The organism is Turicibacter bilis, from assembly GCF_024499055.1.
Taxonomy (GTDB): Bacteria; Bacillota_I; Bacilli_A; order MOL361; family Turicibacteraceae; genus Turicibacter; species Turicibacter bilis.
Genome location: NZ_CP071249.1, coordinates 519043 through 634385, shown reverse-complemented (window position 1 = coordinate 634385; position 115343 = coordinate 519043). Strand labels below are relative to the sequence as shown.

The 115343-nt window shown below is 35.0% G+C and carries 103 protein-coding genes, 1 pseudogene and 1 other annotated feature (2 of these 105 only partly in view); of the genes and pseudogenes, 93 read left to right on the top strand and 11 right to left on the bottom strand.

Annotated elements, in window-relative coordinates:
• Nucleotides 1-211: the end of a UDP-N-acetylmuramoyl-L-alanyl-D-glutamate--2,6-diaminopimelate ligase gene (locus J0J69_RS02990; protein WP_055244826.1), read on the top strand. 1232 nt of this gene lie to the left of the window's left edge; the window shows 211 of its 1443 coding nt (coding positions 1233-1443); the start codon falls outside the window, past its left edge; its stop codon occupies nt 209-211.
• 32 nt (nt 212-243) lie between these two features.
• Here the strand turns inward: J0J69_RS02990 and J0J69_RS02985 are convergent, their stop codons facing one another.
• The gene (locus tag J0J69_RS02985) at nt 244-1557 is read right to left on the bottom strand and encodes a lipid II:glycine glycyltransferase FemX (protein WP_055244824.1); all 1314 of its coding nucleotides are present in this window, start codon (nt 1555-1557) and stop codon (nt 244-246) included.
• 160 nt (nt 1558-1717) lie between these two features.
• Between J0J69_RS02985 and rpsU the strand changes: the two genes are divergently transcribed.
• The gene (gene rpsU / locus J0J69_RS02980) at nt 1718-1906 is read left to right on the top strand and encodes a 30S ribosomal protein S21 (protein ID WP_055244821.1); all 189 of its coding nucleotides are present in this window, start codon (nt 1718-1720) and stop codon (nt 1904-1906) included.
• Between the two features lie 20 nt (nt 1907-1926).
• Complete coding sequence (locus tag J0J69_RS02975) at nt 1927-2379, top strand: GatB/YqeY domain-containing protein (RefSeq protein WP_055244819.1); 453 nt, start codon at nt 1927-1929, stop codon at nt 2377-2379.
• Between the two features lie 96 nt (nt 2380-2475).
• On the opposite strand, the gene J0J69_RS02970 is transcribed toward J0J69_RS02975, so the two are convergent.
• A complete protein-coding gene (locus J0J69_RS02970) occupies nt 2476-2868 on the bottom strand; it encodes a rhodanese-like domain-containing protein (RefSeq protein WP_055276578.1) in 393 nt (130 codons plus the stop codon).
• 268 nt (nt 2869-3136) lie between these two features.
• Here J0J69_RS02970 and efp point away from each other — a divergent pair, with 268 nt between their 5' ends.
• From efp to J0J69_RS02935, 7 genes are all read left to right on the top strand, one after another.
• Nucleotides 3137-3694, top strand: a complete 558-nt coding sequence (gene efp, locus J0J69_RS02965) for an elongation factor P (RefSeq protein WP_055244815.1) — start codon at nt 3137-3139, stop codon at nt 3692-3694.
• 293 nt (nt 3695-3987) lie between these two features.
• Nucleotides 3988-4194 (top strand): SpoIIIAC/SpoIIIAD family protein, encoded by a 207-nt coding sequence (locus J0J69_RS02960; protein WP_055244381.1) that lies wholly within the window; start codon nt 3988-3990, stop codon nt 4192-4194.
• Nucleotides 4195-4328: 134 nt separating this feature from the next.
• The gene (locus J0J69_RS02955; RefSeq protein WP_237252606.1) at nt 4329-4592 is read left to right on the top strand and encodes a stage III sporulation protein AD; all 264 of its coding nucleotides are present in this window, start codon (nt 4329-4331) and stop codon (nt 4590-4592) included.
• 27 nt (nt 4593-4619) lie between these two features.
• The gene (locus J0J69_RS02950; RefSeq protein WP_212725913.1) at nt 4620-5678 is read left to right on the top strand and encodes a stage III sporulation protein AE; all 1059 of its coding nucleotides are present in this window, start codon (nt 4620-4622) and stop codon (nt 5676-5678) included.
• A gap of 24 nt (nt 5679-5702) precedes the next feature.
• The gene (locus J0J69_RS02945; RefSeq protein WP_156343951.1) at nt 5703-6170 is read left to right on the top strand and encodes a stage III sporulation protein AF; all 468 of its coding nucleotides are present in this window, start codon (nt 5703-5705) and stop codon (nt 6168-6170) included.
• A gap of 53 nt (nt 6171-6223) precedes the next feature.
• Complete coding sequence (locus tag J0J69_RS02940; protein WP_212725911.1) at nt 6224-6676, top strand: hypothetical protein; 453 nt, start codon at nt 6224-6226, stop codon at nt 6674-6676.
• A gap of 1 nt (nt 6677) precedes the next feature.
• The gene (locus tag J0J69_RS02935) at nt 6678-7277 is read left to right on the top strand and encodes a SpoIIIAH-like family protein (protein WP_055244387.1); all 600 of its coding nucleotides are present in this window, start codon (nt 6678-6680) and stop codon (nt 7275-7277) included.
• A 279-nt stretch (nt 7278-7556) separates the two neighbouring features.
• Here the strand turns inward: J0J69_RS02935 and rpsT are convergent, their stop codons facing one another.
• The 3 genes from rpsT to J0J69_RS02920 form a co-directional block, all read right to left on the bottom strand.
• Nucleotides 7557-7820, bottom strand: a complete 264-nt coding sequence (gene rpsT / locus J0J69_RS02930; RefSeq protein ID WP_055244388.1) for a 30S ribosomal protein S20 — start codon at nt 7818-7820, stop codon at nt 7557-7559.
• A gap of 148 nt (nt 7821-7968) precedes the next feature.
• The gene (locus J0J69_RS02925; RefSeq protein WP_212725910.1) at nt 7969-9414 is read right to left on the bottom strand and encodes a nicotinate phosphoribosyltransferase; all 1446 of its coding nucleotides are present in this window, start codon (nt 9412-9414) and stop codon (nt 7969-7971) included.
• A gap of 15 nt (nt 9415-9429) precedes the next feature.
• Complete coding sequence (locus tag J0J69_RS02920; RefSeq protein WP_212725909.1) at nt 9430-10101, bottom strand: cysteine hydrolase family protein; 672 nt, start codon at nt 10099-10101, stop codon at nt 9430-9432.
• Between the two features lie 185 nt (nt 10102-10286).
• Between J0J69_RS02920 and J0J69_RS02915 the strand changes: the two genes are divergently transcribed.
• The 22 genes from J0J69_RS02915 (at nt 10287) to J0J69_RS02810 (ending at nt 38372) form a co-directional block, all read left to right on the top strand.
• Nucleotides 10287-10574: a PspC domain-containing protein gene (locus tag J0J69_RS02915; protein WP_212725908.1), complete on the top strand. Its 288-nt coding sequence runs from the start codon at nt 10287-10289 to the stop codon at nt 10572-10574.
• Between the two features lie 170 nt (nt 10575-10744).
• Nucleotides 10745-12199 carry an aminoacyl-histidine dipeptidase gene (locus tag J0J69_RS02910; protein WP_068758791.1) on the top strand — a complete coding sequence of 485 codons (1455 nt, stop codon included), beginning with the start codon at nt 10745-10747 and terminating at the stop codon, nt 12197-12199.
• A gap of 101 nt (nt 12200-12300) precedes the next feature.
• A complete protein-coding gene (locus J0J69_RS02905) occupies nt 12301-13179 on the top strand; it encodes a DMT family transporter (protein WP_055304681.1) in 879 nt (292 codons plus the stop codon).
• Nucleotides 13180-13280: 101 nt separating this feature from the next.
• Nucleotides 13281-14348 carry a GPR endopeptidase gene (gene gpr / locus J0J69_RS02900; protein WP_055304683.1) on the top strand — a complete coding sequence of 356 codons (1068 nt, stop codon included), beginning with the start codon at nt 13281-13283 and terminating at the stop codon, nt 14346-14348.
• Between the two features lie 131 nt (nt 14349-14479).
• A complete protein-coding gene (spoIIP, locus tag J0J69_RS02895) occupies nt 14480-15526 on the top strand; it encodes a stage II sporulation protein P (RefSeq protein ID WP_212724445.1) in 1047 nt (348 codons plus the stop codon).
• A gap of 13 nt (nt 15527-15539) precedes the next feature.
• Nucleotides 15540-15938 carry a hypothetical protein gene (locus J0J69_RS02890; protein ID WP_055276554.1) on the top strand — a complete coding sequence of 133 codons (399 nt, stop codon included), beginning with the start codon at nt 15540-15542 and terminating at the stop codon, nt 15936-15938.
• 227 nt (nt 15939-16165) lie between these two features.
• On the top strand, nt 16166-17998 hold the full coding sequence (gene lepA, locus J0J69_RS02885) for a translation elongation factor 4 (RefSeq protein WP_269465079.1): 1833 nt from the start codon (nt 16166-16168) through the stop codon (nt 17996-17998).
• Nucleotides 17999-18115: 117 nt separating this feature from the next.
• On the top strand, nt 18116-18892 hold the full coding sequence (locus J0J69_RS02880) for a histidinol-phosphatase (RefSeq protein WP_068758787.1): 777 nt from the start codon (nt 18116-18118) through the stop codon (nt 18890-18892).
• Nucleotides 18893-18901: 9 nt separating this feature from the next.
• Complete coding sequence (gene hemW, locus J0J69_RS02875) at nt 18902-20038, top strand: radical SAM family heme chaperone HemW (protein WP_212724443.1); 1137 nt, start codon at nt 18902-18904, stop codon at nt 20036-20038.
• A gap of 21 nt (nt 20039-20059) precedes the next feature.
• On the top strand, nt 20060-20959 hold the full coding sequence (gene truB / locus J0J69_RS02870; RefSeq protein WP_212725907.1) for a tRNA pseudouridine(55) synthase TruB: 900 nt from the start codon (nt 20060-20062) through the stop codon (nt 20957-20959).
• Between the two features lie 12 nt (nt 20960-20971).
• The gene (locus tag J0J69_RS02865; RefSeq protein ID WP_055244408.1) at nt 20972-21898 is read left to right on the top strand and encodes a bifunctional riboflavin kinase/FAD synthetase; all 927 of its coding nucleotides are present in this window, start codon (nt 20972-20974) and stop codon (nt 21896-21898) included.
• 107 nt (nt 21899-22005) lie between these two features.
• Nucleotides 22006-22275, top strand: coding sequence for a 30S ribosomal protein S15 (rpsO, locus tag J0J69_RS02860; RefSeq protein ID WP_055244410.1), 270 nt, complete (start codon nt 22006-22008; stop codon nt 22273-22275).
• Nucleotides 22276-22835: 560 nt separating this feature from the next.
• Complete coding sequence (gene ltrA, locus J0J69_RS02855) at nt 22836-24113, top strand: group II intron reverse transcriptase/maturase (RefSeq protein WP_055305912.1); 1278 nt, start codon at nt 22836-22838, stop codon at nt 24111-24113.
• 302 nt (nt 24114-24415) lie between these two features.
• Nucleotides 24416-26524 carry a polyribonucleotide nucleotidyltransferase gene (gene pnp / locus J0J69_RS02850; RefSeq protein WP_212724441.1) on the top strand — a complete coding sequence of 703 codons (2109 nt, stop codon included), beginning with the start codon at nt 24416-24418 and terminating at the stop codon, nt 26522-26524.
• A 394-nt stretch (nt 26525-26918) separates the two neighbouring features.
• Entirely contained in the window at nt 26919-27851 is a 933-nt protein-coding gene (locus tag J0J69_RS02845) for a polysaccharide deacetylase family protein (RefSeq protein ID WP_055244906.1), read from the top strand.
• 134 nt (nt 27852-27985) lie between these two features.
• Nucleotides 27986-28822, top strand: a complete 837-nt coding sequence (locus tag J0J69_RS02840; RefSeq protein ID WP_055276544.1) for a hypothetical protein — start codon at nt 27986-27988, stop codon at nt 28820-28822.
• Nucleotides 28822-29859, top strand: coding sequence for an aspartate-semialdehyde dehydrogenase (locus J0J69_RS02835; protein ID WP_055304689.1), 1038 nt, complete (start codon nt 28822-28824; stop codon nt 29857-29859). Before J0J69_RS02840 ends, J0J69_RS02835 begins: the two co-directional genes overlap by 1 nt.
• Nucleotide 29860: 1 nt before the next feature.
• Nucleotides 29861-30898 (top strand): amino acid kinase family protein, encoded by a 1038-nt coding sequence (locus J0J69_RS02830; protein ID WP_055276541.1) that lies wholly within the window; start codon nt 29861-29863, stop codon nt 30896-30898.
• A gap of 18 nt (nt 30899-30916) precedes the next feature.
• Nucleotides 30917-31798 (top strand): 4-hydroxy-tetrahydrodipicolinate synthase, encoded by an 882-nt coding sequence (gene dapA, locus J0J69_RS02825; RefSeq protein WP_212724051.1) that lies wholly within the window; start codon nt 30917-30919, stop codon nt 31796-31798.
• An 853-nt stretch (nt 31799-32651) separates the two neighbouring features.
• Entirely contained in the window at nt 32652-34340 is a 1689-nt protein-coding gene (locus J0J69_RS02820; RefSeq protein ID WP_238581206.1) for a ribonuclease J, read from the top strand.
• A gap of 127 nt (nt 34341-34467) precedes the next feature.
• Nucleotides 34468-36747 (top strand): FtsK/SpoIIIE family DNA translocase, encoded by a 2280-nt coding sequence (locus J0J69_RS02815; protein ID WP_212725586.1) that lies wholly within the window; start codon nt 34468-34470, stop codon nt 36745-36747.
• A 503-nt stretch (nt 36748-37250) separates the two neighbouring features.
• Complete coding sequence (locus J0J69_RS02810; protein WP_212725585.1) at nt 37251-38372, top strand: BMP family lipoprotein; 1122 nt, start codon at nt 37251-37253, stop codon at nt 38370-38372.
• A gap of 661 nt (nt 38373-39033) precedes the next feature.
• On the opposite strand, the gene J0J69_RS02805 is transcribed toward J0J69_RS02810, so the two are convergent.
• On the bottom strand, nt 39034-40137 hold the full coding sequence (locus tag J0J69_RS02805; protein WP_212724438.1) for a BMP family lipoprotein: 1104 nt from the start codon (nt 40135-40137) through the stop codon (nt 39034-39036).
• Nucleotides 40138-41337: 1200 nt separating this feature from the next.
• Between J0J69_RS02805 and J0J69_RS02800 the strand changes: the two genes are divergently transcribed.
• The 20 genes from J0J69_RS02800 to J0J69_RS02705 all read left to right on the top strand — a co-directional run bounded on the left by J0J69_RS02800 (nt 41338) and on the right by J0J69_RS02705 (nt 63675).
• On the top strand, nt 41338-42465 hold the full coding sequence (locus tag J0J69_RS02800) for a BMP family lipoprotein (protein ID WP_212724437.1): 1128 nt from the start codon (nt 41338-41340) through the stop codon (nt 42463-42465).
• Nucleotides 42466-42770: 305 nt separating this feature from the next.
• Nucleotides 42771-44300: an ABC transporter ATP-binding protein gene (locus J0J69_RS02795; RefSeq protein ID WP_055276529.1), complete on the top strand. Its 1530-nt coding sequence runs from the start codon at nt 42771-42773 to the stop codon at nt 44298-44300.
• A complete protein-coding gene (locus tag J0J69_RS02790; RefSeq protein ID WP_055304703.1) occupies nt 44300-45397 on the top strand; it encodes an ABC transporter permease in 1098 nt (365 codons plus the stop codon). The genes J0J69_RS02795 and J0J69_RS02790 overlap by 1 nt, the downstream gene beginning before the upstream one ends.
• Complete coding sequence (locus J0J69_RS02785) at nt 45397-46347, top strand: ABC transporter permease (protein ID WP_055243233.1); 951 nt, start codon at nt 45397-45399, stop codon at nt 46345-46347. The genes J0J69_RS02790 and J0J69_RS02785 overlap by 1 nt, the downstream gene beginning before the upstream one ends.
• Nucleotides 46348-46545: 198 nt before the next feature.
• Nucleotides 46546-47679: a tRNA 2-thiouridine(34) synthase MnmA gene (mnmA, locus tag J0J69_RS02780; protein WP_055276526.1), complete on the top strand. Its 1134-nt coding sequence runs from the start codon at nt 46546-46548 to the stop codon at nt 47677-47679.
• A 15-nt stretch (nt 47680-47694) separates the two neighbouring features.
• Nucleotides 47695-50121 carry an SF1B family DNA helicase RecD2 gene (gene recD2, locus J0J69_RS02775; RefSeq protein ID WP_055276524.1) on the top strand — a complete coding sequence of 809 codons (2427 nt, stop codon included), beginning with the start codon at nt 47695-47697 and terminating at the stop codon, nt 50119-50121.
• A gap of 86 nt (nt 50122-50207) precedes the next feature.
• Entirely contained in the window at nt 50208-50375 is a 168-nt protein-coding gene (locus J0J69_RS02770; protein ID WP_172676250.1) for a hypothetical protein, read from the top strand.
• A 122-nt stretch (nt 50376-50497) separates the two neighbouring features.
• Nucleotides 50498-50704: a binding site (T-box leader), on the top strand.
• A gap of 47 nt (nt 50705-50751) precedes the next feature.
• Nucleotides 50752-53373 carry an alanine--tRNA ligase gene (gene alaS, locus J0J69_RS02765; RefSeq protein ID WP_212725584.1) on the top strand — a complete coding sequence of 874 codons (2622 nt, stop codon included), beginning with the start codon at nt 50752-50754 and terminating at the stop codon, nt 53371-53373.
• Nucleotides 53374-53438: 65 nt separating this feature from the next.
• Nucleotides 53439-53705 (top strand): IreB family regulatory phosphoprotein, encoded by a 267-nt coding sequence (locus J0J69_RS02760; RefSeq protein ID WP_055243229.1) that lies wholly within the window; start codon nt 53439-53441, stop codon nt 53703-53705.
• Nucleotides 53702-54133, top strand: a complete 432-nt coding sequence (gene ruvX, locus J0J69_RS02755; protein WP_212724436.1) for a Holliday junction resolvase RuvX — start codon at nt 53702-53704, stop codon at nt 54131-54133. Before J0J69_RS02760 ends, ruvX begins: the two co-directional genes overlap by 4 nt.
• 22 nt (nt 54134-54155) lie before the next feature.
• The gene (locus tag J0J69_RS02750; protein WP_055276518.1) at nt 54156-54452 is read left to right on the top strand and encodes a DUF1292 domain-containing protein; all 297 of its coding nucleotides are present in this window, start codon (nt 54156-54158) and stop codon (nt 54450-54452) included.
• A gap of 71 nt (nt 54453-54523) precedes the next feature.
• Nucleotides 54524-55615, top strand: coding sequence for an endolytic transglycosylase MltG (gene mltG, locus J0J69_RS02745; RefSeq protein ID WP_212725583.1), 1092 nt, complete (start codon nt 54524-54526; stop codon nt 55613-55615).
• A gap of 18 nt (nt 55616-55633) precedes the next feature.
• On the top strand, nt 55634-56284 hold the full coding sequence (locus J0J69_RS02740) for an O-methyltransferase (RefSeq protein ID WP_055304713.1): 651 nt from the start codon (nt 55634-55636) through the stop codon (nt 56282-56284).
• 197 nt (nt 56285-56481) lie between these two features.
• On the top strand, nt 56482-57417 hold the full coding sequence (locus J0J69_RS02735; RefSeq protein WP_055276512.1) for a peptidase U32 family protein: 936 nt from the start codon (nt 56482-56484) through the stop codon (nt 57415-57417).
• 21 nt (nt 57418-57438) lie between these two features.
• Complete coding sequence (locus J0J69_RS02730) at nt 57439-58704, top strand: peptidase U32 family protein (protein ID WP_212725582.1); 1266 nt, start codon at nt 57439-57441, stop codon at nt 58702-58704.
• A 246-nt stretch (nt 58705-58950) separates the two neighbouring features.
• Complete coding sequence (gene udk / locus J0J69_RS02725) at nt 58951-59571, top strand: uridine kinase (protein ID WP_055243222.1); 621 nt, start codon at nt 58951-58953, stop codon at nt 59569-59571.
• 256 nt (nt 59572-59827) lie between these two features.
• The gene (greA, locus tag J0J69_RS02720) at nt 59828-60298 is read left to right on the top strand and encodes a transcription elongation factor GreA (RefSeq protein ID WP_055243221.1); all 471 of its coding nucleotides are present in this window, start codon (nt 59828-59830) and stop codon (nt 60296-60298) included.
• 63 nt (nt 60299-60361) lie between these two features.
• A complete protein-coding gene (mtnN, locus tag J0J69_RS02715) occupies nt 60362-61051 on the top strand; it encodes a 5'-methylthioadenosine/S-adenosylhomocysteine nucleosidase (protein ID WP_055276510.1) in 690 nt (229 codons plus the stop codon).
• Nucleotides 61052-61167: 116 nt separating this feature from the next.
• On the top strand, nt 61168-61749 hold the full coding sequence (gene nadD / locus J0J69_RS02710; RefSeq protein ID WP_055304717.1) for a nicotinate (nicotinamide) nucleotide adenylyltransferase: 582 nt from the start codon (nt 61168-61170) through the stop codon (nt 61747-61749).
• Between the two features lie 3 nt (nt 61750-61752).
• The gene (locus J0J69_RS02705; protein ID WP_055304719.1) at nt 61753-63675 is read left to right on the top strand and encodes an NAD(+) synthase; all 1923 of its coding nucleotides are present in this window, start codon (nt 61753-61755) and stop codon (nt 63673-63675) included.
• Between the two features lie 40 nt (nt 63676-63715).
• On the opposite strand, the gene sigK is transcribed toward J0J69_RS02705, so the two are convergent.
• The gene (gene sigK / locus J0J69_RS02700; RefSeq protein ID WP_055304722.1) at nt 63716-64405 is read right to left on the bottom strand and encodes an RNA polymerase sporulation sigma factor SigK; all 690 of its coding nucleotides are present in this window, start codon (nt 64403-64405) and stop codon (nt 63716-63718) included.
• A 159-nt stretch (nt 64406-64564) separates the two neighbouring features.
• Here sigK and J0J69_RS02695 point away from each other — a divergent pair, with 159 nt between their 5' ends.
• The 16 genes from J0J69_RS02695 to J0J69_RS02620 all read left to right on the top strand — a co-directional run bounded on the left by J0J69_RS02695 (nt 64565) and on the right by J0J69_RS02620 (nt 79569).
• Entirely contained in the window at nt 64565-65089 is a 525-nt protein-coding gene (locus tag J0J69_RS02695) for a YqeG family HAD IIIA-type phosphatase (protein ID WP_238581261.1), read from the top strand.
• A gap of 16 nt (nt 65090-65105) precedes the next feature.
• Nucleotides 65106-66215 carry a ribosome biogenesis GTPase YqeH gene (yqeH, locus tag J0J69_RS02690; RefSeq protein WP_212725581.1) on the top strand — a complete coding sequence of 370 codons (1110 nt, stop codon included), beginning with the start codon at nt 65106-65108 and terminating at the stop codon, nt 66213-66215.
• Between the two features lie 183 nt (nt 66216-66398).
• Entirely contained in the window at nt 66399-66692 is a 294-nt protein-coding gene (gene yhbY, locus J0J69_RS02685; protein WP_212724187.1) for a ribosome assembly RNA-binding protein YhbY, read from the top strand.
• 5 nt (nt 66693-66697) lie between these two features.
• The gene (gene yqeK, locus J0J69_RS02680; protein ID WP_212725580.1) at nt 66698-67258 is read left to right on the top strand and encodes a bis(5'-nucleosyl)-tetraphosphatase (symmetrical) YqeK; all 561 of its coding nucleotides are present in this window, start codon (nt 66698-66700) and stop codon (nt 67256-67258) included.
• Between the two features lie 14 nt (nt 67259-67272).
• A complete protein-coding gene (gene rsfS / locus J0J69_RS02675; protein ID WP_055243212.1) occupies nt 67273-67617 on the top strand; it encodes a ribosome silencing factor in 345 nt (114 codons plus the stop codon).
• A complete protein-coding gene (locus tag J0J69_RS02670; RefSeq protein WP_055276498.1) occupies nt 67617-68342 on the top strand; it encodes a class I SAM-dependent DNA methyltransferase in 726 nt (241 codons plus the stop codon). Before rsfS ends, J0J69_RS02670 begins: the two co-directional genes overlap by 1 nt.
• Nucleotides 68343-68654: 312 nt before the next feature.
• Nucleotides 68655-68834, top strand: a complete 180-nt coding sequence (locus J0J69_RS02665) for a hypothetical protein (RefSeq protein WP_212725579.1) — start codon at nt 68655-68657, stop codon at nt 68832-68834.
• 97 nt (nt 68835-68931) lie between these two features.
• Nucleotides 68932-69528, top strand: coding sequence for a helix-hairpin-helix domain-containing protein (locus J0J69_RS02660; protein ID WP_212725578.1), 597 nt, complete (start codon nt 68932-68934; stop codon nt 69526-69528).
• Entirely contained in the window at nt 69509-71707 is a 2199-nt protein-coding gene (locus J0J69_RS02655) for a DNA internalization-related competence protein ComEC/Rec2 (RefSeq protein ID WP_336511269.1), read from the top strand. The genes J0J69_RS02660 and J0J69_RS02655 overlap by 20 nt, the downstream gene beginning before the upstream one ends.
• Before the next feature lie 173 nt (nt 71708-71880).
• Nucleotides 71881-72846: a DNA polymerase III subunit delta gene (gene holA, locus J0J69_RS02650; RefSeq protein ID WP_212724191.1), complete on the top strand. Its 966-nt coding sequence runs from the start codon at nt 71881-71883 to the stop codon at nt 72844-72846.
• Between the two features lie 236 nt (nt 72847-73082).
• On the top strand, nt 73083-74912 hold the full coding sequence (typA, locus tag J0J69_RS02645; RefSeq protein ID WP_212724192.1) for a translational GTPase TypA: 1830 nt from the start codon (nt 73083-73085) through the stop codon (nt 74910-74912).
• A 370-nt stretch (nt 74913-75282) separates the two neighbouring features.
• The gene (locus tag J0J69_RS02640) at nt 75283-75825 is read left to right on the top strand and encodes a helix-turn-helix domain-containing protein (RefSeq protein WP_212724193.1); all 543 of its coding nucleotides are present in this window, start codon (nt 75283-75285) and stop codon (nt 75823-75825) included.
• Nucleotides 75826-75847: 22 nt separating this feature from the next.
• On the top strand, nt 75848-76891 hold the full coding sequence (gene potA, locus J0J69_RS02635) for a spermidine/putrescine ABC transporter ATP-binding protein (protein ID WP_055243206.1): 1044 nt from the start codon (nt 75848-75850) through the stop codon (nt 76889-76891).
• Between the two features lie 2 nt (nt 76892-76893).
• Nucleotides 76894-77739: an ABC transporter permease gene (locus J0J69_RS02630; protein ID WP_212724194.1), complete on the top strand. Its 846-nt coding sequence runs from the start codon at nt 76894-76896 to the stop codon at nt 77737-77739.
• The gene (locus J0J69_RS02625) at nt 77733-78512 is read left to right on the top strand and encodes an ABC transporter permease (RefSeq protein ID WP_212724195.1); all 780 of its coding nucleotides are present in this window, start codon (nt 77733-77735) and stop codon (nt 78510-78512) included. The genes J0J69_RS02630 and J0J69_RS02625 overlap by 7 nt, the downstream gene beginning before the upstream one ends.
• A 7-nt stretch (nt 78513-78519) precedes the next feature.
• A complete protein-coding gene (locus tag J0J69_RS02620; protein WP_212724196.1) occupies nt 78520-79569 on the top strand; it encodes an ABC transporter substrate-binding protein in 1050 nt (349 codons plus the stop codon).
• 491 nt (nt 79570-80060) lie between these two features.
• Here the strand turns inward: J0J69_RS02620 and J0J69_RS02615 are convergent, their stop codons facing one another.
• On the bottom strand, nt 80061-81167 hold the full coding sequence (locus J0J69_RS02615; RefSeq protein ID WP_212724197.1) for a tetratricopeptide repeat-containing glycosyltransferase: 1107 nt from the start codon (nt 81165-81167) through the stop codon (nt 80061-80063).
• A 1059-nt stretch (nt 81168-82226) separates the two neighbouring features.
• Here J0J69_RS02615 and J0J69_RS02610 point away from each other — a divergent pair.
• The 6 genes from J0J69_RS02610 to J0J69_RS02585 all read left to right on the top strand — a co-directional run bounded on the left by J0J69_RS02610 (nt 82227) and on the right by J0J69_RS02585 (nt 88768).
• The gene (locus tag J0J69_RS02610) at nt 82227-83276 is read left to right on the top strand and encodes a hypothetical protein (RefSeq protein ID WP_055304744.1); all 1050 of its coding nucleotides are present in this window, start codon (nt 82227-82229) and stop codon (nt 83274-83276) included.
• A 15-nt stretch (nt 83277-83291) separates the two neighbouring features.
• On the top strand, nt 83292-83915 hold the full coding sequence (locus tag J0J69_RS02605) for a zinc dependent phospholipase C family protein (protein ID WP_055304746.1): 624 nt from the start codon (nt 83292-83294) through the stop codon (nt 83913-83915).
• A gap of 141 nt (nt 83916-84056) precedes the next feature.
• On the top strand, nt 84057-85277 hold the full coding sequence (locus J0J69_RS02600) for a BaiN/RdsA family NAD(P)/FAD-dependent oxidoreductase (RefSeq protein WP_212724198.1): 1221 nt from the start codon (nt 84057-84059) through the stop codon (nt 85275-85277).
• A 217-nt stretch (nt 85278-85494) separates the two neighbouring features.
• On the top strand, nt 85495-86049 hold the full coding sequence (locus J0J69_RS02595) for an ECF-type riboflavin transporter substrate-binding protein (protein WP_055304750.1): 555 nt from the start codon (nt 85495-85497) through the stop codon (nt 86047-86049).
• 176 nt (nt 86050-86225) lie between these two features.
• Complete coding sequence (locus J0J69_RS02590) at nt 86226-87938, top strand: ABC transporter ATP-binding protein (RefSeq protein WP_237252382.1); 1713 nt, start codon at nt 86226-86228, stop codon at nt 87936-87938.
• A complete protein-coding gene (locus J0J69_RS02585) occupies nt 87938-88768 on the top strand; it encodes an energy-coupling factor transporter transmembrane component T family protein (protein WP_055276776.1) in 831 nt (276 codons plus the stop codon). The genes J0J69_RS02590 and J0J69_RS02585 overlap by 1 nt, the downstream gene beginning before the upstream one ends.
• Before the next feature lie 41 nt (nt 88769-88809).
• On the opposite strand, the gene J0J69_RS02580 is transcribed toward J0J69_RS02585, so the two are convergent.
• The gene (locus J0J69_RS02580; protein WP_055276774.1) at nt 88810-89439 is read right to left on the bottom strand and encodes an HD domain-containing protein; all 630 of its coding nucleotides are present in this window, start codon (nt 89437-89439) and stop codon (nt 88810-88812) included.
• A 237-nt stretch (nt 89440-89676) separates the two neighbouring features.
• On the opposite strand from J0J69_RS02580, the gene J0J69_RS02575 reads away from it, so the two are divergent.
• The 8 genes and pseudogenes from J0J69_RS02575 to J0J69_RS02540 all read left to right on the top strand — a co-directional run bounded on the left by J0J69_RS02575 (nt 89677) and on the right by J0J69_RS02540 (nt 99358).
• Complete coding sequence (locus J0J69_RS02575) at nt 89677-90969, top strand: Na+/H+ antiporter NhaC family protein (RefSeq protein WP_212724199.1); 1293 nt, start codon at nt 89677-89679, stop codon at nt 90967-90969.
• A 314-nt stretch (nt 90970-91283) separates the two neighbouring features.
• Nucleotides 91284-92834, top strand: a complete 1551-nt coding sequence (locus J0J69_RS02570) for a hypothetical protein (protein ID WP_212725576.1) — start codon at nt 91284-91286, stop codon at nt 92832-92834.
• A 304-nt stretch (nt 92835-93138) separates the two neighbouring features.
• Entirely contained in the window at nt 93139-95115 is a 1977-nt protein-coding gene (locus J0J69_RS02565) for an elongation factor G (RefSeq protein WP_212725575.1), read from the top strand.
• Nucleotides 95116-95216: 101 nt separating this feature from the next.
• The gene (locus J0J69_RS02560; RefSeq protein ID WP_212724201.1) at nt 95217-95858 is read left to right on the top strand and encodes a bifunctional 4-hydroxy-2-oxoglutarate aldolase/2-dehydro-3-deoxy-phosphogluconate aldolase; all 642 of its coding nucleotides are present in this window, start codon (nt 95217-95219) and stop codon (nt 95856-95858) included.
• 3 nt (nt 95859-95861) lie between these two features.
• Nucleotides 95862-96887: pseudogene (locus J0J69_RS02555) on the top strand (PfkB family carbohydrate kinase).
• A gap of 18 nt (nt 96888-96905) precedes the next feature.
• Nucleotides 96906-97667 carry a 2-dehydro-3-deoxy-D-gluconate 5-dehydrogenase KduD gene (kduD, locus tag J0J69_RS02550; protein ID WP_212724203.1) on the top strand — a complete coding sequence of 254 codons (762 nt, stop codon included), beginning with the start codon at nt 96906-96908 and terminating at the stop codon, nt 97665-97667.
• Nucleotides 97668-97831: 164 nt separating this feature from the next.
• Entirely contained in the window at nt 97832-99016 is a 1185-nt protein-coding gene (locus tag J0J69_RS02545) for an MATE family efflux transporter (protein ID WP_212725574.1), read from the top strand.
• Between the two features lie 114 nt (nt 99017-99130).
• A complete protein-coding gene (locus J0J69_RS02540) occupies nt 99131-99358 on the top strand; it encodes a hypothetical protein (protein ID WP_055304788.1) in 228 nt (75 codons plus the stop codon).
• An 851-nt stretch (nt 99359-100209) separates the two neighbouring features.
• Here J0J69_RS02540 and J0J69_RS02535 read toward each other — a convergent pair.
• Complete coding sequence (locus J0J69_RS02535) at nt 100210-101184, bottom strand: IS30 family transposase (RefSeq protein ID WP_212725573.1); 975 nt, start codon at nt 101182-101184, stop codon at nt 100210-100212.
• 518 nt (nt 101185-101702) lie between these two features.
• Between J0J69_RS02535 and J0J69_RS02530 the strand changes: the two genes are divergently transcribed.
• Nucleotides 101703-103328 carry a hypothetical protein gene (locus tag J0J69_RS02530; protein ID WP_212725572.1) on the top strand — a complete coding sequence of 542 codons (1626 nt, stop codon included), beginning with the start codon at nt 101703-101705 and terminating at the stop codon, nt 103326-103328.
• A gap of 237 nt (nt 103329-103565) precedes the next feature.
• Here the strand turns inward: J0J69_RS02530 and pulA are convergent, their stop codons facing one another.
• Nucleotides 103566-105701 (bottom strand): type I pullulanase, encoded by a 2136-nt coding sequence (gene pulA, locus J0J69_RS02525; protein WP_212725571.1) that lies wholly within the window; start codon nt 105699-105701, stop codon nt 103566-103568.
• Nucleotides 105702-106106: 405 nt separating this feature from the next.
• Between pulA and J0J69_RS02520 the strand changes: the two genes are divergently transcribed.
• The 10 genes from J0J69_RS02520 to speB all read left to right on the top strand — a co-directional run.
• Nucleotides 106107-106616, top strand: coding sequence for an HdeD family acid-resistance protein (locus J0J69_RS02520; RefSeq protein WP_055305148.1), 510 nt, complete (start codon nt 106107-106109; stop codon nt 106614-106616).
• 128 nt (nt 106617-106744) lie between these two features.
• Entirely contained in the window at nt 106745-107734 is a 990-nt protein-coding gene (locus J0J69_RS02515) for a tyrosine-type recombinase/integrase (protein WP_212724207.1), read from the top strand.
• A gap of 106 nt (nt 107735-107840) precedes the next feature.
• Nucleotides 107841-108551 carry a TspO-related membrane protein gene (locus tag J0J69_RS02510; protein WP_212724208.1) on the top strand — a complete coding sequence of 237 codons (711 nt, stop codon included), beginning with the start codon at nt 107841-107843 and terminating at the stop codon, nt 108549-108551.
• Nucleotides 108552-108624: 73 nt separating this feature from the next.
• Nucleotides 108625-109161, top strand: coding sequence for a hypothetical protein (locus J0J69_RS02505; protein WP_055305142.1), 537 nt, complete (start codon nt 108625-108627; stop codon nt 109159-109161).
• Nucleotides 109162-110140: 979 nt separating this feature from the next.
• Nucleotides 110141-111007, top strand: coding sequence for a hypothetical protein (locus tag J0J69_RS02500; protein ID WP_212723311.1), 867 nt, complete (start codon nt 110141-110143; stop codon nt 111005-111007).
• Nucleotides 111008-111027: 20 nt separating this feature from the next.
• The gene (locus tag J0J69_RS02495) at nt 111028-111930 is read left to right on the top strand and encodes a GGDEF domain-containing protein (protein WP_212724209.1); all 903 of its coding nucleotides are present in this window, start codon (nt 111028-111030) and stop codon (nt 111928-111930) included.
• Nucleotides 111931-112367: 437 nt separating this feature from the next.
• Complete coding sequence (locus J0J69_RS02490) at nt 112368-113888, top strand: aminotransferase class I/II-fold pyridoxal phosphate-dependent enzyme (RefSeq protein ID WP_238580587.1); 1521 nt, start codon at nt 112368-112370, stop codon at nt 113886-113888.
• An 18-nt stretch (nt 113889-113906) separates the two neighbouring features.
• A complete protein-coding gene (speD, locus tag J0J69_RS02485; protein ID WP_055305137.1) occupies nt 113907-114332 on the top strand; it encodes an adenosylmethionine decarboxylase in 426 nt (141 codons plus the stop codon).
• 21 nt (nt 114333-114353) lie between these two features.
• Nucleotides 114354-115220 (top strand): polyamine aminopropyltransferase, encoded by an 867-nt coding sequence (speE, locus tag J0J69_RS02480; protein WP_055276717.1) that lies wholly within the window; start codon nt 114354-114356, stop codon nt 115218-115220.
• Nucleotides 115201-115343, top strand: the start of a protein-coding gene (speB, locus tag J0J69_RS02475; RefSeq protein ID WP_055276715.1) for an agmatinase. 730 nt of this gene lie beyond the right edge of the window; 143 of the gene's 873 nt are visible here — the first part of the coding sequence; its start codon is at nt 115201-115203; its stop codon lies off the right edge, out of view. Before speE ends, speB begins: the two co-directional genes overlap by 20 nt.

The following is a 115343-nucleotide window of genomic DNA, read 5'->3' as shown; positions in this document are numbered from 1 at the left end:
GACACAAGGAATGGAAGAAAGTCATTATGAAGTCATTGTTGATCGTATTAAAGCAATTGAAGCAGCGATTAATAAAGCTCAGAAAAATGATATTGTCTTAATTGCAGGTCGTGGTCATGAAAAGGTTCAATATTGGAAAAGTGGAAATATTGAATTAGATGATCGTGAAGTAGCAAAAGAAATTTTACGTAAAAAACTTCAAATTGGATAAAAAAAGTGTTCCTCAATCGAGGAACACTTTTTTTAATGCTTTTTCTGACGTAATTTTTTCTTGAATTTTTTAAATTGTGGGAGTAGTTTGGTCCAAGCGAAATAACCGATTGGATCGATCACGTAATCAAATTCCCCAATGAATTCAGTAAAGTCTCCGCCAAATCCCTTTTTAAAACGATATAGACCGTATAGTGGGTCAGACTCGTCCGTTTTTCCACTGATTCCAAAGAAGTCATAGATTTCATAGCCAGCTTTTTTAGCTTCCGTGAAGGCTTGCCACTGAATATAATAGTTAGGCATGAATTCACGATACACATTATCACTTGCTCCGTATAAGTACCATGACTTGTTACCAAAGTAAGTCGCGATAATTCCTGACATTGTGATACCAGTAGGATGCTCTTCGTATAATTTTTGAAGCTCTTCTTTTTGTTGCGTTAAGTTTTTTAATTTATTTGCCTCAGGTTCTAATTTGTTTTGAAGTTTTTGGCGCTTTTTCTCATTTAACTCTTTATTTTGAAGTTGAGCTTGTAAATTAGAAATTGATTGTTCGGTTTGCGCTAATTCTTCTTCGATATTTGCTAAGGCCTGTTTTGTATTTAATTTAGCTAAGTAAAGTTTACACATTTCATTTGGTGCCAAAGTGTCATACATATCTTCAAAATAAGAGAGAGGGCGTGTTAAGAATCCATCGCGTTCACCAGTGACACGCATAATCGCTTCAAATGTTTTTAAATCTTCACGATTTCCTTCAACAATTTCAATTCCTTTTTTCTGAGCGACCTTAATGTTATAGCGTGTTTTAGAATGGCATCCTTGTAATAAGTCTTTTTCTGAAGGGGTTAAATCTAAACGGAATGTATAACGAGGTTGAATGCTAGAATCAAAGTCTTGAGTGAATCCAAGGTGACGATAGCCTAAGTTCGTTAAAGTTTGAAGAAGTTCATTATTTGGGGCAGCACCTTCAACTTTCTCCCCATCAACTGTACGATCAACATATTTAATATCTGGATCAATTTTGATAAAGATCGCTTTTTTAGATTTGGCATATTGACGCATCGCTTCTGTGAATGTTTGGAGTAGTTGAGCATCATTAAAGTCAATAATATATCCGCGTGGGATATATAAGAAAGGACGTTTGATAATCGGAAGGAAGCGAATCAGAACGAGCGCTCCTGCAACTAAGTTTCCATCTTTATCTTCTAATCCGACGGTATCGAATGACCAGTCAGGTGATTTTGATTTGAAGACTCCCCATTCGTAGCTTTGTAAAAAGTGATTTTTTTGATGGCTGGCAGCGAAAGTATTAAAACGTTCTGCTGATAAATTGGTCACAAATTTCATAAAACTCCACCTTTAAGTTCTTGTTTATCAATAATATTATTATCGTTTATTATTATAACATAAAATCATTTTAATGAATTTATTTTGTTTTGTTTACAGAACCCGATATATGTTGTATAATATTACTGTTAATCGTAGCGAAGCGGAAGGAGGGTTAGTGGTGGCTAAAACTGTAGTTCGAAAAAACGAATCATTAGATGATGCATTACGTCGTTTTAAGAGAGAAGTATCTAAAGTAGGTACCCTTACTGAAGCTCGTAAACGTGAATATTACGTTAAACCGAGTATCAAACGTAAACAAAAATCTGAAGCAGCTCGTAAAACAGCTAGCAAACGTAACAAATACTAATTTTTAAATAGGTGATTTCAGTGGCATTACTCGATCAATTAAATGCTGATATGAAAGAGGCAATGAAAGCGAAACAAAAGGATCGCTTATCTGTCATTCGTATGTTAAAAGCATCTTTACAAAATGAATCAATTCATTTAGGTGTAGCAGAGTTAAATGAAGAACAGGAATTAACTGTTCTGTCACGTGAAGTTAAACAACGTCGAGATTCTTTAAAAGAATTTAGAGATGCTGATCGTGAAGATTTAGCAGAAAAAATCGAGCAAGAGTTAGTGTACTTAAATGCTTATTTACCAGCACAACTTACTGAGGAAGAGATTAAACAACTTATATCTGAAACAGCTAAAATGATTAACGCAATCAATCCATCTGACATGGGTAAGTTGATGGGTGCAATCGTTCCTAAAACAAAGGGACGTGCAGACGGTGCCCTAGTAAGTACATTAGTGAAAGCTTACTTAAACCAAAACTAAAACACACATTTATGTGTGTTTTTTTTAATGAGTGAGATATTAATAGTGTGCATAAAAAAAGATTATTAAATTCTAGAATTTAATAATCTTTTTATTTTATTTTTTAACTGTTTTCTTTAACGGTCCAGTCCAATTTGTTAATCCACCTTCAAGTTGATAGATGTTTTCATATCCTTTTCCGTAAAGAACTAATGCCGCACGTTTACATACCTTACCTTTTTCACAATATAAGTAGATTGGTAAGTCACGACGTAATTTACCTGGGTTACGTGTTAACATTACAAATGGAATGTTACGAGCCCCGTTGATATGTCCTTGATCAAATTCCTCTTTTTTGCGGAGGTCTACTAATTGTCCTTTACGCATATTCTCAACGAATTCTTTTTCTGATAAATTCACGACAGCCTTTTTTGATTCACGGCGCATCATAATAAATAGTCCTAAAATGATCCCTAAAATAATGGCAATGATTAATAATCTCCAATCCATCATTAGAACCTCCTTTTTCTTAATTATAATAATATTTTACAGAATTTTAAGATAAAAATAAAGCACTTTTATAGGGATATCGTGGGAGTTTTTAAAACAATCAGGGATAAAATACTAAGAGATTAGGAAAAGGCTAAAAAAAGAGGTTTTATTAGGCAAAAAAGGGCGGGTTTGCATGGACAATTTAATCATTAATCGTTATAATTAAATACGGAAATGATTATCATACTACTAGGAGTAGTTTGTATAGTGTGCAAGGAGGATTTTTATGATTTCTACAAATGATTTTAAAACAGGAATGACAATCGATTACGAAGGAAACTTATTCCAAGTTATCGAATTCCAACACGTTAAACCAGGTAAAGGGCAAGCGTTCGTACGTTCTAAATTACGTAACTTACGTACTGGAGCTGTTATTGATAATACATTCAATGCAGGTGAAAAAGTTAAACGTGCTCACATTGAAAAATCAACAATGCAATTCTTATACTCAATGGGTGAAGAATATGTATTCATGAACAATGAAACATATGAGCAATTAGAAATCCCAGTTGCACAATTAGATTATGAGAAAAACTTCTTAGTTGAAGGTATGGAAGTTAAAATCAATACATTCAACAGCGAAATTTTAGGGGTTGAAGTACCTGAAAAAGTAACTTTAGAAGTTGTTGAATGTGAACCAGGTGTGAAAGGAAACACAGCTTCAAATGCAACTAAGAGTGCAACAGTTTCAACTGGATACTCTTTACAAGTTCCATTATTCGTTGAAGTTGGAGATAAATTAATCATCAACACTAACGATGGACGTTATGTTTCTCGTGGGTAATCGTTTATAATTGAATGATTCTGAAAGACTTAAAAGGCTGCTGCTTTTTAAGTCTTTTTTTATTTTCTAAAACAAGTCAAGAAATAGGTGTTTAAAGGTACGAGAGGGAGGTGTTTTTCCGACAGTGAAAACAATAGGTGATTTGTTTTAAGGCGTTTTAAGCAGGAATATGACGTGCATTTAGTAGATGATAGAGGAGGAGCGGTAAGAATGGTCTGAAAGTATCATTTTTTTCTTTAAGAGGACATAAGGTTAATTAGCAAATTTTAATGAAAGGATGAGGTGGAAGAAACATGCCGATAGTTGATATAACGGGATTACTAAGGTTTGCGGGAGTTGCGTTTATCCTTGGATTTATTGCATTGTTTTTTAAAAAGTTTGATGTTGGAAAGGAAATAAGTGAGTTAGTCATGCTAGCAGGGTATGTTTATATGTTAGTCTTTATTGTCCAACTGATTGAAGTTTTAATGACGAGTTTACGAACGATTTTTATGCTATAAAGGAGGGGGCCATCATTGATATTGTCAAAATACTTACACTCGTAATTGCATGTGCCATTATTTATTTATTATTAAATGAAGTCAATTCAAAATACGCCAAATGCTTTAGTTTAGTTTTGCTGACGTATTTTTTTATGATGGCCTTACAACTCTTATCAAGTATGATTGGAGAAATTACTAACGTCTTTTTGAATTTTAATGTAGAGCAGCAGTATGTGACCATTATTATTCGATTAATTGGGATTGTGTATTATGCAGAATTCGTTAGCTTTTTGTTAACGGAAGCAAGTTTAGGAAATGTCGGAAAGATGTTTGAGTACATCGTTAAGTTATATTTAATTGGATATAGTTTACCTATGATTATTACACTGTTTGAACTTATCTTATCAGTCGTCTAACTAATTTATGTACTAGGAGGGGGAGCAATGGATGGAGCAAGTGTGGATCTATCATCTTTTGAAAATATTTGGGCTGAGATTTACAGCCAATATGATTGGCTCATCAATGCCGACTACTTAGATAAATCTAATCTGTTAAATGTTGAGAAGTTTGATATTGTTGGATTTTTTCAATCACTCGGTGATTATGCGATGCATGAATTATCCACGGGTTTTTCTCAATTTAAAAGTATTTTAATTTTTTTGTTGATTATCGCATTGTTTCAAAATATTCAATCCTCGTTTTCAACGAAATATGAGAAAATCACAAATACCGTCTTAAAACTAGTTTTGATGGTTCAGCTCTTTCAGTTATTTATTTTTTATCATGATTATGTATTAGATATTTTAACGAGGTATATGAATATCGTCGTCGCGATTTTTCCAATTTTATTATCGTTGATTACGATTACAGGTGCTCTTTGGAATCAGGCATTATTTAAACCTGCGGTTGTCTTTTTGATTAATGCTTCTTATTTCTTTATTAACGCGATTAGTATGCCTTTAACAGTCATTGGGACGATTTTTGGATTTATTAATCAGATTAATATTGAAGACTTGTACGGTCGTTTAATTGAGTTTATTAATAAAATTGCAGTTTGGACGTTAGGTGGCTATTTTGCCTTTTTTTTAACATTAATGTCCATTCAAAACATGACACTTAGCTTTGCGGATGGATTGTTTTTTCGAACGACACAAAACTTAATGAATCATATCCCTGTCATCGGAACGCGTTTTACAGATACGGTTGTCTCAGTTGTTTCGACGTTATCCATTTTAAGAAATAGTGTTGGGCTACTTAGTGTGATTACTTTAGTCATCATTGTGGCATTCCCAGTGATAAAGGTGGGTGTTAGCCTAATTTTATTTCGTTTATTAGGAGCGGTGATTCAACCCATTATTAGTAAAGATTATATTAAAATTTTAGATGTCTTTAATACAGGGATGATGAATTTGCTCGTCATTATGATTATTATTGGCGTCATGTTTATCTTTACATTCTTCATTATTCTATATAGTTCAAATATGATGCTACTAACTAACTAATTCTAGGTGACAAGTTTTGAGGAGATGGGAAAAGATATGCTATATGAATACGCAAAGCAAATAATCGCTATGTTTTTTTTGATAGCTATTGTCAATTTATTGGTTATTCCGGCTTCCTATAAGAAAATAATTACATTTTATCTTCACTTTTTTATCATAGTTATCATTTTAAAGCCGGTGATTAGTATAATGAATAATGAAGTTAGTTCATTCATTGATTCGATTTCATTTATCAATGAAGAGGAATTTGATCAATCCATTCAGTATTACCAAGGGCTAGTTGAAATTGATTTATCGAAAGTAACGATGGCTGAGATTGAGACATTAGTTCGTCAAGCTGAAGGTGGATGCCAAGTTCAAATCGTGGGATTTGATTTCAGTGAAGTGCTAACGCTAGAAATGGTTGAGACTGAGGAGGAGGCAAAAACGTGCGTACTCAATAAATTAGGTCTTAATCGGGAGGATGTCGTTTTTAAGAGGGGAGGTCGATGAAAAGAGGCAACTAAATTAGAATCTAACATGAGGTGAGATAGGGGGTAGAAGATGTGGAAAAGAAACGGACAGAAAAGTCAGAGTCAATAAGCTTAACAATTCGTAAGGTAATGACTGATCTAGGGCCATTTAGAATCATCATGCTGATTGGAGCCATCGTAGTGGTGTCATTCTTGTTCAAAGATGATTTTAGCTCTCTGTCTGGGAATCATTTATCTTCGGCACCATCTGTCGAGGCAAGACACAAAGAACAGATCACAGCTTTATTTGATTCAATAGAAGGAGTAACAGTCGATAGTATAAATATCTCATATAAATCGGTTGCTGATTCTTCAACGACACTCTTTGTTTCAAGTCAAACAGATACTGTTTCAAATGGCGTTGTGATCGTCTATCGAGGGACGATTAAAGCACCTTATGATGTGACGCATGCCATCAGTTTGTTGCTTGATGTTCCAATTCATCAAATTTCATTATTAAATGCATCTGAACTAGGGGGAAATTAAAATGAACAAAAATTCATATGTAACAGCCGCATTATTTGTAGTTTTCGTATTATTAACTGTATTTTATATTAGTATTGGAGATAGCAACGATTCAACAACAAATAAAGTGGGATCAACCTCAACTTTACCACAAGCAAATTTAGAGATTAATCCAACAGACGCTCAAAGTGGAAGTGAGTTAGTTTCAAACCAAGAGTCTGGAGATGATGAGACAGAGACAGCGGGAACATCATCTGAGGTTAGTGCCATTCAAGTGCAAAGAACTGAGGCAGCTAAAGCTAAAAGCCAATTACAAGCTGATTTAACAGCCATTATTGCAAGCAAAGATGCTGATGCTGAAGAAAAAAGTGAGGCAAAAGATAATTTAGAAAAAATTAATAAAGATGCACAACATGAAAGTATTCTTGAATCAATGATTAAAGCAAAAGGATATTCAGATGTTTTAGTTCGAGTGAACGAGGAGACTGTTCAAGTTCATTTACAATTATCTGAATCTCAATCAGAACCGACATTAGAACAAACAAATGAAATTATTATGATGGTAAAAACAGAATTTACAACTGATCCAGATGTTTTAGTTCAATTAACGCCAATTAATTAAGAATAAAAAATGAGCCAGGTCGATGGGGGACTTGGCTCATTTTTTTAAATAGCTGTGTTAGACAATTTTTACGTAACCAATGGCTGGATTCCGATGGTTATTAGATCTCGTTTTTAAAGACTTTATCTAGTTCAAGTGGCTAAATAACCAATCCCACACGTTTGGTCTACGGGGTTTTAAAATAGAAGCAATAAAAAAGGACCTTACTTGTCAGACAAATAAGATCCTTTTTTATCATGTTTAAGGGATGAAAAACACCGACGAAGTGTCGGTATTTGATTATCCTAAACCGTTGATTTTTTTGCTTAAACGTGATTTTTGACGAGCTGCGAAGTTTTTGTGGCAAATTCCTTTTGCAACAGCTTTGTCTAATTTTTTGTTAGCTGTATTGTAAGCTTCTTTTGCAGCTTCAACGTTTTTGTTTTCGATAGCAACTTCAACGTTTTTGATAGCTGTACGCATAGATGCTTTGTAAGAAGCATTGAATTGACGACGTTTTTCGTTTGTTTTCACACGTTTAACTTGTGATTTAATATTTGGCATTCCGTTCACCTCCATTGAAAATACAACAAAATCATTCTATCAGACCAAGGTCTAAAATGCAAGAAGAAATTACAATATTTAATCAAATGGTAAAAATTCCATTAAACTCATATACATGAATGATTTGTTTTTATACGTAAAATTAGACTTATTTAGAATATTTTTCTAGAAGTTCCGTTTTTAATGTCCATAATTCTTCTGATAAGTCGACATAGTAGCGATGAGGTTTTTCAAAGCGTAAGACTTCTTCCCATAACATATCAATCTGTTCTTTAGAATAAGTCACAATCTCTTCTAAAGTAGGAGAAGTATAAACAAGCTCTCCATTTAAGAAGATTGGCGCTAATAATGGACGAGCAATGAAGTTTGTGATTTCTTTACGTTTCCATGTATGTTCTGGGTCAAAAATGGTATATGGTTTTGTATCATCAATTTTTTCATGGGCTAGGGTGATGACATCAGCAATGGCTTTCTGTGTATCACGATCATATAGACGATACACTTGTTTTGAACCTGGATTTGTAATTTTTTCGATATTGTTACTAATTTTGATTTTTGGAATCATTTGTCCTTCTTTTTCAACGGCTACAATTTTATAAACGCCACCGAATACAGGTTCTGTTTTTGAGGTAATCAGACGCTCTCCAACTCCAAATGAATCAATCGGTGCATTTTGAATGAGTAAATCTTTGATAATATACTCATCCAATGAGTTTGAAATCACAATCTTTGTTTCATGTAATCCCGCTTCATCTAATAACTTACGGGCTTTTTTTGATAAATAAGCCGCATCTCCACTATCGATACGAATGGCTCCTGGTTTATATCCTTTTGGAATTAAGATTTCTTTAAATACTTTAATCGCATTTGGAACCCCTGATTTTAATGTATTGTAGGTGTCGACTAATAAGGTACAGTTTTCTGGGTAAAGTTCCGCATATTTTTTGAACGCCTCATATTCTGAATCAAACGTTTGGACCCAACTGTGAGCCATCGTTCCAAGAGCAGGGACATTAAAGTCACGATCAGAGATTGTACAAGCTGTTCCTTTACATCCGCCAATATAAGCGGCACGAGCCCCTAAAATAGCACCGTCTGCCCCTTGTGCTCGACGCGCCCCAAGTTCTAATACAGGACGACCATTAGCTGCACGGACGATACGATTTGATTTGGTAGCAATTAAAGATTGGTGATTAATACTTAATAAAATCATCGTTTCGATGAATTGTGCTTGGATAATTGGACCACGAACCGTTAAAATAGGCTCATTCGGAAAAATAGGTGTTCCTTCAGGAATGGCATAAATATCGCAAGCGAACTTGAAATTTTTTAAGTAGGTTAAGAATCCTTCAGAGAATAATTGTTTGCTGCGAAGATATTCAATGTCCTCATCTGTAAATTCTAAGTGTTTTAAATATTCAATTAACTGCTCAAGACCGGCCATAATCGCAAATCCACCTTCATCTGGAACGCGACGGAAGAACATATCAAAATAAGCGATTTGATCTTCCATTCCATTTTCAAAATAGCCGTGGGCCATTGTTAATTCGTAAAAGTCTACGAGCATCGTTAAATTTACTGATTTTAAGTTCATAGTTAAAGCCTCTTTCTAGTTTGTAATTTCACGGACAATTTCAATTCCATTCATGTGCATTTTATATAATGCCATCACATTCATAAAATCACCCGCATGAACGCCCAAGTCGTACGTCTCAACACTATTGATTGGAACGATGATACGGCTCGGACGATTTAGTGTCGTAAAGTAGGTTTTTAAGGTTAAAACAAATTGTTCAACGCAAATATCCGTACAATCGCCAACGACAATAAATTGTTCAATCGTTGGATGTTCTTTTAACCAGTTATGAAAGGCTGGTTCTAAAAATCCATTCGTTGAACCTTTAAGCACTAATTCATAGCCCCCCACTTCTTTAAGTTCATCAACGATTTTACTTTCACTTGTTCCAACTAAGCAGTGAGGAGGATAAGTAGCAAATTCAATTGAGGATTCATTGTGACTATCTGCGAAGGCTAGCATCGGAAGCTTTTTTTCTTTTGCCTGCGTCATTAACTCACGAATTGCAGGGATAATCGTTTGAATGCGTGGAGAAGACATTGGGCCTTCTTTGACGAATCCGTTGACCATATCTACAATAATTATCGCTGTATTTGATGCTTCCAATGATTGAAGCATCAGGGATGGAGCTGTATTTAGAATGTCAACGATTTGAGTCAAAGAAGCTTCACTAGACTTTAGTAAAGCCTTTAAATCATACTTCATTTAAAAACCTCCCATTTTTATGTAATTTTCTATCTATCGGAAAGATATAGCACTATTATAGTATATTTGACGTTTATCACCAACTCTTTCATGATGACATTTCAAAATATATCTGAAAAAAGTTGTCATCTCTTTTCTAACTACGTTATAATAACGGTAATTGTGTTATGGAAGGATGGATTTTGATGTCAAATAAACGTTTATACCGAGCAAGTCAAGGAGCCATGATCTCAGGAGTCTGCCAAGGAATTGCTGATTATTTTAACATAGATGCTACGATTATTCGTTTAATTTGGGTAGTTGTAACTATTTTTTCATTTGGATTTGCTGGCGTTGTATTATATATAGCTTGTATTTTTATTATTCCAGATCAAGCGACTGTTACTCATCAGCAAAAACAACAACCGAAAAGTTCAGTGTTTGATTCAAGTGAGTATACGGTTAAAGATGCTGATAAAAATGATCGTGTGTAAGGCTATATTCAATTAAAAATGAGTTAAACTAAAACTGGACGCTACTGATTCGAGAACTAGCTTCCGGTTTTTAGTACTATATAATTGCTAAAACTTGTGTATAAATGTAGAGAATTGTTATCATTTTACGAAAGATATGGTAGAATAAAAACAAAAAAGGAGGCTTATTTATGTCAGAGATTTTAGGAAACTTAAAACCACAAGCGGTTTTTCATTATTTTGAACAAATGACAAAAATTCCACGCGAATCAGGAAATGAGGCTGCGATTAGTGAATATTTAGTAAACTTTGCAAAAGAACATAATTTAGACTATGTTCAAGAACCATGTAAAAATGTGATCATCACAAAACCAGCGACGCCAGGTTATGAAGACGCTCCACGTGTCATTTTACAAGGACATATGGACATGGTTTGTGTGAAAGATGACGAATTAGATTTTAACTTTGAAACAGATGCATTACCTATTTATGTAGATGGTGATTGGTTACGTACAAAGGGAACAACATTAGGAGCCGATAACGGAATCGCAGTAGCCATGTCTTTAGCTATTTTAGCGGATGAGACGTTAGAGCATCCTGCCTTAACGGTATTAGTCACAACTGAAGAAGAAACAGGGATGGATGGTGTAATGGCCTTAGATCCTGCTAATGTTCCAGGTGACATTTTAATTAACATTGACTCAGAAGAAGAGGGTGTGGCTTTAGCTTCATGTGCCGGTGGAGTGCGTAACTCATTAAAATTACCAATCGAGTGGACAGAAGTGGATGCAGCCGGATTAACTTCTTATGAAATTGTGATCAGTGGATTAAAAGGTGGGCACTCTGGAATTGAAATTAATAAATGCCGTGCCAATGCGAATAAATTAATGGGACGTTTATTACACTACATTCAAGATTTAAATGTGTCAGTTTCATCAATTGCTGGTGGAGAAAAAATGAATGCCATTTCTAAGCGTGCCATCTTAAATATCACGCTTGCACAAGAACAGTCAGAGGCATTGGAATCAAAAGTGAAAGACTTTGAAATCATGGTTCGTGCTGAGTTTGAAACAGCCGATCCAGGAATCTCAGTGGTTACAACGAAAAAAGACACGGTAACAAAAGTCTTTACAAAAGAAACAGCTCAAAATTTAATGTATATCTTACAGTTAATCCCTTATGGACCACAAACGATGAGTGCTAACATTCCAGGATTAGTTGAAAGTTCAAGTAATATTGGAGTTGTTGAGATGGATGAAAACGAAATTGAATTCAATAGTGCCATCCGAAGCTCAGTAAGTTCTTTAAAACGTGAAATTAACCATCGTATTCAAGCCATTGCTAATTTAACAGGGGCAACGATGGAGTTAATTGCGGACTATCCAGAATGGGAATTTGAAACGGAATCAAAAGTTCGTGAGATTATGAAAGACGTTTATCAAGAAATGTTTGGAAAAGAATTAGAAGTTTCGGCAATTCATGCAGGACTTGAATGTGGATTCTTATCTCAAAAACTTGGAAAAATTGATATGATTTCAATCGGACCAGATATCACAGGTGCACATACACCAAAAGAATCATTATCGATTCCATCAACTGAACGCGTCTATAATTTCTTATGTGACGTTTTAAAAGCAATCAAATAATTAAATCCTATTTAAAAAGGACGTTCTCAATATGAGAATGTCCTTTTTTGTGTTAGATGTGCATAAATGAATAAGAGAGGCAATTAAAGGGGGAGAAATCAATGAATTCAAAAATAGCAGATGGATTATTGTTAGTCGTTGCTATCATTTGGGGAGGGGGCTTTCCCGCTGTTGGATTAGCGATAGAGAGTGGGATGGGGCCAGCACAGTTAACTGCTTTGAGATTTATCGTTGCAGCCGTAGGAATGGTGATGATTTTCTTTAAAGTGTTAAAATCTATTAAAAAAATTGACGTGATAGGGGGAGTCTTAGCCGGAATCTTTTTATTCATTGGCTTTTCGTTTCAAACAATTGGCATGCAGTATACGACAGCTTCAAAAAATGCCTTTATTACATCTACTTATGTCTTACTTGTCCCGCTACTTGGAGTTATCTTTTTTAAACGTCGTTTAACAGTTACACAATGGACTGGGATTTTACTCATGGTGTTAGGCGTTAGTTTTTTATCTCTTGAAAAAGATTTTTCCATGAACATAGGGGATATTTTGACCTTAATTTGTGCAATTGGTTTTGCTGTTCAAATTGTGATCACCGGCTTATTTAGTCCGCGTTGTAATCCGTATTGTTTTAATACAATACAGATGGTAACTGTTGCTGTTTTATCGTTCATTTGGTCATTGAGGATGCCCTGGGTCGAGGTCTCATTTCGTAGTGGAATCGCCGTTTTGTATTTAGGGTTATTGAGTACGCTGTTTGCTTTCTTGATTCAATCGATCGCGCAACGTCACACATCTGAAGCAAAAGTAGGATTGATTTTATCATTTGAATCATTATTTGGAGCCATTTTATCTGTTCTTATTTTAGGCGATCCTGTGACAGTCAAGCTTTGTATCGGTGGAATTTTCAGTGTCTTAGCTGTCTTAATGATTGAATGGGACCCTGGCGTGTTAAAAAGAAAACAAGTGATACAACAAGAATAAAAGACGAGCTTAAATTGTCTTTTTTTAATTTGAGAATAAATTTTGAATAAATTTTCATGAAATAACTAAAACTAGCTCACACTATTTTTGAGGTGATTATTATGAATGAACAGGAAATGAAAAAGTGGCAATGTCGTTCAGATTTAGCGTTAGAAGCCGTTGAACAAATGGTCGGGCAAGTGAATGAGGCGTCTCAAGAAGGGGTGAAATACGAAGAAGATAATATTAAAGGATTAAAAGTGACTTGCATTGATGTAGCACCTGAAGCAGTTGAACGTGTGGGAAAAAAGGCAGGTCGTTATATGACACTCGATACGTCTTCTATCATTACTCATGAACATGATCAGTTAACGGTGGCGATGGAAGTCTTTGCAGAGCAATTATCGAAGCTATTAAAACATCGAGACATTAAAGAAACAGATACTTGTTTAGTGATTGGACTCGGAAATGATCATGTGACGCCTGATGCATTAGGACCAATGGTCGTTGATGAAGTCATTGTGACGCGTCATTTATATGAGCTTCGTCCAAATGAAGTGGATCGAAGTTATCGTGAAGTCAGTGCATTAGCACCAGGTGTGATGGGGATGACTGGAATCGAAACATATGATGTGATTGAATCACTGGTCAAAAAAGTGAAGCCAGATTTCTTAGTCGTTGTGGATGCTTTAGCTTCGCGTTCGATTACTCGTGTCAATAAAATGATTCAAATGACTGATACAGGAATTGCACCAGGTAGCGGGGTCGGAAATAAACGTAAGGCAGTTGATGAGGAATCGCTAGGTATCCCTGTTTTTGCAATCGGGGTTCCAACTGTTGTCGATGCGGTTTCGATTACGAGTGATACGATCGATTTTCTTCTTAAACATATTGGGAAATCGTTAAAAGAGGAGTCGCGCTCTTATAAAAAACTCGTGCCATTTTCAAGTGCACGTCAAATATATACCGATGAAGATTTACCGTCTCCAGAACTTCGTGAGCAATTTATGGGGCAAGTCGGAAACTTAGAAGAAGAAGAGAAGCGCCAATTGATTTCTGAGGTCTTAACACCAAATGGTTATAATCTAATCGTGACCCCAAAAGAAATCGATACAGAAATGGAGGATTTAGCGACATTAATTTCCAATGGTCTCAATCGAGCCTTACATCCAAATGTACAATTTAGCTAATTCTTGACCATAAAACAACAATAATTAACACCACTGATTTTGTATAATAACGTATATGTTTTAAAGAGGTAAATGTTACGCGAAAGGTAAGCATCTTTCGATGAAATACAACAGTCAGGGGGCGGGGGAGATTGAATCGAAAACAACGTTTAAGGAGAAAAAAATGGAAGAAAAAGCTGAATAAATTAACACCCTATATCATCATACTGGGATTTGTTCTCACACTTTGCTTCACGCAGTTTTTTCAGTTGCTATATGTTAATCAAAAAGAAGCTTACGATAAACATGTGAAACAAGAAACAATTTTATCAAGTATTTTTGATTTTTCAACCGCGGGAGATATTGTGGATGTGGTGATGAATTTACAAAAATACTTTGCAGAAATCATGACTTCACTGGACTTGAATCAACTTTGCTCCTTTATCAATGATGGGTTTGCTTTTATTAATATGAAGGCACCGAGTCAAAGTGCAACAGCAGCAACGCCACCACAAGATTATAAATATACATATGTTAGTGAGGAGTTAGATGTCGAACCGATGCAAGAAGTAATCACAACCGATCCGTTGGTTTATATCTTTAATTCTCATGACGGTGAACTATATGAAGGTGGAGCTGTGAATGAGCAGTTAGGTCGGCCAGTTAGTGTGGTTGATTTATCTTACATGGTAGCTGAGCAGTTACAAAGTCAAAATATAAATACATTAGTTGAATCTCGTTCAGCGGCAGAGGTTGTGAGTAAAAATAAGTGGCATTATTCATTATCTTATAAGGCATCACGAATGTATTTAGAGGATACGGCGAGTCAACATGAGACATTACGCTATTTTATTGACTTTCATCGGGATTCGATTAGTTATGAGAAATCTGTGACAACGATTGATGGGAAACCGTATGCCAAAGTGATGTTTGTGTTAGGAACTGATAATGAGCGATATAAAGAAAATCAAAAAATTATTCAAGAGTTGGAAGCCTTATTGAGCGAAAAGTATCCTGGATTATCGCGAGGGATTCGTGAAAACGGCGGGGTTGGCTATAACGGCGTTTATAATCAAGATTTTGCCACGACGATGATTTTAATTGAGGTGGGAAGTGATTATAACACTTATGAAGAAGTCACTAATTCAGCCCAGGCAGTGGCAGATGTTTTAACAACGTATATTAAAGCGCATGAATGATGGGGGAGTGCTTATGAAAAAAGGGGGGCTAATCATCATAGCCATTTCTTGTTTTATGCTAGGGATGTCGTATAGTCTTCACGTTGAAGACTTGAAAATTCAATCGACAGCGCAAGCCTCAACATTTTTAAATGAACAAATTGAGCAATACGAAGCGAGTTTAAAAGACGAAGAAAATACGTTTATTCCCTATAGTCAGACCGTGCAAACCAGCCAAATGAACAGTAGTAAACCCATTACTCAAACTTCAAGTCAACCTTCACCTACGACATCCGCATTAAACAAAGTGAGTGGGGTTAGTCACAATAATATCTCTAAATTAGGACAAGACATCGCAGATGTATTAAAAACCATTGTGCGTGAGGTTTTGCGTACAGTGGTTAGATTTTTTGATCAACTAATCAGTGAATAAGAGTTGAATTTCATTTAATATAAAAAATGGGATAACATAAGACTATTGACCGAGTGAGTATTTGGGGCAATAGTCTTTTTGTATGGCTTCTTATCTCCAAAATAAAGAGGTCATAAAAATGGCTAAATCATGATAAAAACAAGAGATTCCACAAATTTTTCTTGTGAGATAAGTAAATTTAAAGTAAAATAGAGTGGATATTATTTTACCGAAATGGAGTGAGCTTTGTGAGTGCGATTAATAGCGAACAAATCAAAGAGCGACAAAAACGAATTCGCAACTTTTCAATTATAGCCCACATCGATCATGGGAAAACAACACTTTCGGATCGTATCTTAGAGCGAACGAATGCGTTGGAAAAACGTGAGATGAAAAATCAGCTGTTAGACTCAATGGAACTTGAGCGTGAGCGCGGAATTACGATTAAGTTAAATGCCGTGCAGTTGACATATAAAGCTAAAGATGGAAATGAGTATATTTTACATTTAATTGATACCCCAGGACACGTCGATTTTACGTATGAGGTATCACGTTCACTAGCTGCTTGTGAAGGAGCCGTATTAGTGGTCGATGCGGCACAGGGAATTGAAGCCCAAACCTTAGCGAATGTTTATTTAGCCTTAGATAATGATTTAGAAATTTTACCTTTAGTCAATAAAATTGATTTACCAAGTGCCGATCCAGATCGTGTGAAGCAAGAAGTAGAAGATATCATCGGATTACCAGCTGATGATGCTGTGTTAGCTTCTGCTAAAGCGGGAATCGGAATTGAAGAAATTTTAGAACAAGTTGTTGAAAAAGTCCCAGCACCAACAGGAGATCCTGATGCACCACTTCAGGCCTTAATTTTCGACTCAGTTTATGATCAATATCGTGGAATTATTGCTTCAATCCGTGTGGTAAATGGAACGATGAAAAAAGGTCAAATCATTCGTATGATGGCAACAGGTGCTGAATACGAAGTCGTTGAAGTTGGAGTTCACACACCACATGAAAAAGTAGTCGACTATTTAAGTGTTGGTGATGTAGGATTCGTGACAGCGTCAATTAAAGATGTGAAGACGGTTCGCGTGGGGGATACGATTACATCAGTAGATAATCCAGCGGAAGAACCATTACCAGGGTACCGTAAATTAAACCCAATGGTTTTCTGTGGATTATATCCGATTGATGCTGCTCGTTATAACGATTTACGTGATGCATTAGAAAAATTAGTTTTAAATGACTCATCATTACAATTCGAGCCTGAAACATCACAAGCCTTAGGATTCGGATTCCGTACTGGATTCTTAGGATTATTACACATGGATGTGATTCAAGAACGTATTGAACGTGAGTTTAACATTGACTTAATCGCAACAGCACCGTCGGTAATCTATCATGTTTACTTAACAGACGGAACGCAGTTAATTGTCGATAACCCATCACAAATGCCTGAACCACAGACCATCAAATCAATTGAAGAACCTTATGTTAAGGCATCAATCATGACACCAAATGATTATGTTGGAGCTATCATGGAATTATGTCAGAAAAAACGTGGTGTCTTCATCGATATGCAATATTTAGATGAAACACGTGTTCATGTTAACTATGAAATTCCACTTGGAGAAATCGTTTATGACTTCTTTGACCAATTAAAATCATCAACAAAAGGATATGCATCATTTGATTATGAGTTAATTGGATACAAGCCATCAAAACTTGTGAAGATGGATATCTTATTAAATGGTGAAATTGTCGATGCGTTAAGTTTAATTGTTCATAAAGATTTTGCCTATTCACGTGGTAAAGTGATCACTGAAAAGTTAAAAGAAATTATCCCAAGACAACAGTTCGAGGTTCCAATTCAAGCTGCGATTGGTGGGAAAATCATCGCCCGTTCAACGATTAAGGCCTTACGTAAAAACGTCTTAGCTAAATGTTACGGAGGAGACATTTCACGTAAACGTAAATTACTTGAAAAACAAAAAGAAGGTAAGAAACGTATGAAGTCTGTTGGATCAGTTGAGGTTCCACAAGAGGCATTCATGGCTGTATTATCAATGGACGAAGATTAAGAGAGGGCAAAGACCTCTCTTTTTCTATTAATAGGGAGTAAAAACTAAGCAAGTTCATTTATTGTTTGGAATGTTTAAGATAAACTAAAAAAGAATCATAATAAAGAGGTGAGAAATATGTTATTAACGAATTATCATACGCATCATGATCGTTGTAAACATGCCAAAGGTGATGTTGAGGCTTATGTTAAAGAAGCAGTTAAGCATAATTACGCTGAAATTGGAATGAGTTGTCACACGCCACATCAAAATTTCCCTCAGATGGGAACACGTCGTATGGATTACTCTGAGTTAGCAACATATTTTAAAGATATTGAACAAGCTCAGAAAAAATATCCACAAATTAAAGTTTTAAAAGCCTTAGAGTGTGAATATTTTCCACACCTTCATGATTATATGACGGAATTAAAACAACAAACCGATTATTTAATTTTAGCGCAACACTATATTGAAATTGATGGTAAATTCAAAGATGCCTTCCATTTCACAAAACCTGAACAATTAAACGTGTATGCATCGTGTATTGAAGAGGCACTGGCAACAAAGTTATTTGCAATTTTAGCACATCCTGACGTTTTTATGACTCTTTATCCACGTTGGGATGAGGCTTGTGAAGCAGCCACACGCCAAATTGCACAAGCGGCATTAGATAATGATGTCATTTTAGAAGTGAACGCTAATGGATTAAGGCGTGGGAAGCAAACGTATCAAGATGGGGTTCGTTATCCGTATCCATCTGAAAAATTCTGGTCAATTATTGCGAATGAATTCCCAACCGTAAAAGTGATTGTTAATTCAGATTGTCATAATCCGGCTTATCTAAATGATGAGTATATGCAAATGGCCCGTGACATGGCGAAACGCTTAAATTTAAATGTCATTGAACGTCTATAGAGGTGTCATATGGCGAAAGGATTATATATACATATTCCATTTTGTGATCATATTTGTACGTATTGTGATTTTCCTAAGTTAATCACGAAGGGACAACGTCATGAGGAATACATTCAAGCACTCCTACAAGAGCTAAAGTATTATGAGCAACAGGTCGGATTTGACGAGCTTCAATCGATTTATATCGGAGGAGGAACGCCCACAGCTTTAAGCGTCGAGCAAATTCAGCCGTTATTTGACTATTTACATGAAGCGATTAAAATGGAACAAATCGTCGAATTTAGTATTGAAGCCAATCCAGAGAACTTAACGGAAGAAAAGGTGGAATACTTACTTTCACAACAAATTTCCCGCTTCAGTTTGGGCGTTCAAACCTTTCATGAAACACTGCTGAAACGAATTGGCCGCCAACATGGGAGTCAACATGTAGAACAAGCGGTTGCGACATTAAAGGCTCATGGAATGTATAATATTAATTTAGATTTGATTTATGCCATTCCTGGACAGACCATTGAACAGTTAAAAGAAGATTTAAAGAAGGCAATTGCTCTTGATGTGGAACATATTTCAGCGTATTCTTTAATTGTTGAGGAGCATACGCAGTTGTATTTAGCTTATATGAAAGATCAGTTAAAATTAACAGATAATGAAATTGAAGCAAACATGTATGAAATCGTTATAGAGATGTTGGCTCAACATGGCTACCATCACTATGAAATTAGTAATTTTGCAAAATCAATTCCAAGTCTTCATAATCAATGGTATTGGAAAAATGAAGAGTATATTGGGACGGGACTCGGTGCGCATGGTTATGTAGAGGGGACCCGCTATCAAAATACACGCTCTATTAATACATATATTGAGTCATTGAAAAAACAAGAATTACCTGTGATTGAGTCAAGTGTTTTATCGAAAGAAGAAAAAATTGAAGAAGAAATGTTTTTAGGTTTACGCCTCATGGAAGGAATTAATCTAGAACAGATTTCAAAAAAATATAGTGTGAACGTAGAAGCAATTTATCAAGAAGCGTTGGAAAAATTAATTCAAGCTCATGATTTAGAGCGCGTTGGAAATCAAATTCGTTTAACGCGTCAAGGTTTGCTCATGGCAAATGATGTGTTTGAACAATTTTTATTATCGATTTAAAAGAAAGTGATGAGGTGAATTATGGACGGGGTATTGTTACTAGATAAGCCGGCAGGAATGACATCGCATGATTGTGTCAATATTGTCCGTAAAGTGTTGAAAACGAAAAAGGTTGGGCATACCGGAACGCTTGATCCAAGTGTAACAGGTGTTTTACCGATTTGTGTCGGACGTGCCACGAAGATTTCGCAGTTTTTAACAGCAAATGAAAAAGAATATTTAGGTGAAGTTACAATCGGTTTTTCAACGACCACTGAAGATGCTGATGGTGAATTAGTTGAAGAAAAACGAGTCGACCGTACGATAACGAAGGAAGAAGTGGAAGCAGTTTTAAAAAGTATGCTCGGAAGTAGTATTCAAGTCCCACCGATGTATTCAGCAGTTAAGGTTAATGGTAAAAAGCTATACGAATACGCACGTGCTGGACTTGAAGTTGAGCGTCCACGTCGTGAGGTCACGATTTATGAATTAGAACTATTAGGCAACGTTCATCAAAGTGAAGATGGATTAGTTAAATTTAGTTTCCGTGTCAAAGGAAGTAAGGGATTATTCGTTCGCACCGTAGCTGTAACGATTGGAGAAAAGCTTGGATATCCAGCACATATGTCTCATTTAAGGCGTATTGCTTCAGGTGTTTTTAATATTTCTGATTGCTTAAGTTTAGAGGCTTTCAAAGAAAAGGCTGAATCGAATACATTAACTTTGTTGACATTAGAACAGGCAATGGCAGATTTCCCATCGGTTGTGGTCGATTCTTGGGTTGAAAAACTAGTACGAAATGGCGTACAATTATATCCGAAACAAGTTAATCATGTCACAGTGTCTCCAGTGGCACTTTATAGTCAAAGTGGACAATGTTTAGCAGTATATGAAAAGCACCCAACTAATGATGTCTATCGATCAATGAGGGGCTTCTTTTAGGAAGTGATTGAGATGGAAGTTATACATTTAAATTTAAGTAAAAAATTGGATCAACCGATTGCTGTCGCCTTAGGTTACTTTGATGGGCTACATCTTGGGCATCAAGCGGTGATTAAAGAAGTAGTAGATTATGCGAAGGCTCATCAAATGCGAAGTGCCGTGATGACCTTTTCTCCCAGTCCGAATATCTTTTTAAAGAAATTAGACAGCGAACGTTTATTAACACCTTATCAAGAAAAAGTAAGCCGCTTAACTGAATTAGGTGTGGATGAATTGATTATTTTACCATTTAATGAAACGTTAGCAAATATGAGAGCGATTGATTTCGTTGAACGTTATCTCATTCAGTATGGGGTAGCACATGTCTCAACAGGATTTGATTTCCGATTCGGACGAATGGGGGAAGGTGAGGTGGAATTATTGGGAGGTTACTCAGATCGATTTAGCTTAAATATCACCCCTAAATATGAATTAGAACAAGAGAAAATAGGAGCCACTGAAATTAAGCGTTATTTAGCAGATGGAAATATTAAAAAAGTGACACAAATGCTGGGTCGACCGTATCGTATCCACGGAATGGTTGTGAGCGGTCAACAACGAGGGCGTCAAATTGGTTTTCCAACGGCTAATCTTCAGTTAAGTGAAGACTATGTGATTCCTAAAAAAGGTGTTTATGCAGTTGAGGTTGAAATTGAAGGACAACGTTATGTGGGAATGTGTAATATTGGTCATAATCCAACGTTTAACTTTAATGATCAAGTTTCAATTGAAACGTATATTCTAGATTTTAGTGAGGATATTTATGGCAAAGAGATGACGCTTGATTTTTGTGAGTATTTACGAGAGGAAAAGCGTTTTGGTTCCATTGCAGAACTGATGAAGCAATTAGAGGCTGATCATCAATATGTCAGAAGTTATTTTAAATTAAACTTGAATTAATTAAAAAGTATGATACAATTAAACATGTCCTTATTCTATGCTTTTAGCTCCTCCAGCGATTGGCTTGGATTGAGGCGTATTTATCAGAATTATAGGAGGTAATAGTAATGGCTATTTCTAAAGTAGAAAAACAAGAAATCATCAAAGCTTATGCAGTACACGAAGGAGATACAGGTTCTCCAGAAGTACAAGTTGCAGTTTTAACTGCTGAAATCAATCGTTTAAACGATCACTTAAAACAACACAAACATGACCATCATTCACGCCGTGGATTATTACGCATGGTTGGTAAACGTCGTAACTTATTAACTTACTTACGTAACAAAGATATCAACCGTTATGCTTCATTAATCGAGCGTTTAGGATTACGTCGCTAATTAAAAAGAACCTTCATTTGAAGGTTCTTTTTTTTATGTGCGCCCGGCATGGGTATTATCTAACGGGTTAAAGTCCCGAGTACGTCCAAGTAGCGGAAAGTACATAGCCTAAGACAAGGGTGTCCTCTGCGAGGAGGAATCTGAAGGAAGTCCGTGGGCAAACTTCTGGTCTGACGAACAGGAATCACATCAGGCAGGATACAAGGATAAGACTGCATAACAAGTTAAAGTCCAATAGCTACACAGAAAAAAAAAATGTATGTTGTAAATGTGGCAGATAGATGGAAGGGAAGATAATACACCTTACCCGGGGAGGTCTTATATTCTATCCCAAAGGTTGACCGTGAGGTAAACATGGAATATAAGAAGTCAGCCGAGGTCGTAGTAGTGAAGAGAGTTAGTGAAAACTAAAAGGAGCGAAGGACCGAACTATTTTATCCGTTAAAGAAATGATACTTGCACCTTCCTAATTAACCATTAGGTGATAAGACACATATCTAAAAAAAAAAAAAAATAGATACGATGGATGGAAGGTTACGAAACTCATGGAGGTAACAAATATGAACACAGAGAATTTATTAAAACAAATCCTACACCCAAATAATCTAAACCAAGCTTATTTACAAGTTAAGCGTAATAAAGGTGCGGCAGGAGTGGATGGGATGACGATTAATGAATTGGGACACTATTTAAAAGAAAATGGTGAAGAGATAAAGGACCAAATTCGTACGCGTTCGTATCAACCTAAACCGGTGAAACGAATCGAGATTCCCAAGGCAGATGGGGGTGTGCGAAATTTAGGTGTCCCAACCGTGGTTGACCGATTCATTCAACAAGCGATGGCTCAAGTTCTCACCCCTATCTATGAAGAAAAGTTTCATGAAAACAGCTATGGATTTAGACCGGGACGATGTGCAGAAATGGCGATTATTAAAAGTCTAGAATTCATGAATGATGGGTATACATGGATTGTTGATATCGATTTAGAAAAGTTCTTTGATAAAGTCAACCATGATAAGTTAATGAGGTTGATATCAAATACGATTAAGGACGGAGATGTCATTTCACTCATCCGAAAATTCTTAGTCAGTGGAGTCATGATGGATGATGAATATAAAGAATCGGTGATTGGAACCCCACAAGGAGGCAATCTATCCCCATTACTGAGCAATATCATGTTAAATGAACTTGACCAAGAGCTAGAAGCAAGAGGGTTAAATTTTGTCCGATACGCAGATGATTGTTTAATTCTAGTGAAAAGTGAGAAGGCAGCGAAGCGAGTGATGAAAAGCATGACGAAATACCTTGAAGAAACGCTAGGTCTTAAAGTCAATGTGACAAAAAGTAAGGTTGAGCGACCAAGTGGAATTAAATTTCTAGGATTCGGTTTCTTTTGGGATAAAAATGCCTATCAGTTCAAAGCTAAACCTCACCAGATATCGATCATGAGAGTGAAAGAGAAATTAAAAAGACTCACCCGACGAAGTTGGAGTGTGAGTTTTGACTATCGACTGAAGAAACTAAAGCAGTTAATCATCGGATGGGTGAATTATTTTAAAATCGCTAAGATGAGGACGGTATGTGGAAATCTAGATAAAAATATTCGATTCCGATTAAGAATGTGTATATGGAAACAATGGAAGAAGGTTCAAACCAAATATAGAAGTTTAATGAGGTTGGGAATCGATAAGGATAAGGCGTGGGAATGGGCAAATACCCGAAAAGGATATGCGAGAGTCGCTCGCTCATTTATTTTATGTCGAACCATCACGAATGAAAGACTAAAAAGAAGAGGTCTAGTATCACTACTAGACCACTATCAAACTGTTCATATTTAGAGATAAAATAGAACCGCCGTATACGGAACCGTACGTACGGTGGTGTGAGAGGACGATGATTAAATTAATTAATTATCTCCTACTCGATTGCTCTTTCAGATGAAGGCTGATAATTCTTGTTGAGAGTGCTTATAATAAGGATGTCAGGTGATAAAATAAAGAAAAAGGTTATTTTTAAGCAAAATTTTAGTGAAGTTGCCAAATTAGGTATGAATATGAAAAAAATTATTTCTTTAAATTATTTGCTTATGGTATGATAGAAAAGAATAAATATAAATGTAGAAAATGAAGGAGTAATATATATGTCAGATAAACACGTTTATTCGTTTGAGTTAGCTGGCCGTCCATTAACTTTTGAGATTGGTGAGTTAGCAAAGCAAGCGAATGCTTCGGTTTTAGTACGTTATGGTGATACAGTTGTTTTATCAACATGTGTTGCTTCAAAAGAACCTAAAGATATAGATTTTTTCCCATTAACAATTGGATATGAAGAACGTCTTTATGCCGTAGGTAAAGTACCTGGTGGATTTATTAAACGTGAGGGGCGTCCAAGTGAACATGCGATTTTAGCAGGTCGTTTAATTGACCGTCCTATTCGTCCATTATTCCCTGATGGATTCCGTAATGATGTACAAGTCATCAACTATGTCATGAGTGTGGATCATAATAACTCACCAGAAGTATCAGCGATGATTGGATCATCATTATCTTTATCTATTTCAGATATTCCGTTTGAAGGACCAATTGCTGGGGTCATTGTAGGTCGTGTCAATGGAGAATTCGTGTTAAATCCAACGGTTGAGCAATTAGAAAATTCAGATATCGATTTAACAGTAGCTGGAACAAAAGATGCAGTCAACATGGTTGAAGCTGGAGCAAAAGAAGTTCCAGAAGAAGTGATGTTAGAAGCTATCATGTTCGGTCATGATGCTATCAAACAAATTATTGCCTTCCAAGAGCAAATTGTTGCTGAAATTGGAAAGGAAAAAATGGAATTAAACTTATATGAAATCGATGCAGACATTAATGCACGTGTACGTGAAATGGCAGAAGCAGATATGTTAGCGGCTATTCAAGTAGTTGAAAAACATGCACGTCAAGAAGCAATTGATGCGGTAAAGAAACGTGTGTTAGAAGTGTTTGAGGCAGAAGAGGTCACTGAAAAAGAATTAAAACAAGTTAAAGAAGTTTTAAATAAAATCGTTAAAGAAGAAGTACGCCGTTTAATCACAGATGAAAAAGTACGTCCGGATGGTCGTAAAATTGATGAGATTCGTCCATTATCATCTCGTGTCGATTTATTACCTCGTACACATGGATCAGCGTTATTCACACGTGGACAAACACAAGCCTTATCAATTTGTACATTAGGCGCTTTAAATGAGCACCAAATGTTAGATGGACTTGAAGTTGAAGAAACAAAACGCTTCATGCACCACTATAACTTCCCTCCATTCTCAGTTGGAGAAACGGGACGTTATGGAGCACCAGGTCGTCGTGAAGTTGGTCATGGGGCTTTAGGAGAGCGTGCGTTAAAACAAGTAATGCCATCTGAAAAAGAATTCCCATATACAGTGCGTTTAGTATCTGAGGTTTTAGAATCAAATGGTTCAACGTCTCAAGCTTCAATTTGTGCATCTACGATGGCATTAATGGCGGCTGGAGTTCCAATTAAAGCACCAGTTGCAGGGATTGCCATGGGGCTTGTTAAAAAAGGTGAAAATTATACAGTTTTAACTGATATCCAAGGGATGGAAGATCATTTAGGAGATATGGACTTCAAAGTAGCGGGAACAGCGCAAGGGGTTACTGCTTTACAAATGGATATCAAAATTGAAGGGTTAAGCCGTGAGATTTTAGAAGAGGCCCTTCAACAAGCTAAAGTTGGACGTATGCAAATCTTAAATCATATGTTAGGAACAATTGCTGAAACTCGTGACGATTTATCAGCTTACGCTCCAAAAATTAAAGTGATGACAATTAAAGTGGATAAAATCCGTGATGTGATTGGACCTGGTGGAAAACAAATCAATGAAATCATTGATAAAACAGGGGTTAAAATCGATATTGAACAAGATGGAACAGTTTATATCTTACATGACAACACAGAAAATATTAATCAAGCGGTTGCGATGATTGAGGATATCGTTCGTGAGGTAGAAGTCGGTAAGATTTATTTAGGTAAAGTTGTTCGTATTGAAAAATTCGGTGCCTTTGTTGAAATCTTCCCTGGACAAGATGGATTAGTACATATTTCTCAATTAGCAGAAGAACGTGTAGCTAAAACAGAAGATGTTGTGAATGTTGGGGATCAAATTTATGTTAAAGTAACAGAAATTGATGATCGTGGACGTGTGAATTTATCACGCAAAGAAGCGATGAAAGTACAAGCGGAGCAACAAGCAGAATAATAAAAACTCGCCATTGGCGAGTTTTTATTTTGGATTTATTTTAACAAATTTTTGTATCATAAAATAGATAGATTCAAAAGAGTTGATGTTAATAGGATAAGGAGGATTATGAAGGTTGTGCTCTCCTGTTAGACAGGGACTGCTACTGATCCATAGGGGCATTTTAATAATAATATTTGAAGAGAGGATGATTTAGTTTTTTAATAAATGAGAGATAAGGTATTCAATCTTTGGTCATGACTCCTCTAGCTTAAAATAGCATTTTTTTACAATTTATTAGATTTATGTCATCAAACATTAAAGTCAAATGATAAATTTGAGTAAAAAATGAATAAACTGATAGTAATCGTGGCACACTGTTAAAGATTAAATCGTATGACTAGAGGTGAAAGCTGTGAAGCAAAAGATAGGAGCAGTCTTAGGGATTGTTGCTTATGTCACACTGTTAATCGGTGTTAATTTTTATCATAAAGCCTATTCAGTTTCAAATATGAATGATGAAATTCATTTGAAGCTAGTTGAGTATATGGAAACTCATCGATTTGAAGCTGTTGAACCGAGAATAGATAGTGTTTGGGATTTTGTTCCTGGTCTAGTAGGTGCTGAAGTTGATTATGAGTTGTCTTATAATAAGATGTTGTTAAATGGAGAGTTTGATCCTTCACTCATTGTTTGTAAGAAAATTGATTATAAACAAGATCCTGAACAATTCCGTGAAAGACCTATCTATAAAGGAAATGAAGAAGGTCAGTACGTCTCTTTACTCATTAATGTGGCTTGGGGAGAAGAAGAGTTGGATAAAATGATGACGATTTTAGATCGTTTGGGAGTACGTGCCACATTTTTCTTTGAAGGTCGTTATGCAGAAAATCATAAGAATCAAGTGTTAAAACTTTATAATGATGGTCATCTGATCGGTAACCACTCTTACTCGCATCCTTCACGTTGGGGTGGATTTACTTATGATCAATACGTTGAGGAAATTAAAAAGACGAATGATGTTTTAAGTTCAATTATTAATGAACCTATTATTTATTTTGCCCCTCCAGCTGGAGAGTTTAATGATCGAACGTTAAAAGCTGCGTATGATCAAGGAATGTATTCAATTATGTGGACAGCAGATACGATCGATTGGATGGGAGGAAGTGCTGATGTTCTGATTAGTCGGGTGATGAAAAAATTAGAGCCGGGTGCTCTCATTTTAATGCATCCTAAACCAGAAACAGTCATTGCACTAGAACCAATGATTAATCAATTAAAAGAAAAAGGATATCAATTTAAAACTGTTGATGAAATAGTTCAAGGAACTAGGCCAGAATGTAGTTAATTAAAATTAAAAGCAACTCTTTTTAAATGAAGAGTTGCTTTTTTTATTGCCGAAGTATCACATCGATATATGTCACCAGACCTTTCTCGTTTTCATAAAATACTACGTAAGTAGATAGGAGGTAGGTGGTTATTATGATATTGATCATAAACAATGATAAGCGGATGAATTATTTGTCTGAGTACATCCGTGATAGTGGGTTAGATCTTGTTCAGTATTATCGTGATTCAGTGAGCTTTGATTTTCATATTTTAAAGGAAACGCATTATTTTATTTTGCCTTTTGGTGGAATTAGTGAAAGTGGACAAATTGCAAATACTCATTTACGTTTAACAGAAGAAGTTTTATTAAGTTTACCAGAAGATTGTGTGATTTTTACGCCGATTCGATATCCTAAATTAATGGCATTGTTAAAGTCTGTTCCAAGAAAATGTGAAGTTATTTTTGATTATGATGAAGTCGCAATTTATAACTCTATTCCTACAGCGGAAGGAGTGATTTATAACATCATTAAAAATACAGATATTACAATTCATCAAGCAGAGATTTTAGTGATTGGATCAGGTCGAACTTCATTAACGATTGCAAGAGATTTAAAAGCGTTAGGTGCATATGTGAGTGTAACCTTCAGAAAGAAAAAAGATGAAGCCCGATTATTTGAAATGGGATTGCATCCGATTCATATTGACTTGATGGTTGAAGATTTACATCATTATGATGTGATTGTAAATACTGTACCTGCGATGGTACTTGATGAAAAAGCCTTGAACCATGTGAGAAAAGATTGTTACATCATGGATGTGAGTAGTAAACCAGGTGGTGTTGATTTTGACTATGCGAAACAATTAGGGATTCAATCAGAATTAGCTGGTTCATTACCTAGTATTGTCGCTCCAAAAACAGCTGCTTATTATTTGTTTCGCTTTGTGAGAGATTACATCGCCTTAAATGAAAAAAAGGGGAGATTGTGATGAATCAACATGGATATGCGGTCGCAATCGTTGGGGCAAGTGGTGAGGTTGGCAGAAGTATGATTGAAACACTAGAGCGTTATCCTATTCCAGTCTCTTCCTTACGTTTACTCGCCTCCAAACGATCGGCAGGAAAAACTCTCTTGTTTAAAAAGGAACCAATTGTCATTGAGGAGTTATCAGAAGATTCATTCGAAGGCATTGATTTAGCGTTTTTTAGTGCGGGTGGGAGTGTATCATTAAAGTATGCTCCAATTGCCGTGTCAAAAGGTGCAGTTGTCATTGATAATACGAGTGCTTTCCGTATGGATCCAACGATTCCATTAGTCGTTCCTGAAGTAAATGCTCATGTCTTATCCAAAAATACGCCATTAATTGCGAACCCAAATTGTTCAACTATTCAATTAGTGGTGGCACTTAAACCATTAATTGAAGCCTATGGGATTGAATCGGTTAATGTTTCAACATATCAAGCGATTTCAGGAGCGGGAGCTAAAGCCTTATATGAGTATGAGCAAGAATTAAGTGACGAGTCTTATGAGCCACAGATTTTACCTACGCGTTCAGATAAAATTTATTATCAAATTGCCCATAATGTCATTCCACAAATTGATGTCTTCTTGTCATCAGGTTATACGAAAGAAGAAATCAAAATGATCAATGAAACACAAAAAATATTAGATGATTATGAGCTAAAAGTGAATGCGACTTGTGTTCGAGTTCCTGTTCGGTATGGTCATAGTGTCTCAGTGACAGTTAAGTTGAAAAAACCAGTTAACGATCGAGAAGAAATTATTGAGGTATTTAAGCAAAGTCCTGATGTCATCTTACGTGATAATATTTTACATCAAGAATATCCAATGCCTTCGTATTTAGCTCATCAAGATGAGGTGTTTGTTGGACGTGTTCGAAAAGATTTATTTGAGGAAAATGTTGTTCATTTTTGGGTCGTTGCTGATAATATCTTAAAAGGAGCCGCCTTAAATAGTGTGCAAATTGCTTATTATATGCATCGTCATGGATTGTTAGGTGATTAAAATGGATATTGTAGTTATGAAATTTGGTGGAACCTCAGTACGGGATCAAGCAACAAGATTTCAAGCATTTAAGCATATTCGGCGTGAGGTAAGTGCAGGGTACAAAGTTGTAGTTGTTGTATCAGCAATGGGTAGAAGCGGGGAGCCATACGCCACTGATACGTTAAAGGAACTTGTGACTTATCATGTGTCTAAGCGTGAAAATGATCGTCTACTTTCATGTGGAGAAATTATTTCGAGTATTGTGATGTCTGACTTTTTACAACAACAAGGGTTAAACGTCACTTCTTTAGCTCCAGATGAAGTAGGGATTAAAACTGATAATAATTATAGTAATGCTAATATTATTACCATTGAAACGAGTAAAATAGTTTCTTTATTTAATGAATATGATGTGTTAGTTGCCCCGGGATTTTTAGGCACAACATTAGAAGGGCATATTACCACACTCGGACGAGGAGGGAGTGACACGTCAGCTGTTGCCTTAGGGGGTGCCTTAAAGGCGAGTTATGTTGATATTTACTCCGATGTTGAAGGGGTCATGACCGCTGATCCGAAATTAGTGAAAAATGCACGTGTCTTAGAGAAAATTAGTTATGATAATTTGATTGCGCTTGCTGCAAGAGGAGCAAAAGTTATTCATTTAAAAGCCGTCGAGTTAGCTAAAAAAAATCATGTCAATTTACGTTTGCGTTCCACAACGGCTGATCATATTGGAACTTATGTCGTTGATGAGGAGGTGAATACCTTAAGCTTGACGTATAAATCAGGATATACTCGTTATGAAATTTTAGGGCTAAATTGCCCCATTAATTGTGAGTTATTAATTAAACAAGGGGCGTATTGGTATGCACAAGTTCATGATGAAGAAGCAGTTGAACATTACTTGAAAGAAAACGAATTAGAATTCATTAAAAGTGAAAATTATGTTCGTGTGAGCTGGATGAATCAACAAAGAACACCGGTTGAACTAACCTTCTACGTCGATGCTTTGAAGCTTGAGGATACATTAAACTTTTTACATTATAATTTAATTTAAGTAAAGGATGTGAGAGTTATGAAAAGTTTTGGTCCGGTTATTACGGCGATGGTAACCCCATTTGATGAATATAATCAACTAAACATTAGTAGTTTACGAAAGTTGATTATTCATTTATTAAAACACGGATCAACGAGTTTAGTGATTACGGGAACAACGGGAGAGGCGCCTACTTTAACAGCGATTGAGCGCTTAAGAATTTGGGAAACAGCAGTTGATTTTGCGGGTGGAACGGTTCCGATTATTGCAGGTGTAGGAACGAATAATACAAAAACAACGATTCATAATGTGAAATTAGCTGAAGAAATTGGTGCAGATGCGGTGTTGGTGGTCACTCCTTATTATAATAAGCCGAATCAGGTTGGATTGATGACACATTTTAAAGAAATTGCTAATTCAACTGATTTGCCGATTCTTTTATATAACATTCCTTCACGGACGGGCGTTAGCTTAACGTTAGAAAGTATTTTAGAATTAGCAGAAATCAAAAATATTGTTGGGATTAAAGATTCTAGTGGAGATTTAAACTTATTAAAAGCGTTAAAAGAACAAGCCCCTGATCACTTCTGTCTCTATAGTGGGGATGATTCTAATTATTTGGAAACAATTAAACTAGGAGGCGATGGCGTAATCTCAGTTGCTTCACATGTTGCTGGTTTACAAATGAATCAAATTTATCAGCTTTATCAAAAAGGTAAAGTTGAAGAAGCTGAAGCTTTGAATGAGAAGTTAAAACCTCTTTATAAAGGATTGTTCTGTACAACCAACCCAATTCCAATTAAGGCGATATTAAATCAACTTGGAATGGAGGTTGGAGGACTTCGACTTCCGCTAGTTGAGATGGATCAATTCGAAGCTCTAGAACTTTTTAATGAACTTAGAGGACTATTGGATGAATAAACTTGTAAAAAAACATCTGTTCTGTTAAATGGCAGATGTTTTTTTATATGATGAAAAGATTTAAAGCCCTATCATTAGAGGATACATTTTCTTGGTAAATGCGAGGGAAGCCAGTATCGAATCGATTGACAAACTAAAATTGAATCTAAATTTTAAAATACATCTCTGTTTCTATATAGACTTTATTTTCGATAGTTTGTCTAAAAAAAAGACGGTAACACTTGTCAGTTACTGACGTGATGTACTATAATGATTGTAGAAGATAAACATTTTCCTTTTTATACGAATGAAGGTTAGGTTCTCTATCTTTTTTAGTTAGTTAAAGAGAACAATCCTTAAGTTGATAATTAACACATATTGAATGGTATCTTTTCCTGATTAGTTTAAGCTTTAGTTTTGCAAAACGAGGAACGTTTTGATAGATTAGTCGTCATTGTTTTTTAGAAAGTGAACATTAAGGACGTATGTAATAATGCGTGACGTCGAATGATAAATAGGACAACATAAATTTTATGTTTATTGACACTAACTCATGCTCATTTATTTTTAAAATCAAATTTGTATCCGTATCATTTAATAAATAAAACGATCAATTTGGAATGAGAAATCAAAGTTTAATGAAGAGAAGACCCGTTCAAAAAAAGGAAACCTATAAACTCATGATAAAAAGTAAGGGGTATCTTACCTTTTATATCATTGATATGAAAATGACATAGTGAGTCAGATTGTGACTAATTAGGTTACAGTGAGAAACTTTTAAGTTAAAAAATTAAATTAAAGGAGGTGAATCGTTGTCAACTGACGTAACCAGTGAAACGAAATTTTGTTTCATATCATTGACAACGATAAGAATGTGGCATCAGTAGTAGAACAAAAAATTAAAGTATTTGCTTTAGGTGGACTCGATGAAAATGGGAAAAACTTATATGTAGTAGAAGTTAATGATAAAATCTTTATTTTAGATGCAGGGTTAAAATATCCAACGGAAGATTTATTAGGGGTTGATGCCGTCATCCCAGATTTCACTTATTTAAAAGAGAACGCTTCTCGCATTCAAGGGGTCTTTTTATCACATGGTCATGAAGATCATATTGGCGCTATTCCTCAATTATTGAGTATTATTAATGTTCCAGTCTATGGAACACGCTTAACGATGTCTTTAGTAGAAGATTCATTAACGGAGAATGGACTAGATTTTAAACAATATAAACTTTATAAAATCCGTGAAAATAATGAATTATTCTTTGGAGAGATTAAAGTAACCTTCTTTAAAACCACTCATAGTATTCCAGATTCAGTAGCGATTTGTATTCATACAACTGACGGAGTGATTGTCTATACTTCTGATTTTACGTTTGATCAAAGTGCAAAGGGTCGCTATCAAACAAATTATGCACGTATTTCAGAAATTTCAAAAGAAGGTGTTCTTTGCTTATTGTCAGAAAGTATCAATGCTGAAAAAGCTGGACATACAAGTACGGGAACCTCACTTCAGTATGAGTTAGATGAAGTTTTCTCTCGTGCGAGTGGGCGTATTATTTGTTCATTATACTCTTCAGATTTACATCGAATTCAGTTAGTCATTGACTTAGCTGTTCAATATAAACGTAAGATTGCCATTATTGGACGTAAAATGCAACGTATTGTCGATATTGCAGTAAAATTAGGATACTTACGTATTCCAAAATCAATGTTAATGAACTTATTATATATTGATGAGAAAAATGATAATAACTTATCAAATTTAGTCGTATTAGCGACAGGTAATCGTTATGAGCCATTTAATTCATTAATTCGTATGGCTAAACATCAAGACCGTTTAATTCATATCGAAAAAACAGATACAGTCATTATAGCGACACCGCCAATTCCAGGGAATGAGATTAAAGCGGCACGTACGATTGATATGTTATATCGCACAGGAGCACAAGTTTGTGTGATTAATAAAAATCTATTACCATCGTCACATGCAAGTAGTGAAGATTTGAAGTTAATGATGAATTTATTAAAACCACAGTACGTTATGCCGGTTATTGGGGAATATCGCAATTTAGTGGCTCATGCGAAAGTAGCAGAGCAAATGGGATATCATTCAGAGAACATTATTTTATTAGATAATGGTGATGTCGTTGAGTTCCAACAAGGGGAACTAGTGAACCATACAGAACATATTCAAATTGATCAAGTATTAGTGGACGGATTAGGTGTTGGTGACATTGGAAGTGTTGTCTTACGTGATCGTCAACTCATGGCAAATGACGGAATTATCGTTGTGATTGCTAACTTAAATAAAAATACAAAAGAAATTGTAGCGGGACCACAAATCGTAAGTAAAGGATTTGTTTACGAAAAAGGAAATGAAGAATTATATAAATTATTAGATGAATTAGTTCGTAACATTATTGGTCAATTCGTGACAGAACAGTATGTTAACTGGCAAGGATTACGTCAAGAGTTACGTGATAAAGTTGGAAAATTATTATTTAATAAAACGAAACGCAAACCTATTATCATTCCTATTGTTGAAGAGTTTAATTTATAATATTTAGAAAACTATCTCTCAGATCGAGAGGTAGTTTTTTTGTGAGAAGAAGTCAGAATAATAATGGAAAAAAATGAATTTTATGAGATAATAGTTACATTAACATTGAAATGATAGAGGTATGAATATGGCAAGCAAAAAGAAAGTTAAACATAAAAAACAAACTATTTTAAATGATTTATATTTAGAGTTGATCGGAATTGTCTTAGTGTTACTAGCTATTTTGATGCTTGGTCAGCTTGGGTTAATTGGAACATTTTTTAAGCAAGTCGGATTATTTGTCTTTGGAGAATTTTTTTGGCTCATTGCCATTGCGATGCTTGTAAATGGGGGGCGTATGATCGTTAAACGTCAAATTCCAACTTTCTTTAGCGCAAAGCAGATTGGTTGGTATTTAGTGTTTATTTCACTAATTGTTTTTAGTCATCTTCCGGTATACCGAGAGTTTAATGCTCATGATATTGCATTACTTGGAGGGATGTGGAATTACTATTTTTCGAACGATCTTTTAAATTCGTCATTTACAGTCGGAGGTGGGTTGATTGGAGCTGTGATTTATGGGGTATTAGTTCCATTAATTACGTCCATTGGTTTGTATGCTGTAGCTTTATTAGTCCTTTGTTATGGAACTTTACTCATCTGTAATTTAACGTTTAAAGACTTATACGAGGGAATCAAAGATTATCAGATGAAGCAGCGTCAAGAGCAGGCCTCTAAAAAGAAAAGTGTTAAAGCTAAAAAAATTCGTCAACGCCAGGAAGTTCAGGAAGAGGAACCTGATCATGCGACAGTCGTGACCTTACTTAATGAAACAGTAGATGAGGAAGCAATTGAAATTGAAGAAGTAGAAGAACTCATAGATGAAGGAAATGAATTTAAAATTAAAGAGTTTGATAAGCAGCCTCCGCATGAAGTGAGTGAGCCTGTCATTGAGATGGATTTACCTGTTTTAAATGATGAAAACTATATTTTGCCACCACTTGACTTATTGGTTGATTATCAACAAACGAATAATTCACAACGATTGCTTGTTAGTGCAAAGGCCCAAGCTAGAAAATTAGAGGATACGTTCAAAAACTTTGATGTCAAGGCAAAGGTACAGGAGGTTCATATTGGCCCTGCCGTCACAAGGTTTGAAATCTTACCGAATGTCGGAGTTAAGGTCAGTAAAATCTTAAACTTAACGGATGATATCGCCTTAGCTTTAGCTGCAAAAGGAATTCGAATTGAAGCTCCGATTCCAGGGAAATCAGCGATTGGAATTGAGGTGCCAAATCCAAAGCAAACGCTGGTTACTTTTAAAGAGATTGTTAAAGAAGTCCCTCAAAAACAACAAAAAGAAAAATTATTAATGGTATTAGGGCGAGATATTTCAGGGAAAACGGTCTATTCTCCATTAAATAAAATGCCGCACTTACTCGTTGCTGGGGCAACAGGTTCAGGAAAGTCGGTTTGTATTAATACGATTATTTGTAGTATTTTAATGCGTTCGACACCAAATGAGGTAAAAATGTTAATGATTGATCCGAAAAAGGTAGAGTTAAATGGTTATAATGGCATTCCCCATCTACTCGCACCGGTTGTAACGGATCCACGTCTAGCTTCATTAGCTTTGAAGAAAGTTGTTTCTGAGATGGAGTATCGTTATGAGTTGTTTAGTGAAAGTGGAACACGTAATATCGAAGGTTATAATGAGTATTTGAAGCAATATAATGAAACGCAAGAGAGTACTAAACCGTTGCTTCCATTTATTGTGGTTATTATTGATGAGTTAGCGGATTTAATGATGGTGGCTTCAAAAGAAGTGGAAGAATGTATTATGCGTTTAACACAGATGGCGCGTGCCGCAGGGATTCATTTGATTATTGCGACGCAACGCCCTTCAGTAGATGTTATTACAGGAGTTATTAAAGCAAATATTCCATCACGTATTGCATTTGGGGTTTCATCGGCTGTTGATTCACGTACGATTATTGATATGCCAGGAGCTGAGAAATTACTCGGTAAAGGGGATATGCTATTTTTACCGATGGGAGCATCAAATCCAACTCGTGTTCAAGGAGCATTTATCTCAGATGATGAAGTCGTTCGAATCGTTGAATTTATTAAATCACAAGTTGAACCTGAAGAGGTGAAGCAAGACTTCTTAGAAAATATTGAGCAGGTACAAAATGAAGGACAAATGATGGAGGACCCACTGATGAGAGAAGTACTAGCTTATATTGTTGAAACGAAGAAAGTTTCGGCTTCTTTATTGCAGCGTCGATTTAGAATCGGGTATAATCGTGCAGCACGTATTGTGGATGATTTAGAATCAAGTGGATTAATTGGACCAAGTGAAGGAAGCAAACCGCGAGAGGTATTAATGACCGAAAGTCAGTATCATGAGATGGTAGCGAATTTATAAAAATATCGATACAAGCACCTTCCTATTAAAAATTAACTTGTTCTAGATTAATCGGCAGAGATGTAGTTAGTGATTAGAATCATTAGAAATTGGGTGTTCTAAAAATAAAAGAAGGTCGTTGTCATTACAACGACCTTCTTTTAGATTTAAAGGCCAAAAGAAGAGGCACACGTCATCATCTAGTAAAAGCAGTAAGAAGTCATGAAGAGAAATGAAAGATTTGAGTGAGTAGATAGCAGGAGATGATTTCACTTATGGAGAAGGTTAAGACTAGTTGATAGAATTGCTTTTGTTAGGTGAATTCTTTAATGAAAGTGGTTTTTATGCTTATTTAATAATAGAAAGTGAAAAAAAACTCATATCGTTTTAAAAAGTTCAAATAATAAAATTAGTCAATGAATGTAGTGTTTTTGTAAAAAAATGTAAATTTAATATATATGTTTACAAAACCACCTCTTTCTGATAGACTTATTCAAGGAAATTTTAGAACTAGGAGGACAACTATGAGAAAATTCACATCAATGTTAATCGTAACGATGGTTGCTATGATCGCTTTAGTAGCATGTAGTAGTGACAAGGGGGAATCAGGTTCGACAACTGGAACTGATAATGTAAACTTCAAAGTAGGAATGATGATCGACTCAGGAACAATTGATGATAAATCATTTAACCAAGGAACTTGGGAAGGAATTTTAGCTTATACAGATGATCATAAAGGAGTTAAAGGGCAACACGTTCAGCCAAATGGTGAAACGACAGCTGATTATTTAAGTGCTGCAGATAACTTAATGATGGCTGGAAATAATGTAATTATTGCTCCAGGATTTAAGTTTGAAGAAGCCATCACTGAACTTCAAACAGCGAATCCAGAAGTTTCATTTGTTATTTTAGATGGAGAACCAGCGACAATGGCTGAGAATACAACAGCTATTTATTTCGCAGAACATGAAGCTGGATTCTTAGCAGGTGTGGCTGCAGCATTACAATCACAAACAGGAAAAGTTGGATTTATTGGTGGTATGAAAATTCCAGCTGTTGAACGTTTTGGATGGGGTTACTTAGCAGGTGTCGCTTATGCAAACGAGGCTTATGCAACAAATGTAGAAGTAGTTGACTATCAATATCAAGGAACATTCAATGATGTTCAAGGTGGTCAAATGATGGCTGGTGGAATGTATGATAAAGGAATTGATATCATCTTCTCGGCAGCAGCAGCAGTTGGAAATGGAGTTATCAATGAAGCGAAGGCACGTACTGAAGCTGGAGAAAAAGTTTACGTCATCGGAGTTGATGTGGATCAATACGATGAAGGATTAATGAATGATGGAAGTTCTGTTGTTTTAACATCTGCTATTAAACGTATTGACGTTGCCGTTTATGATGCATTAAAAGCTTACGGTGAAGGAAACTTCCCAGGTGGACAAATTATTACAATGGATGCAAAAACTAACGGAGTTGGGTTACCAGAAACTAACCCTAACTTAACAACAGATACACAAGCGAAAGTTGATGATACTTTAGCTCAAATTCAATCAGGTGCATTAGTTGTCCCAGTAACAGGCGAAGAATTAGATACATTCTTAGCTGAAGTTGGATACCAAGCAAATACAATCAACTATAAATAATAATCAAAACTAACTATCATATGATAGTTAGTTTTTTTGTTTAATTGAAGTTTGTTAATAACTATCATTAAGATAGGTTTGTATGTTTATGAGAATAGCCATGGGGTTAGTTATTTAAATTTGATTTTTTCGCGAAAAAAGATGGGACGTGAATGTTAGAAAAGTTGAATTTCAAAAGTGATTGGAGACATGTCCTCTGATGAGTAGCGTCTATTATTATCAAACATTATATGATTTATATTTTATAAGTAAGAATTAACAAGTATTTTTTATTCAAAAGGACAATTTGGCTGGCTTGATATTAAATAGATCAAGCATTCATTAGTCATAAAATTTCAATAATTATTCTAGTGAAGAGAAGGGGATTAAAAGATTCTAGTGAGGCAGAGTTATTGAATGAGGGGGGGGAAGAGGGAAAATTTCTTTAAAATTAATGGAAAATAATCTAATCTTTAAGAAAATCTATGTTCTAAAATTATTAGATTTAATAGAACATAGATTTTTAATCCAGGGCTTGTACAAAATCTAGCGATAATTTTTATTCATAGAGATAAAAGGAACGTTGTATGAAATCTTTTGACAAGAGAACTATGATCGGGATTAGATTTCAATACAAAAAAGAGTCGTCTTAGTGTTAAAGACGACTCTTTTTAATTAATAATTAAAAGTTAATTTTTGCTCCTTGGTATCCCATCTCACTTAAGAAAGATTGTACATCGGCCTCGGTTGAAGGAATAACTAAGTTTCCAGCTTTAATGTTTGCTAATAATTCATTGACTGTTTCTTGTGTCTCAGTTGTTAAGTTAGGGTTTGTTTCTGGTAAACCAACTCCATCAACTTCAGCAGTCATTGTGATCACTTCTCCACCTGTGAATGTTCCGTTGATAAATTCATCAACTTTAGTGTAAGAGGCATTATCCACTCGTTTAAGTGCAGATGTTAAGATGACTGATTCATTAGTTTCTTGGTTGTAGATTCCATCTTCATATTGATCAACATCGACACCGATGACGTAAACTTTGTCTCCAGCTTCAGCACGTGTTTTTGCTTCTGTAATAACACCACTACCTACACGTCCAGCAGCTGTGAAGATGATATCGATTCCTTTGTCATACATACTACCTGCTTGTGCCTGTCCACCAGCAACATCTGTAAATGTTCCATTATATAAGTAGTCTACCACTTCAGCATTTGTTCCGAAGTGTTTATTAGCATAGGCTACACCAGCAACATAACCATATCCGAATTTTTCAATAGATTCACTTTTCATTCCACCGATGAATCCAACTTTACCAGTTTTTGTTTCTAAGGCTGCTGTAATTCCTGCTAAGAATCCGGCTTCATGCTCAGCGAAATAAATAGCAATTGTATTTTCAGCCACCTCTTCTGGTTGTCCATCAATCATTACAAATTTAATGTCTGGGTATTGTTCTTGTAATTTTGTAATGGCTTCGTCAAATTTGAATCCTGGGGCAATGATCATTTGATTTCCAGCTGTAATTAAGTCATCAGCTGCTTGCATATAATCAGCTGTTGTTTCTCCAATTGGTTTAATGTATTGAGCTACGATTGTCCCGTTTTCTGATTCGTAACGTTTGATTCCTTCCCAAGTTGCTTGGTTGAATGATTTATCATCAATTGTTCCTGAATCCGTCATCATCCCAATTTTAATGTTGTCTCCTGCTGATTCAGTTGTTCCTCCACACGCTACTAAGCCTAAACTTGCAGCGATAGCAATAGTTAACATTGAAAATTTATTTTTCATCGTTGTATGGCCTCCTCATTTGTGATGAATTTTCATTCTAACAAAATAATTTTAGCTTGTAAATTATTTTTTTTTAATTTTTTCAAAAAACTCAGTTTTTGTCGAATTTATTACAAAAATAGGTTTTAATGGTATTTTTATGGTTTTTAATTCGTTGAAAGTGCTAGATAACTAAGAATAAAAATCTAATTCTGATTTATCGTGTCCTAACGATTTCACCGATTCTAAAGCAGAAATTTTATGAAGGGATCACAGTTTTTATTTAATGGAATCATCTTTTAAGCTATAACTTGTCAAATGATTAAAGCATTATGACTCAAATATTTTAGGGGAAAAAGTGATTGAATAAGCAGGAGGAATAAAAACATTTCTTGGACACTTATCTTTCTTGAAAAAAATGAGTGGATTGTCATAATGGAGTGTAAATGAAAATAGGGGATTACTTAAAAGATTAAATATTCATTGGAAAGTGTTATTGCCTCAATCTGACTTACGATGCTAAGGGGTGGATCACAAACTATTTGAACAACAGAGGGGCTTTCATCAAAAGAAATAAACAAACGTTTAAAAGACTTAAATGACTTCTTAGGTGCTATTTGTTGCGGATAAAAATGTTGTCGAAAAAAATAGCTATATTAGATCATCTTATTGATGATGAATCGTTTGATATCAATGGTTATTGAATATCGTTTTTAAAGAGTCTATCTCTTTCAAGTAGAAAAAGAGTTGATAACAACAGTTTTGTTTAATAGAGCTCAAAAAATCAATGTAGACACTTAAAAAATGCAAAAAGTAGTTCTAGTATAGAGCTTATCTTGTAAATCAAGTTCAAATAAATTAAGCTTTTTCTGACTATATTTGGGTGAAACACGAATGAAAAATATAAAAGTGTAGGAATGCTTGAATTTGAGTTTTTTAATCGACAAAAGTTGAAGATCAATTGAGTTGCAAATCAAAGGGAGTGATAGTACGAAACTACGATGGCGATTTTATATGAATGACGGTAAATCAAAGGGAATTAGATCAGCGTTAAAATTATAGTTTAGTTACTATAAGGTATAAAATGTAATTTAATACAGAAAAAAGTAATAAATGAGAAAAAAATATGAAAAAAAGTAAAAAAATGACGAATAAAGATTTACATAATTTATGAAATTTGTTACACTATTGCTGTATTGATTATGAGGAGGCCATATAAATATGAAAAAGAAATTTTCAATGTTAACGATTGCCTTAGCTGCAAGTTTAGGATTAGTAGCTTGTGGAACAGGTGAGGGTGACAAAGGAACAACAACAAACGGAGAAGCCAAAATTAAAGTCGGAATGATGACAGATTCAGGAACAATTGATGATAAGTCATTTAACCAAGGAACTTGGGAAGGGATTAAACGTTACGAATCAGAAAAAGGGTCAATTGTAGCTCAATACATCCAACCAGGTGGAGAAGCAACTCAAGATTATTTAGAAGCTGCTAGTAACTTATTAACAGCAGGAAATGAAATGATTATTGCACCAGGATTTAAATTTGAAGAAGCGATTGGAAAATTACAAGGAGAAAATCCAGAAACAAAATTTGTGATTCTTGATGGAGAACCTGAAGGTGGAGTAGCTGAAAATTCAGTTGCAATTTACTTTGCTGAGCAAGAAGCTGGATTCTTAGCAGGAATTGCGGCAGCTCTTGAAACAAAAACAGGTAAAGTTGGATTCATCGGTGGAATGGTTATTCCAGCCGTGCAAAAATTCGGATACGGATTTGTAACAGGGGTTGCATATGCTAATGCAAATTTAGGAACAAATGTTGAAGTGGCAGACTATTTATATAATGGGACATTCAATGATGTAGCAGGTGGACAAGCTCAAGCTGGTGGAATGTATGATAAAGGTATTGATGTTGTCTTTGTTGCAGCAGGTGGAGTTGGAAACGGTGTTATTGCTGAGGCAAAACAACGCGCTGAAGCTGGAGATGATGTTTACGTCATCGGTGTAGACGTTGACCAATATGAAGATGGAATCATTTCTGATGGAAGTTCAGTTATTTTAACATCAGCGATTAAACGTATCGATAATGCAGCATATGACAAAATTGATGAATTAGTAAATGGAACATTTACTGGTGGGCAAGTGATCACAATGGATGCTAAAAATGATGGAGTAGGATTACCAGCTGAAAATCCAAACTTATCTGAAGCGACACAACAAGCAGCTGATGAAGCATTCGAATTAATTAAAAATGGAACAATTGTAGTTCCAACTGAATTAGATGAAGTGACAGCAATGTTAGAAGACTTAGGATTTGATGCAAGTCATCTTAATTTATCAGGGAACTAATCATTGATTAAAGAGGATGAAAGTACGCGGACTCATGTTCGTGTACTTTTTTTTATGAAAAAGTAATGATTTTTGAAAGAATATTCATAAATTACATAACTTTTTACAAATTTCGATATTTTTTGTTGATTATGGAGCTCGGAATATCCTATAATAGATAGGAATAGGCACTAGTTTGAAAAGTCGTCTATAGTTCTAAAAATTATTAAACTCTAACAGCAAAACGATTCGAAAATCCCGAAATTAAATGAAGAATCAAAAAAGGTACAGAGGACATTACACTAATTGTAGAAAGGGGTAACGCTATGGAATACGTTATTGAGATGCTCAATATTACAAAAGAGTTTCCAGGGATTAAAGCCAACGATAATATTACGTTGCAAGTCGAGCCAGGAGAAATTCATGCCCTTTTAGGAGAAAATGGTGCTGGAAAGTCGACGTTAATGAGTGTATTATTCGGGCTTTATAAACCAGATGGTGGATGCATCAAGGTTCGCGGGAAAGAAGTGAAAATTACCGATCCGAACGTTGCAACGGAACTTGGAATTGGGATGGTGCACCAACACTTTAAATTAGTTCACAACTTTACTGTTACTGAAAATATCATTTTAGGAAGTGAACCCAAACTATTTGGAGGTCGCGTTGATATTAAAAAGGCCGCAAAACGCGTCGCTGAATTATCAGATCGTTACAACCTGCACGTTGATCCATATGCGAAAATTGAGGATATCTCAGTTGGGATGCAGCAACGTGTTGAAATCTTAAAAATGTTATATCGTGATGCTGAAATTTTAATTTTCGATGAGCCAACAGCTGTTTTAACACCTCAAGAAATTGAGCATTTAATGCAAATCATGAAGCAATTAACAGCTGAAGGAAAATCAATCATTATTATCACCCATAAATTAAAAGAAATTAAAGCTGTTGCTAAACATTGTACGATTATCCGTAAAGGTAAGGGAATTGGAACGGTTGTCGTTGATGAAGTATCAGAACAAGATTTAGCTGATTTAATGGTTGGACGTAAAGTTACATTTAAATTAGACAAAGAAGAAGCTAAAGTAGGGGCTCCAATTCTTGAAGTTGAAAATTTATGTGTGAAAAATGCTCGCGGTGTTGAGGCGCTTAAGAATTTATCATTAACATTGCGTGAAGGTGAAATCTTAGGGGTTGCTGGAATTGAAGGAAATGGGCAAACCGAATTAATTGAAGCTATTACAGGATTAAAACCAGCAGATAGCGGAGTAGTTAAATTAAATGGTAAAGATATTAGTAAAATGTCAGTTCGTCAGCGTACAGAAGCAGGAATCGGTCATATTCCAGAAGATCGTCATAAACATGGATTAGTCTTAGAGTATTCATTAGAAGATAACTTCATTTTACAAACATACTATCAACAACCATTCAGTAAAGGTGGAGTTTTAAACCGTAAGGCGATTCGTGAGCAATCAGAAACATTAATCGAACGTTTTGATGTTCGCAGTGGTCAAGGAAGTATCACTACAACACGTAGTATGTCTGGTGGTAATCAACAAAAGGCGATTATCGGTCGTGAAGTTGTTCGTTCACCAAAATTATTAATTGCTGCTCAACCAACACGTGGACTTGATGTTGGTGCGATTGAATATGTTCATCGTGAATTAATTGCAGAACGCGATAAAGGTCGTGGAGTCTTATTAATTTCCTTAGAATTAGATGAGATTTTAAATGTTTCAGACCGTATTGCTGTTATTTATGAAGGAGAGATTGTTGGAATCCTTGAAACAGCTAAAACGAATGAACAAGAAATTGGATTGTTAATGGCTGGTGCCGGTCGCGAAAGAGGTGAGCAGTAATGAAGAAATTTAAGTTTAATTTATCAGATGATGCTGTTCAAAAGAAATTATCACCTTTTGCTTCAGTAGTTCTTGGATTTATGGTTGGATTTGTTGTTTTATTCCTATTAGGATATAATCCAGTTGAAGGATTCACTTATTTATTCCAAGGTGGATTTAAAGGGATTTTATCAGGAAACTTTAAACAATTTGGTAATGGGCTATTACAAATGACACCATTGGTTTTAACAGGTCTTTCTGTAGCATTTGCCTTTAGAACAGGATTATTTAATATCGGGGTCACAGGTCAAATGTTAGTCGGTGGATTTATGGCGGTCTATTTAGGGGCAACTCTTGATTTACCACGTTTTATTCACTTACCGGTCGCGGTGATTGGTGCGATGATTGCTGGTGGGGTTTGGGCGATTGTTCCAGGTCTTTTAAAAGCAAAGTTTAAAATTCATGAGGTTGTTACTTCAATCATGATGAACTATATTGCGCTTTGGGGTGTACAATACGCGGTTAAAGTATTAATTCCTGGTAAGTATTCAACTGAGTCAGCGACTATTTTAGAAACGGCGTCATTAAAAACAGAATGGATGACTTCATTCTTTAGTGGGTCAGCGGTTAACTTAGGGTTAATCCTTGCCATTATTGCATGTTTTATTGTTTGGTTTATTTTAGAGAAAACAACATTTGGTTATGAGCTAAAAGCCGTTGGATATAATCAAGATGCCGCTCAATATGCAGGGATGAAAGTAACACGTAATATTATTCTTTCAATGATTATTGCCGGTGTATTAGCAGGTCTTGCAGGGGCAACATTCTATGTAGGATATACAAACCATATTAAGGTTGGGGTTTTACCAGCACAAGGTTTTGATGGAATTGCCGTTGCATTACTTGGTTTAAATACACCAATCGGAGTGTTCTTATCAGCAGCGTTATTTGGATTTATGAAGGTTGGGGGAGCATTCATGCAAGCTATGTCAAATATCCCAAGTGAATTAATTGATATTATTATTTCAACAATTATTTACTTCTCAGCAATTGCTTTATTAATCCAAAGCTTCTTTAAAAAAGTAGCTCCTAAGAAAAAAGATGGAGGTGCGAAATAATGTGGGATTTTATTGTTTCAATGATGCCTTATGCCTTAGCCTTCACAGCACCTATGTTAGTGACGGCATTAGGTGGTTTATTTAGTGAGCGTAGTGGGGTTGTCAACATTGGTCTTGAAGGATTAATGATTGTCGGAAGCTTTACAACAGCCTTATTTATTAATCAATTTTATGCTGGAAATGATTCGATTATTTGGATCGGAATTTTATTAGGAGGAGTGGCCGGTTGTGCCTTCTCATTACTTCATGCCTATGCAAGTATTAATTTAAAGGCCGATCAAGTTATTTCAGGGACAGCCATTAACTTATTAGCACCTGCTGTAACGATCTTCTTAGCTCGTACGTTAACAGGATCACAAAATATTAGTATCGTTAAAGGTGTTTCTCGCTTTGATGCGCCAGTTTTATCTAATATTCCTGTCATTGGGCCATTATTCTTTAGTAAAATGTATTTAACAACATTCATCGTTTTAGGATTAGTTATCTTAACATGGTATATTGTTTTTAAAACATCATTTGGTTTACGTTTACGTGCTTGTGGGGAGCATCCTCAAGCAGCCGATTCAATGGGAATCAATGTTTATAAAATGCGTTACATTGGTGTATTAGCTTCAGGATTCTTAGCCGGTCTTGGAGGAGCAATTATTATTGTTACGACATCGAATGAGTTTAATGGATCAGTAGCCGGTCTTGGATTCTTAGCATTAGCCGCTTTAATCTTCGGTAAATGGAATCCATGGTCAGTTTTATTTGCTTCATTCTTCTTCGGATTTATGAAGACATTAGGACAATTAGCTTTAATTAACGATACATTAAAATCACTTGAAATTCCAATGGAATTCTATAATGCGTTACCATATGTGATGACACTTGTTGCCTTAATGATTTTTAGTCGCAACATTGTTGGACCAAAAGCAGCGGGTGAGCCATACGATAAAGGAAAACGTTAAAAAAAAGACAGTTTAAACTGTCTTTTTTTTGATTAAAAGTGGTCGAAAATCGTCAAGCATTGCTTATCCAGTCGTTTTTGCTTATAATAAAGAATAGAACATCATGTCCATGCACGATACTATAGTAAACTTGCTTGAAAATGATGCCGTCTGTTAGACGATAAAGATATATATATAAGAATATTGGAGGTTCAATAAATGAGTTTAAATAAAGGAAAAAAAGTCATCGTTGGGATGTCAGGTGGTGTGGACTCTTCAGTGGCTGCTTACTTATTAAAAGAACAAGGCTACGATGTAGAGGGGGTGTTCATGCGAAATTGGGATAGTGCTGCTAACTCGGATATTTTAGGAAATCCAACGGTTAATGATGATGTTTGTCCACAAGAAGTGGATTATATGGATGCCAAAGCTGTTGCTGATCAATTAGGAATCAAACTTCATCGTGTGGATTTTGTTCAAGAATATTGGGATCGTGTGTTTATGTATTTCTTAGATGAATATAAAGCAGGACGTACACCAAATCCAGATATTATGTGTAATAAAGAAGTTAAATTTAAAGCCTTCTTAGATTATGCCATGAATTTAGGGTGTGACTACATTGCCATGGGGCATTATGCACGTGTTGAACATGGTGAAGAAGTGAAAATGTTACGTGGGGTAGATAATAATAAGGATCAAACTTATTTCTTAAGTCAGTTGACACAAGCTCAATTGAGCAAAACATTATTCCCGGTTGGTGAATTACAAAAATCAGAAGTTCGTGAAATTGCAGAGAAGATGGAATTAGCAACTGCGAAAAAGAAAGATTCAACAGGGGTTTGCTTCATTGGAGAGCGTAACTTTACGCAATTCTTACAAAACTACTTACCAGCACAACCAGGAAAAATGCAAACGTTAGATGGTGAAGTCATGGGTGAGCATATCGGATTAATGTATTATACGATTGGTCAACGTAAAGGTCTTGGAATTGGTGGAAAAGGTGATGCATGGTTCGTGATTGGGAAAAACTTAAAAGAAAACATTTTATATGTTGGTCAAGGGTTTGATCACGAGTATGTGTATGCTGATGAAGCGCATGTATCAAATGTAAACTGGATTCCAAGTGAGAAATTTACTGGAACATTTACTTGTACAGCGAAATTCCGTTACCGACAACCAGATGTTAATGTTGAATTAGAGTGGATGGATGATGAGACATTAAAGGTTCGTATGTCAGATCCAGTTCGCGCGGTTACACCAGGGCAAGCAGCTGTCTTTTATTTAGGTGACGTTTGCTTAGGTGGCGGACGTATCGAAGCAGCCTTTAAAGATGGAGAACGTCGCATGTATTAAGAGAGGATGAATTTAATGGGAGAAGCCAACTATATTCAAGGGATATTTTTAGATTCTATATTTTTTAATGAGGACAATGGCTTCTCTATTGGAACTGTTTTAGTGACTGAGTACCAATGCAACGAAGAACAACTAAAATTGGCATATAAATCCGTGGATGAGAAAGTGATTGATACGTTAGGGTTAAATGATAAAGAAGAACATCATAAAATTACAGTATCAGGTTATTTTCCTAAATTAGTGTCTCATAAAACGTATCGTTTTAATGGAAGTTTGACGCAACATCCAAAATACGGGTGGCAATTTCAAGCGACGTCATATGACAGTGTCACGGTTCGTGGGAAATCGTCACTTGTTCATTATTTGAGTAGCGATATCTTTGAGGGAATTGGACAAAAAACAGCTGAAAAGATTGTAGAGACATTAGGAGAAAATGCGATTGATGTCATTTTAAGAAATCGTCAAGCGTTAGATGAGGTGCCGAAACTTTCTAAGAAGTTAGCCGATAAATTATATGCAACGTTAGTTGATCAACAAGGGACGGAACAAATTTTAGCACCACTTTACGGTTACGATTTAAGCCCTCGATTAGTCATGAAGATTTTTAAAAAATATCAGTATCAGGCCCTTGAGATTATTCAAGAGAATCCTTATCGTTTAATTGATGATATTGAGGGAATCGGTTTTATTAAAGCTGATGAACTGGCAAAACGATTAGGGGTTGCAAGTGATGACCCAAGACGCATTCGTGCAGCTTTACTTTATGTCATCGATCAAATTGCGATTCAAAAAGGTCATACGTATGTGTATCATAAACAGCTTCTTCAAAGTGCTCTACAATATTTAAATCAAAAGTCGAATCAATTATTGGACTTAGCTCAAATTGAAGGTCAAATCCAAGCGTTAATTCAAAAGAAAAAGATCTATATTGAAGGAGATTTTCTATTTATTCCGCTTCTTGTGAATAGTGAAAAGGGCATTGCTGAATCAATCATGAGGCTTCAAACCGAAGTTCAAGCAGAAGATGAGCAAGTCTTAAATACGATTAGCGAATTAAAGGACGAAATGGCGATCACTTATTCTCCTGAGCAAGAAGAGGCTATTAAAATGGCGTTAAAACAGCCAGTTAGTATCATTACAGGTGGACCAGGAACAGGTAAAACGACCGTTGTTCAAGGGATTTTAAAAGCTTACGGCTTACTTCATCACCTTTCACTTGATCCCACTAAATATGCTACTTCTGAAAAGCCATTTCCAATTGCTTTAGCTGCCCCCACTGGGCGTGCTGCCAAACGAATGACAGAAACGACAGGACTTAAGGCCTCAACCATCCATCGTTTACTTGGTTATGGCGTAGATGGTGTTTTTCAGCATGATGAGTTTTCTCAGCTTGACTATGACTTAATTATCATTGATGAAAGTTCAATGCTTGATACCCTACTTGCTTTTCAGCTTTTTCAAAGTATCAAAACTGGCGCACAAGTTATTTTAGTTGGTGATGATAATCAGTTACCGTCGGTTGGGCCGGGACAGGTATTGAAAGATTTAATTGAAAGTGGGGCTATTCCCCTAACGAGATTATTAACCGTTCATCGTCAGGCACAAGACTCATCCATTATTTCCTTAGCTCATGCGGTGAAAAATAATCATCTTCCAGATGATTTACGAGTGAAAAAGCCTGACCGTTTATATGTTGAAGCGACACACCAACAGATTCCTGTTTATTTAAAGCAAATTGTTGAAAATGCCATTTCCAAAGGGTATACGGCTAATGAGGTTCAGATTCTAGTTCCGATGTATCGAGGTGATTGTGGGATTGATAGTTTAAATGTCATGTTACAAGAAATTTTCAATCCACCTGATGAACAAAATAAGCGTGAGATGACGTTTGGTCAACGTATTTTTCGAATTGGTGATAAAGTCTTACAGTTAGCCAATCAACCAGAAACGGGAGTGATGAATGGTGATGTAGGAGAAGTCATTGGTATTTCTTATAAAAATGAAAATGATGATAAAGAAGAAAAGCTGATTGCTTGTTTTGATACGAAAGAAGTGACCTATAAAAAAGGTGATCTTCAAAACTTAACACACGCTTACTGTGTCTCAGTTCATAAATCACAAGGATCAGAATATCCCATTGTAATTTTACCAATGACGCATGCTTATCATGTCATGCTTCAAAAAAAGCTCATTTATACAGCAATTACGCGTGCTAAAAGATCATTGATTGTCATTGGTGAATATTTAGCCTTTGATAAAGGAGTTAAAAATGAAGGCGAAGAACGTCAAACGACATTAAGACTTCGTTTTGATCTTCAGAAGGAACAAGTGCCAAAAGAAAATCCATTTGCTGATTACTTTAAAGAGCACCATATTCCATTTGATTATTTGGATGAAGAACAATTGGAAGGGATAACGCCATACGACTTTATGGAGGAATAGTTATTTGCTAATTTTGTCGGAATTCGGACATAAAAAAAGTGAAATCACCCAAACTAAGACTATCATGTTGAAGTGAGGTGAACTACATGAAGAAGATGGTATTATTCTTATTCTTTGCTGTTACGTTAGTGGCAACATTTATGTATTATGATGATCCACGCTATTATCGAAGACAATTTCAGCGACAAATGAGAAAATGTCGCCGACAAATGGATTGTTGGCAAGATTGTATTCATGATATGATGCCATTTTAAGAAAAAACTCTCTCCTGGTGGGAGAGTTTTTCTTCATTTTAGTCAGATTTCACGTAATTATTTGGTGAAATCCAAAAAAAAGCTTGAAACCCTGAGATAAAATCGATAAAATAGAGTCGAATAACAAAATGTTGATAGAAGAAAGTAGAGATTTGCAGTTTCACAGAGAGGGATTTCTAGGCTGAGATAAATCCTAACGAAAAATACTCGAAAGCTACTTCTGGAGTGTAGGTAAAACCTATCGGTTGGCGCCGTTATTGCCTTCGAGTGTTATTTTTTCAAACGAAAAAATAAAATTAAGGTGGTACCGCGTTCAAATCGTCCTTATTTCGTAAGGGCTTTTTTTATACTCATTTTTCAAAAGAGGTGACAAAATATGAAATACATGACAGGTTCAGAAATTCGATCAATGTATTTAAATTTCTTTAAATCAAAAGGACATATGATCGAACCAGGTGCACCATTAGTACCAGTAAACGATCCAACGTTATTATGGATTAACAGTGGGGTTGCTGCTTTAAAGAAATATTTTGATGGGCGTGAAATTCCAAACAATCCACGTATTACAAATGCTCAAAAATCAATTCGTACGAATGACATTGAAAATGTAGGAAAGACGGCTCGTCACCATACGTTCTTCGAAATGTTAGGAAACTTCTCAATCGGAGATTACTTCCGTGAAGAAGCTGTTACTTGGGGTTGGGAATTATTAACATCACCAGAATGGTTTGGATTCGATAAAGATTTATTATACGTAACGATTTATCCAAACGACCAAGAAACATACGATTTATGGATTAAATTAGGGGTTAAACCTGATCACATTGTTAAATTAGAATATAACTTCTGGGAAATTGGAGAAGGACCATGTGGACCAAACACGGAAATCTTCTTTGATCGTGGAACAAAATACGACCCAGAAAATATCGGAATTCGTTTATTAGAAGAAGATATTGAAAATGATCGTTATATCGAAATTTGGAACATCGTATTCTCTCAATTTAACTCTAAAGAAGGATTAGAACGTAGTGAATATCCATTACTTCCAAATCAAAACATAGATACTGGGATGGGTCTAGAGCGTATGGCTTGTGTCCTACAAGGAGTAGAAACAAACTTCGATACAGACTTATTCATGCCAATTATTAAAAAGACTGAAGAAATTTCTGGAGTGAAGTATACAGAAGAAACAGGAGTTGCCTTCAAAGTCATCGCTGACCACGTACGTACTGTTACATTTGCTGTTGCAGATGGAGCTTTATTATCAAATGAAGGTCGTGGATACGTCTTACGTCGTTTATTACGTCGTGCCGTTCGTTACGGTAAAAACTTAGGAATTGACCGTGCATTTATGTATGAATTAGTTCCAGTTGTAGCAGACATCATGAAAGATTATTATCCATACGTTTGCGATAAAGTTGAATTAGTTCAAAAAGTTATCAAGTCAGAAGAAGATCGTTTCCGTCAAACATTAGCTGATGGTGAAAAAATCTTAACTGAATTAATGACTAAGAGTGAAACAAAAACAATCAATGGTAAAGATGCCTTCATGTTATACGATACCTATGGATTCCCATATGAGTTAACATTAGAATATGCTGAAGAATCAGGATTTACAGTGGATAAAGCTGGATTTGATGCGGAAATGGAAGCTCAACGTGAACGTGCTCGTAATGCTCGTGAAGATGTCGCAAGTATGCAATCACAAAATGAAGCATTAATGAACTTCAAGGAAGAATCAACATTTGTTGGTTACACGCAATTGTCAACAACAGGAAAAGTCATCTTATTATTAAAAGATGGTGAAGTGGTTGATTCATTAACGGGTCAAGGACAAGTTATCTTAGATATCACACCATTCTACGCTGAAAGCGGAGGACAAGTAGCAGATACAGGATTAATGACAACAACAAACGCAACGGTAGAAGTTTTAGATGTGATTAAAGCTCCTAATGGTCAACATTTACATACAGTTAATGTTAATGGAACATTATCGTTAAATGATGCAGTAACGTCACAAGTGACTGTCGATGCACGTTTAGCTTTAACGAAAAACCATACAGCGACTCACCTTTTACATCAAGCATTAAAAGATGTTATTGGAGAGCATGCGAACCAAGCAGGATCATTAGTATCAGCTGACCGTTTACGTTTTGACTTTACAAATATGCAAGGATTAACGCCTGAAGAGTTACAACGCATTGAAACCATTGTCAATGAAAAAATCTGGGCATCACTTCCTGTTGAAGTGTTCGAAAAATCAATCGAAGAAGCAAAAACAATGGGAGCTATGGCATTATTCAGTGAAAAATACGGAGATACAGTTCGCGTAGTTAAAGCTGGAGAATACAGTATTGAGTTATGTGGGGGATGCCATGTTTCAAACACATCAGAAATCGGATTATTCAAAATTATTTCTGAATCAGGAATCGGAGCTGGAACACGTCGTATTGAAGCTGTAACAGGTCAAGCAGCCTTTGAATATATGAATACATTCATTAACCGATTTGCAGCTGTTGCTGAAACATTAAAAACAAAACCAGCCTTACTTGAAGAACGTGTAGAGGGTGTGTTAGACGAATTAAAAGAAGCACATCGCGAAAATGAATCATTAAAATCTAAATTATCGCATTTAAAAATGAAGGAAATTGTCAATAATACACATGAAGTGAATGGATTCACTGTCTTAACAGCTAACTTAGTTGATGTGGATATGAATCATTTACGTCAAATGATCGATGAATTCAAACAACAATTAACGTCAGCCGTTATCGTTTTAGCAAGTGCAGTAGACGGTAAAGTAGCCATCTCTTGTGGTGTAACAAACGATTACGTGAAACAAGGGGTACATGCTGGTAAGATTGTTAAAGAGGTTGCAAGTATTTGTGGCGGAGGCGGAGGCGGACGTCCAGATATGGCCCAAGCCGGAGCAAAAGACGCTAGCAAAATTAATGAAGCTCTTCAAAATGTTGATGAATGGTTAAAAAATAATTTATAATTCTTTTCATCCCTTTAACAATATTGTAAAATAAAGTTAATGACTATTTATGGGTGGTGAATTGCATGATCTCAAATCATACTATGATGCTAGATGAGGCCCTACAAGATAAATTAAATCAAAATGAAACAGTTGAATTAATTTTAACGGATGTCTTCGAAGCATTAGAAACAAAAGGATATAACCCAATTAATCAAGTTGTTGGATACTTGATTTCAGGAGACCCAGCATATATTTCAAGCTATCAAGGGGCACGCAATAAAATCCAACAAATTGAACGTGATGAAATTATTGAAGTTTTATTAGAAAAGTTTGTCGAGACGAAAAAATGAAAACACTCGGATTAGATTTAGGAACACGCACATTAGGTATCGCAATTAGTGATGCATTAGGAATGATGGCTCATGGAGTCGAAACGTTCCGTTTTGAAGAGAATCATTATAAAAAAGCAATTCAACACGTTCAACAACTAGTCAAAACACAGCACGTTTCAAAAATTGTTTTAGGATTGCCAAAAAACATGAATGGATCAATTGGAGAACGCGGTCAAGTGACGCAAGACTTCGCTAAGAAATTAGAGGAAGCTACAAATATTAAGGTCATTCTGTGGGATGAACGTTTAACTACGATGCAAGTCGAGCGCGTTTTAATCCAAGCAGATGTTAGCCGTAATAAACGTAAAAAAGTCGTTGATAAAATGGCAGCAACGATTATTTTGCAAAGTTATTTAGATTCAAGCCAAGCACGTTCATTCGTGTAAACTACAGTAAGAGGTGTTAACTATGTTAGATGAAAATCAATTAACAGTAATCGATGAAAACGGAAATGAATTATTATGTGAGATCTTATTCACATTTGATTCAGATGATTATAATAAATCATATGTTGTTTATTACCCAGCGGGTGCTGAACATGAAGACGAAGATGGAAATGTGGATTTACACGTTTCTGCTTACGTTCCAAGCAATAACAATGAAGGTGGAGAATTACTTCCAGTTGAAACAGATGCTGAGTGGGATATGATCGAAGAAGTGATCAATACATTCTTAGCAGATGAAGAAGCTGAAGGTGAAGAATAATTCATAAACAACAGTGCAAGGGCGGACCTACGGGTTCGTTTTTGCACTGTTTATTTTAGAGGTGAAGATAGATGAGGAAAATTGCACGTCTTATCATGGGACTAATCCTACTTATCGTAATAGCAGTAGGAGGGTATGGATATTATTTATATGATTCAACCTTAAAACCCGTTGATTCACAGGATGAAACGGTAATGAATTATAAAATTGAACCTGGAACAACGACTAAGAGAGTGAATCAACAATTAGCTGAACTTGGTTTAATTAAACATCCTAAAATGGCAGATTTAATTGTCCGCCTAAACGATTGGTCTCATATTCAAGCCGGAGAATATGCCTTATCCCCATCGTTAACATTAGAGGAAATGTATCAAAAGTTTGAAGCGGGAGATGTCACGGAACCTGATATGGTTAAAGTGACAATCCCAGAAGGTTATGATTTAGAATACATTGCAGCCGTGATGTCACCCTTAGTAGGATTGACAGCTGAGGATTTATTAATGGAATGGAAAAATCCTAGTTATGTAAGAACTTTAATTGATGAGTATTGGTTTTTAACGGAGGATGTTTTACAGGAAGGCATTAAATATCCACTAGAAGGGTATATTTACCCGATTACCTATGCCTTTGTTGATGATATTTATACGGTAGATGAATTAACGCATGAGTTATTAAATCTTACTGAGCGTAAGTTAAATCCATTGCGTGATTTATTTGAGAAAAGTTCATTAAGTATTCATCAAGTCATGGCATTAGCGTCTGTTGTGGAAGGAGAGACTCAACGTACAGAAGAAATGCCAACTGTCGCTGGGGTTTTCTTTAATCGTATCAATTCAGGCATGTATTTACAAAGTGATATGACCGTGTTATATGCATTAGGTGATCATTCTGTTCGTGTAACAGAAGCAATGACACGTGTTGATTCTCCATATAATACCTACGTGACGCAAGGAATTCCAATTGGGCCTGTAAGTAGTCCAACACTCGATGCCATTGAGGCAGTTTTACAGCCCGAAGAGCATAAATATCTTTACTTTATTGCTGATATGTTTAACTGTGTCGATGGAAAAACACATTTCTTTGAAACATATGAGGAACATATGGCGTTCTATCGTGCGAACTTGCTTCCATCTTATGAAGCAGGAGCGAGCGTTTGTAAGTAACAATAAGGTGGTAAACAAATGAATGAACAATTATTAGAGTTAATGGGTCGTTTTAAAACGATTATTCATGATGATCTCTCATTAGAAATGAAACAATATGCACAAGACTTTGATGTGCCTATTATTCAAGATCAAGGACTTGAGTTAATGCTTCAATTATTACGCATTAAACAACCGCAATCCATTTTAGAAATTGGGACAGCCATTGGGTATTCTTCCTTAATGATGGCCAGACATTTACCAAATACTCACATCGTGAGTATCGAGCGTGATCCAAAGCGTTATAATGAAGCCATCGCTTATCACGAACGATCAACCATTAAAGAGCAGGTAACGTTAATTGAGGCCGATGCCCTTGAGATTGCCAATGAAGAGTTACCGATTCAAAAATATGATGTCATTTTCATTGATGCAGCGAAAGCTCAATATCAAAAATTCTTTGAAAAATATGAGCCGTTATTAAAAGAAGATGGTATGATTATCAGTGATAACTTAATCTTCCATGGACATATTTTTGATAATAATCAAAAACAAAGCCGCAACTTAAAACAATTAGTTCGTAAAATTAATCGTTATAATGATTGGTTGGCTAACCATCCAAATTATGACACGTTATTACTTCCAATTGGAGATGGCGTGGCGATTAGTTTAAAGAAAAAAGTTAAATAAACAGGACACCATCGCTAAGACTTTAGCGGTGGTTTTTGATTGAAAATGATCCATTTTATAAAAAATTTGAATTTTGTATAAACTAAGAGAGAAGTACTCGAACGATTATTTTTAACAATTTAGGTCAAAATAAGTGCAAATATTTTTTAAGTAGTTTATAATTTTATATTGTCATTATTATAAAGTGAGTTGATAAAATGAAAAAACCCGAATTAGTTGTTACTCCTCATGATTTACATGAGATTGAACCATTAATTGAAGCAGGTGCCGATGCCTTTATTATCGGTGAAGAAAAGTTCGGTTTACGATTAGCTGGTCATTTTAACAGAGATGAACTACGTCAAGCCGTTGAGTTAATTAAAAAACATAATAAAAAAGTATATGTAGCCATTAATGCGATTATGCCTAATGGATTACTAGACGATTTAAAAACATATATTGATGAAATTAAATCATTACCGATTGATGCCCTTCGTTTTTCTGATCCAGGAGCTTACATGATCGCAAAAGAAGTTGCACCAGACATGACTTTACATTGGAGTAGTGAGACGCTTGGAACGAACTATTTCACAGTGAATTACTGGTATGATCGTGGCGTTTTACGTACGGTATTAGCGCCAGAAATCATGAAAGAGCCTGTGATTGAAACAAAAGAACAGGCGAAAGGTGAAGTGGAAATTTTAGTTCATGGTGCGATTTGTATGTTCCAATCACGTCGCAATTTAGTAGGAAACTATTTAAAATTCCAAGGACAAGTTGTTGAAAAAATACAATCTCGTGAAGAAGGATTACTCTTATTTGATTCTGAACGCCAATTATATTACCCAGTTTTTGAAGACCAACAAGGAACACATATCTTTAATGGAAGTGATGTGTGTATGATTGATGATTTAGCAGATTTCATTGATGCAGGCGTGGATAGCCTTCGTATTGATGGAGTCTTAAAATCAAGCGACTATTTAATCAATGCGACGAAAGCTTATCGTTTTGCGATTGATTTATGCATTGAGGACCGTGCAAAATATAACCAAGTTGGACGTGCCTTATATAAAAAAATGGAAGAAATTCAACCGAAGCACCGTTTGTTAGATCGTGGATTCTTCTATAAACCATCAATTTATAAAAATAAGTAGGATAGGAAGGAGTGCTGGGTCATGGCAAGAAAACCAGTATCAGCAATCGTTGATGGAAAACGCATCATCGTAAAAAAACCAGAATTATTAGCCCCAGCAGGTTCACTTGAAAAATTAAAGATTGCGGTTATGTATGGTGCCGATGCAGTCTTTATCGGTGGACGTGAGTTTGGTTTACGCTCAAATGCACAAAACTTCTCTTTAGACGAGATTCGTGAAGGAGTAGAGTTTGCGAAAGAGTATGGTTCAAAAATTTATATTACAACAAACATTATCGCCCATAATGAAAACATGGAAGGCCTTGAAGAATACTTAACAGCCTTAGGTGAAATTGGAGTCGCTGGGATTATTGTAGCGGACCCATTAATCATTGAAACATGTAAACGTTGTGCCCCAAATGTTGAGGTGCATTTAAGTACACAACAATCGACAATGAACTATATGGCAGTTAAGTTTTGGGAACAACAAGGATTACATCGTGTTGTATTAGCTCGTGAAACAACAAAAGAAGAAATTAAAGAAATCATGGAGAAAACAGATGTTGAGATTGAGGCGTTTGTTCATGGTGCCATGTGTATTGCCTACTCAGGACGTTGTACGTTATCAAATCATATGACGGCGCGTGATTCAAATCGTGGAGGATGCTGCCAATCGTGTCGTTGGGAATATGATTTAGTGAAACAAGATCAAGATGAAACAAAAGCTTTATTTGGTGAAGATGATATTAAATTTGCGATGAGTCCAAAAGACTTAAACTTATTACAATCAGTTCCTGAAATGATTGAGTTAGGAATCGATAGTTTAAAAGTTGAGGGACGTATGAAATCGATTCATTACGTGGCAACTGTTGTTAGCACGTATCGTAAATTAATTGATTTATATTGTGAAGATCCAGATAACTTTGTCTTCAATGAAAATCTTTTAGTGGAATTATCAAAATGTGCGAACCGTGAAACAGCGCCAGCATTCTTTGAAGGAATTCCATCACATGAGGAGCAAATGTTTAATAATCGTGACGAGCATCCAACTCAAGAATTTATTGGGTTAGTCTTAGATTATAACGAGGACACACAGGAAGTGACGTTACAGCAACGTAACCATTTCCGTAAAGGTGAAGTGGTTGAATTCTTTGGACCAAAAATTGAGACTCAAATCATGACGATTGATGAATTGTTTGATGAGCGTGGACAAGAATTAGAAGTCGCTCGTCATCCGAAACAGGTTTTAAAGTTCAAAGTTCCATTTAAGTTATATCCAAATGATATGATGCGTAAGCACGTGCAATAGTAAAAAACCATAGCGAAATTTCGCTATGGTTTTTTAATGAAGTTTGAGGAAAGTGGCATGATAAAAGAGAGGCTTTTTTCTTATTGAAATGTTGTTGAATTTTGTAGAAAGATAGTGTATACTACGTATTTGGAAATCGAACCAGCTAGGCTGGAAGACGATAAAGAAGTTTGAATCCCCATGCTTTGATCATGGAATCATCCCGACATCTTTTTGAAAATATTGCTAAAAATGAGGTAGAGAAATATGAACAAACCATTAATTATCGGTGTTGCTGGTGGAACAGCCTCTGGAAAATCGAGTGTGTCTCGTATTTTATATGATGCATTCTCAGATCGCACGATTACGTTATTACGACAAGATGATTATTACAACGATCAAAGTCATATGACTATGGAAGAACGCGTGAAAACAAACTATGATCATCCGTTATCAATGGATAATGAATTATTAGTGAAACACTTAAAGAAATTAATGTTAGGTTATTCAATTGAGAAGCCAGTTTATGATTACACACAACATACAAGAAGTGAAGAAACAGAAAAAATTGAACCAACTAAAATTATTATTGTTGAAGGATTATTCGTCTTAGAAGATGTGAAAATCCGTGAATTATTAGATATTAAAATTTTCGTTGAAAGTGATGATGATATTCGCTTCATTCGCCGTTTACTTCGCGATACAACAGAGCGTGGTCGTACGATTGATTCAGTCATCTCTCAATATATTGAATCAGTAAAGCCAATGCATGAGGAGTTTGTTGAACCAACGAAAAAATATGCAGATATCATTGTTCCGGATGGAAAAACAAATACGGTTGCTCTTGATTTATTAATTACAAAAATTAATAGTATTTTAAACGCGTAATCAATCTAAATATAGGACTTGAAGTAAGGCTTGCTGCCTTACTTTTTATCTCTTTAGCGTTTTTAATTTTGATAATTTAAAAAAAATAGAATAAGTTATCCTAAAAATGGAATACTAAAAGAAGATGTACTGAATTAGGAACCATTCACTTTTAGTGGATTAATGGCATAATGTTTACTAAACGATTAAGTTCATGTATAATATATAGTTGAAATTATCAATCTTATTGGTTTCAATTGATTCGGAGGAATTTTTAATGAAAGAAAAACAACAACATTTAACCCTAGAAGGGATTAAAAAGTTTCAAGATGAATTAGATCACTTAACGCAAGTGCGTATGGAAGAAATTAAAGTTAAGTTACAAGAAGCTCGCGCACAAGGGGACCTTTCTGAAAATGCTGAATATGATGCAGCACGTGAAGAACAAGCAATGGTTTATGAGCGCATTCAAGAATTACAATACATTTTAAAAAATGCTGTTGTTATTGAATCAGATGAAGGAAGTGACGTTATTACCATCGGTTCAACTGTAACTTACCGTGATGATGAAACAAATGAAGAATTAACTTATAAAATCGTAGGTAGTGCAGAGGCAAACCCATTTGACTCAAAAATCTCAAACGAATCTCCAATTGCTCAAGCTTTAATGGGGAAACGTCAGGGTGAGACTGCAATGGTCTCTACACCAAAAGGTGTTGTAACAGTTGCTATTGTAAATGTTCAATAATTTTGAGCTGCCCACAAGCAGCTCTTTTTTCAAATTAATTAATTAAAAAAGGTGGTCTGAATCATGACAGTTGCAATTATTGGCGCAATGGAGGAAGAAGTAACATTATTACGTGAAGCAATGGAAGTTGAAGAAGTTAAAACAATTGCTCACGTTGAATTTACAAAAGGAAAGTTAAATGGAAAAGATGTCGTTTTATTAAAAAGTGGAATTGGTAAAGTAAATGTTGCCATTGCAACGACATTATTATTTGAACACTATGCGATTGATTGTGTGATTAATACAGGATCAGCCGGTGGATTACACCCAGAAGCAAATATTGGAGATGTGGTCGTATCGAACGGAACATTATATCATGATGTTGATGTGACTGGATTTAATTATGCCTATGGGCAAGTACCAGGAATGCCTGCGATTTATGAACCAAATGCTGATTTAATGAGAAAAACAGAAGAAGTGTTAACGAAAGCAAATAAAACATACTGGTTAGGACAAATTGGAACGGGAGACTCATTTATCAATCGACCAGATCAAATGGAATTAATTAAAAAGAACTGTCCTTCGGTTGTTGCAATCGAAATGGAAGCAGCTGCAGTAGCACAAGTATGTCATCATTATGAGAAACCATTTATTATTGTACGTGCGTTATCAGACATTGCAGGAAAAGAATCACATATTTCATTTAATGAATTTTTAGCGGTTGCAGCAAAAGAATCTTCAGAAATGGTCACTGAATTAGTGTCTATGATTTAAGGTCATAAATAAACAATTGCAAATCATTTGCGATTGTTTTCTTTTTATCTATTTTAGATTAAATGATAGACTCATAGCTCATACTACAAATGAAAAGGAAATGGAGTGATTTTGGCATGATTGTTATCTTTGGTGGTTCCTTTAATCCTCCAACGATTGCGCATTATCAAATCGCAAACCATATTTTAAAACAAATTGATTGTGATAAGTTTTATTTTTTACCAGTTGGTGATCGCTATCCTAAAAAAGGATTAATTTCTTCAGTTCATCGTGTAGCCATGTTAAAATTAGTTTGTGAGCATTTAACGAATACCTTTGTTTCAACCATAGAAGTTGAGGCAAAGAAAGTTCTAACGACCTTCGAGACGTTAACGCTTGTGAAGAGTCAATATCCTAATGAAGAGATTGCGTTTGTCATTGGAGCTGATAATTTAGAAGATTTACCGAATTGGGTTCAATATGAACAACTCATTCAAAACTATAAATTAATTGTCTTTCGACGTGATGACATTGACGTTGATGAAATTATCCATCGACAATTTAAAACATTTGAGCACCAATTTATTCTTTTAGATTCATTTGAGAAAATGAATGTTTCATCAACGGAGTATCGAGAAAATCTTGATCGCTCTGATTTAGTATTAAATTGTGTGGATCAATATGTTCAACAACATCAATTATATGGAAGAGGTGAATAATCCATGTTTCATAATGGATTTTTAAAAGTTGCGACATCATCACCAAAAGTTTCAGTCGGAGATCCGATTGCAAATGTAGAAGTGATGTTAAAGTCATTAAAAGTGGCTCAAGATCATCAGGCAGGCGTTCTTGTTTTTCCTGAATTATCGATTTGTGGTTATACGTGTGGTGATTTATTATTCCAAACGTATTTATTACAAGATGTTAAAAAAGCCATTGAAATTTTATTAGAGCGTAATCCATTTGATGGAGTCTTTACGGTTGGTGCACCGATTGCGATTCATCGTAATTTATATAACTGTGCAATCGTGATTCAAAAAGATAAAATTTTAGGAATTATTCCAAAATATTATCTTCCAAATGATATGGAGTTTTATGAAGAGCGTTGGTTTACACGCGGATATGAAATTGTAAAGCATTATGAGGAGATTGAGTTCTTAGGACGTAAAGTTCCATTTGGAGATTTAATTTTCGATAACTATACGTATGATCTTTCATTTGGAGTTGAGATTTGCCAAGATTTATGGGTCCCTTCTTCTCCAAGTCAACGTTTAGCATTAAATGGTGCAGATATTATTTTAAATTTATCAACAAGTAATGAAGTTTACCAAAAAAGCCGTATGCGTCGTGATTTAGTGCGCATTCAAAGTTCAAAATTAGTAGCGGGATATATTTACTGTTCATCAGGTGTTTATGAATCAACGACTGATGGCGTATTTGGTGGACATAGCTTAATTTCACAAAATGGGACGTTATTAGCGGAGTCTGATATGTTCTCTCGTGAAGAATTGAATGTCATGTTTGCCGATTTAGATATTTCTAAAATTCAATTTGATCGTCGTCGTTCTTCTGCTTTTAGACAAAGTGCAGAAGATAATATGGATTTTTTACAACATGTTTCATTCGATTTAGTAGAAAATCAAAACTATACGTTTGAACAGCCACTTGATCCCACGCCATTTGTTCCAAAGTCAGAGGAAAAAGAAGCGTTTGAAGAAATGATGAACATTCAAATGGCAGGATTAGCTAAACGTATTGAGCACACGGGTGCACAAACGATTTTAATTGGGGTGTCAGGAGGATTAGATTCAACTTTAGCGTTATTATTAGCGGCTAAAACATTCGACTTAATCAATATGCCACGCAAAAATATTATCGCTTATACGATTCGTGGATTTGGAACATCTAATCGTACGAATACTAATGCAAATAACTTAATGAAAACTTTAGGTGTGACACATCATGATATTGATTTGCGTGAATCGGTTTTAGCACATTTTGAAACCATTGGACATGATCCAAATGTAGTCGATGTGACCTATGAAAATGCCCAAGCGCGTGAACGTACGAATATTTTAATGAACTTAGCTAATAAAATGAATGGACTTGTTCTTGGAACAGGAAATATGTCTGAGTTAGCGCTTGGATGGTGTACGTACAACGGCGATCAAATGTCAATGTATGCGATAAATGCGGGAATTCCAAAAACACTCGTTAAGTTTATGGTCAAACAATTTATGTTACGTGAGTCACAAGCTTTAACAGCAAATGATGAAGATGCAAAATTGTTACAGTATACGCTAGGTGATGTTTTAGATACCCCAATTTCACCAGAGTTAATTAATACGGAACAACATACTGAAGAAATCATTGGTAAATATGAAATTCATGATTTTATCTTATATCATATGTTAAACAACGGGGATACCGAAGATCGTATTTATGCTTTAATGAAAGAGGCGTTTAAAGGGGAGTTCGAAGAAGAGAAATTATTAGAATATTTACAAATTTTCTATCGTCGTTTCTACTCACAACAATTTAAACGTTCAGCGATGCCAGATGGACCAAAAGTGTTAGACATTTCACTTTCACCACGTACAGATTGGCGTATGCCATCAGATGCGAATTATCGACGTCGCGTATAAGGTAAAGTAAAAAAGGGGATAGAGGTCCCCTTTTTGTCTGTTAGCTTTTAATAAACTCTCGATATAGTTTCATTAAAGCACGTTTTTCGATTCGAGAGACATAACTACGAGAAATATTATATGACTTTGCAATTTCTTGTTGTGTTTCTTCTTCGTGATTTCCAAGTCCAAATCGTCGAATAATAATATCACGTTCCCGTTCAGTAAGCGCATCAAGGTTTTTTTCAATTTTTTCAATCGCAAGTTGTTGGATAATCACATCATTTATATCTTTCTCTTCATCTTTCACGACATCAATAAGGCAAATCTCATTTCCCTCTTTATCAAATCCAATGGGATCATATAAAGAGACATCATTTCTCATTTTTTTAGTAGAGCGAAATAACATCAAAATTTCATTATCGATGCATCGAGCGGCATAGGTTGCTAATTTAGTGCCTTTATCTGGAGAAAATGAATCAATCGCTTTAATCAGTCCAATGGTTCCGATTGAGATTAAATCTTCCTTATCATCGCTTTGATTTTGATATTTTTTGACGATGTGTGCGACGAGTCGTAAATTATGTTCAATTAACTTCTCACGAGCTCCTTTATCTCCTTGTGCCATTTGATTGAGGTAATATTCTTCTTCTTCAGGAGTTAGGGGATCTGGAAAGGCTTGATTATTAATGGCACCAACGAGTGGAATCAGATTAGAGAAGAGTGAGGCGATAAATTGAAATAAAAACATAGGTTAAAATCCTCCCTCATAAATCGACTTAGTAGATTATATGCGCAACTTCGTGTCGATAGACTTAAAACTATAGTGAATTTATGATAAAATGAAATGAATACGTAGAAAAATGAAGTTCATTGATGAACATCACTTTAAAGTTGGAAAGGGGAGATTGTGTTGATCCATCATTTCGTAGCTGATGAATATGTTAAAAATGTTTTTCAAATTGATTTAGAAAAATTAAAAACTAACGGAAAACGTGTGATTTTAACTGATCTAGACAATACGTTAGTGGGTGCTGCGGTAAAGGCGCCTACACCAGAAGTCATCGAATTTTTAAATCGCGCAAAAGAATTAGGATTTGAAGTCATTATCGTTTCAAATAATAATAAAGAGCGTGTCTCCTATTTTTCGAAAGATTTATCGATTAAAGCGGCTCATCATAAAGCATTAAAGCCATTGAAGTTAAAATTACGTAAAATTTTAAAACAGTATCATCGTTCTGAAGTCATCATGATTGGCGATCAATTAATGACGGATGTGTTAGTCGCTAAACGTTTAGGCTTATATACGATTTTAGTGGAACCAATTCATCTACATTCAGATGAAAATTCAACAAAATTTAATCGTCGTTTAGAGCGCTTTGTCGTGAAACAATTAAAAAAACGTCAATTACCGACTCCACCATACTTAGATTAATATAGAGGAGGCCCTCATGGAACAATTAAAATGTATTGGTTGTGGAGCAACCATTCAAACAGAAAATCCAAAAGAAATTGGATATACGCCAAAATCAAGCGTTGAGAAAATGGAAAATCAAATTATTTATTGCCAACGCTGTTTTAAATTAAAACATTATAATGAAGTACAAGATGTGTCTTTAACGAGTGACGATTTCTTAAAAATCTTACAACGTGTCGGAGAAACAGATGCATTAGTTATTAATATCGTTGATATTTTTGATTTTTCTGGAAGTATGGTCGTTGGAATTTCACGACACATCAATGGAAATGATATTTTATTAGTTGGAAATAAAGTTGATTTATTACCGAAATCAGTTAATAAAACGAAATTAAATCATTGGATGCGACGTTCATTAAAAGAGATGGGATTAAAACCATTAGATGTTGCTTTAGTAAGTGCGGCTAAAGGTTTAGGAATCGACGAATTAATGGAAATGATTGAAAAGTATCGTAAAGGTCGTGACGTTTATATTGTTGGATGTACAAACGTTGGAAAATCAACATTAGTCAACCGTATTATTAAACGTTTTACAGAGGAGCGTGAAGATATTATCACAACGTCTCACTTCCCTGGAACAACATTAGATATTATTGAGATTCCATTAGATGATGATACAGCCATTATTGATACACCAGGAATTATTAATGATCATCAATTAGCTCATTATGTGACGCCAAAAGTATTAAAAGAAATTACACCGAAAAAAGAAATCAAAGCAGGAGTTTATCAATTAAATCCTGAGCAGACCTTATATATCGGTGGATTAGCTCGGATGGACTTTGTGAAGGGAGAACGCACTTCATTTATCACGCATTTCTCGAATGCCTTACATATTCACCGTACAAAGTTAGAAAAGGCCGATCAATTATGGCAAACACAAGCCGGTCAAGTGTTAAAGCCAATCGTTGAAGAAAATGGTCAACCGATGGCTATGGAAAAACATGTGTATCGTATTGGAAAAGAAAAAACAGATGTCGTGATTTCAGGATTAGGTTGGATTACCTTAGTCGGGACAGGCCAAGAAATTACGGTTCATGCACCAAAAGGTGTGGGTGTTTTAGTTCGTCCATCATTAATTTAAGTGGTGTCACTTGTGGTAAACTTGACAAAAGTTATCAAATATGACACAATTCAGGTTCGATGACATCTTAATGTCTTGGACCTAATCAATCAATGAAGATCAACTGGTCAACTAAAGGAACGATCAACAACTGCTCTTTAAAAAAGAGCTTAAATATGAAAACCAGTTAGAGGTGGAGCAATTATGTTAACAGGTAAACAAAAAAGTTATTTAAAAGGATTAGCACATACGATGCAACCGATTATTCAAGTTGGAAAAAATGGGGTTAATGATGCGTTAATCAAAACGGTTTATGATGCATTAGAAGCGCGCGAATTAATTAAAGTTTCAATTTTACAAAACTGCTTTGAAGAACCGAAAGCGATTGCAGCAGAAATTGCTGAAGTCATTAATGCTGAGGTAATTCAAGTGATTGGGAAAACAATTGTTTTCTACAAAGAGTCAAGTAAGAAGAAACAAATCATCTTACCGAAATAGTCATAATGAATTTAGAAACGTTAAAATCACAAGTTAAACAACAGTTGCCGAGCAAGCGTTATGATCATACGCTAGGTGTTGTCGCTACAAGTGAGCAACTAGCGAAGCGTTATAATACCTCAGTTGAATCGGCACAAATCGCCGCTTTATTGCATGATATTGCAAAGTATTTACCTAATGACCTTTTAAAAGAAAAATTAGAGTCTGCGAAGGAGACCGATTATCTCAACTATAGCCCATTAGTGTGGCATGCACCAGTGGGTGCGATTGTCGCAAAAGAAACGTATCAAATTAAAGATTCGGATATTTTAAATGCAATTAAATATCATACAACCGGTAAAGCAGCTATGACGACTCTTGAAAAAATTGTGTTTTTAGCCGATTATATTGAACCGAATCGGACGCAACCTGGAGTTGAAGAGATTCGTGAGCTGGCAACGAAAGATTTAGACGTTGCTGTTGCACAAACACTTGCTAATACTGTTGCTTATTTAAGTAGCAAAGGGAAGGGCGATATTCATCCGGACACGTTAGCCGCGTATGAATACTACCGTCAATATTTATAATGGAGTTGATTTATTTGGAAAACTTAGCAAAATTCGTAAAATCTTTAGATGAAAAACATGCAGAAGATATCGTTGTTTTAGATATGCAAAACCATTCACCAATCTATGATTACATGATTATCACAACAGCTAAAAATGACCGTTTAGCTCAAGGGATCATTCGTGAATTAAAAGATTTAGAAGGAACAACAGATTTAACATTAAAACATATTGAAGGAGCACACCATGCTGAGTGGGTTTTAGCTGACTTTGGAACAATCGTTGTTCATGTCTTTACACCAGAAACTCGTTTAGAGTATAACTTAGAAAAATTATGGGCTGACGTTCCTCGTGTGAATATCGAAGGGATGTTAGTCTAATGGCATACGAAGCATTTTCATATTATTATGATATTTTAATGCAAGATGTTCCTTATCATAAATGGATTGCGAAAACAAAGCAATACTTACCGATTGGAAGTTCAATCTTAGATGTAGGATGTGGAACAGGAACAATTTCAATTCTTTTAGCAAAAGAAGGATATAACGTCACTGGAATCGACCTATCAGAAGATATGTTATCACTTGCTTATGAAAAAACATTATCAGAAGGCTTAGGCATTCATTATGTTCAACAAGATATGTGCCGTTTAGAAGGATTTAGTGGATTTGATGGAGCGGTTATTTACGTCGATTCATTAAATTACTTAAAAAAAGATACAGAAGTGTTTCAAACATTTAGACATCTTTATGAAAGTTTAAAAGAAGGTGGCATTTTAATCTTTGATGTTCACTCATTATTTAAAGTGACTGAAATCTTCCAAGATTACTTATATGCTGATACAAATCCAGATTTAACGTATATCTGGCATGTTTGTGAAGGAAAATATCCATACAGCATTGAACACGAATTAACATTCTTTAAACGTGAAGGAGAACGTTATGAGCGTTTCGAAGAAACACACTATCAACGTACCTTTGCGATTGAAGAGTACAGACAATGGCTAGAAGACATCGGATTCAAAATCTTAGAAATCTCAGCTGATTTCTTAGATGAAGCCCCAACAGAAGAATCAGAACGCATCGTCTTCGTGGCTCAAAAATAGATAGTCATATCGATTAGATTAAAGTATTATCATAACAATTATTCAATTTAAATAATAATAAAAAAGCATCTTATATCCTTGTAATAAAAAATTAAGGGATATGAGGTGCTTTTTTTGTTATGAAAACTAATCGTATCAACTAAAAAATAGAAAAGTTTTTATGTAGTGGTTCTCCATGAGTTGTTGTTATTTTAACGGTTGTATGTTTATTAGTATAAGAGCCATAAGGCTCTTTTTTATTCTAAGGATATACTCACCCAATCTAGGCAATTAACATAAAATATCATATCTTTTGCGAAAGAAGTGATGGATGTGAAAATGTCAAGCCTTGATAAATTTATGTGTGGCGTTTCCGGCTTGTTACTCTTAGCTTTAACTTTAGTTTGTTTATTCTATACGTCAGATACAAAAACATTTGATCACGATCAGTTGGAGCAATTGAAAATACATCTTGAAGAAAAAAATTATGATTGGGATGAAATCCTAGAATAGAATCTAGGATTTTTTATGTGTCGCACTTAATATTACAATCTGTCAAATAAAAAGGAATTGAACGGTGATTAACGTAAGTTAAAATGAGGTGATACTCATGAAAAAGCAAATAATCATTATTGGATTAGCTTCGTTAATCATGATAACAATTTTTTATTTAAATCCATCTCCTTCTTCTATTGATTCGGTTTCATTAGACAGTTATGTAGAAAATGAACGCGAAGTCACTGAAATAGAAGAGATAGAAAGCGCTGAAGAAGAAGTCAACCATTATATTGTGGATGTTAAGGGCCAAGTTAATTTTCCAGGTGTGTATGAGGTTGAAGAGCATTTAAGAGTTCATGATGTGATTCAATTAGCTGGAGGCTTTTTAGAGATGGCTAATGAAACAGCCATTAATTTAGCACAAAAAATTAGTGATGAAATGGTCATCTATGTTCCACATCTAGATGAAGAAATAAATAATACTTCAACTGATGCATGGAGCCCTTCGCAAGATGAGAAAAAGGTCTCTCTTAATCAAGCAACTGTAGGAGAACTTGAAACGTTACCCGGGATTGGTCCCTCTAAAGCGGCAGCTATTATTAATTATCGGGAGGAGTTTGGAAAGTTTAAGTCAATTGACGAGTTAACGAATGTGAGTGGGATTGGAGAAAAGACACTAGAAAAGTTGCGTGATTCTCTTGAACTTTAAATTTCGGCAACATGTGATTTATATTGTTGTAAGTGTCATTGTCGGATTACTCATAAAGGAAGGCGTTTTTATCTTGCTTTTAATGGGTTTTGTCTATTTTAAACGATTTCCTAAGACATACTGGATTTATTTCCTTATAAGTCTCATATCTATGATTTACATTGATGTTGCGTTAACATCCGTCCAGGTCAAAAGTGATGATTTAATCTATATAGATAAAGCAAAAGTAATAGAAGTGAAAAAGCAAAATGAAGAAAAGCAAATAGCTAAAGTACAAACAGAAGCGGGTCTTTATTATTTAACACTTACCAACTCAACGCCACGATTAATGCCAGGTGATTGGATCGACGTCAATACGGAAGTCTCAGAAATCACTAATCCGACGGTTCCTCATGCCTTTAACTTTAAACAATATCTACAATCTAATGGAATGAAAGGAACCATTTATCTGTCTTCAACACGAGTGATTGATCAAGAGTGGTCGGTTAGAGCCTATCAGTTTGAATTGGTCAATTGGATCAAAGAACATTATCCCCCTTTAACAGCAACTTATCTTCAATCCTGGTTTTTAGGAGTCCGGAATGACTTATCTGAAGAGGTCAGTGATAGCTATGCGACCCTTGGTATTATTCATTTGTTTGCGGTCAGCGGATTACATGTTGGTTTATTAGTAGGAATAGTCAGTTATGTGCTCAAGCGTTTAGGGGTCATTCAAGAATTAGCTGATTTAATGGTAGTGATGTTACTTTTTTGTTTCATGATGATTAGTGGAGCGAGTCCATCGATTGTGCGAGCGGCCAGTATGGCGATCCTAGCAAAGGTTAATTCAAGATTTAAATGGAATCTTTCTTCACTCGATATTTTCTCTATCGTCTTTTTAATCAATTTCATCGCTTTTCCACTACAAGTGTATCAAATCGGCTTTATTTATTCCTATTGGTTAACCTTTTGTTTGATTATATGTCAATCAGTTATTAAGCCCCTTTCACCCAAGGTCACTTTTTTTATCATCCCCTTTTTAGCTCAACTTGCGATCTTACCAATTCAAATTTCGCAAGATTATTCTATTAATCTGTTAAGTTACGTGTCTAATTTAGTTTTAATTCCAGTTGTCACGACTCTTTTGATTCCTTGCCTATTGATAACGCTAGTGATTCCACCATTTTCTTTAATTACAGAAAAAATCTTAAGTGTCTTTGAACAGGTCATCCTTGTAGCGGGAAAGTACTTGGATCTTCGTTGGGTCATTGGGAGTCTTAATTTATCAATGGTCATTTTAATGATTTTATTGCTCTTTTTAGCAGGTTGGTTCGTTGAAAAAAATAGTCAGTCTAAAAAATGGATGATTGTTTTGGTGTCAACCTTTGTTCTTTTAGAGATAGTCAGAAGTGCCCAACCGACAAGTAAAGTCACCTTTTTAGATGTTGGACAAGGAGATAGTACGATTATTCAATCCCCCTATCAACGTTGTACGATTGTTGTTGATACAGGAGGAAAAGTCTCGTTTACAGGTGAGGTAACTTCCATTTTTAATCAAACATTAGAGCCGTATTTGTTAGGGGAAGGGATTAGAGCGATTGATTATTTAATCTTATCTCATGGTGATGTTGATCACATTGGAGAAGCTACTTCATTAATGGAAACGTTCAATGTTAAACATTTAGTTGTTCCTAAGTATTCAGAGAGTGAACGATTAAAGGATGTCATTAAATTAGCTAAACAATTAAATGTGAATATTTTAACTCCAAAAACGAATGATACATTAACTTGTGGAAATCAAACATTAACCTTTTTACAACCTGATGAGAAGCAAGCTAATGAAAATGATCAATCACTCGTATTGACGGTTGACATTTCTGATTTAACTGTTTTATTAACAGGAGATATAAGTACAGAAGTGGAGACAGATATTCTTTCCCAGTATCCAGGATTAAAGCTAGATGTTTATAAAGCGGCACATCATGGTTCAAAGACATCGAATTCATTATTCTTTCTAGAACAACTCGCGCCATCTATTAGTGTCGTTTCCAGTGGAAAAAATAATCGCTATGGCCATCCTAGCCAGGAATTTTTATCGACCTTATCAACATTAAACATTCCACTCCTTAATACGCAGGTTGATGGAACGATTCAATTTGAAATGAAGAGAGGTAAAACTTTAGTTCATCGATTTCATTGATTATTTTATTTAAAAATTAAAAAATTAGATAATACTCTAAATATCTCGTTTTATAAAAATGGTAGCTCAATGAATCCATAAAAAAGCAACCATTCTCGTCATGATTGAAAAGAACTTACGGTCATCTTGTTTGAAGAATTTGTTTTATGTTAAAATAAGAGTGAGGTGAAGCCATGGCGATTTATACAATCCTCGGCGAACAAACAGTTTTGTGCGAGAAAAAAATTAATGATTTATTAACGAAACATCAAATTGAATCATTCGATGTGGTGTCCTATGACATGAAAGAAGCGACCATTCAAGAAGCACTTTTTGATTTACAAACAGTCGCCTTCTTAAGTAATAAAAAAGCGGTGATCGTTCGTAACCCATCCTTTTTAACTGGTAAGGAGGGGAAGGGTGATCCCGCACATGATTTAAATGCTTTTATAAACTTTTTAGAACATCCTGTGACAGAAAATATCCTCATTATTTATGCTCCTTATGAAAAACTCGATGAACGTAAAAAAGTAGTAAAGATTTTAAGGAAGCAATCAGAAGTGTTTACATTTGAAACTTATTCAGAGCAATCGCTCAAACAGTGGGCAGAGAAGAAGTTAAAAGCTGAAGGAATTGAATGTCATCCAAAAGCCATAGAATTATTGATTAAATTGACCCATGCTAAAATTGATGTGCTGTACCATGAAATTGAGAAGATTTATCTTTATTTCATTGATCAACCATCAAAAATTTTATCAGTAGAAGTCGTTGAGTTGTTAGTGGCCCGTCAATTAGAAGATAACGTGTTTTTACTAACAGATGCACTGGTTCAACGTAAGATTAAAGAGGCTTATCTCATCTATGAAGATTTAATGACACAAAATGAAGAGCCATTTAAGTTACTCATTTTAATTGCGAATCAATTTCGATTAATGTCTCAAGTGATTGGGCTAAGTAAACAAGGCTATCGTGAGACTGATATTGCAAAAACACTTAATGTGCATCCGTATCGTGTGAAGTTAATTCATGGACAATCCCATCGTTTTGAACAAGAGACGATTGCAAAGTATTTATATCAATTAGCGGATATTGATTATAAGATTAAATCTGGTGTACTACAAAAAGAGTTAGCACTAGAGATGTTTATCCTAAATTTATAAGATGAGCGTATTAGCTCATCTTTTTTGGTTGTCTAGAGTTGGAAGTAAAGTTTATGGATATTATAAGTGACAAGCGTCATGATAATAAAGGCGTTGATCATGTAGAGGTGACATCGATTTGAAAAGGCTTTTGAAAATTTTTCATAATTTTAAGTCAAATTTCGATACAGGAACTCTTATTTTGTTGTATAATATTTCAGTATGAAATTTTAAATTTACCAGACAGAGGTGCCTATATGAATATTAAAAATATTGCCATTATTGCCCACGTCGATCACGGTAAAACGACGTTAGTCGATCAGTTATTACGTCAAGCGGGAACATTCCGTGAAAATGAAGCAGTAGCTGACCGTGTCATGGACTCTAACGATTTAGAGCGTGAGCGTGGAATTACGATTTTAGCGAAAAATACTGCGATTGATTATAAAGATTATCGTATTAACATTTTAGATACACCAGGACATGCTGACTTCGCGGGAGAAGTTGAACGTATTATGAACATGGTAGATGGTGTTTTATTAGTTGTTGATGCTTACGAAGGAACAATGCCTCAGACTCGTTTCGTATTAAAGAAAGCATTAGAGCAAAAATTAACACCAATCGTGGTGGTTAATAAAATTGACCGTCCAGCTGCAAGACCTGAAGAAGTTGTTGATGAAGTATTAGAATTATTCATCGAATTAGGAGCTGACGACGATCAATTAGAATTCCCTGTTGTTTATTGTTCAGCATTAAACGGAACAGCAAGCATAAGCTCTGATCCAGCTGATCAAGAAGAAAACATGGAAGCAATCTTTGAATCAATCTTAGAAAATATTCCAGATCCAGGAATGGATCCGAATGGAACATTACAATTCCAACCAGCTTTATTAGACTATAATGATTATGTTGGACGTATTGGGATTGGACGTATCGTTCGAGGAACAATCAATGTTAACCAAATGGTTTCAATCTGTCGTTTAGATGGATCAACGCAACAATTCCGTATCACAAAATTATTTGGATTCTTAGGATTAAAGCGTGTTGAAATTGAATCAGCACAAGCTGGAGATATCGTTGCAATCGCTGGTTTACCAGATATCAACGTTGGGGAAACGGTTTGTGAAATCGGTAAAGAAGAAGCGTTACCAATCTTACACATTGATGAACCAACATTAAAAATGACATTCTCAACAAACTCTTCTCCATTCTCAGGACAAGAAGGAAAACACGTGACAGCATCTAAAATTGATGAACGTTTATACAAAGAAATTCAACGTGACGTTTCATTATTAGTTGAACGTGTTGGAACAAAAGAAGAGTGGGTTGTTTCAGGACGTGGAGAACTTCACTTATCAATCTTACTTGAAAACATGCGCCGTGAAGGATTCGAATTAGAAGTTTCTAAACCAGAAGTTATCATTCGTGAAATCGATGGTGTATTATGTGAACCATATGAGTATGTTCAAATCGAAGCACCTGAAGAACATGTTGGAAGTGTCATTGAAGCGATGGGATACCGTAAAGGTCAATTACAAAATATGATTCATAACGAAAATGGACAAGTTCGTTTAATTTATGATGTACCATCTCGTGCTTTAATCGGATTCATGACAGAATTCTTAACATTAACAAAAGGTTACGGAATCATCAACCATACATTCTCTGAATACCGCCCAATGGAAAAAGGATCAGTTGGAGAACGTAAAAATGGTGCTTTAGTTTCTATGGAAAATGGAAAAGCAACAAACTACGGTTTAATGGGATTAGAAGATCGCGGAATCATGTTCATTGAACCAGGAGCTCCTGTTTACGAAGGAATGATCGTTGGTGAAAACAACAAAGATTTAGACTTAGCAGTCAATGTTACACGTGCAAAACAATTAACAAACTGCCGTTCAGCGGGTAAAGATAATACAGTTGTATTAAAGAAACCACGTCTAATCACATTAGAGTATGCCTTAGAATATATTAATGAAGACGAATTAGTAGAAATTACTCCTACATCAGTTCGCTTACGTAAGAAAATTTTAGATACAAATGAGCGTAAAAAATTCGATAAACGTAAAAAATACGCTGATCAATAATTATTTTTTAACTCAATCGATGAAGAAAATCCTTCTTCATTGATTGGGTTTTTTTATTTTTAACTTAAGTTAGAAATAGGTTTTGAATGTGATGAAGAATTAAATTAGAAAGGCACATAGCTTTATAGAAGAGGAAAAGAGGAGTCACTAAAAATGATTTTTCATTTTAAGTGAGGATTTGTATAAATTGTCGAGCATCTCAAACAATAAGGAATGAAGCTCACCTTAAAAAATGTAAAAATTGATTAAAAAAAAGGTATATTTTTGACTGATATAATATTGACAAAATCACGAATCATATTATAATAGAAGAGGTTTATTATAAGTAAACAAATTGTTTATTTATTTAATAGAAATTTGAGGTGTGATTATGATTATAGGAGAAAAAATAAGGCGCCTAAGAATGGAACTTCAATTAACTCAAGAAGAGTTAGCTGATCGTACTGAATTAACTAAAGGATATATTTCTCAAGTAGAACGTGATTTAGCTTCTCCATCCATTGCAACACTTGTTGACATTTTAGAAGCCTTAGGAACAACATTGGGTGAATTTTTCTCAGATGAAAAATCAGATGAAAAGATTGTTTTTAAACAGGAGGATGTTTTCATAAAAGAAGAACCAGATTATAATATGACCATTCGTTGGATTATTCCTAATGCCCAAAAAAATGAAATGGAGCCTATCATTATTGATCTCGAACCTGGAGGGATGTCTTACGATGATGAGCCACATCACGGAGAAGAGTTCGGTTATGTTTTAAAAGGTGAGGTAGAACTTGTTTTAGGTGCCAAAAGATATAAAGTTAAAAAAGGTGAGAGCTTTTATTATAAAGCGGATGTGGATCATAAATTAAAAAACAATTCAAAAGTGCCCGCATCTGTTCTTTGGGTTGCAACACCCCCAACATTCTAGCATTATTTAAGGAGGGTCAAGTATGACTAAAGTACCATTAATTGAAATCAAAAACTTAACTAAAGAATACGATGGGGATATCGTTTTAAAAGGGATTGACTTAACCATTCATGAGAATGAGTTTGTGACATTACTTGGGCCATCTGGGTGTGGGAAAACAACATTATTACGTATTATTGGTGGATTCGATACACCAACATCGGGTGAAGTTGAATTCAACGGAAAAGATTTAATTCAAATCCCATCGTATAAGCGCGAGATTAATACGGTCTTCCAAAAATATGCCCTTTTTCCGCATTTAAATGTGTTTGATAATATCGCGTTTGGTTTACGTATGAAAAACGTCCCTGAAGCAGAGGTGACAGAACGTGTAAACCGCATGTTAAAAATGATTAAACTTACTGATTATGCCAAACGAAGTATTGATTCATTATCAGGTGGACAACAACAACGTATTGCCATTGCTCGTGCATTAGTTAATCGCCCTAAAGTTTTATTATTAGATGAGCCTCTAGGTGCATTAGATTTAAAATTACGTCAAGATATGCAATATGAATTAAAAGAGATTCAACGTGAAATGGGAATTACATTCATCTTCGTTACTCATGATCAAGAAGAAGCTTTAACCATGTCAGATACGATTGTTGTTTTAAATGATGGATTAATTCAGCAAATTGGAACACCAGTTGATATTTACAATGAACCACGTAACCGATTTGTTGCTAACTTCATTGGTGAAAGTAATATTATAAATGCAACAATGATTGAAGATTATAAAGTTGAGTTTGAAGGACATATCTTTGAGTGTGTGGATCGCGGATATAACCCGAATGAGACGGTGGAAGTTGTCATTCGTCCAGAAGATTTACAAATTGTTTCGAAAGAAAACGGAGCCTTTACTGGAATCGTTGATAGTGTTATTTTTAAAGGTGTTCACTATGAAATTATTGTCATGGTAGAAGGCCGTGAATATATTGTTCACAGTACACAAAGTGCTGAAGTCGGAGTAGAAGTAGGGATGACAGTTGCCCCGGCAGATATTCATGTTATGGAAGTTGGTGTTTAGTTATGCATGAATCAACAAAACGATTAAGTTATCCTTATATTGTTTGGATTTCTATTATGATCATCATCCCAATGTTACTGATTTTCTTATATAGTATCATTGATCCAAGTGATGGAAATCCGATGGCCTTTCGATTTACATTATCAAATTATATCAGCTTTTTTGATCCTATTTATACGTCAACGCTCGTGCGTTCGTTATGGATCGCGGCATTATCTACTTTAATTTGTTTAGTATTGGGGTATCCACTTGCATGGATTATTTCTCAATTTAAGGTAGAACGCCAATCATCTATTTTATTGCTTTTTATCATGCCAATGTGGATTAACATGTTGCTTCGTACATACGCATGGATTACAATTTTAGGTAAGAATGGAATTTTAAATAATATATTAGGCATTTTTAATCTTGGGCCATTTGATTTCATGTATACAGACTTTGCTGTTATCTTAGGGATGGTCTATAATTTCCTACCGTTTATGGTGTTACCTATTTATACATCAATTACAAAAGTAGATAAAAATTTAATTGATGCTGCTCGTGATTTAGGAGCAAATAGTAAACAAGTCTTTACACGTGTAGTATTTCCGCTGACATTACCAGGGATTATTACAGGAATCATCATGGTATTTTTACCGGCAGTAAGTACTTTTGTTATTCCACAATTATTAGGTGGAGGTCAATACATGATGATTGGTAATCTGATTGAAAAACAATTCTTATTAACTGGAAATTGGTATTTTGGTTCTGCATTATCAATGGTTCTAATGCTATTTATTCTCCTATCTATCTGGTTAATGAAAAAATTTGATTCAGGTGATCAAGCAGGAGGTGCATTACCATGGTAAAAAAATGGATGTCTAGATTATATTTATCAATTATGTTTTTATTCTTATATGCACCGATTGCTGTATTAATTGTCTTTTCGTTCAATGACTCTAAGTCAAGTGGACGTTGGTCTGGTTTTTCACTGCGCTGGTATGAAGAATTATTTAACGATAGTAAAATGCAAACGGCAATCTTCTATACTGTAATTGTTGCTATTGTAGCGACAATTATTGCAACAATTGTTGGAACATTTACGTCGATTGGTATTTATAAATTAACTAAGAAAACAAAAGCATTTGTTTTAAATATTAACTACTTACCAGTTATTAGTCCAGATATTGTTTTAGCAGTTGCATTAATGATGTTATTTAAAACCGTTAAACTAAACTTTGGATTTACGACAATGTTACTTGCTCATATTATGTTTTGCATTCCTTATGTGGTCTTATCAGTTTTACCACGTTTATATGCGATGAATCCAAATATGGCTGAAGCTGCAATGGATTTAGGTGCAACACCGATGCAAGCTATCCGTAAGGTAGTCATTCCTGAAATTATGCCAGGAATCATGGCAGGCGCATTAATGGCATTTACGATGTCAATTGATGATTTTGTTATCAGTTACTTTACAGCTGGTAATGGAGTGACGAATTTATCAATTGAAGTTTATTCAATGGCAAAGCGTGGAATTAAACCTACTGTAAATGCACTTGCTACTATCATGGTGAGTTTAGTACTAGTGTCAGTTTTAGTTTCTAATAAACTATCAATAAAGAATAAAAAGGGGGCTTAAGCTCAAAATGAAAAAGGTATTCACACTTTTAACTTGTGCATTTGTTTTAGTCTTAACGGCTTGTTCAGGTGGCGATAAAGAGAAATTAAATGTCTATAACGTAGGGGAATATATTGATCCTGAAGTTATTAAAATTTTTGAAAAAGAATTTGATTGTAAAGTGAATTATGAAGTATATGATTCAAATGAAACGATGTATCAAAAAGTTAAAGCTGGTGGAACGAGCTATGATGTCGTTTTCCCATCAGATTATATGGTTGAAAAAATGGAAAATGAAGGGTTGTTATTACCATTAGATTATAGTAAAATTCCTAATTTTGAATATATTTCAGATGAATATAAAAACTTACCTTATGATCCAGAAAATCTTTATACAGTTCCTTACTTCTGGGGAACAGTTGGAATTTTATATGATAAAACTGTCGTAACAGAACCAGTCGATTCTTGGTCTATCTTATGGGATGAAAAATATAAGGGCAATATCTTCATGTATGATAGCCAACGCGATTCATTAATGGTAGCCTTAAAATTATTAGGTTATTCAATGAACACTCAAAATGTTGATGAATTAGAAGAGGCTAAACAATTATTAATTGAACAAAGTCCATTAGTTTATGCCTATGTGACAGATACAGTTATTGATGGAATGATTGCAGGAAATGCTGCCTTAGCTGTTGTTTATTCTGGAGATGCAACATATATCATGAGTGAAAATGAAGATATGGAGTTTGTTATTCCAAAAGAAGGATCTAATATGTGGGTTGATGCAATGGTTATTCCATCAACAGCACAAAATGTTGAGTTAGCTCATGAGTTTATTAACTTCATGCAACGTCCGGACATCGCTCAAATGAATACAGAATATGTCATGTATTCAACACCAAATACAGAAGCATTAGCAAATGTAACTGATGAGGAATGGACACAAAATGAAGCGTACAGCCCATCAAAAGAGTTATTAAGCTCTTTACCTATGGAAACATTCCGTGATCCAGGTTCATTTATTACAGAATATGATCGTATCTGGACAGAGGTTCTAGCAACTTCTAATCGATAAATTTAAAATCCCTAAAACAATGTGTTTTAGGGATTTTTTGGGTTCTTTGTCAAATAGTGTTGCTGATTAAATAGTGACCTATTACTATGAATGACTAAGGTGAAATCTTAGTAGCTATGCTATTAGGATTTTTCTTTTTAGTTGAGTGAACTTAAACGACAATCTTCTATGATGTTAATAATCTATTTTATGTCAGCATCACAAAACATAAAAGACATAAGTTTCATTCTTACCGGTGGAGGAGACATCGCATTTTATCCTTTCCATTGTTTTCTTCATCGTTAACATTGTAATTTGCTCTCTCTTTTTACGTCATGAAAAAAGGCATTGCTTATTCAGCAACACCCAATATTATAGAATCTGAAATTAAAAGGAATAAGCCCTATTGGGAATAGAAGCTGATTTCTGAAACAAATTAATTAGAGTTACCTCTTTTAGGGATTATAAACGCTGCATTTATTAGCTTATTATTTTGACTTTTTATGTCAGCATCAGAGAGAGTTTTTTAGATATTTTTCTTGATGCTCCAAGTAATATTGATGATTAGATAAAAGTCTTGGATCATGTGGTGAAAGTATTAGTGCTTCATTTGAATAATTAATTGCTTGCTGATAGAGGCCCAGGTAATAGCAAGCGAGTGCACCTAAATCATAAGGCGTTGCGTCCCAAGCAAATCCTTCATTAACATAACCATAACTTTTTTCTTTAATTTTTAATGCTTCATGGATAAAGTAATAAACAGCAGGCCAATCTTGTTCTAAATAAGATAACTGTGCTCTTTCAACATAAGGTTCTCTCGCATTTGGCGTTTCAGCCATCGCCAAATAAAGCCATTTTTTTGATTTAGAATAATCCTTTTTTTCTCTGTATGCCCGAGCAATAAATCTCATAGAAGCTGATCGTTCTTCATCCCAAGTAGAGTTTGGATCGTCTAAATATCGCTTTAACATATCAATTGCTTTATCCCATTCTTGGTAAAATAGATATTCTCGGCCTAGATAATGTAGATTTCGATTACTATTTGGATTTTCTTCTACAGCAAGCTCTAATAATGGTAAATTTAAACTGCGATCTTTTGCTCCATCAGGATAATGATTATAAACTACACCTGTAAGGAATACTGGTTTTTCTTCTCCTTCTCCAATATATTCTACAATTTCATGTGTTGGATAAATCCAATGATAACCGTGTCTCGCATGTATTCTATTATGTGTGTATTGAACAAGTGGTTGTCCCTCTTCATTGAACGACCAATTATATAGATAAAAGCCTCTAGTCGTATCCTTTTTCCACGCCTTCTCTAAGTTTTTTCTCCAACCATATTCAATGACATCATCAACATCTGCCGAAACACAAATATCAACATCTGTAGGAATATATTCGAGACACTCATTTCGTGCAGAATCGAATCTAAATTTATCTGCTTTCGATTGATAGACAAGAGCACCCCTAGATTTAAACTTTTCTATTGTATGGTCCGTTGACCCCGTATCAAGCACAACAACTAAATCAGCTTCACTTACATGATCCATCCAACGATCTACAAATTGTTCTTCATTTTTAGCTATTGCATAGACACATACTTTATATTTATTCATTTAATTAACTCCTTTATATGAATAGTTAGTAATACCCTTAATTTAGAAATTAAAAATAGGCATATGATGGAATTAAAAAGAAAAATTATGACTGAATAAAATAAAAGATGATTTAACGTCTACGATAACCTGAAAAAAATCATGCATTTAGTTGAATGATAGTAGTGTTAATCTATTTTAAGATAGGATGAGTGTAAAACTTGTGTTAATGTATGCTAGTATATAGAGTTAAATATTCTCTTATTTTTAGTATAATATATGCAATATATTAAAAAAGGTACAATTTTGTTTGAGTAGGTAAATCATTCATTATGCCTGTAGAGAAGAGTTGAAAAAATATAGTGGTGCACTTTTCAACCTATAAATAGGTGTCATCTTTTTTAGGAATTCATAGGATGAGCAGAGAAGTATCCATTCGACTGAAGTAGGGAATGGGAACGATATAGAATTTAGAAAAATATTAAGTTCCTGTATAGCTATAAAAATGAGGAGCCTGTCTTGCCCATAGTCTAAATCGTATCGTTAATATTGTCGCTATAGGATCAGACCAGAAAACGGTTAAAATCCCCGATACATTGCCAGGTACATGATTTTTCTGTGGAGCGAATAAGGCTGAAAGTTGTATGATTAATTTAAATCATGATTTGTTTAAAAACATAAAGGCTTTTACTATGGTGGTGCGATTTATGAGTAATTACAGTGCTGCATCAGTTGAAATAAGTGGGACATAAACAGTGTCTACTAGGGAACGGTATCAGTGAGTGAAAATGTTGGAATCTCAAGTGGCACCAATAAACTAATAAAACAGATAACAATTTACTCCAATACAGTCAGTTAGCACTTAAGATCCTAGCCATTAAAATACTTGGTGGATTAGTTGGCGTAACTGTATATTTGCAAGGACAATATCAATTAGTTGCTTTGTCTAACCAAGCCTTGTTAAGGCTTGGTTCTGTTATTTATGTTCTATCGAGACATAAATAAAAAAAGGAATATCCTCTTATTATTTCCTATGATACAATAGGATTAAAATGATATTGGTTTCAGGGGGATTGCTTCATGAATGAACAGAAAAAGACATTAGAATTTCTACCATCGTATTTATTAGATATACTCTGCTTTTTAGAGCTTTTATGCTCTGATGCACCTATTCAAACGACAAGTGATGATGAGCGAATCATTTATTATTTTGAGGAATGTTTGACACAAGACGCTAGGAATGAGATTAAACGCATTCAGAAGTTAATTCCTAAGGAAGAGACCCTAACTTCACTTGTTTTTCCATTAGTTTTAGCTGATCAAGATTTTGAAAACCTTCAAGTAGCAGAACTACTAGGCAGTCCAAAGTTTTTAATTTCTATGTATAAAAAGTCAGATGATTATCAAACAGCAACTAAAGGATACAAAAAATTTGTCAAGCGTGATGCACAGTTATTGCTAAGTTCCTTAGTTAAAATTGTAGCAGAATTAGAAAAAGTAAAGTTTAAAGTGTTCTGGATAGAAGAACGTTTACCACGAATTAAGCAAAGAATTAAGCAATATGAAAAAGAAATAGGGACGAATGTATTAATTGAAATGATTAATGAACGGCTAACTGAAACATATTTAACTGATCAAAAGGTTTATTTATTAAGCTTTAATCTCAATCATTCAGTTTCACGTGTCAATGAGCATCTGATTGGTTCACTTCAGTTAGATTCAAAAATGTTTATTCATTCATTAGTTGAGCAATTATTCAAGACACTTTCAATTGAACAGGCATTAAAACCATTATATCGTTCATTAAAGAAAAATAAAGAGCTTATGATGACGTATAAAGAGGTGAAATCAACGTATAAGTCATTACTTGCATATATTGATTTTAATGTTAAATTAGCATTTATCACTTCAATTTGTTCTCATTTAAAGGTGTTGTCACAACCCTATGAGTATTTGGGGCGTTATGAGTTTGAGACGTGTAAACCAGCTGTCTTATTTTATGATTACATGAACAGTTTCCCAAAACCTCAAGGACAACAGATTGAGGATTATTTATTAAATGTTGTTCAAGCCGTTGAATTAGACTCATTTGAGCAGCGTTCAATCGCTATTTTAAAACAACAAGGATAAGAAGGTGTTTGAACAATGCCATCACCGATTGTGCACTTAGAAATTTTATATCGATTATACGAGGAGTTACAGCAACCATTAAATTCGGAACTTGTTTTAGGTGTGATTAGTCCGGATGCCATTCACATGAGAGCAGGACAAACATGGGAAGATAAAGCGACTACCCACTTTTATCATGAAGCCGATCGAAGCTATGAGGAAGCCATTTTAACGGCACGTCAGGTCATTTCAACTCACTCTCAATGTTTTTTATTAGGATATCTCATTCATATCTATACGGATTATTTATGGCGAGACCAAATTTATGCTCCATATTTTCATCGAGAAAAAGAACGAATACCTCGGACACAACTATATTCGCTTTATTATAGCGATATGGGAATAATAGATGAGCAGGTTCTTCTTAGGGCAACTTGGATTCACGAAATTAGGGATTTACTAAGTGATCCGATGGCTATAGCTGCTCATCCCTTGTTAACTGAACATGAAATTACAGCGTGGAAAGAAAAAGTGTTGTGCGCTGATTTAATCAAGGGAACGGAAGAAAAAGGCGTCCAACCATTACAGGTCCTATCTGAACTCGAGATTAAAGAATTTATGAATCGAGCTTGCCAAGAACTTAAAAGGATTTTCTTTTAAACCTAGTGCTCATCACTAGGTTTTTTTCGATGAGTTGTTCTTGCAGACACGAGGGAAGAGTGATAAACTAAAAAGGCAAAAGACAGCAAGAGGATATGACTGTCTAATTAGATGAGGTCATAAAAGTCGGAGGATTGACATTTGAAAAAATATGATGTGATTATTATTGGTGGTGGACCAGCTGGGTTATTTGCTGCTATCATGTGTGCAAATAAAAAACAGCGCATTGCTATTTTAGAAAAAAATAAATCGTGTGGTCGTAAGTTATTAATGGCGGGTGCAGGAAAATGTAATATTACACAGGCAGGTGATATTCATCATTTTTTAACGTGCTATGGAGCAAATGCCAAATTTTTAAAACATGCTCTATTGTCTTTTCAAAATGAAGACTTATTAAACTTCTTTAGAAAACGTGGATTAGAGTTTATGACAACTGAGAAGGGGAAAATTTTCCCAAAGTCGTTAAAATCTCAAGATGTATTAAATGTTTTACTTGAGGAATGTCGACGACGTTCGATTGAGATTCATTATGAATCAGCGGTTGAATCATTAGTAAAAGAAGAGGAACTATTCCATTTAGAGACAGTAAAAGGGAGTTTTGAAAGCCCGGTTGTTGTTGTTGCAACCGGTGGTTTAAGCTACCCGCATACTGGATCAACGGGTGATGGATTCGTGTGGGCGAAAACGTTTGGGCATAAAATTGTTCCAACAAAGCCAGCGTTAACCCCATTAAAAATTAAAAATTATGAGTTAAGTGATATGTCAGGAACTTCTTTTGAAGAACTACCTTATACATTATGGCGTAATGGCAAAAAGATTGGATCGTATCAAGGAGATTTTCTATTAACTCATACCGGTGTTTCAGGACCGGGAATCATTAATAATTCTCGCTTTATGCAATCTGGCGATGTGATAAAATGTAATTTCGTGGCCGCAGAATCGATAGAGGAGTTTAGAAGTAACTTAACTAAAAAATTGAATCATGGGGGTAAAACACTCGTTAAATCCATTGTTCGAGAATTAAATTTAACGAAACGATTCGCAGATAAAGTGCTAGAGTTATGCGAGATTAATGACGATTTAAAATGTGCAGAGTTAACAAAAGCAACGCGTCAAAAACTTCTCACAACTTTAACGGAATATGAAATGGAAGTGAAAGAATTAGGCGGATATCACGTTGCGATGGTAACAACAGGTGGAGTTTCAATAAAAGAGATTTCTCCTAAGACGATGGAATCAAAAAAAGTAAGCAACCTTTATTTCATTGGAGAAGTTTTAGATATAGATGGAGACACAGGTGGATATAATATACAAGCAGCTATGTCAACGGCCTATATTGCCTCACAAGCTATCAATAAATAACCATTAGACACTGTATTAAACAGTGTCTTTTTTCTTTAGCACTAAATGATATTCATCTGATAGTAAATTTCGTTTTACTATCAATCAATGTATAAGTTTGTTTATTGACACTGAACAGCTCTCCTTATATACTAAATAATGGACAAAGTTTGACAAAAATGTCGAAGGTATAAACTAGATAACAGTATGAACAAATAACAATTAAGGAGATAGTTAAATGAATAAAAATCGATCAATTCAAACCATTGTAGCGATTGGTATTGGAGCAGCCATTTTTGTTGTTTTATCACGATTTGCTTCTATTCCAACAGGAATTCCAAATACAAGTCTAGAAACTTCTTATGCTGTATTAGCTTTAATTGCACTGTTATATGGTCCTTTAGCGGGATTTGCAACTGGATTAATCGGGCATTTCTTAAAAGATGTTTTAATTTTTGGTTCTCCTTGGATGAGTTGGATCATTGCATCAGCTATGATTGGACTTGTCATTGGACTTATTTCTAAAAGTATTAACATTGAAGATGGAGTATTTGGGGTTAAGGAGTTAATTAAATTTAATGTTGCACAAATTGTTGCTAACATTATTGGATGGTTTATCATCGCTCCTACACTAGATGTTTTTATTTATGCAGAACCTGTAGATAAAGTTTATTCACAAGGAATTGTTGCTGGATGTGTCAATATGGTGACAATTGGGATATTAGGCTCTTTATTAGTGACAACTTATGCAAAGACACGTACAGAAAAAGGAAGTTTAACAATGGAAGACTAAAATTGAGGGATGTATCCCTCAATTTTTTTGAAACAGTTGTAAGATTTTTCAAACATTATTCGACAAAAAGTATGTTATAATATAAAAGTTGGCCATTTTTGAGATGAGTTAAAATGAGTTTTATCAACGAGATAAAGTTGATTTTAGTTCATCTCATGATTAAAGAGAGAGAAAGGATGAAGCGCATGCGAAAGCCAGTTATTGAATTCGAAAATTTTAGCTTTCAATATCGAGTTCAGTCAAGCCCAACTCTTAAAAATATTAATTTAACGATTTATGAGGGCGAGAAGGTTGTCATTGTCGGTCCTTCTGGATCAGGAAAAAGTACCATTGCACACTGTATTAATGGTTTAATTCCGAATATTTATAAAGGGACTACAAGTGGGACATTTAAAATTAAAGGTCAAAATGCTTTAAAACATAACATTTTTGAACGTTCAGCTCATGTTGGAACTGTTTTGCAAAATCCTGATGATCAGTTTATTGGATTAACGGTTGGGGAAGATATTGCTTTTAAGTTGGAGAACTTAGTCGTTCCACAACAAGAGATGATTGAAACTGTTCAAAAAGTAGCACAGTTAGTGAATGTTGACTCACACCTGACGTATTCTCCTCACCAACTGTCAGGAGGACAAAAACAGCGTGTGACCTTAGCGGGTGTCTTAGTAGATGATATTGATATTTTATTATTTGATGAACCATTAGCTAATTTAGACCCAGCAGCCGGGCTGCATACGATGACTTTAATTGATGAGATCCACGCTAAAACAAATAAAACCATCGTGATGATTGAACATCGTTTAGAGGATGTTTTATACAAAAAGGTAGATCGAATTATTGTGGTCAATCAAGGTGAAATCGTAGCAGATTTAACCCCTAATCAATTACTAGCTTCTTCTTTGCTTCAAGAAGTAGGGATTCGTGAACCTCTTTATGTTACAGCTTTAAAATATGCAGGTTGTGAGATTTCGGAAGATATGAATCCAGAGTCATTAGAAACAATGAATCTAACAACGTGTACAGATTCAGTTAAAAAGTGGTTTTTAAACGCGAGTTCTTATTTACCAGAAGAAAAGCAACAGGTGATTTTAGAATTTAAAAATGTGAGTTTTGGTTATCAAATGAATCAAAAAACACTAAAAGATATTTCCTTTAAAATTCATCAAGGCGAAATGGTAAGTATTGTTGGAAAAAATGGAGCTGGGAAATCAACGATTTCAAAACTCATTAGTGGTTTTTATCAACCGACGGCAGGAGGCATTGAGTTTAAAGGTCAGGACTTAAGTAACCAAACCATTAAAGAACGTGCTGAAAAAATTGGATTAGTCATGCAAAATCCAAACCAGATGATTTCAAAAACAATGATCTTTGATGAAGTCGCATTCGGACTACGAATTCGAGGGATTGATGAAGAAGAAGTTAAACGCCGTGTGTTTGAAACGTTAAAAGTCTGTGGGCTTTACCCTTATCGTAATTGGCCGATTTCTGCTTTAAGTTTCGGACAAAAAAAGCGAGTTACGATTGCCTCAATTTTAGTGTTAAATCCAGAAATTTTAATTTTAGATGAACCGACGGCTGGGCAAGATTTAAAACATTATACTGAAATTATGGAGTTTTTAAAGACGTTAAATGCAAGAGGGATTACGATTCTGATGATTACGCACGATATGCATTTAATGCTTGAGTATACAACCCGTGCTCTTGTCATTACAAATGGAGAGCTTGTTGCCGATGATACAACATGGCACGTATTAACGAATGATGCGTTAATAAAAACAGCTCATTTAAAGAGAACCTCATTATATGAATTAGCAAAAAAAGTTGGAGATTTACCTCCAGTTGAATTTATTTGTAAATTTATTTCAAGTGATAAGGCGGTGAGAACGTAATGAGTGCTAACTTATTAGCTTATATTGACATTGATTCACCGATTCATCGTTTAACAGGTAGTACGAAACTGATTTGTTTTTTATTATGGTCAGTGACAGCGATGTTAAGCTATGATACACGTGTCTTAGTCGTGATGTTACTATTAAGTTTTATTATTTTTAAAATTTCAAAAGTTGATTTTAAAGATATTGCTTTTGTTTTTTACTTTATTTTAATTTTCTTATTATTTAATAACTTAGCGGTGTTTTTCTTCTCACCACTTGAAGGTGTCTCAATTTATGGTACACAACATAATCTAATTAAACTGTTTGGCCCTTATGTGTTAACGACTGAACAGTTATTTTACCAATTTAATATGACGGTAAAATATTTAACCATTATTCCAATCGGATTAATTTTCTTAGCAACTACGAATCCAAGTGAATTTGCAGCGTCCTTAAATAAACTAGGCGTGAGTTATCGTATTGCTTATTCTGTTTCAATTGCCATGCGCTATATTCCAGACATTCAACGTGATTTCATTGAAATTTCTCAAGCGCAGCAAGCAAGAGGAATCGATTTATCCTCAAAAGAAAAGCTTAGTAAACGACTGAAAAATATGGGGGCTATTTTACTTCCCCTCATTCTAACAAGTTTAGAACGTATTGAAACGATTAGTTATGCTATGGAATTACGTGCATTTGGAATACATAAAAAAAGAACATTTTATAATGCTCGTCCTCTAAAAAAATCAGATTTAATCGTTATCATCGGAATGACGTGTTTAATGGGAATCTTTTTATGGATTACATTTAGTAATGGAACACGTTTTTATAATCCATTTAGATAAAAAGGCTGTATTTGTTATCATACAGCCTTTTTTTAATGGTTTTAAATTTTGGGCAAAACGCCGGTTTTTTTCCAGGCATAAAATACACTTGGTTGAAAGACGGGTGTTGGTTTTATTGTTTCAAGAAAAGTAGCTGCTTCTTCATCAGCAGTAAAGATGGCTTTAATAGCGGGACACTTTTCAAGTGCTTGGTCGTAACGATAAGGATTCTCACAAGGTGTTTGTGGTCCGGTATGCCATCGAATCAATAAAATTTCTTCTAGTGTTAGTTTAATATATTGTTGGGCAAGAATCACACTCTTTTCACCATGTCCAAGTGGAACATCATCGAGACATTCATACGTGAAATAGCACTCTTTTTCGTTTTTATGATTATAGCGAATTTTAAGTGTCGGATAAAAGATATTTGTTTTACATAAATCATGTAAGTATCCTGCTAAATAGATGGTTTCCTTTGATAATCCTAAGTGGTATTGGTTATTCTTTTGAAGTAGTAATTCAACCACATTATGACTATGGATCGCTAATCCATGAGGATAATTACAATGGCCTTTAATACTAGCCGGTGCCTTGAAATAATCACTCTCTGATGTTAGAAAATGGATTAAGTCACTCATCCCTTCACGCTCGATACTATGAAGTCGACTTAATATAATTTGCTTTATACTCATTTTAGTGTAACCCCTTTTAATTCTCTTTTCCTTATTGTATCGTAAATTAATGACTTTTTCTTAGTTTATTTTGTCGACCTTCTTTATCTTTTTTGTAAAAAAAAGTAACTGAATGATAAAAATTCAATATAAAAATAAATAGTACAAACGTTGACAAAAACCGACTGAGTCAGTAAACTTGATACTGTAGCTTTGTAGGTTTAGTCTCAAAAAATGAGACTTAGAAGGAGGAGAAAAATGAACTCAAAAAAGAGTAAGGGAAATCCGTGGGCACTATTGCCATTAGGGATTTTTTTGATTTTATTCGTTGGTAGTGGAATAATGACAGGTGATTTTTATGCGATGCCTGTATTAGTTGCCTTTTTGTTAGCTTCGGTTGCAGCGTTTATGTTTAATCGAAAAGAACACTTTAATGATAAAGTAGCTATTTTCTGTAAGGGAGCAGGAAATGAAAATATTATCATGATGGTCATGATTTTTTTATTAGCAGGGGCTTTTTCTGGTGTAGCAAAAGCCATGGGTGGTGTTGATGCAACAGTTAATTTAAGTTTATCCATTTTACCACCTAATTTAGTAGTCGTTGGATTATTTATCATTGCAGGATTTATTTCAGTTTCAATGGGAACATCAGTTGGAACAATTACCGCATTAACCCCAGTTGGTCTTGGAGTTGCAGAAGCAACTGGAATTCCTGTCGCATTAGTTGTTGGAGCGATTGTTGGTGGTGGAATGTTCGGTGATAACTTATCCATCATTTCTGACACAACGATTGCTGCTGTGCGTACGCAAGGGTGTGAACTGAAAGATAAATTCAAAGTGAATTTTTTAATTGTTTTACCGGCTGCCATCCTGGCATTAATTATTTTATTTGTTATGACCTCACAATATCAAGTTGATTTAACTGCGGTTTATCAAGTAGAGTGGATGAAGGTTATTCCATATGTTGCAATTTTAGTTGGAGCCTTACTAGGAATAAATGTTTTTGTTTTACTTGGAGGCGGGATCGTATTAGCTGGGATCATCGGATTAGCGACTCACTCATTTAGTTTATTAAATTTAATTACTGCCACTTCAGATGGAATGGCTGGTATGCAAGAATTAGCAATGATTTGTATTGTAGTCGGTGGGGTATTAGAGTTAATTAAACATAATGGTGGAATTGATTATTTATTATCTTTAATTAAATCTCGTATTAAATCAAAAAAAGGAGCAGAGTTTGGAATTGCGACTTTAGTTAGTGTCATTGATTTATGTACAGCTAATAATACGATTGCAATTGTAATGGCAGGTCCATTAGCTAAAGAAATCGCCGATGAATTTGATATTGATCCTCGTCGTTCAGCTAGTTTACTAGATATTTTCTCTTCATGTTGGCAGGGACTAATTCCATATGGAGCCCAAGTATTAGGAGCTGCAGGATTAGCCGCTATCTCTCCAATGGAAATTGTTAAATTTGTTCATTATCCGATGTTAATGGGGATATTCGGAATTCTTGCAATTATTATTGGATTCCCTAAATTGAAAAAATAATCATCTACTGTTAAGGAAGTAGAAGCATGTTAAACGGTATGGTATCTATTAAAGAGCCATGCCGTTTTATTTTTGAATAGGATGTTGAAAATTTCGCTAGAGTTTATTGCGAAAACTAAGTTAAAGAAATTAATCGTTTTAAATTAAGAAATTTGATTGTATCTGCGTAACGATCAGTTTCTTTTGTAGTCATTAATTAATCCATTGATGCTGTTCTAATCATGTATCGATAAGTAGAGATTATTGACGATTTCACTCATAATTGTAAGGTTTGTTTGCATATAATGTAAAAAAGGATGAGGAGGGGTTGAAATATGAGACGAACTCGATTGATTGAAAATCGAGAGGTCTTTTTAGCATATGTGTTAGCAAATTGTAAATTCTCAACCATTGAAGGGTTACATCGTCGATTTCCACTCGTTTGGAAACAACGGGATCAGTATAAATATTATAAGCATGTGTGTTTGGAGAGGCCCAGTTTAAAAGAAGAATATAAACTAAAATGTGCTTATTGTTTGTTTGAAGCCTCTAAAGAAGATTCAATTATTTTTAATGTTTTATTTGAAGAACTCTATAAGCAGTATGGGGCTCTTTACAAACAATTAAAAAAATATTATGGTCGTAGTAAATTAATTTCGGATACTGGGCTAGAGGTATTAATGAAGGATGAAGAATTGATCAATCAAAGTGATTTAATGGATGTATCTATTTTTGATTTTTTTCTAGAAAAATTAGAGGTTCAGTACGATGAGACAACATTTTTTAACCAATTAAAAGTCACTTATGACGGAATTCAACGAAAAATTTTAGACTTTGAACTCGACATCGATGAGCTGAATTATCAATATTTCAAGTATCAATTAACGAAACCTAATTCAATAACGTTTAAGAGAGTTAAGCACTTTTACCGGAGTTATTCTGACTATTTAGGACAAAATGTAGTCGATGTTTTAAATGATAAGCTAGAGAGGTGTTATCAGGAAGAAAAATTAAGTTCTCACATCCAGTGGATGAGAGATTTAGGATTAATTGATCAACACACGGTCTATCGGTTAACCATAACAGATGTCTACCAGTTAATGACTCTTTTATTATGTACCGATGGAGACAATCTAATTGAAGAAGAGGGAGCTAGTATTGAAATCGGAGATTTAGTTTTACCTATTTCAGAACTTGAAGCATTTGAGGAGTTGTTAAATGAATTATTACCGTATTTTGTAATGAGTCAAGTGATGAAAGAAAATCGAGAGTTCTTTTTCCGCTCTTATACGTTAAAGGATCAAATGATTTCGAAGCAGTTGGAAAAAGAAGTCGAGTTACTTAAACGCGATTTAAAATCAGTAAAAGAAACGAATAAGTTGTTAAAACTCTCCCTGAGTGAGGAAAAGTTGAATCAAGAGAAAATGTATAAACTTCAATTAAAACAGTTACGGTCTAACTTAATGACAACAATGCATGAAAAGGAACGGTTAGAAAAAGAGTTGGAGAATCTAAAAGAAAGATGTGCCCAATTAGAGTCAATAATAAAAGAGCCATCAGAAGCAGAGGAACAAGTGTACGAAATGACTTTGGAACAATCCGTGGATGTGAGTGAAATTAATAAGGCAGAAATTATGATTGTCGGAGGGGCAACACCTACGATTCAAAAGTTAAAGCGAATTCTACCGAATTGTAAGTATTTTGAGGTTGATAAAAAATATAATGATCAATATTTTCAAGGCGTTAAATTCGCCATTTTGTTAACTAATATTTTAAATCATAGTATGACTAAAAAATTGGATAAGCATTGTCCCAAGGCTAAGAAAAAGTCAGTGACGGTTACAAATGTTGATTTGATTATTGAGGAAATTGCTAAGTTCATTTAAATAAAAAAAGCTCACAGTATGGTGAGCTTTTTTCGAAGAAGAGACCTGGAAAGATGATCTCGTTTTGAAAAATTGTTTGGAATTTCGGAATGTGTGAAGTTAATTAGGGGGTAACTTCACGAGTTAGGGTGGTTTGTGTCTTGCTGACTCTTATATTATGACAAAAAAAGTAACTTTTTTCAATAGTTTCTCGTCAAAAAAAACAAACTTTTGTTCGGTTTATTTGGTGGGACTAATTATTTATGATTTTTAATAGATGTTTGTTATAATAAAAGAGACGAAAATAAAGTTTTGAGGTGTTAGAGTGTTTAAAACAATCGGATTATTTGCTCATGTTGATTCTGGGAAGACGTCACTGGCTGAACAAATTTTATATGAAACGAATGTAATTCGCACAAAAGGAAGAGTCGATCATCAAAATACATTTTTGGATCATCATTCAATTGAAAAACAAAGAGGGATCACTGTTTTTACTGAACAAGCGAGTTTTAAGTATAATGAATCCATCTATTATTTACTCGATACCCCTGGACATATTGATTTTTCGAGTGAGATGGAACGTGCCATTAAAGTTTTAGATTATGCAATTGTTATCATTAATGGATTTGAAGGCGTTCAAAGTCATACCGAGACGATTGTTGACTGCTTAAAACAGTATCATATCCCAATGGTTTTCTTTATTAATAAAGTGGATCGTGAAGGAGTTGATATTGAACGTGTTTTGACACAGTTACGATTGAATTTAGGGGTTAATCCTATTTATCTTCCAAATGAATTAGACTTAAGTGAGTTACCAATTGAAATTATTGAGCAATTAGCAGAGTTAAATGAAGACTTACTCGATTACTTCTTAGAAAATAAACGGGATTCACAATTTTGGTTAACAACTTTTAAACAGCAAATTCGAATGCAAAATATTTGTCCAGTTTTTAGCGGATCAGCCTTAAAAAATATCGGAATTACCTCTTTTTTAAAACAGTTTGATGAGTTAACAGAAACGACATATGATCGTACAGCTCCTTTTAAAGGAAGAGTTTATAAAATTCGCTATGATGAAAAAGGGGATCGAATTACTTATCTAAAAGTGTTGAGTGGGAATTTAGCCGTAAAAGATTCAATTAAAACATCCGCGACTGAAGAAGGAGAGAAAGTAAATCAAATACGTTATTATCAAGGAAAGAAATTTGAAACGACACCGATTGCACAGGCAGGTGAACTGATTGGGGTAACCGGATTAACACATACTATGGCAGGTCAAATAATTGGTCATGAAATTAAGAGGGAAGAGGGATTATTACAACCTGTCATGCGTGTGTCTGTACTCTATCCTCAATCATTAAATGCCAAAGATGTATTAGCTATTTTTAAAAAATTAGAAGATGAAGATCCGATGCTGTTGGTTTTATGGAATGAAGTCACACAGTCTATTGATGTTTCCGTGATGGGAAGTATTCAGCTAGAAGTCTTAAAAGAAATCGTCCAAGAACGATTTGATCTTTCAATTGAATTTAGTCCGCGAAAAGTTATTTATCAAGAAACTATTACAAATCAAGTCATTGGAAGCGGGCATTATGAGCCATTGAAGCATTATGCGGAAGTTCACCTACAATTAGAGCCTGGTCAAAGAGGAAGTGGGGTGACCTTTGAATCCGTGTGTTCAACAGAAGAATTAGAATTAAGCCATCAAAAATTAATCGAAACACATATCTTTGAGAAAACACATCTTGGGATTTTAACAGGATCATCTTTAACTGATGTTCATATTAAACTCATCACAGGGCGTGCACATCAGAAACATACGTCAGGTGGAGATTTTAGAGAGGCGACGTATCGTGCCATTCGTCAAGGATTAGAACAAGCTAAGAATCTCTTGTTGGAACCATATTATACCGTTAAATTCGAAGTAGAGATGGATTTAATGGGACGAATCTTAACCGATTTAAAAAAGATGTCTGGAAAATTTGAGAATCCAATCATTCAAGAAAATAAATGTTTGATTACTGGAACGGTTCCAGTAGCGACTTTTATGGATTATCCGAGTGAATTTTTATCCTATACAAAAGGAGCCGGAAGAATCTCATTAAATGTTGCAGGATATGATATTTGTCATAATCCAGAAGAGGTTATTTCAGAAATCGCTTATGATAAAGCTGCTGATCGCTTAAACCCTTCGGGATCGGTTTTTTGTGCCAAAGGAAGTGGATTTATCGTTCCTTGGGATGAAGTTGATGAGTATATGCACTGTAAAGTGAAAAAAATAGCTACGCCCTATGAAAAATAATCATTTACTTATGATAAACAATTAACCCTTTAAAATATAAAGTAGAATTGAAAGCTTTAAAATAAACTAATAGTTAATGAAAAAAGTAGAAGAGGTGTCTTATGAAAAAATATGAAGTCATTAAGGAAATTTGTGAAACAGGTGTCGTAGCTGTTGTTCGTGCTGAAAACGAAGAGCAAGGAGTTGAAATCTCAAAAGCCTGTTTAGCAGGTGGAATTAAAGCCGTTGAGTTAACTTTCACTGTACCTTTTGCTGATGAAGTGATTAAATCATTAGTCAAAGAGTTTGGGTCAAGCATGTTAATTGGTGCTGGAACCGTATTAGATAGTGAAACAGCTCGTATTGCGATTTTAGCAGGTGCTAAATATATCGTCTCTCCAGGATTTGATTTAGAAACAGCTAAATTATGTAATCGATATCAAGTTCCTTACATGGCAGGATGTATGACGATTACAGAAGTCATCACAGCGATGGAAGCAGGAGTAGATATTGTTAAATTATTCCCTGGAAGTGCATTTGGACCAAGCTTCGTTAAAGCAGTGAAAGGACCTCTTCCACAAGCGAATATTATGCCAACAGGTGGCGTTAGCTTAGAGAATGTCGATCAATGGATTAAAAATGGATGTGTGGCCGTCGGTGTAGGTGGAGATTTAACAGCTCCAGCTAAATCCGGTGACTATGCAGCTGTAACAGAATTAGCTAGACAATTCGTTGAAAAAGTAGCAAATGCTAGAAAGAACTAGGTGATGAAAATGAAGAAGTTTGTAACCTTGGGGGAGGTTATGCAACGTCTAACTCCACCGGCTCATGATAAATTAGAACAATGCCGAAGTTTAAATGTCACGTATGGGGGGAGCGAAGCAAATATCGCGATCGCTTTAGCGAATTTCGGCCATGATGTTCGATTTGCGACAGTATTACCTGATAATCCATTGGGAATTGCTGCTTATCGTTCACTCAGACAATATGGAATGGATTTAACACCAACTAAACTTAAAGGTGACATATTAGGAAGCTATTACGTTGAGGTAGGTTAATCGTTACGCGCTTCGAATGTTATTTATAACCGAAAATATTCAGCCATTGCCCAGATGGAGGCAAATACGCTTGATATAGACGAAGTTTTATCGGATCGTACTCATTTGCATGTCAGTGGAATTACCCTAGCTTTAGGAAAAGAGATTAGAGAATTTACACTTGAGTTAGTTAAAGTGGCGTTTGAACGTGGATTAACGATTAGTTTTGATTTTAATTATCGTGCAAAATTATGGACTGTTGAAGAAGCGTCTACGGTGATTCGTGAAATCTTACCATATGTTCATATTGTTTTTGGAAGCTTATATGATATTGAAACCATTGGTGGATACCGCTTAGAGCAAGCCTTTGAATCAGTAGATGCTAAGCGTAAAGCTGTATTTCATTACTTCATGGCTAACAGTCACTGTCAAGCAGTTTTTGGAACGGTTCGTGAACAACAATCCACTCATCAAAATTGTTTAAGTGCGTACTGTTATACCAAAACGGGTGATGTGTATACCACAAATCAAACGTACCAATTTGAAATTATTGACCGTGTCGGAGCGGGAGATGCGTTTGTGGCAGGTGTGTTAAATGAATTAGATTTAAACGGTCAAACATATCAGGAAGCATTAAATTACGGATTAGCATGTGGGGTTCTAAAACATACGATGAATGGAGATGTTTTATTAACTCACGATCAAGAAGTCAAAGATTTAATGAGCCAAACGGGTTCAGTTGGAATGAAACGATAAAAAGAAAAGGGGAATAGTATGATTTTAGAACAATTTAAGTTAGATGGGAAAGTAGCAATCGTTACAGGAGCAGCTATTGGACTTGGACAAGGAATGGCGATCGGATTAGCTGAAGCAGGCGCTGATATTGTCGCTGTAGGAATTAGTTCAATGGATGAAGTCAAGGCAGCCGTTGAAGCAGTTGGACGCCGTTGTTTAACGATTGAAGCAAATTTAATGTCAACTGATCCTATTCAATCCATTATTGATCAAGCAATTGCTGAGTTTGGACATATCGACATTTTAGTCAATAATGCAGGAATTATTCGTCGTCAGGATTCAGTTAAGTTTTCAGAAAAAGATTGGGATGACGTCATTAATTTAAACTTAAAATCTGTTTTCTTCTTCTGTCAAGCGGCAGCCAATCAATTTATGAAACAAGGAACAGGTGGAAAAATTATTAATATTGCATCGATGTTATCATTTCAAGGTGGAATTCGTGTGCCATCTTATACAGCGAGTAAGTCAGGGGTAAAAGGGATTACAATGTTAATGGCCAATGAATGGGCAAAACATGGGATTAATATTAATGCGATTGCTCCAGGATATATGGCGACCGCTAATACAGCACAACTTCGTGCTGATGAACAACGTAGTTCAGAAATTTTAGGACGTATTCCAGCTGATCGTTGGGGAACACCAGAAGACTTAAAAGGACCTGTTGTCTTCTTAGCAAGCTCAGCAAGTGATTATGTCAATGGATATACAATAGCTGTCGATGGTGGTTGGTTAGCACGATAAGTAACAGTAAAACCAAAAAGAGCATCAACTCATGGTGCTCTTTTTTTGTATCGACGAAACAAGGTAAAATGTCATTTAATTAATTTTTAATGTGGCATAAGCTCATATCGTTTTGATGTGAATCAAACTATAATAGGTGCTATTTATTTCAGTATTTACATCATTTGCTATGGGGGGGGGGAACGGTTGTGGTCGCACAATATGTTGGGCGTAACGATTATGCAAAAACAAATGAAGCTACGATGCAAGGCATTATATCAACAACCTTTATTTCCATTTTTATCATGATATTGTTACTCGTATTTAATCGCCCCTTAATTCAACTTGTTTATCACGGAGTAGAACCTCAAGTGGTGGAGTATGGAATTACTTATTTTAGTATTGTATTATTTAGCTTTCCATTTATGGCCTTAACTTTAATGGCTAATGGAATTTTAAGAGGTGCTGGGGATACAAAGATAGCAGCGATTAGTAATGTCGTCGCTAATATTTTTAATATTCTTTTAACTTATCTTTTCTTATATGTGTTTAAATGGGAGATTGTCGGTGCAGCCTTAGGAATTTCTTTAGCTCGTGTGATTGGAACCCTTTATGTGATGTGGATTTTAATAAAGGGGAAGAAGGCGATTCAGTTTGGAAAAATCCAACTGTATCGTCCACAATTTAATTATTTACGTCAGATCTTTTATGTAGGGGTACCTGCAGGAATTGAATCCGTTATTTTTCACTTAGGTAAATTACTGACACAAGTGTTTATTGGGGGGATGGGGGCGATTGCCATGTCTTCGAACTCAATCGCTAATTCTATTATTAATTTGATTAACATTCCAGGAAATTCATTAACGACTGTGGCAACCACAATTGTAGGGCAAGAAATTGGTCGTAAAGAAACGGCTTTAGCAAGACATACTCTTCGTTTTATTACCCGCTTAGCGGTTGTTTATTTAGTTATTTTGGGCGCTTTTTCTATTCCGACTGCCTGGTATTTTGTTGCGCTTTATACGGATAATCCAGAGGTGTTAAGTTATGCCACTCGCTTGATTCAACTTAACGCACTAGCTACACCAATCTGGGCTTTTTCTTTTGTTTTACCTGGTGGCTTAAAAGGAGCAGGCGATGGAAAGTATACGATGATGACGGCCATCATTGGAATGTGGGTGTTTCGAGTAGGATTGGGTTACTTATTTGGAGTGGTACTAGGTTGGGGAGTCGCAGGAATTTTTATTGCGATGTTCGTTGATTGGGCCGTTCGAGGCATCCTTTATGTGATTCGTTTACGTGGCGATAAATGGCTCAATCATCATTTTATCGACGAAGATGAAAAAGAATTAGAAGCGACGATTGCATAAAAAGTCAAACATTTCAATGTTTGACTTTTTTAGAACAATTTTATGGGTCATTGCATATGATATACTAAATAAATTTATTTTAATTCAGATTTGAAGGTAGAAATAGAGGATGTTATGAGTGATCAACTTCAATTAATTTTAGATTATATAGAACTTCTTGAGTTTCAAGAGGGAGATTGTATTCTTGAAATTAGTAACGGACAAGAGTTAGTTGCTCCTATTTTAAAAAATAAGTTTTCATCTCGTCAAGTAAAGGTGGATTTAGCTATTTTACAAAAGGGTTCACTAAAAATGGAAGCTCCTGGTTATTATAATCAAGTTTTTTTATGTGACAGATTGTAATATTAAGTGCGACACATAAAAAGCTCATAAATAGGAGCTTTGTTATAGAATGAAGTTATCACACTTAATCCTTAACAAGCAATGCTATTTATCAGTTACCACCATCTTAACACATACGTATAGAAGTTCTTTCAAAAATGGTCTATTCTACGAGACAAACTGTTCAATAATTCAATCATCATTATTTTACGCTTACTCGTGAATTGAAAAGAAACTCTCAACAGACGAATTAGCTGAACAACATCACTTAGTTTGTCATCGTTTAGAGTAGCAATCAGAACAACTGATATAAACGATCAAAAATATTTAGAGATAACTTGGTTGTTACAACTAAAATCATTTATTATTGGCGCTATGACGGAACGATTTGGTTAGGAAATTTAAGTTATTTAAGGCAAAAACGACTTACTAACTGATAGTCTTCAATTGATTTTGAAGGTTGATTAATAATTGTTTTAAAAAATCGATTCCCAGAAGTATATCGCATAATTCCAATTGAAATATAGTAATTATCCTCACTATCGGCAAATTCTGTTACATCATCGAGTAATAGCTAAATATAAAAGCTGTGTTAGACAACCTTGTTGATAGTGAATCACTTAGTATCAATGGTTGTTAAATCTCATTGTTAAAAATTTCATCCTTTTCAAGTAGTTAAATAATGAAAAACAATACTTTCGCCTAATAGAGCCAACATTAAAAATCGGTATCTATATATATCATTACACCAGTAAAGAACTACATACCGCGAGATATCTACTTTAACAGGTATTAGATTGACTTGATTATATAAATTTTGTTTTTTTGAGTCCTGAGTTGTCAATTTAAATCAGACCATTATTTATCACAAACTAAGCAATTGGAAGGAGTGAATCTAATCCAGTTGCTTTTTTCATGATTTCTTCTGGTGTGTAATAGTTTAAAGATCTTCGGGGTACACGATTATATTTCATCGCAATTTCATTTAATTTCTTTTGTGAATGGACGGATAAATCCGTGGATTTCGGTAGGTCTTGTCTAACGATACTATTTGAATTCTCATTCAATCCTCGTTGTCCTGGTGCTCCTGGATCACTAAAGTAAATCTCAAGAGGTATCTTGCTTTCTTGTTCAATTTCTTTCCATCTAGAAAACTCTTTTCCTCGATCAAAGGTGATGGTTTTGATGCCGATTTCAACTTGTTCATTTAGCCAATTTAATGTCGCATCTTTGACATCTTGACTCTTACGACTTGCTTTTAATAGTACGATATATTTACTTTTCTTTTCAACTAAAGTGACAATGGCTGATTGACGATTCTTACCAACAATGGTATCCCCTTCAAAGTGCCCGTATTCTTGATTCATCGAAGCTTTAAGATACTGCTTATCTCGCTCATGAATGGTTTTACAATCATTGATTCTTCCACGTGTTTCTTTGTGGTTTTTAGGATTATTCTTTCCTTTTCGACGGAGCTTTTTGGCATCAATGCTTCCATTTTTCACAAGCTTATACAATGTTTTAGTTGAAACTCTTTCTGAATGACCCATCAGCTTATCACGCCCCGCAATAGCATCTAATGACCATCCTTGACCTAATAACTCATGAATCTCTTGTACTTTCTGCTGAGATAAAGTGATTTCTTTTCTTCCACAACGCTTTTTATTTTGCTTATAATTAAAGTAGATTTCTTCAACACTGAATCCCTTTTTCAATAAGCGATAATAGGTATAAACTTTATCCTTTCCAATCTTCATACGTCGTGCACATTCACGAGCGTTAACTCCTAAATAATAATTTGACTCTATATTTGTCAGCTGATTTATGTTAATATGATGATAAGACATAGATGAAAACTCCTTAATTTGTTTGGCGATGAATTAAGTGTACCATCTATGTCTTTTTTATTACCATTAAATACGTTTACCAGTTGTCTGACTTAATTATATAATTCAGGAGTTATAAAATCATTCTTCAGGCTAGATGATATTTGATTCATATCTCTCCGTAATAGGTATGTTTTTTTAGCGTTGGATGATTTCCTAACCATATTCTATGAAATAATTTAAGGAGTATTAGATTCGCAATATGATATTATGTCTCCTTTTATGTAATAGGATATTTGATAAAATTTTCGATTGATTTGTAATTAGTAACATTTAATCAATTTAAGGAATGAAGTTTTAACATTCAAATTGAGTAATTTAACACTTCCATTTAGGGAGAACTTTCATAATATATTAAGAAGTGAATAAATCCACTTCATTAAATATCATAGTATTAGAAGTATTAATAGGAAAATTCGTATTTCTAATCAAGGTGATTTAACACAATTAAAATAACTGAAACTACCGAGGTGAATTTCATGTCTAAGGATAATTATGATCCTTATCGCAGTATATATATATCAAATACAAGCGATCATTGTGATTCATATTCATCAGATTATGAATGCGATGATCCTTGTAGATCACGTAGAAATTGTGATGATCCTTGTAGATCACGTAGAAATTGTTGTGAGCGGAAATGTTGTGAACATATAGTATGTCCACAGGGGCCAAGAGGACGAAGAGGAGCAACCGGCCCAACAGGACCAACGGGAGCAACCGGCCCAACAGGACCAACGGGAGCAACCGGTCCAACAGGAGCAACCGGTCCAACAGGAGCAACCGGTCCAACAGGAGCAACCGGTCCAACAGGAGCAACCGGTCCAACAGGAGCAACCGGTCCAACAGGTCCAACCGGTCCAACGGGAGCAACCGGTCCAACAGGTCCAACCGGACCAACGGGAGCAACCGGTCCAACGGGAGCAACCGGTCCAACGGGAGCAACCGGTCCAACAGGAGCAACCGGTCCAACAGGGGCAACCGGCCCAACAGGAGCAACCGGTCCAACAGGAGCAACCGGACCAACAGGAGCAACCGGACCAACGGGAGCAACCGGTCCAACGGGAGCAACCGGACCAACAGGAGCAACCGGACCAACAGGAGCAACCGGACCAACCGGAGCAACTGGTCCAACGGGAGCAACCGGACCAACAGGAGCAACCGGACCAACAGGAGCAACCGGACCAACCGGTCCAACAGGGGCAACCGGACCAACAGGAGCAACCGGACCAACAGGAGCAACTGGTCCAACGGGAGCAACCGGACCAACCGGAGCAACCGGACCAACAGGAGCAACCGGACCAACGGGAGCAACCGGACCAACCGGAGCAACCGGTCCAACAGGACCAACGGGAGCAACCGGAGCAACAGGACCAACGGGACCAACCGGAGCAACTGGTCTAACAGGTTCAACCGGTCCAACAGGACCAACAGGACCAACCGGAGCAACTGGACCAACGGGACCAACCGGAGCAACAGGACCAACGGGACCAACCGGAGCAACTGGTCTAACAGGTTCAACCGGACCAACCGGAGCAACCGGTCTAAGAGGGGCAACTGGACCAACAGGACCAACCGGTCAATGTGAATGCGAATGTAAATCATTGGGCGAAATGGTTGAAAATGGAGGAATGGAGTTATTCCCAGGAGGAGATAATCCAAAAGTTCCAATAGATTGGACTAGTACAACACCGAGTCGAATAAGTCAAGAGATGGCGCAAGGTAGAGTTCATTCAGGACAGTTTTCTGTATCGTTAACTTTTGGAGATAATCCAAATACTAATTTGTCTCAAATAGTGGAGAATATTAATCCAGGATGCTTTTATAACTTTTCATTCTTTGCACATGCGGAAGGTCAAAATGTAGGCCTAATCGCAACAGTTACATTTTTGGATATGAATCAAAACCCATTATCAAATTCGTTAACTATCTCTGTCAGAAATCAAGACTTACAAAATAGTAATCGCTCCTTTGGGTACTATCGAGCAATTACTCCAATAGCACCAATAGGAGCACAATTTGCAGAAATTAAATTTGTTATAACCTCTGACACAAGCGGTTTAAAAGAAGTAGATATTGATGATGTCTCATTTTCTGTCGAGTAAGGATTAATTTAATTCTTATCTTTAAATAACATGTCATATAAAAAAGACCCTGTTAAGTAGTTAAAATAACTTACTTAATAGGGCCTTTTTATAAGAAAACTTGCTTTTTTATTATATTTTTAATAGATTAAGTAAAAATCTATTTATAATGCGTTTAATAATTTGATAGTTATGGGGTTAAAGTTGAGATCTTTTTTACTATCCTGAAAAAATTCATAGTAGCTAGTTATGTTTTTATTAAATAGCAAGAACTTTCAATTCAATCGCATTAATCGTTATTTGATCCGATTTTAGATGTTGTTTCAAAAGTCCACTTTGGTCTGCAACAATGAGATATTCTTTTTCAAGGTTTATATTAAATGGTTCGTGTGTTGGGTTGATAAAGATTTTAATTTCTTCGTATGGTCCATAAGCTTTAACATCAGAGATGGTGTACTCAATGATACGATCCTCTAATTTGTTAACTGTGACGTGTTGTTTGATTTCTTCTGCTGTGTTTAAGCGTAGGGCTTTAAGTTCTTTACGTAAGTTAATAAATCCTTTGACGAATTCTACCGTTTCGATGTATTCATCTTTGCGGTCCCAGTCGAATTGATTAACGCTATCTGGTGACATGTAAGAGTTATGATCGCCATCTTTTGTGCGGTTAAATTCTTGTCCTGCATGTAAGAAGGCAATGCCTTGAGAGACCAGAATTAAAGCCGTAATCATTTTTTGACGTTTTAAACGTGTTTCTAATGATTCACAACGGTTTGATAACATAATTTTATCAAACAATGTCATATTATCGTGACATTCAACATAGTTTAACGTCATCGTTGGCTCGACAAATAATGCTTCCATTCCGATGTCCGTACAAGAACCTGCTACGACATTCATCGCACGATTAATGTCTCCTGTATATCCTAAACCATATCCAATATCAGACATTTCATATTCAAATGGAGATCCTTTAATTCCACGTCCAAAACGATCGTTGAAGTGGGCGATTTTTGGCATTTTTTTGTTATTATACATCATCGCTTTTGCTTCTTCTGGCATGATGGATGGCATGTTCCATCCTTCACCATAAACCATGACTGAAGCATCAATGGCCTGACACTCATCAGCGATTTGATTCATTGTTTCTGTATCTAAAATTCCCATTAAGTCGAAGCGGAATCCATCAAATCCATATTCTTTAACCCACATTTTACAAGAGTCGACAATGAATTGACGACACATCGGGCGTAATGAATCCACATCGTTTCCACAGAATGAACCGTTTGAAATTTCACCATTGTCACCAAGTTTGAAATAGTAGTTTGGCATGATGTTTTCAAAAGATGATGTTTGACGGTCAAACATATGGTTGTAAACAACGTCCATGATGACTCTGAATCCTTTTTCATGTAATTTAGCAATCATTTGTTTCATTTCAATGATGCGTGAGTAAGGATTATGAACATCTGTTGAATAACTTCCTTCAGGAACATTGTATTGAACTGGATCATATCCCCAGTTATAAGTTTCAAATTGGTTAAGCTCATCCACTGATCCGAAATCATAAGTTGGTAATAATTGAATATGTGTGACACCCAAATCGACAAGGTAATCAAGACCTGTTAAAGTTCCACGACTTGTTCTTGTTCCTTCTTCAACCACGCCTAAAAACTTACCAACATGCTTAATTCCTGAATTTTTATGGACAGAGAAATCACGAACATGCATTTCATAAATAATTGCATCAGTATATGATTTAACCTCAGGTGCTAATTCACGTTTTGAATCCATTTTGATTTTTTCAGAATCAACGATCACCGTGCGTTGATGATTAGGTGTAGAGGCAATAGCATACGGATCCGTCGCTTGATTCCATGTTCCATTCACTTTAACAAGATAAATATAAGAGGCAAGCTCTAAATCTTGAGAAATTGTAATCGACCAAACTCCTTTATCTCCCTTTGTTAAATCGTAAGTTTCAATCCCATCCTTTGTTTGAACTTCAACTTTAACTTGAGTTGCGATTGGTGACCAAACTTTAAAGGTACTAGCTTCCTTCGTATAGGTTACACCTAAATCATGTCCATCATAATAAAAGGCCTCATCAAATTCCTTTGTTCTGACAACATATCCATATTGTAGTGGCACAGCTAGGTTATGATCATCAGTCACCTTATAGTTTTTTCCTAACTCGAGAATAGGAGTTTCTAAGATATATTTCATATACTCGCCTTCATCGACTGTTTTTAAGATGTTCAGTAACGTTGTCGTTGATGTTTCATCTTTTAATCGAAAGGACTGACTTTCCCCCTGGTAATAACTCTTATTTAAATAAGCTGTAATGGTTTCAAATGTGTCTAAATAAGCTTCAAATGTTTGAAGTTTACGCATAAAAATCCCCCTCATCTTAATGTTCACTTCATTATACCGAAAGAACGCTTAATTTGAAAGGGTTTTTATTGATTGTTGTGCTGTAACGCTTTACATGATGTTCGTTTAAATCGTCGTGGAGTACGGGGCAATAGTTGATGTCGATTTCCTAATTATAAAATGGCACTATCTGTCACATACTAATCTTAGGTTTTGGAAAAGATGAAGTCACTGTCTCTCGTTGTTTAATTTTAAAAGATATTCAATTGTCATAAAGGATACGATGTCTGTTCATTAAATGACGAGTTTTCCAAAATTAGATCATCATGTTGTATTGCAAGAAAAGAGAAGTCATCTTGCTCTAATAAATGGAGAAGGTGATATGAAACGATGATGTAAGGCATTTGAATAGAAAGGAGTCAAGATATGACGACGTATTTAGAGAAGATGTTTATTATTGAAGGGATCATTTTTGCTATTATTGGATTATTATTTTTTATCTTCCCGCTTCAGAGTATTATTAGCTTGAGCACTCTTATCGCAGTACTCTTTATCATTGTTGGGGTTTTAACAATTATTCGTAGTGGGACTCGCGAAGGAAAATGGTTTTATATCTTTAATGGTGTCATTAATATTTTATTTGGACTGGTATTATGGTTATATCCCATTTCAACCTTAGATCTTCTAGTCTTGATTTATGGAATATGGGTTCTTGTTCGAGGTGTTTATTTAATGTTTATCTCGATTAGAAATGGATATTTTGGATTCAATATTTATACCGTTTCAAATGCTATTTTAGTTATTTTTGGTGCCATTGTCGTCTTTCAACCTTTTTCAGCATTGATAACAGCGCCTTATTTTATTGGAACGGCTTTAATTGTGACTGCTTTAGGCGAGATATACCTTGGAGTTAAATTAAAAGATACTTTTAGATAAAAGAACCTAGTACTTAGGTTCTTTTTAATTGGTCAAATTTGTGTTATGATAGGAATACTCTATAAACTGATAAATAATCTAGATCGTTTAAAATTTTGACTTATATGAAACAGAGATGGTGAAACGTAATGGAACTAGTATTAACCCAAAATCGGGCGGTAGGTGAGCGACAAAAAACTCATTTTATTCGCCATTTTTTAAATTTAAAAGGAAGTAGTAGTAAATATACAGCTATTTCATATGAACGTGATATTTTAGACTTTTTTCAAGTTGAAAAAATTGAGGAGATTACGCTAGAACAAATTGTGGCTGTCAATATGTTTGATGTTGAACATTATTTATTAGATTTAAAAGGAAAAGGTTGTGCCTCAGCGACGATTAACCGTAAAGTCTCCTCTTTAAGTTCACTCTATAAATGGCTGTTAAAATATCAAGATAACCGAACGGGAAGAGCGTTATTATATTTTAACCCATTTGGAAATCTTCGCGATGAAAAGCCGAAAGTGAATTCTAAAGAAACTGAGTTTCTAACGTCTGAAGAATGTGTGAAGTTATTAAGTGTCTTTGATACGAAGAAGATTTTAGATCTTCGTAATAAGACCATCATGTATTTAGCATTGACGACAGCACTCCGTAAATCAGAACTTATTAATATTAAATTAAAAGATATCGCAAAGTATGGGGAATATGATGTCATTCATGTCATCCGAAAAGGAAGTAAAAAGGATATGGTTAAGATTCAACCGATAGTTAAATCGCTCATTTATGATTATGTGAAGCGAACGGACCGTAATTTTAATGATCATGCAGAAGCTTATTTGTTTATTGGTCATTCAAGAAATAAACGAAATAATGAGAAGTTAGATCCAAGTTCATTAAATTACATGATTAAAGCTGCCTGTAAAAAGGCAGATATTAATAAGCATTTAAAGGTTCATTCAACCAGACATACGGCGATTACTTTAGCGATTACAGGTGGGGCAAGTATTGAAAAGGTTCGTGATTTTGCAGCTCATCAAAATATTGCCACAACTAACCGTTATGTTCACTCGATTGATAAGTTAAAAGAGAATGCAGGAGATTTTATTCGATTAGATGATATAGAATTTAATAGGTAAAAAGCTTAGATTACTAAGCTTTTTTTATTATTCATCATTTTCGTTCGAATTTCTTTCAATCCAACATATGATTAACTGTGAGTCTAATGAATGAGGAGAGGAAGTTATGAACAAAAAATATCTATTTACATTATTTAATTTAGTTAGTTATAGCTTTTTATTAATTACATCGACTTTAGTGAATGGAGCAACAGCCTTTTCAGTTCCAGATGCCCAACCTCTTATTACACCTGCTGGCTATGCATTTTTAATTTGGGTACTCATTTATGTTCTTTTAGGAATCTGGATCATTAAGTTTGGATTAAAGTCAACCCCGTATGATGAGGGTTATATGAAAGTAAGTCGTTTTTTACCGATTAGTCTTTTATGTGCAGGAGGATCTTTATTAGCGGGACAACCTTTTGCGTCTTTATTTATAGTAGGAGCTTTGATTAGTGCGATGGGTTCTTATCTTTCATGTCAACATGCCAAAAAGAAATCTTTATTTTTTCGAGCACCATTCTCGATTTATTTAGGATGGTTATCTATTGCCACTATTGTTGAAATCTCAATTGTTTTAAAAGCAGCGGGATTTGCAAATTTATTAGGATTACCTGAAGTCTTTTGGGCTGTTTTTATTTTAATGTTTGCTGGATTTATAGCGATTGCGTTTAATATTAGTCAGAATGATTTTTTATATCCATTAGTCTTTATATGGGCCTATATAGCGATTGGCATTAAAAATTTAGATCAGCCAGTGATTTTTACCATCTGCTGTGGGGTCATTTTATTAATTGGATGGATGCTCGATCGAAATAAAAATCTATCTTCAAAATGATTCAAACATTTTATAATAATTTTTTACTCTTGTGAATAGGATGAATTAATCGAATAAACATGAGGGTGAAGTTATGTCTTTAGCAAAAGAAATTTTAGAATTATCGGTACAAGCGTTACAGCAGGACTATCCAACTTATCAATTTATGGTGCAACGTGATATTGCCTGGATTTTGCAAAAAAAGATGATTGAGTTGATTGAAAAAAAGGGGTATGCCCTAGAAGTTTATCAAGACTATCCGCTAAAAAGAGGGGGTAAAGAGTATAACGAGCATGAATTAGTCGTTGTTTCACAAGGAATGAATTATCGTGACATGTTTAAATCGTCTTCTCAAGTTGAGTTGGTCGTGCGTGTCCTATTTGAACCTTCACGTCATCGCCGTGATATTTGTGAGTATCATTTACCTCGAGTCTTAATGCCACAGTTTTTCTCGCAAGTGAATGAATTAAAATCATTAGTTGAAATGAACAAGGCAAAAGATACGAAACTCATATTAGTTGATGAATATTCAAGACATCGACAGCAACTGAATCAAGAAGAACAAATGGATTGGCAATCTTGGGGAAGTTATGATGATCCAGGATTGAATGTTTCCGTATTAGTGATTTAATATTTTAAAAAAGCGCTAGTTTTCTTCAACTAGCGCTTTTTTGATCTCGTGAACGGTGGTGAGTACTTTTATGTGTGACTTTCGGTTTAAAGAGGTCTAAATGATGGCCTAGCTAACTCAAAATAGCAATCAAGATGCGATTGACAATCCTTTCTTTTAAAAGAACTCATTTCTCAAGCTCTGTTTTAAGTTTATTTATCTTTCACTTGTCTTCATACACTCATTTTATTAGCTCTGTTCCCCATGTTATTCATCATCAAATCCGTAACTCTAACCACTATAACATTTCTTCCGTTTGCTGAATTCTCATCTTCCTCTAATAGAGGGGGGGGTTACTTTTATCTTTTTGACGAGGAATTGTTTTACCAATGAGTCGTTCTTTGTCTTTTAAATCATGGACTAGTTTATAAAACCCGTTGTTCAACAGGAATAGATCCCTGTTTTAAGCGGGATGATTTTGTAGATTTTTGCTCGTTCCATCAGCTACCGATTGCTTGTATGTTTCACGTTGTACTTTTTAATTTCCATTCGATTTATTATTCATCTCCTTTTTCTTCTCTTATTATTCCTTACGTTTTACTTATTAGTAATCCTTCATCGCTTCTGTCCGTTCTTATCCTTTCAGTTTAATTTATTCACTCTTTTTCATTATTTTTATTGTCGTTTTGCGTTAGTTTTTTTGTTTTCCATAATTTAACTCGTCTCTTCCCTTTTTTTTATTCTTCATTTTTCTTTGTTCCCCCTTTTTTTTGCTTATTTTTAATCCCCTCAATTATATTCAATATAATAAAAGTTATATTGAATATAATATTCCACGGCTGGAGTCGTATACAATTGTAAACTCCTGTAAACATGTTGTATATAAATAATATATACCTTGTATACAAATGTATACTTTTCGAAGGTGTAAACATGTAGGGTGTAAAAATACTAAAAAATATGCTATAATAGATAAAAATGTAGCAAAAAAGGTGAGAAAATGGCAGATGCAGTATTTAGTGTACGTATAGATGAAGAATTGAAGAATCGATTTCTCGAATTGGCACAACAAAACGGGATGAATAATAAAGATTTAATGCAAATGATGTTGACACAGTTTGAATTAGGACAAATCGGGACAGGATCTGATCAGTTCACACAAGATATTGATGAACTTCAACGTTTGACAAAGCGTATGGCGGACATTTATATCAATATGGTAGAGCGCGTACAATTACGTGAGTTAGAAACTAAGAATAAAGAAAATCAACAACTTTATGAGCAAGAAGAAGAAATCGCGCAATTAAAAGAACAACTTTCACAATTAGAAGAAAAAGAACGACAAATCCAACAATTAAAGGATCAAGTCAAAGGTTTAAAACAAGAAGTTACTGTTCAAAAAGAAGAGCGACGTAATTTAAAAGATTTAAATGATTTACTACGGGAGAAAAATAGTGAATTAGAGAAGAGATTTGTTGAAGTTGAAGTCAAAATCGAAACAGCAGATGCAGCTTTAGAGGAGTTAACTAAACTTCGAGCGTTAATTGAAGACAAAGAAGAGGAAGTTAAACGTTTAAATCGTCGAATTCATGTGATTGAAGATGAGAAAGAAGAGCAAAAGAATAAGTTTTCAGAAAAAATGAATCAAAATCAAGTGGCAATGGAGCAAGAGATTGAGTTGCTAAAACGAAAACAAACGCTTGAATTACAAGAATTGCGTCTTTTATTACAACAAGACCACAGCGAAAAGATCGAAAAGTTAAAAGAAGACTATGAATCAAAGGTCGTGCAATTAGTCCAAGAAAATGACGGATTGAAAAGGCAGTTAGATCAACAGTTATCAAAAGGAGAAGAATCAGCAATCTAATAATAAAAGGGGACAGACAAATGTTTGAAACAGAATTGATTAATGAAATTCGTGAGCGATTAAGTATATTTATTGGGTTATATGATAGTATCCGTATTGTGGATCCCATTAAAAAGGAACTGATTAAAGAAGAAGGGGCGTGCAGCTCAATTGAATTACCTAGAAAAGGGCGTCATTGTTACGATTTTTGGGAACAAGATACCGTTTGTGGCAATTGTGTGTCTTTTGTGGCTTATAAAAACAAGAAATCTACTTTTAAAATCGAACGCTATAAAGATGGGGCGTATTGTATATTTGCCTTGCCAATCGAATGGAAAGGTCGCTTATACATTGTGGAACTACTGAAAAAAGTGACAGCTGATGATTTCTTTTCTGATTTGTCTTTTAACTTAGCATTACCACTCAATTCAACAACAACAACTTTGACGGAGTTAGCTAATACGGATGAGTTAACAAAAGTTTATAATCGACGCTACTTTGAAGCACAGTTAGCTAAAGAAATAATGTATAGTAGCTTTTATGAAACGAATTTAGCGGTTATGATTATTGATATTGATCATTTTAAACAAATTAATGACTTACATGGACATTTAGTCGGTGATGAAGTGTTAAAGCAATTTGTTGAAGTGATTCAGTCAGTCCTTCGTCATGATATCGATTGGATGAGTCGATATGGTGGGGAAGAGTTTGTTGTTATTTTAAAAAATGTGGATTTCTCTCATGCGAATAAAGTTGCTGAACGAATTCGCCAGTCTGTTGAGCGTCATTTTTTTAAAATTGGGGATCATGTTCACCGCTTAACGTGTAGTATTGGACTTTCAATGTGTCAATCAGGTAATTTAAAACAAACTGAATTATTACAAGAAGCAGATCAAAAACTATATCAGGCAAAAAATAACGGTAGAAATTGTGTTATTAGTTAACAAAAAAAGGCAATCCTAAAATCAGGATTGTCTTTTTTTGTTAGTTTATATAAATTAAACTTCTGGATTGAATGAGGCAAGTTAAGTTTAGTAATATAAAACAAGTTGTTAAAAATAATTAAATTTTAATATTTTTTGCTAAAAAAGTATTGCTAAAGGAAAAAAAGTGTACTATTATAGTCGATGTTGTGCTGGTAATCAGTCAACAGGGTAATAAAAGGTGAATAAAAATCCATTTATAGGCAAGATATAGTATTTTATCCTGTTTTTGTTGTTGATTTTTGTGTGATAAAGCAAAAAAATGAAAGAGTTCGTTTTGTGTTTTTAACTGAAAAAACTTTTTTTTGCCCAAAAAGTTTATAAATACTAAACAAATCGTCTTGTATTGGTAACTGGAAGAGAAATAAATCTCTTTGCATAGAAAGGAGGAGAATAAAGTGAGTCATTTGAAATGTATGGATTTAAACACACAATATGTCTCAGTCGTAGATACTAACCGATTAGAAAAACATCGTGACATTCCACTGTTATCGGCTTTAAAAGAATATAGCCTTCAAGATATTGCAGCTTTTGATGTTCCTGGTCATAAACGTGGTCAGGGAGTAAAGGTATTAAATCAATATTTTGGACATGAACTGATGAGAATGGATGTTAATTCCCTGCCATTGCTTGATAATGTATCGAATGCTAAAGGAGTTATTAAAGAAGCACAGGAATTGTTAGCGGATGCCTATCATGCAGATGCTGCCTTTTTTATGACAAATGGAACCACATCGGCGATTCACTGTATGCTAATGTCAGTATTAGGACCGAACGATAAAGTATTGCTACCGAGAAATATTCATAAGTCAGCATTGAATGGTTTGATTCTGTGTGGAGCAACTCCTGTTTATTTGCCAACAGAAATGCTAGGAAAAGAAGGAATTGCTTGTAATGTTAAACCATCTGATGTTGAATCAATGCTTAATCAAGATTCAAACATCAAAGCTGTATTTTTATTAAATCCAACTTATTATGGCTTTGTCACCGATTTAGAGCAAATTATTCAAATTTGTCATCAAAGAGATGTACTTGTCTTAGTGGATGAGGCACATGGAGCACATTTTCCTTTTCATCCTGATCTGCCACCTTCGGGAGTTGAATTAGGAGCTGATGTCTCATGTGTGAGCATTCATAAAACTGGGGGAGCCTTAACTCAAGCGTCTGCTTTGCTTGTTAATAAAGCACGCATTGATGTTAAAAAAGTTCAACAAGTCATTAACATGCTACAATCTACTTCATGTTCTTATTTACTCATGAGTAGTCTAGATGGAGCGCGCCAGAATTTAGTCTTAAATGGCCATGAACAATTATCTAAAACGATTTATTTAAGTGAATATGCGCGATATAAAATCAACCAAATTCCAGGATTGCATACGATTGAACCGATAGGTGTTTACCATCAGTCTTATGATGTGACTAAACTAGGGGTAAATGTTCAAGGATTAGGATTAACGGGATTTGAAGTCTATGACCTGATGTGGAAAAAATATAATATCCAATTAGAGATGCCTGACTTTAATAATGTCTTAGCTGTGATTAGCTTAGGTGATCAATTAAAAAATATTAATCGCTTAATTGAGGCGTTTAAAGACATAGCGAGTCAGCATCATAAAGAATCTAACATTGAGCAAACCCCATTTAAATTAGTGAGTCATCCTCAAGTTGAACTATCTCCACGTGATGCCTACTTTAGTGAAAAAGAATTAGTTCCGCTCGAAGAAGCCATTGGGCGATTAGCGGGTGAATCCATTTTAGCTTATCCACCAGGTATCCCTATTGTTGCCCCAGGTGAACGAATTACTTCAGAAGTGATTATTTCCTTGAAGCAACTCAAACAAAGTCATGCTTTTTTAACAGATAATGTTGATAAAGAAATGAAACAGTTATTAGTGATTAAAGAAAACAATCTTTCTTAAGATAAAGGAGTGTTACCTATGCATAAAGTTGAAACATTAGGTCGTCACATTTTAGTTGAATACTACAATTGTGATCCAGAAGTTTTAAAAGACCCTGAGCTCATTGAACAATCAATGAATCAAGCAGCGTTAGAAGCCAAAGCAACGATTGTTGATTCTGTTTTTCATCATTTTAATCCATGGGGAGTTAGCGGAGCTGTTATTGTAGCTGAATCTCATTTAACGATTCATACATGGCCTGAATATGGATTTGCATCTGCTGATTTCTTCACATGTGGTGAGATTGATCCATGGAAGAGTTTTGAATATTTAGAAACCATTTTAAAATCTGAATTTAGTGAATCGATTGAAATCCCACGTGGATTAACGTCAAAAATTCAAAAACATAGTAAAAATGATTTAGGATTAATTACACATAAACCAATTGAAGCGGCTGCAATGTAAGTCATAAAAGGAGAGATAAACATGGAGTTTTGGTATACAGAAGAGTGGACAGAAAACGTACGTTTTTCAATTAAAGTCGATCAGCAACTTTATTCAAAAAAGTCAGATTTTCAACAAGTAGATATCTTTGAAAGCCAAGAATTAGGAAAGTTTTTAACCTTAGATGGTTTAATGATGGTTAATGAAAAAGATGAATTTGTTTACCATGATTGTATCGTTCATACACCAATGTGTGTAAATCCTAACATTAAAAATGTTTTAATTATCGGTGGTGGAGACGGTGGAACAGCTCGTGAATTATCACGTTATTCCTCAATTGAAAAAATTGATATGGTGGAAATTGATGAGTTAGTGGTTCGTGCGTCACAAGAGTTCTTACCGATTACAGCTTCTAAATTAGAAGAAGATTCACGAATTCATTTATATTTTGAAGATGGGGTAGCTTGGGTAGCTAATGCCAAAGATGAAACGTATGATTTAATTATTGTTGATTCAACGGATCCAATTGGTCCAGGAGAGGGATTGTTCTCAACAGAATTCTATCAAAATTGTTATCGCATTTTATCAAAAGATGGAATTTTAGTGAATCAAAATGAGAGCCCCTACTTTGCTCATAATGCACGCGAAATGAAACGTGCTCATGAAAAAATTAATCGTATTTTCCCAATTGCAAAGGTTTATCAGGCACATATTCCAACATACCCATCAGGACATTGGTTATTTGGATTTGCTTCTAAAACATTTGATCCGATTAAAGATGCGAAAGTTGATGAATGGAACGCATTAGGTTTAAAAACAAAGTACTATAACACAGATATCCATGTAGGATCATTCATGTTACCGACATTTGTAAAGGAGATGCTTGAAGATGCAAAATCGTCTAAGTAATGCAGCTCAGTTTTTAGCTATGGAAGCCTCTTATGAAGACGCAGATGTGGTTGTCTTCGGTGCTCCATTTGATGGAACAACCTCTTATCGTCCAGGAACGCGATTTGCCGCGCAACAGATGCG

Coding starts and splice junctions, on each gene's coding strand:
- J0J69_RS02985 (WP_055244824.1), bottom strand. CDS start 1,557: ATGAAATTTGTGACCAATTTATCAGCAGAACGTTTTAATACTTTCGCT.
- J0J69_RS02970 (WP_055276578.1), bottom strand. CDS start 2,868: ATGGATTGGAGATTATTAATCATTGCCATTATTTTAGGGATCATTTTA.
- efp (WP_055244815.1), top strand. CDS start 3,137: ATGATTTCTACAAATGATTTTAAAACAGGAATGACAATCGATTACGAA.
- J0J69_RS02960 (WP_055244381.1), top strand. CDS start 3,988: ATGCCGATAGTTGATATAACGGGATTACTAAGGTTTGCGGGAGTTGCG.
- J0J69_RS02955 (WP_237252606.1), top strand. CDS start 4,329: ATGATGGCCTTACAACTCTTATCAAGTATGATTGGAGAAATTACTAAC.
- J0J69_RS02950 (WP_212725913.1), top strand. CDS start 4,620: ATGGATGGAGCAAGTGTGGATCTATCATCTTTTGAAAATATTTGGGCT.
- J0J69_RS02945 (WP_156343951.1), top strand. CDS start 5,703: ATGGGAAAAGATATGCTATATGAATACGCAAAGCAAATAATCGCTATG.
- J0J69_RS02935 (WP_055244387.1), top strand. CDS start 6,678: ATGAACAAAAATTCATATGTAACAGCCGCATTATTTGTAGTTTTCGTA.
- rpsT (WP_055244388.1), bottom strand. CDS start 7,820: ATGCCAAATATTAAATCACAAGTTAAACGTGTGAAAACAAACGAAAAA.
- J0J69_RS02925 (WP_212725910.1), bottom strand. CDS start 9,414: ATGAACTTAAAATCAGTAAATTTAACGATGCTCGTAGACTTTTACGAA.
- J0J69_RS02920 (WP_212725909.1), bottom strand. CDS start 10,101: ATGAAGTATGATTTAAAGGCTTTACTAAAGTCTAGTGAAGCTTCTTTG.
- J0J69_RS02915 (WP_212725908.1), top strand. CDS start 10,287: ATGTCAAATAAACGTTTATACCGAGCAAGTCAAGGAGCCATGATCTCA.
- J0J69_RS02910 (WP_068758791.1), top strand. CDS start 10,745: ATGTCAGAGATTTTAGGAAACTTAAAACCACAAGCGGTTTTTCATTAT.
- J0J69_RS02905 (WP_055304681.1), top strand. CDS start 12,301: ATGAATTCAAAAATAGCAGATGGATTATTGTTAGTCGTTGCTATCATT.
- gpr (WP_055304683.1), top strand. CDS start 13,281: ATGAATGAACAGGAAATGAAAAAGTGGCAATGTCGTTCAGATTTAGCG.
- J0J69_RS02890 (WP_055276554.1), top strand. CDS start 15,540: ATGAAAAAAGGGGGGCTAATCATCATAGCCATTTCTTGTTTTATGCTA.
- J0J69_RS02880 (WP_068758787.1), top strand. CDS start 18,116: ATGTTATTAACGAATTATCATACGCATCATGATCGTTGTAAACATGCC.
- hemW (WP_212724443.1), top strand. CDS start 18,902: ATGGCGAAAGGATTATATATACATATTCCATTTTGTGATCATATTTGT.
- truB (WP_212725907.1), top strand. CDS start 20,060: ATGGACGGGGTATTGTTACTAGATAAGCCGGCAGGAATGACATCGCAT.
- J0J69_RS02865 (WP_055244408.1), top strand. CDS start 20,972: ATGGAAGTTATACATTTAAATTTAAGTAAAAAATTGGATCAACCGATT.
- rpsO (WP_055244410.1), top strand. CDS start 22,006: ATGGCTATTTCTAAAGTAGAAAAACAAGAAATCATCAAAGCTTATGCA.
- ltrA (WP_055305912.1), top strand. CDS start 22,836: ATGAACACAGAGAATTTATTAAAACAAATCCTACACCCAAATAATCTA.
- pnp (WP_212724441.1), top strand. CDS start 24,416: ATGTCAGATAAACACGTTTATTCGTTTGAGTTAGCTGGCCGTCCATTA.
- J0J69_RS02840 (WP_055276544.1), top strand. CDS start 27,986: ATGATATTGATCATAAACAATGATAAGCGGATGAATTATTTGTCTGAG.
- J0J69_RS02835 (WP_055304689.1), top strand. CDS start 28,822: ATGAATCAACATGGATATGCGGTCGCAATCGTTGGGGCAAGTGGTGAG.
- J0J69_RS02830 (WP_055276541.1), top strand. CDS start 29,861: ATGGATATTGTAGTTATGAAATTTGGTGGAACCTCAGTACGGGATCAA.
- dapA (WP_212724051.1), top strand. CDS start 30,917: ATGAAAAGTTTTGGTCCGGTTATTACGGCGATGGTAACCCCATTTGAT.
- J0J69_RS02815 (WP_212725586.1), top strand. CDS start 34,468: ATGGCAAGCAAAAAGAAAGTTAAACATAAAAAACAAACTATTTTAAAT.
- J0J69_RS02810 (WP_212725585.1), top strand. CDS start 37,251: ATGAGAAAATTCACATCAATGTTAATCGTAACGATGGTTGCTATGATC.
- J0J69_RS02805 (WP_212724438.1), bottom strand. CDS start 40,137: ATGAAAAATAAATTTTCAATGTTAACTATTGCTATCGCTGCAAGTTTA.
- J0J69_RS02800 (WP_212724437.1), top strand. CDS start 41,338: ATGAAAAAGAAATTTTCAATGTTAACGATTGCCTTAGCTGCAAGTTTA.
- J0J69_RS02795 (WP_055276529.1), top strand. CDS start 42,771: ATGGAATACGTTATTGAGATGCTCAATATTACAAAAGAGTTTCCAGGG.
- J0J69_RS02790 (WP_055304703.1), top strand. CDS start 44,300: ATGAAGAAATTTAAGTTTAATTTATCAGATGATGCTGTTCAAAAGAAA.
- J0J69_RS02785 (WP_055243233.1), top strand. CDS start 45,397: ATGTGGGATTTTATTGTTTCAATGATGCCTTATGCCTTAGCCTTCACA.
- mnmA (WP_055276526.1), top strand. CDS start 46,546: ATGAGTTTAAATAAAGGAAAAAAAGTCATCGTTGGGATGTCAGGTGGT.
- recD2 (WP_055276524.1), top strand. CDS start 47,695: ATGGGAGAAGCCAACTATATTCAAGGGATATTTTTAGATTCTATATTT.
- J0J69_RS02770 (WP_172676250.1), top strand. CDS start 50,208: ATGAAGAAGATGGTATTATTCTTATTCTTTGCTGTTACGTTAGTGGCA.
- alaS (WP_212725584.1), top strand. CDS start 50,752: ATGAAATACATGACAGGTTCAGAAATTCGATCAATGTATTTAAATTTC.
- J0J69_RS02760 (WP_055243229.1), top strand. CDS start 53,439: ATGATCTCAAATCATACTATGATGCTAGATGAGGCCCTACAAGATAAA.
- ruvX (WP_212724436.1), top strand. CDS start 53,702: ATGAAAACACTCGGATTAGATTTAGGAACACGCACATTAGGTATCGCA.
- J0J69_RS02750 (WP_055276518.1), top strand. CDS start 54,156: ATGTTAGATGAAAATCAATTAACAGTAATCGATGAAAACGGAAATGAA.
- mltG (WP_212725583.1), top strand. CDS start 54,524: ATGAGGAAAATTGCACGTCTTATCATGGGACTAATCCTACTTATCGTA.
- J0J69_RS02740 (WP_055304713.1), top strand. CDS start 55,634: ATGAATGAACAATTATTAGAGTTAATGGGTCGTTTTAAAACGATTATT.
- J0J69_RS02735 (WP_055276512.1), top strand. CDS start 56,482: ATGAAAAAACCCGAATTAGTTGTTACTCCTCATGATTTACATGAGATT.
- J0J69_RS02730 (WP_212725582.1), top strand. CDS start 57,439: ATGGCAAGAAAACCAGTATCAGCAATCGTTGATGGAAAACGCATCATC.
- udk (WP_055243222.1), top strand. CDS start 58,951: ATGAACAAACCATTAATTATCGGTGTTGCTGGTGGAACAGCCTCTGGA.
- greA (WP_055243221.1), top strand. CDS start 59,828: ATGAAAGAAAAACAACAACATTTAACCCTAGAAGGGATTAAAAAGTTT.
- mtnN (WP_055276510.1), top strand. CDS start 60,362: ATGACAGTTGCAATTATTGGCGCAATGGAGGAAGAAGTAACATTATTA.
- nadD (WP_055304717.1), top strand. CDS start 61,168: ATGATTGTTATCTTTGGTGGTTCCTTTAATCCTCCAACGATTGCGCAT.
- J0J69_RS02705 (WP_055304719.1), top strand. CDS start 61,753: ATGTTTCATAATGGATTTTTAAAAGTTGCGACATCATCACCAAAAGTT.
- sigK (WP_055304722.1), bottom strand. CDS start 64,405: ATGTTTTTATTTCAATTTATCGCCTCACTCTTCTCTAATCTGATTCCA.
- yqeH (WP_212725581.1), top strand. CDS start 65,106: ATGGAACAATTAAAATGTATTGGTTGTGGAGCAACCATTCAAACAGAA.
- yhbY (WP_212724187.1), top strand. CDS start 66,399: ATGTTAACAGGTAAACAAAAAAGTTATTTAAAAGGATTAGCACATACG.
- yqeK (WP_212725580.1), top strand. CDS start 66,698: ATGAATTTAGAAACGTTAAAATCACAAGTTAAACAACAGTTGCCGAGC.
- J0J69_RS02670 (WP_055276498.1), top strand. CDS start 67,617: ATGGCATACGAAGCATTTTCATATTATTATGATATTTTAATGCAAGAT.
- J0J69_RS02660 (WP_212725578.1), top strand. CDS start 68,932: ATGAAAAAGCAAATAATCATTATTGGATTAGCTTCGTTAATCATGATA.
- holA (WP_212724191.1), top strand. CDS start 71,881: ATGGCGATTTATACAATCCTCGGCGAACAAACAGTTTTGTGCGAGAAA.
- typA (WP_212724192.1), top strand. CDS start 73,083: ATGAATATTAAAAATATTGCCATTATTGCCCACGTCGATCACGGTAAA.
- J0J69_RS02640 (WP_212724193.1), top strand. CDS start 75,283: ATGATTATAGGAGAAAAAATAAGGCGCCTAAGAATGGAACTTCAATTA.
- potA (WP_055243206.1), top strand. CDS start 75,848: ATGACTAAAGTACCATTAATTGAAATCAAAAACTTAACTAAAGAATAC.
- J0J69_RS02630 (WP_212724194.1), top strand. CDS start 76,894: ATGCATGAATCAACAAAACGATTAAGTTATCCTTATATTGTTTGGATT.
- J0J69_RS02625 (WP_212724195.1), top strand. CDS start 77,733: ATGGTAAAAAAATGGATGTCTAGATTATATTTATCAATTATGTTTTTA.
- J0J69_RS02620 (WP_212724196.1), top strand. CDS start 78,520: ATGAAAAAGGTATTCACACTTTTAACTTGTGCATTTGTTTTAGTCTTA.
- J0J69_RS02615 (WP_212724197.1), bottom strand. CDS start 81,167: ATGAATAAATATAAAGTATGTGTCTATGCAATAGCTAAAAATGAAGAA.
- J0J69_RS02610 (WP_055304744.1), top strand. CDS start 82,227: ATGAATGAACAGAAAAAGACATTAGAATTTCTACCATCGTATTTATTA.
- J0J69_RS02605 (WP_055304746.1), top strand. CDS start 83,292: ATGCCATCACCGATTGTGCACTTAGAAATTTTATATCGATTATACGAG.
- J0J69_RS02595 (WP_055304750.1), top strand. CDS start 85,495: ATGAATAAAAATCGATCAATTCAAACCATTGTAGCGATTGGTATTGGA.
- J0J69_RS02590 (WP_237252382.1), top strand. CDS start 86,226: ATGAAGCGCATGCGAAAGCCAGTTATTGAATTCGAAAATTTTAGCTTT.
- J0J69_RS02585 (WP_055276776.1), top strand. CDS start 87,938: ATGAGTGCTAACTTATTAGCTTATATTGACATTGATTCACCGATTCAT.
- J0J69_RS02580 (WP_055276774.1), bottom strand. CDS start 89,439: ATGAGTATAAAGCAAATTATATTAAGTCGACTTCATAGTATCGAGCGT.
- J0J69_RS02575 (WP_212724199.1), top strand. CDS start 89,677: ATGAACTCAAAAAAGAGTAAGGGAAATCCGTGGGCACTATTGCCATTA.
- J0J69_RS02570 (WP_212725576.1), top strand. CDS start 91,284: ATGAGACGAACTCGATTGATTGAAAATCGAGAGGTCTTTTTAGCATAT.
- J0J69_RS02560 (WP_212724201.1), top strand. CDS start 95,217: ATGAAAAAATATGAAGTCATTAAGGAAATTTGTGAAACAGGTGTCGTA.
- kduD (WP_212724203.1), top strand. CDS start 96,906: ATGATTTTAGAACAATTTAAGTTAGATGGGAAAGTAGCAATCGTTACA.
- J0J69_RS02540 (WP_055304788.1), top strand. CDS start 99,131: ATGAGTGATCAACTTCAATTAATTTTAGATTATATAGAACTTCTTGAG.
- J0J69_RS02535 (WP_212725573.1), bottom strand. CDS start 101,184: ATGTCTTATCATCATATTAACATAAATCAGCTGACAAATATAGAGTCA.
- J0J69_RS02530 (WP_212725572.1), top strand. CDS start 101,703: ATGTCTAAGGATAATTATGATCCTTATCGCAGTATATATATATCAAAT.
- pulA (WP_212725571.1), bottom strand. CDS start 105,701: ATGCGTAAACTTCAAACATTTGAAGCTTATTTAGACACATTTGAAACC.
- J0J69_RS02520 (WP_055305148.1), top strand. CDS start 106,107: ATGACGACGTATTTAGAGAAGATGTTTATTATTGAAGGGATCATTTTT.
- J0J69_RS02515 (WP_212724207.1), top strand. CDS start 106,745: ATGGAACTAGTATTAACCCAAAATCGGGCGGTAGGTGAGCGACAAAAA.
- J0J69_RS02510 (WP_212724208.1), top strand. CDS start 107,841: ATGAACAAAAAATATCTATTTACATTATTTAATTTAGTTAGTTATAGC.
- J0J69_RS02505 (WP_055305142.1), top strand. CDS start 108,625: ATGTCTTTAGCAAAAGAAATTTTAGAATTATCGGTACAAGCGTTACAG.
- J0J69_RS02500 (WP_212723311.1), top strand. CDS start 110,141: ATGGCAGATGCAGTATTTAGTGTACGTATAGATGAAGAATTGAAGAAT.
- J0J69_RS02495 (WP_212724209.1), top strand. CDS start 111,028: ATGTTTGAAACAGAATTGATTAATGAAATTCGTGAGCGATTAAGTATA.
- speD (WP_055305137.1), top strand. CDS start 113,907: ATGCATAAAGTTGAAACATTAGGTCGTCACATTTTAGTTGAATACTAC.
- speE (WP_055276717.1), top strand. CDS start 114,354: ATGGAGTTTTGGTATACAGAAGAGTGGACAGAAAACGTACGTTTTTCA.